Origin of the sequence: Subsaxibacter sp. CAU 1640 (assembly GCF_023156585.1) — a bacterium.
Taxonomy (GTDB): domain Bacteria; phylum Bacteroidota; class Bacteroidia; order Flavobacteriales; family Flavobacteriaceae; genus JBPOFM01.
The window spans coordinates 516,836-632,178 of record NZ_JALNMI010000002.1 but is presented as its reverse complement, the minus strand read 5'-3'; the positions used below and the strand labels follow the sequence as shown (position 1 = coordinate 632,178).

Here is a 115,343-nt window from a genome sequence, read left to right as displayed (position 1 = left end):
GGTTTGCAGTTGCCAACTTGTCGAGTGCCACTTGGTCGCCTTGTCGGATGCGTTGTGCCAGTTCTACCTCTTCATCTGCTGTGATGAGTGGTAGCTTGCTGATATCTTGAAGGTATTTGTCAAGTGATTTAGATTCGCGGTTGGTAACTTGTTTTGTGATTTTGAGTTGTCTCATATATATGTATTAGATTATGGAATGTCTTAACTACATTATAACCTAATATTTGAGAAATGCAAATGTTATCACATTTCTTTAACAAATAGATATGAGTATCAAGTATTGAGTACAAAGAATTGAGGCAACATAGCAATAAAAAAAAACCCTTCCTTTTGGGAAGGGTTTGGGATGTGCCTTTAGTTCACTGAATCCTTCTTCTTATTCTTACCTCCCAAAATATTGCCAAGAACGTTTTTAACGCCTTCTTTTACTTGGTCTTTTGGTTTGGTCTTGGTGGTGTCGGTTGCCACTTTGGTAGTGTCTTTAGATGTTGTGTTGCCTGTGGTATTATTTCCACCTGCAATACCACTCAATAAATCCTTGATTTTATCTTTTCCTTGTCCGATGAGTTTTTGTTTTTCAATCTCAATCAATTGTTGAGTCAAATTACTGATACCGCTTGTTAGGTCAGTTTTCACCTGCGGATTAGTAAACGTTCCACTGATATTTGCTGTGACAGGGATACTGATTTTGTTCACTTCATTATCGTTGATTTTACCAATCAATCGATTTACTTCGCCACCAAGATATTTGGCAGGCACATTGAAGGTAGCATCATACGCCAATGATTTGTCAAAGCCGTGTGCACCAGCAATGGTAATGCCGATATCTTTATAAGCTAAATTGATGGGCTTCACATTTACTCTGCCATTAGCGAACTCCAAGTTGGCAGCCAAATTTGTCAAATCCAATTTGCTGAAATCAATAAAATTTAAAGCACCATCCAATTTGCTCAACAAAGGAGTGTTTTCCTCGTTGATTTCCCTTGCATCTATTTTTGCAAAAGCATTCCCCGAGACGGTATTTAATTGAGGTGTGAACTCTTTATCCAATAATCCGGAGATATTGATATTGGTGTTCAGTTTTCCTTGCAACACTTTAGCGATAGGAGCTAGGCTTTGCAACAATTCAAGATTATTGAATGATTTTGCAATGTCAAAACTACTTGCATCCAATTTTAGATTGAAAGAAGGTGTGTCGGTCTTTGTGCTGACATTTCCTGAAACGGTCAACAAGCCATCAAATAATTTGGAAGTCAAACCGCTTAAGGTGGCTTGCTGATCTTTGATGGACAGGGTTCCTTTCACTTCTTTCAGGTTCAAATTGTCATAGATAACGGTGTTTGCATTCGCTGTAATCGTGCAATCCAAAAACTCCGGGATCTTTAAACCTTCGGTAGTTGCAGATGAGTTCGAAGCCGTATTGGTGCTTTCTGTCGTTGTGGTTTCTTCCGACATAAAATCACTCAAGGCAAATGTGTTTGAGTTGACATTAAAATTACCTTTCAAATCCACCTTCTTGCTCAACATAAACCCGATAAGGTTATTGATGGTTCCCGTGGCAGAAATATCACTTTGACCTGTCTTCGCATTAAACGTGTTCAACGTTACGGTTGATGGGTTAAAGGTCATATCAGCCTTTGAAATTTGCATAGGATTATTCATCGCATCAGATGAAAATACCATATCCGTAATACTTGCATTGCCAGAAGCCCTAATGCGGTCGTAAGCATTGGTTTCTATCGCGTTCATGTCAAAGGCCATGTTAAGCTTTGCTCTTAAAATTCCGCTCAATGCACTTTCAAGTTCTATAGGATAAGCTTTGGTTAAATTTGCCAAGTTCAGAACCCCATTTATATCGGCATCAACAAGCGTATTGCCCGTAAGATTTCTTATCAAGGCTGATGATTTGAATACATCATTATCAATTCTAAAGTTCAATGTTGATATAGCTACATAAGTGTCATCAGCATTGCCAGTATCATTTTTAATTTCGGTATCAATGACGATATTTTCAACTTTTTTAGGAAGATCTGGATATTTAAACGATGCATTGTCCGATTTAATGCTGATGTCCAAGGTTGGGATGGTGGTCTCGGTAACTTTCCCTTTGATGACGCCACTCACTTTAAAATCGCCAGTGGTCTCCACATTTTCTATGTTTTTTGAATAGGTTTCAGGAATGACTGCTAGAAAATCCTTGAATGACGACCCAGGATTTTCAAACGTAATGTCAATGTCCTGTCCTTCGTCAATAACTTGAATAAAACCTTTAAACTCCAATGGCAATTGGTTGATGTAGCCTTTGTTTTCTTTGAACGTATATTTTTGATTGTTCAAATCCATATCAAGCAAGGCATCGAGTTTGATGTGGTTATTGTTGAGGTATTTGGTGCTATCCATCGTCAGGCTGATATTAGCCTCCGATTTTGTATCCAATTCAGAAATCTGGTCTGTAAACTTTGCGCTACCAGAGTGGTTCAATTCGGTGATATACATTGTCAGTTTTGAACCTTCATCAATGTAAGTCAACGCACTATTGTTGATACTGTAATCTTTGATGTCGAAGGCGAAACTTGAGGAATCAGCACTATTTGGTCGTTCTTTGACAATGTCATAATTGGTTTCTCCAAACGAATTGGTTTTAAGCGTCAAAAGGGCTTCATCGAGCGTAATGGTATTCACAACAATCGCACCCTCATCGGCACTTTTAAACAATTCTTTTACCGACATTGAAAAAGACAGATTCTTTGCAGTCGCCAACGTTTCATCCTTAAAAGGTTCAAAATTGGTAATGACCAAATCGCTCACTTCTACGTGCGCCTTTGGAAAACTTCGGAAAAGACTCAAACTGACATCACTGAACTCTACCTGCGCATTCACATTCTGATTGATGAAATTCTTCACCATATCTTTGATCTGTGATTGAAAAATGAAAGGTGCGGCAATCAAAAGCACAATCAGAATCAACAGAGTGATTCCGGTGATTTTTAATATTTTTTTAAGTGGAGATGTTCGTTTTTTTGTAGTGTCCATATAAGATTGTAATAGTTTTAGTTCAGTACTTATATATACGCAAAGTTGGTGGTTAAAGTTGATGAAATGTTAAAGTTTAATAAAACTTTAGCAGTTCTAAAGCAGGTCAATTTCTTCATTGGTTTTTAATCTGAAACGTTTTTTGAAAAGATACACTCCAAGATACAAAAATGGCGTGTCGCAAACGGCAATCAGAACTTTAAACAAAAACCCACTCAATAACAGACCGTAAAATCGTTCCCAAGCAATAATTTCAAACGAACACAACAATATCAAAATCGTAAATGTATCTACAAACTGTGATGAAAAGGTTGAAAAATTATTCCGAAGCCATAAATGTTTTCCTTTGGTGAGTCGTTTCCAAAAATGAAAGATTTGAATGTCTATAAACTGTGCAAACAGATACGCCATCATACTTGCCGTGACCGCAATGGCTGTGCTTCCAAAAACTTTAGTGAACAAACCATCATCTACAGGCGACCAAGAGGTGGCGGGAACGTGGTTTGAAATCAACACAATTAAAAGTGAAAATAACGACGCAAAAATACCGACAACCACTACGTCATTCGCACGCTTTTTACCATAAATTTCACTGATTAAATCTGTTATCAAAAAGGTGACAGGGTACGGCAAAATGCCAACAGATATTTCAAAGAATTTAGTTCCGAATACACTCAATTCAAACGGATACCAATAGAAAAATTTTTGAAAAATAAGGTTTGAAACCACCAAGGATGTTACAAACAATGCCGCCAAAAGAAAGTAAATACGCTGTGCAACAAGTTTGTCCTTTAAGGTCATATTGTGGATAAATAGTTAGCGTAAAGATAGGGCAAAGTGATTTTCTTTTCATTAATTTGAAAAATAATTATGCATCCATTCCACAAAGTTTACATAGCTCTTGGCAGCAATAAAGGCGACCGTATGAAGCATCTTCAGGATGCCATTGACCTTGTTTTTAAGACTGTTGGAAATATTCAAATCATTTCACGCATCTATAACACAAAAGCTACGGGTTTTGAAGGCGATGATTTTTTGAATTGTTGCAGCATTGTCGAAACCACTTTGTCTGCGGAGGATACGATGAAAGCCTTGTTGGCAATCGAAACCGAATTAGGTCGCGTTAGAACCAATGCTTCAGGCTACGAATCGCGAACAATTGATTTGGACATCTTGTTGTATGACGATTTAGTGATGGATAGCAAATTGCTTCGCGTGCCGCATTTGAAAATGCGAGAACGACGATTCGTCCTGCAGCCTTTGAGTGACATTGCTGGAGCTGTGAAACATCCAACCTTAAAGAAAACGGTTTCTGAATTGCTGGAAGTTTGTCCTGATATGAATGATGTAGAGCCGTTTCATATTTGGTTGAAAAACCCAAGCAAACAGTTCAATTTTTCTGACCATAATTACATTGCTATTGAAGGGAATATTGGCGCTGGAAAGACCAGTTTGGCAACGATGATTGCCAATGATTTTAATGCAAAGTTGATTTTAGAACGTTTTGCGGACAATCCGTTTTTGCCAAAGTTTTATGATGAGCCGCAGCGTTATGCCTTTACCTTGGAAATGTCTTTTTTAGCAGATAGATACCAGCAAATCAGTGATGATTTATCACAACTCGATTTGTTCAAGGACTTTATTGTGAGCGATTACGATATTTATAAATCGCTTATTTTTTCAAAAATCACTTTGCCAGAGGATGAATTCAAGCTTTACAGAAAGTTGTTTTATTTGATGTATAAAGATATTGCCAAGCCTGATTTGTACATTTATCTCTATCAAAATACGGCACGTTTGCAAGAGAACATCAAAAAGCGAGGACGTGATTACGAACAGAATATCGAAAATGACTATCTCGACAAAATCAATTCAGGGTACTTGGAATTTTTGAAAAACCAAACCGAATTAAAAGTCAAAATAATTGATGTTTCAGAAAAGGATTTTGTGGGTAATCGAGAAGATTATTTATGGGTGCTTGGTGAAATTGCCAATATTTAAATCCCTAATCCCTAATCCCTAATCCCTAATCCCTAATTCCATCTTCGCAAAAACATCCCAAAGCACCACACCACAACTTACCGAAATGTTCAAGGAATGCTTGGTCCCAAATTGAGGAATTTCCAAAATCATATCGCTTGCCGACACCACTGGTTGTGAAACACCTTTGACTTCGTTTCCAAACACCAACGCATATTTTTGATTGGCTTTTGGCTGAAAGTCGTTGAGCATTGTCGCGTTTTCAGCTTGTTCGATTGAAGCAACAATGACATTCTCTGATTTCAGTTGTTGAATTAATTCCAAAGTGTTTTCAACATAGTCCCATTCAACCGTTTCTGTACTTCCCAAAGCAGTTTTGTGAATGTCCTTGTGAGGCGGTGTTGCAGTGATACCACACAAATATATTTTTTCAATCAAAAACGCATCGCTTGTACGAAAAACCGAACCGATATTGTTTAAGCTTCTGATGTTGTCCAGCACCACAATCAATGGCGTTTTCTTGACATCTTTAAATTCTTCAACACTCAATCGGTCGAGTTCGCTGTTTTTTAGTTTTCTCATTGAAAATGCAATTTTCATTCCCACGAAAGTGGGAATCTCATTTTATAGCCACTAATTCACGAATGTTGTTCTTTAGATTCATTAAAATCATTATATCAAGAATGACAAAGAAATTCAATAATCATTCGTGTATTCGCGGCCTTTAACAGTTGATTAATTGTCAACAATTGTAAATAACTTCTATGGTTTCGGCTTTACAAAACCTCAAAATATAAGTACTTTAGCACTCTTATATTTTTGACAAAAATACTATTTAAAACCTATAACACCATTGGCAAAGATTTCCGTCTTCACGGAAATGACAATTAAGCTATGAAGAAAAAAGAAACACCGTTAATGAAGCAATACAATGCCATCAAGGCGAAGTATCCTGATGCATTGTTGTTGTTTCGCGTGGGTGATTTTTACGAAACCTTCGGTGAAGATGCCGTGAAGACTGCGAAGATTTTGGATATTATTTTGACCAAACGAGGTGCAGGAAGTGAAACCGAAACCGAATTGGCAGGATTTCCGCACCATTCTTTAAACACCTATTTGCCAAAGTTGGTAAAGGCTGGTTGTCGTGTGGCGATTTGCGACCAACTCGAAGACCCAAAGCAAACAAAAACCATCGTAAAACGTGGTGTCACAGAACTGGTAACACCTGGTGTGGCGCTGAATGATGATATATTGAGCTCAAAGAGCAACAACTTTTTGGCTGCTGTGTATTTCGGCAGAAATTATCTTGGTGTGTCATTTTTGGACGTTTCTACGGGAGAATTTTTGGTGTCGCAAGGTAATGAAGAGTACATCGATAAATTACTTCAGAATTTCAATCCAAGCGAGGTGTTGGTGTCCAAGCCAAAACGCAACGAGTTCATCAAAACATTCGGCAATCAATTTCATAGTTTTTATATGGAAGATTGGGTGTTTCAAGATGATTATGCCAATGAAACTTTGCTCAAACATTTCAATACAAAATCCTTAAAAGGCTTTGGGATTGATGACTTGTATGAAGGTATTGTGGCTTCTGGCGCTGTGTTGCACTATTTGGGCGAGACGCAACATCATCAGTTGCAACACATCACATCCATTCAACGTATCACAAAAAATGAACACGTTTGGATGGACCGTTTTACCATCAAGAATTTGGAGTTGTATCATTCCACGAATCAGAATGCGGTAACCTTGATTGATGTGATTGACAAAACCAATTCGCCAATGGGAGGACGTTTGTTGAAACGTTGGTTGGCCTTGCCTTTAGTCGATATTGAAAAGATAAAGAAACGTCACGATGTGGTTGATTTTCTGTTGAAGGAAAAAATTCTTCTGAATAAAATCCAGAATCATATCAAGCATATTGGTGATATCGAACGTCTCATTTCAAAAGTGGCGACGGCTAAAATTTGTCCGCGAGAGGTCGTGCAACTTAAAAATGCTTTGGAAGCGATTGTGCCCATTCAATCTTTGATTTCTAAATGTGAAAATGATGCTTTGAATTCCATTGGAAATTCTATGGAATTGTGTGAAGACTTACGACTTCGAATTAAATCGTCTTTGAATGAAGAGGCTCCAGTGAATATTTTGAAAGGGAATACCATTTCATCTGATTATTCTTCGGAATTGAAAGAACTTCGTGAATTGGCATTTTCAGGAAAAGATTATTTGGACAAAATGCTGGAGCGTGAAAGTGAACGCACAGGCATCACGTCTCTTAAAATTGCTTCGAACAATGTGTTTGGTTATTATATTGAAGTTCGACATACGCACAAGGATAAAGTGCCATCTGACTGGATTCGGAAGCAAACCTTGGTCAATGCCGAGCGTTACATTACCGAAGAATTAAAGGAATACGAAACCAAGATTTTGGGTGCTGAAGAACGCATTTTGGAAATTGAGCAACGCTTGTTCGCCGAATTGGTCGACTGGATGACACAATTTATAGCTCCAGTTCAAAAAAATGCTTCGCTGATTGCCCAATTGGATTGTTTGTGTGGCTTTGCGCAATTGGCATCCGAAAATCATTATACAAGACCAGAGGTTGGCGATTCTTTTGAGTTGAATATCAAAAACGGACGCCATCCAGTAATTGAAAAGCAATTGCCGCTTGGCGAACCGTATATTGCCAATGATGTTTATTTGGATAGAGATACCCAACAAATCATTATGATTACTGGTCCAAATATGTCTGGTAAATCAGCTATTTTACGTCAGACGGCTTTGATTGTGCTTTTGGCTCAAATGGGAAGTTTTGTGCCTGCCGAAGCTGCTACTATTGGTTTGACAGATAAGATTTTTACAAGGGTAGGAGCGAGCGATAATATTTCGATGGGTGAATCGACATTTATGGTTGAGATGAACGAAACGGCTTCTATCTTGAACAATATTTCCGAGCGTAGTTTGGTGCTGTTGGATGAGATTGGTCGTGGTACAAGTACCTATGATGGTATTTCAATTGCTTGGGCGATTAGTGAATATTTACACGAACATCCAAGCAAAGCCAAAACTCTGTTTGCAACTCACTATCACGAATTGAATGAAATGACAGAGACCTTCAGGCGCATTAAAAACTTCAATGTGTCTGTCAAAGAGTTAAAAGACAATGTGTTATTCTTGAGAAAACTGATAGAAGGCGGAAGCGAGCATAGTTTTGGAATTCACGTTGCTAAAATGGCTGGAATGCCTCAACAGGTCATTCATCGTGCCAACAAGATTTTAAAACAGTTAGAAAAATCACATTCTTCAGAAGAATTGACAGATAAGGTGAAAACCTTAAATAACGAAATGCAATTGAGTTTTTTCAACCTCGATGACCCACTTTTGGAGCAGATAAAAGAAGAAATCGTCAATATAGATATTGATACTTTGACACCTGTTGAAGCCTTGATGAAGCTGAATGAAATTAAACGTATGTTGCTGAAAAAGAAGCGTGCTTGAAAAAATAGATTTTTTTGAAAAAAACGCTTTGCAATTAATGGAATTGTATTAAATTTGCCCTCGCTAATAAGCAAAACGTTCTTTAGTAGATAACGCGAAAATAGCTCAGTTGGTAGAGCGCCACCTTGCCAAGGTGGAGGTCGCGGGTTCGAATCCCGTTTTTCGCTCCAGGAAAGATGCCGGCGCAAATCGGCATTTTTAGTTTAAAGTCCAAGTGATGTAATCACGCGCTCAAGTGGTGGAATTGGTAGACACGCCGGACTTAAAATCCTGTGCCCGTTTTGGGCGTGCGGGTTCAAGTCCCGCCTTGAGTACAAAAGCTTCAGCAGAAATGTTGGGGCTTTTTTGTTTTTTTCTTATTTTTAGACAAACTAAAAAACTAGAATAATATGGGAAAATTCGAAATTACTAAAGACAAAGCTGGTAAACACAGATTCAACTTAAAAGCAGGAAATGGCCAGGTGATTTTGAGCAGTGAAGCTTATGAGTCTAAAGCGAGCTGTAACAATGGTATTGAGTCCGTAAGAAAAAATTCACAGGACGATGCCAGATACGAGAGAAAGACAGCCAAAAATGGTAGTCCGTATTTTAATCTGAAATCCACAAATGGCCAAGTTATAGGCAATAGTGAAATATACTCCTCCGCATCAGCGATGGAAAATGGCATAGCATCTGTAAAGAAAAATGCTCCTGATGCGAGTGTTGACGACCAATCTTAACTCAAACAGAACTTAAAAGAAAAGCCTGAATTCGATGTTCAGGCTTTTTGTTTTTATAATGAGTAAATCAGTCTGAAGGTTACAAATCTGGGCTGAATAAAATAATCAGTGGTACTGACAGAAATATTGCTGTTGCTACTTTGCGACTGTGTATTGATATCAAGTAAGTTGGTGGCCTTAATTTGATATTCTAATTTTGCATCTTTATCTTTTCTATACGATAAGGATGCATTCCAAAATTCAAAACTGTTGATCGTTCCATCCTCGTCACTCAAATTATTATAGGAATAATCGGTTCTAAAAGTGAAGGTTTTGAGAATCAAAGCATCAAGCTCGATGGACGGTGCATTGGTGAAAAATTTATTTCTTCTTGAACCCTGATCGTTATCGGATATTGTGTATTCATAACTTAACTCAACATTTGGTGCTGTTTTAAAATTGGTTCGTAAACTTGGTCTGTAGGTTTGACTGTAATTTTCGTTTATAGACCTTACTCCTTGGATGAATTGATTGAACTTTGAATAGTTGAAATTACCTCTTATTGTTGCTTGTAATTTTCCAAATCTTTTTTGAAAACTCCCCGCTGCGGTAAGTGTTTCATCCGCAAATCCTGAATTGAATGGAGAGTTGGTTCTGATGACACTTTCAAAATTGGTTAGGTTTCTTATTTGATCAATACGCTTGCTATAGTTTATGGTGCCAAAAACATTAGTATAATTGAACATATTGAAGCTAAAATAAGTAAGATTCACATTATGGGACACAGCATTTTCCAAGGCTTCATTTCCTGCGAATAGGGAGTTATAACCATTCAGCACCAAGCCTCTTGCAAAATTATTGACATCAGTAAATTGCGTCTGCATTCGGTAATTAAAGTTGATGTTCTCACTTTTCTTCAATTGGATGCGCATATCGAAATCTGGTAAAACCCTTAAAAACTTATCTGTATAGGTGTCTCCAAATTGGGTGTTGTTTATGTTATAGGCATGAAAGGAAACGCCTGGCGTGATTGTGAAAATCCCAGTTTTCAGTTGGTAATGCAAACCAGCGTACAAATCGGTGAAATTATAGTCGGTATCGTTTGTGTCTAGACCATCATTAAATGTAGGCGTTGGATTAAATATGGAACCATTGTCTAAATTCTGAAAAATGTCGCTATTGAATTGTTGATTGCTCAAAATGGTTCCAAGCGTCAAATTGATATTGCTTTTTGCATTTAGAATATTCCAATAATCCAATTTGGCGTCCAACTGATGTGTCTTAACGCGCTTATCCTGTGCAATGTTATAATTCAACTGGGAATCATCCAAACCTAAACCATCTGCGGTATTGGCATAGGTGGTTTTGTCTTCAATGATGGCGTTGTAAAAAGGATCCTCATCCTGAATGAGATGTTGTGCCTCAAAAGCAAAAATATTATTCTCATTGAGTGTGTAATAATAATTTAAACTTTGGTTCAAGCGGAAAGGATTCACATCTTCAAATTGATCAATATTACCAATCACAGATGAAAAGAAATTTTGATCTTGTGATTCTTTGGTCAATCGTCCAAGAATATCATAGTCCAATTGATTATTGGCGTTCGGTTTATATTTAGCACTCAACTTAACCGTTCCTAAATCACTTTTTTGAAATGTATTACTTTGAGTGTCTTCATCAGGAATTCCCAAATCGGTATTTGTATATTGAATAGAGCTATTCTGTTGCAACTCTATTCGACTACTAGAAAATATGGCAAATCCGCTAATATCTAGACTTTTGTTTGGCGAATAACTGAAATTGGCAGCACCTAATTTCGAATTAATATCTTTTGCTCTATTATTCTGAAGGTTTAAAAATCCAAGTCCGTTATCACCTAGATTAATATTGGTACCGCTTTGACGACTCGGTGCCCTGAATCCACCGCCAAAATTGAAGAAATCGCGGCGTGAAAATGCAATCTCACCAATATTGTTTAAGTCACCAATAAAATTGATACTCAATTTCGGACTGTAATAAAATAATTTGGGCTGCACTAGATATAAGCCGTCTGTATCTGCAATTCCAGAGCCAGCGGTAACATCGCCAAACCAAAAGGCCTCCTTGCCTTTTTTCAGTTTGAGGTTGATAGCGATATTGTCTTGATTGTTGGTCACACCGCTCAACTGTCCTACTTCGGCATAATTCTTCAAAACTTGAACCTTATCAACCGCATTTGACGGGATGTTTTTCGTTGCCAATTTAGAATCGCCATCGAAGAAATCCTTGCCATCGATCATTACTTTCGAGACCACTTTGCCTTCAACCTCTATTTCACCATCGGCAGTGACTTCTACGCCTGGAAGATTCTTCAACACATCGCCAAGTTTCCGTTCGGTTCCTTTATTAAAAGAATCAGCATTATATGTTATGGTATCGCCTTTTATCGTAACTGGCATTTCATAGGTCAATTCCACCTCATCCAAAGCATTATCATATTGTAGCGTGAAATTAGTGTCAATATCAATCTCTTTTGTTTCAATAATAGCTTCGGAAGTTTTCATTCCGATATAACTGACCTGAACCTTAAAAGTGGCATTTTTTGCGAGATTGAGTTTATAACGCCCTTCTTCATTAGTTATGGCATAGGACTCTAAAGTATTTGATGCTTGATTGATTGCGATGACATTGGCGAGTTCCAAGGGATTACCAATACTATCTTTTACGACGCCTTCGAGTTTAATTTGGGAAAAAGTTTTGCCTGTTATGCATATAAGCATAACTACGAGTAGCTGTTTCATTAATTGATTGATAGATTAAATGTTATTGAGAATTAAAACCGTCGACTTCCTCTTCCTCCACCGTACATTTCTCTCATTTCTTCGATTTTCTTTTTCATAATGTCATTATATTCATCTTTGGTAACCTCTTTTCCTTTTGAAGGTACTTTTATTTCTTCTTTTTCACCTGGATTCAATACTATTTTTGAACATAAAATGGTTGTTCTGTTAGCATTGACTTCCAAAATCAATCCAGGAAGTCCCCAAAAATCACCAGGGCCTTGATTTACGGGTATTTGAGGTGTGTACCAAGCAGTCACTAGAATTTCTTTTGGTACCTCAATGTCGTCCATAGGGTTGTTTGACGCCTCTTTGTTAGCAGTATCCTTTGATTTTTCGCCATCTTTCTTCTCATCAGTATCTCTGTTTCTTCTACGCATGTTGCTAAAATCCATTTCATCTACTTTTTTCATAGCTGTGGCTTTAAAACACGTGTATTGCCCTATCTGCTTGGTTTCATTTTCCATTTTCCATTCCAAGGGTGGCAAAGAATCTTTTATCAAAAACTGTTTCCCAAAAAACTCTTGCTCTTGCAGTAATTGCTCGTTCTTCACATTTTTATATTGAGTTCCTGCGGTGAAACTTCCCATCATGGCACCCCAACGATTACCTCCAGCACCAGGAGCTTCCAGTTTTTCTTCTTCCTTGTAGATGGATTCTGTTCTGTTAAAAGTCAAGATGTATGTCTTTTCTAGCATACTTTTCATGCGTTCGGCAATTTGTTTTCTTTGTTCTTCTGTCATTTGGCCACCTCTGCCTCCCCAGCCATCCATATCTACTGTGGTTTTGGATTGGTAATAGGCTTTACCTTGAAAATCTTTCTGTGCGAAGATGGAAGTACTTATTAAAATTAATACGATACTTAATTTGATGGAAATTGATTTCATAATGTTGAGTCTAAATTGTACTAAAGATAGTTATCCTTTCTTTAGACTCAACTTGCAACGCATAGTTAATTGTTTGAAAGTTAAAATTATCTTAAAAAATCATCCGCCAATTTTCATAATAACCGCTCCACCATCATCTCGTCTTCCTGAATTGAAATTTTCCATCATTTCCTTGTTCTTTTTTTCTAGGGTGTCTTCAAATTCTTTTTGTGTTACTTCCTTGCCTTTCTTTGGTTCTATGATTTCAATTTTTTCATCCGGATTCAATATGATTTTAGTACAGACCAAGGTCAATTCACCATCATTGATTTCCAGTATGAGACCAGGTAAACCATGAAAATCATCTGGGCCATTGTTGATGGGTATCTGTGGTGTGTACCACGCCGTGGTGATTTTTTCTTTTGTCACTTTCTCAATACCACCATCACTGGTTAGTGTCTGTGAGGTTACGTCTTCTTTTTTGACCGCTTTAAAACAGGTATAGACACCAATGTTTTTGGTTTCATTGACCAACTCCCAGTTTTCCGGAGAGAGAGAATCTTTTATAAGAAACAGCTTACCAAATATTTCAGTTTGATTGGTGTACCGTTTCTCTTTAATGTTTTTATACATCACGTCCGATCCACCTCCTACTGTAATGGTAATGCCACTGTTATTAGCCGGTGCAGGTGCTGCCAACTGCTCATTTTGTTTGTAAGTTGAAGCATTCTGGTCGAAAGTCAAGGTATATTCCCGTTGAAATTGCTTTTTCAATTGCTCTTGAAGTTGTTCTTTTAATTTTGAATTCTCGTCGTTTTCTTCCATTTTCAAATCGACTTTTCGATGGGATTTGTAAGTCGCCACACCTTGGAAGTTTTGGGCATGGACTGTGGTAATAGATGTTGCCAGCACCATAATTGCTATTCCTAAAATTGTTTTCATTTGTTGGTAGTTTTGATTAACACTACAAAGATGGCCATAGCATTTCAGTTTGATAGTTAACCAGTGTTAACGTGTGTTAACCGATTAGTTTTAGTGGCTCCTAAAAGTTACTTTTGAATCATGGACGACAAAAAGTATAATGGTATTTTATATGTGATCGTGGTGACGATGCTGCTTACCGTTGCCGTTCAATTATATTGGAATTACAATAACTATAAGGTTAATAAGCAACGATTTATTAATGATGTGCAGATTGCTTTTGACAATGCTATTGAGGTGTATTATGCGAATTTGGCCGAACAGAACCAAATGACGATACTCGATGTGAAATCAGACTCCATCAAGTTTACAGATAAGCTGAAAGCTATCGATACCGATTCAATTTTTATGCAACTTCGCAAGGATTATGAGGGAAAGCTGGATTCAAATATGATGAGAGTTACCCAGCTGATGGATTCTTCCAGTGGTTTTAGTTTTAATACTAAAACCAAAAACCTTTCTCAAGTTAAGGTGTTGAGAGGTAAGCGTGCTTCTGACAGCATTAAACTTTTGAAAGGAATTACATCTATATTCATTTCCATCCACGACGATTCGTTAAAACTAAAACCTTTAGATTCGTTGGTGACCAATGAATTAAAGCGAAAAGAGCTGACACTAAATCATGCTTTAAATCACTATAGAAATGACAGTTTAATCAATTCTTACAATGAAGATGTTACCGAATCTGATTACTTAAAGACATTGGCAAAAACCAAGTTCTTGAAACAAAATGAAGCATTGGAACTGAAATTTCCCAATGCAACCAACATCATTCTCAAAAATGGAATGTTTGAGATACTGTTATCGCTTGTGCTATTATTGGCCATAATTTCAAGCCTTGTTTATTTGCTAAAGATCATTCGAAATCAAAAGCAATTGGCTGAAATCAAGAATGACCTGATAAGTAATATTACTCACGAATTTAAGACACCCATTTCAACTATAGTTGTAGCTCTGGAAAGCATCGATAAATTTAACGCTTTGGAAGACCAACAGAAAACTAAAACGTATGTGGATTTATCCAACGAGCAACTCACCAAGCTCAATACCATGGTGGAAAAGCTACTGGAAACTGCCACTTTGGACAGCGACAACCTGAACTTGCAAATGGAATCTGTAAATGTGTCTGAACTGTTGGAAACCATTGTGAACAAGCACAGCTTTCAGGCGAAGGAAAAAACACTGAATTTTTATCCCTCAAAAAATGATGTTTTTGCAACTGTCGATGTGTTTCATTTTGAAAATGCCATCAATAATGTCGTTGATAATGCTGTGAAATATGGTGGCCATGTGATTGATGTAAGTATCACCCAAAAGTCTTCAGTAATCGTTATTTCAATTTCCGACAATGGTAAAGGATTGACAAAGGAACATAAAGATAAGGTCTTCGAAAAATTTTATCGTGTACCACAAGGTAATCGACATGATGTCAAAGGTTTCGGCATTGGATTGTATTACACCACAAAAATCATCGAAAAACATGGAGGTTCCATAGAAATAGAGCTTTCGGACAATTTGACAACTTTTAACATTTCAATTCCCAATGGATAGGACCATAACCATTTTATTGGCTGAAGACGAACCAGCGCTTGGTATGATTGTCAAGGAGAGTCTCGAAACCAGAAACTTCAAGGTGCTGCTATGTGAAAATGGTGAAAGAGCATTTGAAGTTTACACTTCGGAGCAACCAGAATTGTTGGTTTTAGATGTGATGATGCCTAAAAAGGACGGATTTATTTTAGCCAAAGAAATAAGAGCTATCGATAAACTTATTCCCATCATATTTCTTACTGCAAAATCGCAAACCAAAGATGTGGTCGAGGGTTTTACCCTTGGAGGTAATGACTATCTGAAAAAGCCGTTTAGTATGGAAGAGTTGATTGTACGAATCAATAATCTTCTCAATCGTAAACAACTTCAAAAAGCATCAGAAATATTCACAATTGGTGGTTATACATTTGATTTCCCAAAACAGTTACTTCAATTTGAAAGTGAAGAGACCATACTTTTAACACATCGAGAAGCTCACTTACTTTTTCATTTGATTAAACACAAAAACCAAGTTTTGGACCGTTCACTCATTTTGAATAAACTGTGGGGCAATGACGATTTTTTTAGCGCTAGAAGTATGGATGTCTTTATTTCTAAACTCCGGAAAAAACTTAAAGCAGATGATTCCATCCAAATTTTGAATGTCCGTGGATTTGGGTATAAATTGATTTGTTAGCTGATTTTCATATTTTTGGATTAATTTATTTTGGTTAATGATAAGTTAACGGTCTAAAATAAAAGTGAAAGCGCATTCCTTTTTATGTTAATTTGACTCTATGCAAATAAAATCCAAACTTCTTATTGCTGGAGCCATCATCGCGTTAATTGCCTTGACGACTATGCAAGGCTATTTGACCTTTAATACCTATGATTTACGAAAAAAAAGCTTCGCGGTAGAATCAAGGACTAAAATAGGTAGCATCGTAAGTACACCTTATGTTGATTCGCTGTCTTGGGCATACAGAATGGAATTCATTGAAAAAGTTCCCGATTTCAAAAATGGTGCAATTTCAAAGGAAGAACTGTTGAAGGACTTGGAAAATGCTGCAAAAGCAAAAAACGAGCAATTTCGAGATTATTTCAAACGTGGAGCAAAACACTTCAAGTTGGACGACCATATTCTCTTTAAAAAGGTAGCTTCTGGAATTTTGTTTACAGATGAAAACGGTGCGACCCAAGAAATTCTGGTTGATGGAAAAGATGACCCGGTGTTTCTGCTTGGTGAAGATTTTCCTCTTGAAGAAGGTTTGATTATCAACGCCTGGAACTGGACGTTTGACAAAGGATATATCAATGAAAATGGCCTGAATTCCACTGTTAATATCAAATATAGAGCAAGTATTTATATGAAGATTGTGGATTGGGATAAAATTATCTTCAAGCAACTGCTGATATTATTTTTGATAGCATTTCTACTATTTGTTTTCGTAATTACTTTGGTTACATATTCCATTCGGAATCTATTGAAATTGAAACGGATTTCTGATATCAAAACAGATTTCATCAATAACATAACTCACGAACTCAAGACGCCTCTTGCTACTTTGTCCATTGCCACAAAAACATTGACCAACAAGTTTGCAAAGGACAATACAGACATTTCACAAGAGTCCATCGACACCATCAATAGGCAGAATAAACGCTTACAAAACCTTATAGATCAAGTGGTTGATAACAGTTTGGGTTATAATGATATTGATTTAAAATTGGAGCCTGTAAACCTCACAACATTTATAAATGAAGTTTGTGATGATTATGCACTGACATTGCCACGCCATATACAGTTTTTGAGAGCTATTGACAAAACTTCTGTTGAAGCGTATGTGGACAAATTTTATTTGAGTACTGCTATTGTGAATATTCTCAACAATGCTATAAAATTTGATGGTACTGTTATAAAAGTCAGTTACCAGATAAAAAACCAAATGCACATTATCTCAATAACTGATAATGGAATAGGCATCTCAAAAAAGAATAAATCGCTTATCTTTGGTAAGTTCTTTAGAGTGAGCGAGAGAAATGAACATAACTACAAAGGTCTAGGATTAGGACTTTACTATTGCAATCAAATTATCAAAGCTCACAGAGGAACCATTGACGTCGAAAGCAAAGAGAAAGAAGGCTCGACGTTTTATTTGAAAATTCCTCTAGATAATGGAAAGGCGGATTTTACTGGCAGATGATGATATTGATTTTGGCACGACCCTAAAAAAGTATTTAGAGCTCAACAAATTTGAAGTTGTTTGGGCAAAGGATGGTGCTGAAGCATTAGACGTTTTCAAAATGCACTCTTTTGACATTGTTATTATTGACGTTATGATGCCGCGTTTGGATGGGTTTAAGCTATCCAAGAAAATCTCCAAGAAAAATCCAGAAACCCCATTTCTTTTTTTAACAGCGAGAAAAGCCAAAGAGGACCGAATCAAAGGCTTGAGCTTGGGAGCCGATGATTACATTTCAAAACCATTTGAGGTGGAAGAACTCATCTTGCGAATCAACAATATCATAAAGCGTACACAGCAACATCAAACTATTAGTCTGGATTCTGATAAAGAAGAAGGCCCTATATCCATTGGCAAGTATCTTTTTGATGTTGACAATCTTTCTTTGACAATCAATGGCGAAACCTCTAAAATAACTGAAAAGGAAGCACAATTGCTATTGTATCTATTTCAGAACAAAAATAAACTCATTTCTAGGGATGATATCCTTTCCAATGTTTGGGGACACAGTAATTTCTTTTCAGGTAGGAGTATGGATGTGTTCATCACCAGGATCAGAAAGCGTCTCAATGCAGATGACAAAATTAGTATCAATTCCGTTAGAGGAGTAGGTCTAGAATTTTTGATTGAAGAAGAATAAAAAAGGCTACCATTTCGGTAGCCTTTTGATTAACAATTACATTTTAACCCCTAAAAGTAATTATTGTTTGATAAATTTCTTGACTGATGTCGCACCATTTGTAGTTCGAATATTGATGAAATACATTCCGGTTTCAAGATTTGACACATCAACAAAATCAACGTTGTTTGATTGACTCAAGATACGTTGTCCATTGATGCCGAATACTTCTATACTATCAACATTCCTTGCATTGATATGCAAGATATCTTTGACAGGATTTGGGTAAATTGACACTGAATTTTCAATATCAACGGAACCTATACTTAAGGTTTCATTATCTTCATAAGTGACATTATCTATGTAGAAATAATCGAAAGTGGTTGCAGGATTATATTTGAAAGCGATATAGGTATCAGAGCCAGCATAATTTTCAAAAGTAACTATCTTTTCTTCCCAGGTGTCATCGGTCATGTCAGCATCAAGAAATGTTTGATAGGAAGTAAATGTCGATGCATCCGTAGGGTCAGACATTGTTCCTACTTCCAGACCTCCATTATCATTATCATACACGTAAAAACTAATTTGTTTGGTAAAGTCAAAATCAGATAGCAATGGAGAAACTAAAAATATGCCTGCCGTAACATCATTTCCACTATAAAATCGAACACTTGATGTTCCATCTTGGGCTTGTACCGTGCTGTATCTCACATACGGACTTGTTGATGCTGGGTCTATCAAACTAGACCAACAAGGTTCAATCTCGGCATTGTTATCGAAGCCTTCAAAGCTTTCAGAGAATGTATCACTCGCAGGGACGCATACAGTAGTGAAGTTTATTGGGCCAGCCCAAGCGCTGAAGCCATCAGTATCACAATTTGCTCTTACATATATTTCGTAAGTAGTATTGTCCATTAAGCTATTGAAATCAGCATTGGAACTATTTGTGCTTGTTACGGTGCCTGATGTTGGCTCGCCAGTGCTAGCTTCTTGAACCACATATTCCCAATCTGTTTGACTTCCTACAAAATCCCAACTAACTTCAACGGAAGAGGCTGTAACGTTTTCTGCAATAATATTAAGAACTTCTGGACATGCTGGCTGGTCCACAATTGCAATGTCGTCAAAATAGATGGCAGCGCTCGAAGCAGAACCGGCACCATGTTTTAACACAACATATTCATTGATATTTGCTGGTAAATTGACATAATATTGAACATTTGCTCCAGAAGTAGTACCCGTTGTTATTTGGATGGATGTAACTTCTTCAAATGTATTTGCATCCATTGGGTCACTCATAGTTCCAACGATAACGGCTGGTAGCGTAGTAGCACTAGAGGATTTTGCATAAAATTCCAATCTATGGGCACCATCGTTTGCTACTGTACTCTGTGGCAATATTAAAAGAACGTTTGCATTTGCATCATTGCCTGTATTCATAATTATGGTATTAGAACCTGAATTGGCATAGCCTGCAAAACTGCTTACCTGTAATAATGGTGAACCGACTGAATTTGTGATTTTATTCCAGCAAAAAGGGAAATCACCATTTGAATAGGTATCAAAATTTTCAATAAAACCAGTGTTTAAAGGAGCACAAGCTGTTCTAATATCATAGGGTCCATACCATGTACTAAATCCTGAACCCTCACTTCCTGCTGCATCACAATTGGCTCTGACAAAAATCCTGTATGGACTATTAGGTATAATTGCTGCACCGTCAGAATCTGTGGTGATGTTGGTAGAAAGTGATGAGGTAATGATTGGTGTTTCAAGAGCAGGATTGAAATTTAATGATGTTTGAACAACCACTAATTCCCACTCTGTCTGAACCTGCGTATCAGGAGTAAGATTTAGGTCAAAAGATATATCTGTAATATTATCAGCTGTGACATCCAATACTTCAAAGCAAGCAGGTTGGGTAGTTACAACAATTTCATCCAAATAAATAATTCTATTTGAAGTTGCTGTGGTTTCGGGTTTAAACGCTAGGTAGGCATTTGTAGATAATGGAATATTTACATAATACAGGCTGTAATTATTTGTATAGCTCGAAGAGGTTGTCAATTCAAAATTGGATAATTCAACAAAGGTTGAAGAGTCATTCGGGTCAGACATTAAACCTACCTTCATATACGTTACACCAGCTGTTAATGAATTCACTTTGGCTGCAAATTCAACTCTGTGATTACCATCAGCAATAATATAGCTTTCGGGCGACACCAATAATAGGTTGTCATCATCATTCATTGATATTTCATAGTAATTGTCAGGAGAATAAGCCTGTGACGCTGATGTATTCACCTTAAAAGTTGGCGCTGTTCCTGTTGAGGAAGCTATGGTATTCCAGCAATAAGGTGTCATCAATTCGTCTGGCAAAGTTTCAAAATTTTCAGAAAAATCATCTATGATTCCACAACCTGTCCTGAAACTTATAGGCCCAACCCAATCACTTGTGCCATCAGTATCACAATCGGAACGCAGATATAATTCATATGCAGTGTTGCTTGTGAGACCTGGAATGTTAACAGGATTTGTAGCAGGTACAATAGTACCAGCATCCGGATTTCCTGTACCTTCAGGTTGAACTACGTAATCCCAATCAGCTGCTGTAGAAGTCCATTGAACATCAATCGAGTTTTCGTTAATACTTGTCAACGTAATGCCACTTGGAGGATAACAGGTAATTACACTGAAATCAATTTCAATATTTGGTCTGTAATAATCTAAAATTCCAGTTGGTGGTGTGGCTGGGTCAGGATTGGTAGTATTATCACCGTAATGTATCACTCTGCCATTTCCTGTAGAAAAACCAAGATTGTGTGTGATGAAATCATTAGTGTCGCTTCCATCTTGGTTTTCATCAACTGCAATGACCAAATTAGCGCTATTAGAATAGGCAAAAGGTGTATCCAAAATGATCACTGCTTGATTACCATAAGTTTCATAAGTTCCTGAAAAAACCTCGGTCAAATTTCCTAAAGCCACCCATCCTGACGTTGAAGGAAATACATCATCAGTCATTTCAGCCATATAAACAACAATGTCATTGGAGTTTTCAAGTGGGCCATTTGTATAAAATGTAATTTTTGAAATAGTTCCCGCTTGATTGATTTCAGATTGAAGATAAATGGATTGTGAATAGGAATAATTGTCATCGGCATCGATGGGTGTTTCTTGAAACGTGCTTGTTGACAATCCACCTAACGTTACATCATCAATTACAATAGTTTGTGCATTAAGTTGCAGACAAACCAGCGTGATAAGAAATAAGTAAATTTTTTTCATGATTAGTTAATATTAATTGTTGTGTTATTCGTAACTTATAGAGTTGTTTAGCATAATAATCTGGTGTAAATGTATTGACTATGTTAAACTTAAAAAAGCAACACTAGGTTAACGATAAGTTAACGGTTCTGAAACGACTCTGATTTTTCATATTATTTTTGACTTTTGTAACTCACATAAAAATATACATCATGTCTAGAAAATTACTAACGCTTGTTGCGCTCTTATTGACTCAATTTTTAATTGCGCAATCTGATGAAGCTATCGATGCAACGCCTACACAATTATCGGCAACTTATGATTGTGAGAATGCTGAAATAGACGATTTTCAAGGTTTTACCAAATCTTCTGAATTTAATTGTCCTGGTTCGGATTATGACAATTGGATAGATTCTTGGTACACTTTTACTCCTACAGAAACGAGAGTTTATTCAATAGAGATTGAAGCCTTGACCGGGAGTGTTCAAGACGTAAGAATTGGAATTTTTACAGGAACACCCGGGAGTCTGAACAGTCAAACAGGTTGTGCTACAAGATACTATAGTGCTACCTTAAATACTGGACAAACTTATTATATTAATACTCGCGGTGCTTCGGTAAATACACAATATCGTATGTGTGTATATGCATTTCCAGAACAGCCTAGCAATGATGAACCTGCCAATGCAGATACTTTGGTGATATCAACTTTTGATGTATGCGAAAACGTATCTGTCGGTTATACATCAAGTGCTACTCATACTAACGAATCGACTTGCAGTCCTTCAAATCCTGATGTTTGGTATACATTTACTCCAGCGGCTACTGCAGAATACACTTTTAAGGCGACTCATCTTAACGGTTCCGCTCCTCTTTATATTGGTGTCTATAGTGGTACACCGGGTTTTTTAAATGCGTTATCTGAAACATATCCTTCTCCAACTGAGCAGTGTCAAAATATTGTATTGGCCGACTTAACCGGTGGAGAAACTTATTACATTGGTGTTACTTCATCAATGTCTTCACAAGCGGTATATTTTGAGTTATGTGCTTACAAATCTCCCGAACCACCAAGTAACGATGACTGTACCAATCCATTGGCATTAACAGTTGGGCAAACCTTTGAAGAGAGCTACATAGTTGCAACCAATACGTCAGCAACTGTAAATGCATCCAATTCCAATTTCCCAGATTGCGAAACATTGGATTTTTCAACCAGAGGAAGAGATGTATGGTTTACGGTAGTAGTTCCGGCATCGGGTAGTTTCACAATTGAAACTCGAGGTGAACCAACAGAAGACAATATTTCAGACACTGGAATGGAAACCTATACGGGTTCTTGTGGTACAAGTACGTTGATACCATTTTATTACAATTTACCACCGCCAAATCAAGGAACCGCTTATTGCAATGGTCAATTCGTAATCGGTGGTAACCAATTTGCGGGCATTTATTTTACTGATAAAACTCCTGGTGAATTGGTTTATGTAAGAGTTTGGGGATGGTCACAACAATTCGGAAAATTTAGAATTGGCGCTTACGATTCAACATTAAGTATAAATGAATTCGATTTGAATAGTTTTAAATTTTATCCAAATCCTATTAACGACCAGTTGAATATAAAATACAACATGAACATTACTGGTGTGGTAGTTTATGATATGATGGGTAAAGCAATCATACAAGAGGAAACAGATAGTCAATTGGTTTCTGTAAGTACTCAAAATCTTGATGCCGGCTTATATATTGTGACGGTTAAATCTGGTAATGAATCAACGAACTTCAAGGTGGTGAAAAAGTAACCTTAATATTAATAGTAGTTTTGATTGAATCGCTTTTGCATCTGCAAAGGCGATTTTTTTATTTATGTAAAATGGCTCAATTTTTGTACTTTTCATCCACAATGAAAGCAATTTTGTTATTCTTTTTAGGTGCTTGTTTTTCTGCGGTTTCACAAGAATCGATTGAAGCTAAATTGTTTAAATCTGAAACAATTGAACTACAATCCATCATTGGTATTGACAATTTCGGCGTCATTTATATGGTAAACGATAACGTCTTCCATAAGATTGACAAGAATAAGGATTTGACCTATAGCAATATTCAACTTGGCAATATAACAACGGCCAATGCTTTCAACCCATTGAAGATTAATCTGTTCTACAAAAACTTTAATACAGCAATAATTCTCGATAACCGTTTGGCCGAAATTTATAAAATTGATTTCAACACACTTCAACCTTATAAAAATGTGTCTCATATTTCAACTGGTTACGATACAAATCTTTGGATTTTTAATATGGATTTACAGCAACTGGAACTATATGATTATAAAACAAATAAGATTAAGGCAACAGCGATTCCGGTTGAATCCAACGTTTTGGATATAGTCAGTAATTACAATTTCTGCTGGCTTTTGACCGAAAAGCATTTGTATAAATATAATTACTTCGGAAGTTTGGTTGAGAAACTCGAAAATAAAGGTTTCACAAAGCTGTCAGAAGATAACGGAAACCTCATTTTCAAACAGAAAGAACATCTTTTGTTTTTGCCAAAAAATTCCGAGAAACTCTTGCCTATTCCACTCAACGAATTGTTAATAAAACAGTTTTTGGTAACCAATGAAACCTTGTATATTTACGATTCCAAAAAACTACATCAATACCAACTAAAAATCAAGTAAATATGCACGTTGCAATAGCGGGAAACATTGGGGCAGGAAAGACGACTTTAACCAAATTATTGGCAAAGCACTACAAATGGGAACCTCAATTAGAAGACGTTGTGGACAATCCATATCTCGATGATTTTTATAACCAAATGGAGCGATGGAGTTTCAACCTTCAGGTTTACTTTTTGAATAGTAGATTCCGTCAGGTCCTTCAAATTCGTCAAAGTGGAAAGGAAATCATTCAAGATAGAACCATCTACGAAGATGCACATATTTTTGCGCCAAACCTTCACGCTATGGGTTTGATGACCAATCGTGATTATGAGAATTATCGTTCGCTGTTTGATTTGATGGAGTCATTGGTTAAAGGGCCAGATTTATTGATTTATTTGAGAAGTTCCATCCCGAATTTGGTAAAGCAAATCCACAAACGTGGTCGCGACTATGAGAACTCCATTAGCATTGATTATTTGAGCCGTTTGAATGAACGTTATGAAGCTTGGATTCACGGTTATGACAAAGGCAATTTGTTGATTATTGATGTCGATGACATCGATTTTGTCACGAAACCTGAAGATTTGGGTTATGTCATCAATAAAATTGATGCCGAAATCAACGGATTGTTTTGATTCTGTTAATTCATTTGGGTTTTCAAAGAATATCAAATGCGCTAATATCCTTATCAATTCCTTCACATTTTTTCAAAAAATAAACTGTATTTTGCCATAAATTAGGATATGGCCTCACTCTATAATAATAAATATTACCATCGCGATTTATCGTGGTTACGATTCAACCATCGCGTTCTTCAGGAAATGGTAGATAAGCGCAATCCGCTTTATGAACGGATTAAGTTTATGGCGATTTTTTCTTCTAATCTCGATGAATTTTTTCGGGTTCGGGTTTCAGATATCAGACAAATTAAAGTTCTCGATAAGCCTTTGAGAAAAAAGTTGATTACAAAGCCGAACGCGGTACTCAAAGAACTCAAAGTTCAAGTAGATAAACTTCAGGAAGAATTTGGCGATATTTTTGAAAACCAAATCATTCCAGATTTGAAGCAAGAAGGAATTTCACTCATAAAATATAAGGACTTCACCAAAAAACAAAAGAAAGTTGCCGAAGCTCATTTTGACAAGGAATTGAAGCATAAAATCGATTTAAAGAACTCCTATTTCACGTCGAAAGATGCGGTTTTTGTTGAAAATGAAAGTTCTTACATCACAGCGTCCATTTCCAAAACCAAATTTCAAGTCGTTCAGATTCCTAAAGATGAACCGCGGTTTTTCGTTTTTCCTTCGGATGATAATACGTATGCCATCACTTTTATTGATGACATTATCAAGTACAATTTATATCGCATTCAATCCGATTTGGATTTGTCCTATTATGCCATCAAAATTTCAAGGGATGCCGAACTTTATATTGAAGATGAATTTTCGGGTAATTTGATGGAAAAAATCAAGGAATCGCTTCCGAAGAGAGAAACAGGTCAAGCCACGCGTATCCTTATAGACAAACGGATGCCGCAAGCGTTTCAAAATGTATTGAAGAAAGCGTTGGATGTATCGCACGCAGACATTGTTTTGGGTGGAACGTATCATAATTTCCGCGATTTCTTCAAATTTCCAAATCCAACAAAAAAGAATTTGTATTTTGAAGAGCTTCCACCTTTATCGCATCCAGTGACTTCAAATTATGACTCAATGTTTGAAGCGATTGATGAAAAAGACCAATTGATGCACTTTCCGTATCAGTCGTTTGATCCAGTCATCAAGCTTATTGAAGAAGCTGCCGATGACCCTTCCGTGAAAGTCATTAAAATGACAATGTATCGTCTTGCGGATGAATCGAGATTGAATTCCGCCGTCGCAAGGGCTGCAAAAAAAGGTAAAAAAGTTGTGGTTTTTATTGAAGTGAAAGCTCGTTTTGATGAGCACAACAACCTGAAATGGGGTGAAATTTTTAAGGAGAATGGTGCTGAAGTCCTTTACAGTTATCCAGGCATCAAAGTGCATTCAAAGGTGTTCTATATCGAAAGGGAAATTGAAGGTAAAACAAAAACCTACTGCTATATAGGAACAGGAAATTTCAATGAGAAAACTGCCGAACTCTACACAGATTTTGGTTTGATGACCGCACACAAGAAAATCACGCAGGAAATCAATAAAATATTCTTGGTGCTCGAGGGAATTTTTATAGTTCCAAAGGCCAAAAAACTATTGGTATCTCCATTTACAATGCGTTATAAGTTTGTCAGCCTTGTCGAAAATGAAATTCTGGCGGCACAAGCTGGAAAGGAGGCATATATCATTATGAAAATGAATAGCCTTCAGGATAAAAATATGATTAAACTTCTGTATGAAGCGAGTCAAAAAGGCGTTCAGATTCGACTTTTAGTGAGAGGTATTTGCAGCTTGGTGCCAGGTATCAAAGGGCAAAGCGAAAATATTTACATCACAAGTATTCTCGACCGATTTTTGGAACACGGTCGTATTTATATTTTTGGGAATGGTGGTGAGGAAAAAATGTACATTGGTTCTGCCGATTGGATGACGCGCAATTTGAGCCATCGTATTGAGGTGGTTACACCAATCCTTGACCCTGACCATTTCAAGACCATTCGAGATGTGATTGATATTCAATTAAAAGACAATGTGAAAGCACGAATCATTGATGCAGAACAGACGAATGCCTATGTGAAAAATGATGAACCTGAAATTCGGTCACAGTACGCCACTTACGATTACTTTAAAAACATCAAACAATAAAACCGTTTTGGCGAGCGTGCTCAATAGCTTGTTCGCTACTTTCGACCAAAAGCGCAGGAACGGTTTTGTAACCTTCATATAAACCTGTGACGCGAAGCATTTTCTTTTTGTGCTTTACACTTCGGAGATAAATCGCCAAAATTCGTTCAGGAAATGATTCTGCAATTTCGAGGTAGATGTCGGCATCGTGTTCACCACTGTCGCCAATCAAAATCAACTTTAACTCTGGATAAGTTTTAAGTATGTTGATGATTTCTTTTTGCTTTTGCGGTTTTTCGCCAGAATTTCTACGAATTCGGAAATTTGCAAAACTGCGCAACAATATTGGACCTTTTGGGAAATTATTTTTCTTCAGAAAGAATTCCAAATACCGATACATATTCCAAGGACTGTGGCTTACGTAAAAAATTGGGTTGGTTTCTTTTCCAGAAGCTCCTCGATGCAATAGATGATAGAATTCTGCGGCACCTTCCAACGGAATTCTATTTTTGGCCGTCTTCAAAAAGGTATTGTAAATTACGCGCCACTTAAAAATAGATACCAATCCCGTGTGCAGAATGGTATCATCAATATCACTTGCCACACCAAAAGAATAATTGTCAGGAATGAGCATTTCCCCAGGGAATCTATTTTTAAGCTGAATGACGCGAGTTTGTGTAAAATCTTTATAAGAAAGCTCAACATTCATCCAGCCTTCGTCGTTGGTCATCTCTTTTAAATTTTCTACTGAATCATCAACCAAGAAAAAGCCTTTGTCGTCCGTTTGAGTTTCAATAATATGATTATTGGGTAATTTTAGAAGCAGCGTCGTATTTCTGATTTCATCCGTTTCAAAACGTTTATACGCATTAATCAACAATTTTATAGGATGCTTTCCTTCTAGGTCGATGGATTCGTCTTCCAAAGCTCGTCCACGAATGTACAAGTGCGAATCGGTTCCATAACTTTGGAACACGATGATTTGCAAAGGGTCTTTTTTGAACCAGCCCATATTAAAAATGCCAAGATTGTGGCCAGAGCCAAATGATGAGAAGACCAGTGATTACTGAAATTCCAAAAGAAAGAGCAACCCATTTGGCAATATCTTTTGCACCAATGACTATTGCCATCACACCTTTGAATACCAAATTTGAAATGGCTGCCAAAAGTATCAGTTTCCAGCCTAAATCGGTTTGAAGGCGCTCGGCTTTAACCATTTGTGATAGCGACAGCGTAATAGCATCGACGTCGGTGAGCCCACTGATGATGGAAACAATGTATAATGCTTCCTCACCAAATTGTCTTTTAGTGAAAGCTACCAATAGCAAAATGAAACCATACAAAAGTCCGAATATAATGGCGCTTTTCAGTTGTGCAGGATTTTCAGGTTCTGGCATTTCATCGCCTTTTGCATCTTTATTGATAAAATAGAATAGCGTCACAGACATAATTGCCAAGACTACAATTTCTGCAATAAGTGGTAACATTAGCTGCGGTAATTTCTCCGGAACCACCACTGCGACTTCCACTAAAACCCGTACCATTGATACTGCAGATGCTGCAGTAATGACAAAAACTGCTATCTTGGCCAGATTCTTTTGGTCTTTTGTTTTTCGAGCGTAGCTCACAGTAGTTGCAGTGCTGCTGATGAGGCCTCCCAAAATTCCATTGGAAATGATGCCAACTTTTTTGCCAACCAATTTGTAGATGAAGTAGCCAAAAACACTGATTCCCACAATCAAGGTTACCATCAACCAAATGTTCTTTGGATTGATAACATCGAGAGGTCCAATGGTTCTATCGGGAAGAATAGGGAGCACAATCAAACTAATTCCTGCCAAGGTCATAATAGCAGAAAGGTCTTTGTTACTCATCTTTTCAATGAAATCGTGCAGATGCTCTTTGACGTAAAGCAGAATCGCCATCGAAGCACCAACAAGAACACCTATCAACTGACTTCCGACCACCAGATAAGCGCCTATTGCAAACATCAGCAAGGCAGCAACTTCTGTAGTTTGCCCGACATCAGCCTCATCGAGTTTTTTGATTTTGATATAATTTGCCATAATGAGCATCGCAGCAATGCAAAGGCCAAGAATGGGCAATATGTATGGATTGTTATAATCCCGTGTCAAAAATCCAGCGATGACACCCAAAACAGCAATCAGCGTGAACGTTCGTACGCCTGCCATTTCATTATCGGTACGTTGTCGCTGAAGTCCAACCAAGAGACCCAAACCAAAAGCAATACCGAGGGTTGTCAAATCATTATAATCCATCTTACCAAATTACGAAATTTCGCATAAAAAAACCCTATCGATAAGATAGGGTTCATTTTACTGAATAAGCGTGGCTTACTCTTTATCTTTGATTTTGATTTTCACACCTTCAACGTCTTTCAATTGTTCACGAACTTCTTCTTCAGTTCCTGTGAAGGTTTTTGTTTCAGTCATCGTTTCGCCATTAACCGTTTTTCTGATTTCAACATTTGCTGTTACTTGGTCATTACTATCATTCTTCAGCATTTCCACAAATGTTTCTGTTTTGTTGGCCATATCTTCACCACCTTCAATAATACGTTCTTCAATGACCTCGATATCATTTTCAACTTCCATAATATCAGAAGAATGGCCACCTAAAATAGGAGCAATCACTAGACCTACCAAGCACGTCAATTTAATCAAGATGTTCATTGAAGGACCAGAAGTATCTTTGAAAGGATCACCCACAGTATCACCAGTAACGGCAGCTTTGTGAGCATCACTTCCTTTGTATTCTACTTTTCCATTGATTTCAACACCAGCTTCGAACGATTTTTTAGCATTATCCCAAGCACCACCAGCGTTGTTTTGGAAAATAGCCCACATTACACCACTCACACAAACACCAGCCATATAACCACCAAGAGGTTCAGCACCAAAAATCAATCCGATGACGATAGGAGTAATAATGGTAATCAAACCAGGAACAATCATTTCCTTTAGAGCGGCTTGTGTAGAAATTTCAACACATTTACCGTATTCCGGTTTGCCAGTTCCTTCCATAATACCAGGGATTTCTCTAAACTGACGACGCACTTCCTGTACCATTTGCATTGCTGCTTTTCCGACAGATTGCATTGCTAAAGCAGAGAATACCACAGGAATCATTCCACCTACGAAAAGTGCAGCCAATACATCAGCCTTAAAGATGTTGATACCGTCAATTCCTGTAAAGGTTACATATGCAGCGAATAGTGCCAATGCTGTCAACGCAGCAGAAGCAATTGCAAAACCTTTACCAACAGCAGCAGTCGTATTTCCCACAGAATCCAAAATATCGGTACGCTCACGTACTTCTTTAGGCAATTCGCTCATCTCGGCCACTCCACCAGCATTATCAGCGATAGGTCCGAATGCATCGATAGCCAACTGCATCGCAGTGGTTGCCATCATTGCAGATGCAGCCAAAGCCACACCATAGAAGCCAGCCAACTCATAAGAGCCGTAAATAGCAGCTGCAAACAAGATAACTGAAAGTAAGGTCGATTTCATACCAACTGCCAAACCAGCAATGATATTGGTTGCCGCTCCTGTTGAACTATTTCTAACAATATCCAACACTGGTTTTTTACCAAGACTTGTATAATAAGCTGTTACTGTCGAAATCAATGCGCCAACCGCCAAACCGATACACGCAGACCAGAATACATTCATAGAAGGGATTTCTTTGTAACCTTCGCCGAAAAATTTCATCGTCATTATTTCAGGCAACATCCAATCAATTAGGAAGTAGCTCGCCACTAATGTCAAGATAATGGATACCCAGTTTCCTGTATCCAAGGCTCTTTGTACTTGTGCTTCTTTAGCAGAATTATCTTTGATGCGAACCAAGAACGTTCCTAAAATGGACGCTAAAACACCAACACCAGCAATGACCAATGGCAATAGAATAGCTCCCATTCCATTAAACGTTTCATTCACCATACCATTGTCGGCCATATCCTTAATGATGTAGTTACCCAACACCATGGATGCCAATACCGTCGCTACATAAGAACCGAACAAGTCAGCACCCATACCAGCCACGTCACCTACGTTGTCACCTACGTTATCCGCAATGGTGGCAGGGTTGCGAGGGTCATCTTCTGGAATACCAGCTTCAACTTTACCCACAAGATCAGCTCCAACGTCAGCAGCTTTGGTATAGATACCACCACCTACACGTGCAAATAATGCAATAGATTCAGCACCCAACGAGAAACCAGCAAGAGTTTCTAAAACAACCGTCATATTATCGTAGAAAGAGCCTTCAGCTCCCATAAATTGTCCCAAGAAGAACATAAAAAATAAGCTCAATCCCAATACAGCTAAACCAGCCACACCAAGACCCATTACAGTACCACCACCGAAAGACACTTTCAAGGCTTGTGGTAAACTTGTTTTGGCAGCTTCGGTAGTACGAGCATTCGCTTCAGTAGCGATACGCATACCGATATTTCCTGCCAATGCAGAGAAAAATGCACCAAAAATAAATGCTGGAACAATCATCCAGCTTGTAGTGTCTACTATTTGAGAAATGCCGAACAAAGCGGCAGATGCTATCACTACAAAAATCGCTAACAACTTATATTCAGCATTTAAAAATGCCAATGCACCTTCTTTGATGCTTTTTGAAATTCCTTGCATTTTAGCGTCACCAGCAGCTTGCTTTTTAACCCAAGCCATCTTGACGAACATAAAGAGGAGCCCTAAAATTGCCAATGCGATTGGCACATAAATCATATTTTGTTCCATATTAATTTGATTTGTTGATTGCTGGCAAAAGTAGTAAAATCTGTAAGAATTAAAAAAACCCTTATACTTTATTATATAAGGGCTTAAGTTATGATTTTGATTTATTGATCAAATGGTAAAATTTCCATTCGCTTTATGTTCGCTATTTTCATAGCGTTCGATGCACTTATTAAGAATTTCATAAGCTTCACTAGCATTACCCCAACCGCCTACATCAACTTTTTTCTCTTCAAGATCTTTGTAAACTTGGAAGAAATGCTCAATTTCTTTAATCCTGTGAGGATTTAAGTCTTCAATGTCTTGATATTTGTTCCATATTGGATCTGAAACAGGGACGCAAATCAATTTTTCGTCTGGTCCTTTTTCGTCGGTCATATGAAATACACCTATTGGCTTTACTTCCATAACACACATTGGAAAAGTTGGCTCTGTTCCCAACACCAAAACATCTAAAGGATCTTTGTCCAATGCAAGTGTTTCTGGTATAAAACCATAATCACCCGGATACATCATTGATGAGAATAGCATTCTGTCAAATCTGATTTTTTTCAGTTTAAAATCATATTCGTATTTGTTTCGGCTTCCTTTTGGGATTTCTATAAGAACATCAATGGTTTTTTTTCCTGTGACTGTCATTTTCTATTTTTTAGGGGTGCAAAGATACGGAAGTCCTTAAGTTTTGCAATTAAATTTTGAAGATTTAAGTTTAAAAATAAAACCCAAAACTACCAGTGACACCAAAATTTCTAGCATCTGGAACATTTCTGTAATTTCCTCGGAAATTGAAATCTAATCTAAAGACTTTAAATATGTTGCCAACTCCAAAACTGTACTCGTAGTAGATTTTATCTGTTGGAGCGTTGTAAATAAGCCCAGAGGCATTTAAATCTTTATTCTCTTGCGAAATATCTCCCCAAACACCTCTAACCCCAACAATTTCTCGAAGATTATATTTTCTTAAGAAAGGAATTCTAGAGAAAAAACGTCCATTGAAGTTATGTTCCAAATGGAATGAGGTGTAGGTATCGGTAACGAATTCGTAAAAATCCAATTGCGAAAAGGTATTGTAAATTGAAAAATACGATTGATTACCAGGTACTACACTTAAAAGACCCAAAGGAACTTCTCCGAAGGTTTTTCCTGCTTCAACTGTTGTGGTCAAACGACCAAAACCACCTACAGCCCAAGGTTGAATGTATGAAAATTGAACTTTCGTATAGTCAAAATCACCATTGAAAACACTTTTATCGCCACGCGTCACCTGCGCAAAAAGGCTGGCAAAATTGTCATTTGCAGTGCGACGCTCTACGCCGAATCCTGTCATTTTGCGTTTTGGAAAGTATGAAATCGAGAAAGCGTTTTCATATTGCCTAACGGTCGAAGCAATGCCTGTTGGCGATTCGGGATCAAAATAATCGAGACTGAATGTTTCCGATGCAGACTCCAAAGTTCGATAGCTCAAACTTGTCCTAAAGACCAGATTCCTTACGGGCTCCATTTCAATGGAAAAAGTCGTAAGATTGATATTGGTCAGTTTATCATTTGGTGCTGTAGTCAACACAGCTGAAGAAGCCAAGCTTCTACCCAAAACATCGGTCGAATTTGTTAAGCTGGCACCTATTTGTTCAACATCACGTCGATTTCCACCAGAAATAATCAATCGATTCTTTTTGTCGAGAAGCCATTTACCCGAAATTCCATATTTGAATTTATCATCTTTAAATCCATATGCGAGAAATCCTTCAACTCTCCATAAATCGTTTGGTCCAAAATAGGTTCTTCCACCTGTACGTAAACGAACACCTTCCACCTGATTGAAGCCGAAGGTTGAAAAAATTGGACCATAATCCATATTGATACTAGGAAATTCAATATAACCTGAAGCCAAAATGCTTCCCAAGTTGTAAAGCCGTTTGAATTTCTTGACCGTTTTGAGGGTGTCCAGCATTTTATAGACACCTCGTTCATCTTGATTCAATGCTTCCAGACGGTTTTCTTCCCAAAAAGAATCATCCCGATTGTAAACATCTTGATCGTAGTCGTAAACTTCCTTTGTATAAAAACTTTCGTCTTTCTTAATATTGAATTGATAATTGTTGAACAAGGTCGTTCGCTTACCATAAACACCTCTTGATTGCTCTTTTTTGTTGAAAGCAAAATCCGAAAGCATATAATCACGCTTGATAAGAAATACCGAATCATTCAACACTTCAAATTCCTGTTCGATATAAATCTCTTTTACCCAATTGATGTTGGCGCTTTTGGAAGCTTGCATATTGATTTCCTTAATGGCAAATGTGGAATCATTCACCCAGAAGTCACCTTTAAAAGTCAACTCGTTTTTACGTCGAGGATAATAAATGATGTTGTAGCACCATTTATTGTCGATATAGGCACTGTCTGACAAAACATAGTTGTAAGTGTTGATACCAGTGGTTGATATAGGGCTGACAAAACTTTTGTCAAAGAATTTCAGATAGTTATCGTAGATGTCATATTCCGAATATAAATCATCCACAAAATCAATAATAATTTGATTGTTGCTAAAGCCTGAATTTTTATTACCCTTGAGGTCTTCTTTTTCTTTATTTAAAACATTATCACCATACACAATGCTTGAAGCTTCATTCAAAAAAATTGGTAAATACGTTTTTCCAGTAACTTTTGAAGTGTCAACTTGGTCAAACACAAACTCCATTCCTTTGAAAAGTCTGCTTTTAATTAGGGAACTATCAATGGTGTTGAGGTCAAATTCAACCTTTTCGTATTTGTTGTATTGATATTGATCAAATTTCTTGAGTCCGTTTTTACGCTTTCGCTCCCAAATCTTTTTTAAGATGGCTATTGCAGGATTTTCAGATTCCTTTTTGGATTGTTTTCCTGTAACAATAACCACTTCATTGAGTTGTGAAGCAGCTTCTTTCAGGATGAGTTTTAAATCGTAGTTGATTTTTTTTGTCAACGTCACTTCCAATGTTTCATAACCTAAAAAGGAAACATTGACCACATCCCAAGTATTGCTCGATTCTAGATAAAATTTACCGTTTTCATCAGTGATGGTACCTTCAGTAGAACCTTTGAAAAATACATTGGCATAAGCAACAGGCACATTTTGTTCATCTAAAACATATCCACTGATTTTGGTCTGTGCCAAGGCGGAAATAAAACCGAAGAAAAAAATTGGGACAAGTAGTTTTAGATTCATAAGCAAAAAACTTCATCAACAATTGTGCTGATGAAGTCTATATAACGCAAAAAAATGCGAATTATTTATACATAACTTTTTTCACCGCTTTAATGACATCTTCGCTGTTTGGTAACCATTCTTCCAATAATACAGGAGAATATGGTGCAGGAGTATCGGCAGTGTTTAATTTTACAATTGGAGCATCTAGGTAATCGAATGCTTCAGACTGAACAATATATGTGATTTCGGTTGCGACGTTTCCAAATGGCCACGCCTCTTCCAAAATAACCAATCGATTCGTTTTCTTTACAGATTCCAAGATGGCTTTTTTGTCCATTGGACGCACGGTACGAAGGTCAATAATTTCACAGGAAATACCTTCTTTTTCCAATTCATCAGCAGCTTTGTAAGCTTCTTTGATGATTTTTCCGAAAGAAACAATCGTGACGTCTTTACCTTCTCTTTTGATTTCAGCAACTCCTAAAGGGATTGTGTATTCACCTTCAGGAACTTCACCTTTGTCACCATACATTTGCTCACTTTCCATAAAGATTACAGGATCATTGTCACGAATGGCAGATTTCAATAAACCTTTGGCATCGTAAGGATTAGAAGGTACAACAACCTTTAAACCAGGAGTATTTGCGAACCAATTTTCGAAGGCTTGAGAATGCGTAGCACCCAACTGACCAGCAGAAGCAGTCGGTCCTCTAAAGACAATCGGACAACTGAATTGCCCACCAGACATCTGTCTGATTTTGGCTGCATTATTGATAATTTGGTCAATACCAACCAATGAGAAGTTGAAAGTCATATATTCTACAATCGGTCTGTTGCCAGTCATAGTAGAACCTATGGCAACTCCAGCAAAACCAAGTTCGGCAATAGGAGTGTCAATAACACGTTTCGGGCCAAATTCATCTAACATTCCTTTAGATGCTTTATAGGCACCATTGTATTCGGCTACTTCTTCACCCATCAGGTAAACACTCTCATCGCGACGCATTTCCTCGCTCATCGCTTCAGCAATAGCTTCTCTAAATTGAATTGTCTTCATTGTAAAATTTTAATTCGAATAGCAAAAATAGGAATTATTGACAATATAAATATTGAAAAATCACTAATGACATAAGAAATAAAATTTTTATGAACCACAAAACCACACAGTGTATGAAGTAGTCAATAAATTTTTAAATCAATCATATTTAAATAAATTTTCTATATTCGGACCATAACAGGATAAAACAATTCAATATGGTTAAAAGAAGTTTATTTTTTGCAATGGGACTACTAATTTTTGCTTGTAGCAGCAATGATAGTCCATCTGATTCATCTAATTTTGATAGCGCAGACTACATCTATTTTATGTCTGGAAAAATTAATGGTGAACCATTTTTATTTGGACAAAGAGTTGATGCCACAACACTTGATTATTCCCCAGGTTTAAGTAATACACTTCCAGCAGTTTGTGCCTATTATCCTGATACAGGAGGATATAACTATCATCCTTTTTTATATCCAAATTTAGATGACGAGAATCGACCTTCAATAGGAATGGAATTTGTGAGATTTCACTTGTGCTCGGATGAGGCTTACCAATCAGAAACTTTTAATGATAAATTTCCTATAGGAGAATATGATTTTGCTTCCAGTAACGAACCTTCTAATGGACCGACCGGAAAAGTTGGTGTCAATTATAATCCAATTGCAACACAAGGGCCTTTTTATGACACCTACGGCGGAGACCAAACCGGAAGCTATTTTAGTATAATTTCCTCTATACCAGCTAATTCATATATTTTGGAAGTCCAAGTCGGTACTGCACAAATAATTGAAGGCAATTTTGCGGTAAAACTATATAATACAGAGGATTCTTCGGATGTGATTACAATAACTGATGGCAGGTTTAAAATGATACCTAGTCTTCAATAGAAATTTTATTAAAAAGTAAGGGTCAAAATTCTAGTTTATGATTTGATCCTTTCTTTTTTAAATTTATTATGCACGCATAGTAAATATGTCGACTAAAATATTTAACTTCGTATCCGATTAAAAATACATTGCGGTTTTAGGAAAATCAGTCAGTTTTCAACACAGAAAATTCGAGAATCATCAATAAAACCACTAACTTTTAAAAAATACCATAAAAATGAAAATACTCGTATGTATTAGTCACGTACCAGATACGACTTCAAAAATCAATTTTACAGATGGCGATACCAAGTTTGATACTAATGGTGTTCAATTTGTGATTAATCCAAATGATGAGTTCGGTTTAACTCGCGCTATGTGGTTCAAGGAAAAACAAGGAGCTACAGTAGATGTTGTCAACGTTGGAGGTCCAGAAACAGAACCTACACTTCGTAAGGCTTTGGCTATTGGAGCTGATGGTGCCATCAGAGTAAATACACCTGCGACCGATGGATATGCGGTAGCAAAGCAATTGGCCAATGTAGTGAAAGATGGTGGATATGATTTGGTGATTGCAGGACGTGAGTCTATTGATTATAATGGTGCAATGGTTCCTGGTATGTTAGCTGAACTAATCGGAGCTAACTTTGTAACCAATTGTATCAATCTTGAAGTTGATGGAACAAATGCCAAGGCTGTTAGAGAAATTGATGGTGGAAAAGAAACTGTTTCTACAACGTTGCCTTTGGTCATTGGAGGGCAAAAAGGTCTGGTTGAAGAAAGCGATTTGAGAATCCCAAATATGAGAGGTATTATGATGGCGCGTCAAAAACCATTAAAGGTGATGGAACCAGTTGATGTTTCAACGGAAACGTCAACAGTGAAGTTTGAAAAACCTGCACCTAAAGGAGCGGTAAAATTGGTTTCTCCAGATAATTTGGATGAGTTGGTCAGTTTACTTCACAACGAAGCGAAAGTCATTTAATTAATTTCAAAAAAGAAAAAAATGTCAGTTTTAGTATATACAGAATCAGAAAAAGGGAAATTCAAAAAAGCAGCTTTTGAGGTTGCTTCTTACGCTAAAGCCGTTGCAGATCAAATGGGAACTACCGTTACTGCAATTGCTGTCAATGCCGATGATGTTTCTGAATTAGGGACTTATGGTGTTGATAAGGTTTTGAAAGTGAATGATGGTAAAATGGATGCGTTCAATGCCAAAACTTATGCTAACGTTATTAAGCAAGCCGCAGAAAAAGAGGGAACTAAAGTTGTTATCTTAAGCCAAAGTGCCGATAGTAAATATTTGGCGCCAATTTTAGCCGTAAATCTTGACGCTGGTTACGCTTCAAATGTGGTTGCTGCACCTACCAGTGCGTCACCTTTTACAGTGAAGCGTACTGCTTTTACAAATAAAGCATTCAATTTCACAACAATCGATACAGATGTAAAGGTGGTTGGCGTTTCAAATAATTCGTTCGGATTGGTTGAAAATTCTGGAAGTGCGTCTGCTGAAGCATTTTCTCCAAATATACCAGATAATGGAGTCCATGTGGATTCAGTTGATAAAGCTTCCAATAAGGTAAGCATTGCAGATGCCGAAATTGTGGTGTCTGGAGGTAGAGGTTTAAAAGGACCAGAAAATTGGGGAATGATTGAAGAGTTGGCAAATGTCCTCGGAGCTGCAACGGCTTGCTCAAAACCAGTTTCGGATTTAGGTTGGAGACCGCATAGTGAACACGTAGGTCAAACAGGTAAACCAGTAGCTTCTAACTTATATATTGCAGTCGGAATTTCAGGTGCGATCCAGCATTTGGCAGGTATCAATGCTTCGAAGGTAAAGGTGGTTATCAATTCAGATCCAGAGGCACCATTTTTTAAGGCAGCCGATTATGGAGTAGTGGGCGATGCATTTGATGTAGTGCCTAGACTTACGGAAAAACTCAAGGAATTTAAGGCTCAAAACGCATAATTTTAGTAACTTGTAACAGCAAATGGACTGTTTGAATTAAGACTAATTGACAAAATTTTCTTTCGTCAGTTGCTAAAGTCCTAATTTAAACAGTTATTTGTGCTTTAAAGAATATGAGTTTAGTTCGGTTAAACATAAAAGGAATTTCTTACAGCCAAACGCAAAATGGTGCGTATGCTTTGATATTGAATGAAGTAGATGGCGATAGAAAACTGCCTATTGTTATAGGAGCGTTTGAAGCTCAATCCATAGCGATTGCATTGGAGAAAGAAATTCGTCCTCCTAGACCGTTGACTCACGATTTATTCAAGAACTTTGCTGACCGATTTGACGTCGTTGTGAAGCAAGTCATCATCCATAAACTTGTAGATGGTGTTTTCTATTCAAGTCTGATTTGCGAACGGGATAAAATCGAAGAAATCATCGATGCTCGCACCAGTGATGCCATTGCGTTGGCATTGCGTTTTCAAGCGCCTATTTTCACTTATAAAAATATCTTGGATAAAGCTGGAATTTACCTAAAAGTGAATCCGAAGAAAGAGGATGAACAAGAAGATAGTATCTTGGTTGATGATTTAGTAGCCGAAGAGTTGGAATCTTCATTTCAGGAAACCTATAAAGGCAAATCCATTGAAGAACTGCATACGATGCTTGATGAAGCAGTAGCCAACGAAGACTACGAAGCTGCTGCGAAAATCCGTGACGAAATTTCCAAAAGATAATCATTGAAAGTGTATGAATGGTATTTATCAAAATTTCATTTATATTGCAATGATACTTTTGATATTACTTAACTTACCAAACTAATTTTTCAAAGATGAAACAGTTGTTGTTAGCTTTAACGGCTATTTTTTTTGCAATCACTTTTAACACTTTTGGGCAAACCGTTGAAAAAACTTGGCAACTAGATGCTGTTAAAAATCAAGAGGGCATCAATTTATATAACATTAATGCCTCTGCTGATTCACTTCAACTAAAGAATGGTGAGTTTCATTTTTCGATAAAAGATAAAGACAGTCTTGATGCTTCAGGTAATTATTTGTATCAAAATAGTCTGTTGATTTTTTATTACGACAATCCTTCAGATAAAGTCGAAAGATTTAAAATCAGCCAGCTTACAGATTCCACTTTGGTGTTTTCAGGTGCCGAAGCGTCTTATATTTTCAAATCTCCAAATGCAAAAACTGCGGTAGTAACCGAGGCAACAACAGAAGGAATCGTTCCAAGTGAAGGTTTTTCTACAAATAGCTTGATGAGAGGTGTTTTGGGAATGGCTGTATTGTTGTTGCTATCATTTTTATTGAGTACCAACCGAAAAGCCATCAACTGGAAAACGGTTGGGTTCGGTTTGGTAGCACAATTGTTATTGGCGATAGGTGTCTTGAAAGTACCATTTGTCCAAAAAGTCTTTGAAACCATTGGAAAAATGTTTGTAAAAGTTCTTGAGTTCACACAAGCAGGAAGCACTTTCTTATTGGGCGGAATGATGGATGTCAACAGTTTCGGATTTATTTTTCTATTTCAGGTTTTGCCAACCATTATTTTCTTTTCGGCATTGACATCTTTGTTGTTTTACTTGGGAATTATACAAAAGGTGGTGTCGGCTATGGCTTGGGTTCTGACAAAATTATTGGGCATTTCTGGAGCAGAAAGTTTGAGCGTCGCAGGAAACATTTTCCTTGGTCAAACGGAAGCACCTTTGATGATCAAGGCATATCTAGAAAAGATGACACGCTCCGAAATTTTATTGGTAATGATAGGAGGTATGGCAACTGTTGCTGGCGGTGTATTGGCAGCATATATCGGATTTTTGGGAGGCGAAGACGAAGCATTGAAGATTTTTTATGCAAAGCACCTTTTGACTGCTTCTGTAATGGCAGCTCCTGGAGCTATCGTTATTTCCAAAATTTTATATCCACAGCAACAAGAAATCAATTCAAATATCGAAGTTACACAGGAAAATATTGGATCGAATGTGTTGGATGCCATAGCAAATGGAACTACGGAAGGATTGAAATTGGCTGCCAATGTTGGCGCAATGTTGTTGGTATTTATTGCCTTCATAGCAATGATCAATTACGGGTTTGGAAAAATAGGAAGCGTCACAGGTTTGAACGCTTGGATTTCGGCAAACACGCCTTATGCAGCTTTGTCATTGGAGTTCATTTTGGGTTACGTTTTCTCGCCATTGATGTGGTTAATTGGTGTTGCAAAGGAAGATATGGCATTGATGGGGCAACTACTTGGAATTAAATTGGCCGCAAGTGAATTTGTTGGATACATACAATTGGCAGAGCTCAAAAATGTCGCAAGTGCCACACATTTAAAGTTTGAAAAATCCATTATTATGGCAACATATATGCTTTGTGGATTTGCAAATTTTGCCTCTATAGGAATTCAAATTGGAGGTATTGGGTCATTGGCGCCAGGTCAGCGTAAAACACTGTCAGAGTTTGGCATTAAGGCTTTGATAGGTGGTACAGTAGCTTCACTTCTATCAGCAACAATCGCTGGGATGATTATTGGGTAATTCAAATACCTACGAAGGTTAGAATCTATTCTTTAAAAGTTAATAACTTTTGATATAATTTGAGGGTCACGTCGGATAGATTTGACCCTTTTTTTTATTTTTAAAATCTGAAATAATTCAGAGGATTTAAAAAGATTTCCACTTTCGTGGAAAATAAATATGAAACAATATCACGACCTCGTAAGGCACGTTATGGAAAACGGAAACCAAAAAGGTGACCGAACAGGAACAGGAACTAAAAGTGTTTTTGGATATCAAATGCGTTTTGATTTGAGTGAAGGTTTTCCAATGGTAACCACCAAAAAGCTACATTTAAAATCGATTATTTATGAACTGCTATGGTTTTTGAAAGGTGATACAAACATAAACTACTTAACCGAAAATGGCGTACGTATTTGGAACGAATGGGCTGATGAAAATGGTGATTTAGGCCCTGTTTATGGTCATCAATGGCGAAATTGGAACAGTGACGAAATAGACCAAATCGAAGAGATAGTTCAAACACTGAAAAATAATCCTAACAGTCGAAGAATGCTAGTGTCTGCTTGGAATCCTTCGGTTTTGCCTGATACTTCAAAATCTTTTTCTGAAAACGTAGCAAACGGTAAAGCTGCGTTGCCTCCGTGTCACGCCTTTTTTCAGTTTTATGTGGCTAATGGGAAATTGTCCTGCCAGCTCTATCAACGCAGTGCAGACATCTTTCTTGGAGTGCCATTCAACATTGCTTCTTATGCATTATTCACGATGATGATGGCTCAAGTTTGTGGTTACGAAGCAGGTGATTTTATTCACACATTCGGTGACGCACATATTTACAATAATCATTTTGAACAATTGGAATTGCAACTGTCGCGCGAACCAAGACCACTTCCGAAGATGATTTTAAACCCAGAAATCAAGAACATTTTCGATTTTAAATTTGAAGATTTCACCTTGATAGATTACAATCCGCATCCGCATATCAAAGGCGTAGTGGCTGTTTAAAGTTTAGGAAATGAAATATTTAATTTTTTTGTTTAGCTTTCTTATTAATATTTCAGGATATTCTCAAAAAAATATACCTGAAGAGATTGAGATAATAGAGGTAGGAGAAGTTTCCGGAGAAGATTATGAAGTTCCGTTTGTCGTTATCGAGAGAGCTCCTGTGTATAAAGGATGTGCTGAAAATTTGGACAATTCTGAATTAAAGAAATGTATGTCTGAAAATATTACGAAACACGTTCTTAAAAAATTTAATATCAATGTTGCCAAAGGATTAGGATTGCCAGATGGAAATGTAAGAATATTGGCGATGTTCAAGGTAAATAAAGAAGGAGAGGTTACTGAAATAAATGTTCGCGGTCCACATCCCGATTTGGAGAAAGAAGCTTTTAAGGCTATTAATTCACTTCCAAAATTTGAAAAACCTGGTTTTCAAAAAGGAAAAGCTGTCATTGTGCCTTATGCGCTACCAATTGTCTTTAAGGTTGACAATTCTCTGTATCTTTCTGAAAAGGAAAAGAAAAAACTTCAAAACAAAAAAGAGCTCCCTTAAAAGAGAGCTCTTTAACTATTTATATACAAATAATTATACGTTCAAAACACCGTTTTCAGAACCAAATTCATTCCATTTGTATGAATCTGCTTGGTCATCGTTTACATAAGTGCCATCAACCAAATATCTAAATTCGTAAGAATTGTCCTTTTCCAAATCAACAGTACCTCTAAAGTTACCATTCTTGAATTTTTTAAGCTCTAACGCTTTTTTCTCATTCCAGTCATTAAAAGTACCTACTACTTTTACTTTTTTTGCGTCTTCAGCAGGTAAAGAAAAAGTTACTTTACAAACTGGTTTGCTTTTCAAATATTGTTTTGTAATTGCCATAATCCTAGTTAATTAATTTTTTGCAAATGTATGAAACAAACTTAATTATGCACTCAATAAATATCTTAAGTTCAAAGAATTATCAATTTGGTAATATTAGACATCTAATTAATTAAAGTTTTGAAAAAACTAATAGTTTCATTAGCAGATTTTTATCAAAGCAAATAAATGTTTGAAGCTGGTTTTCAGCATATTTAGCGCTAAAACGTTTTCGTGTTCTGGCTACTTCCAATTGCAATGAAAGATTCCGATATCATCAAAAATTATTTAACTTTACATAACAAACATTAAAACTATGTTCGGAAAAAAGAAACCAGTTCCTCAAATAGACAAAGACCAAATGGAACTTATTGAAAATGCACAACGTCGCATCAAACAAAAGAAGCGATTGTTTGCGCACTTCGTAATTTTCTTGATTGGCGCTGTTTTTTTAATCATTCTCAATATCGTCTTGGGCATTGGTGAAAACACAAAGTTCTTCGAGATGGATTGGTTTGTGTTTGCCATATTGGCCTGGTTATTTTTGTTTCTATACCATCTATTCAGTGTTTTTGTGACCGATAGGTTTATGGGTAAAAAATGGGAGCAACAACAGCTCGATAAGTTAGTTGCAAAGCAGAATGAGCGTATAGCTCAACTTGAAAAATCAGTGGAGACGACTCAACCTAAACCGGTACAACCTACTTCTGCCGAGGAAAAAAAAACTTCAATAGTTAATGGTCTGACACTGATAGTTGCAGCTGGTGAAAACGATGCAATTGGTAAAAACAATCAACTTATTTGGCATTTAAGTGATGATCTTAAACGCTTCAAAAGTCTGACTTCTGGACACTGCATCATTATGGGGCGAAAAACTTTTGAAAGTTTTCCAAAACCTTTACCAAATAGAACTCACATTGTCATTACAAGACAATCCAATTATCAAGTGCCAAATGGTGTGATCGTTGTTAATAATTTGAATGATGCTTTAGACGCGGCAAAAGGTGATCAACAACCATTTGTTATTGGTGGTGGTGAAATTTACAAACAGGCGATGCCATTTGCTTCTAAAATTGAAATGACCAGAGTGCACGAAAGCTTTGATGCCGATACGTTTTTTCCAAAAATTGATAGTGACATTTGGACAGAAATTGATAAAACATTTCATTCGAAGGATGCTGTACACAAATACTCGTTTTCATTTATTACTTATATACGTACATAGCCGATTATGAAACATATTGTTTTTCTGTTTTTCGCACTCACTACAATGACCTTGATTGCTCAACAAGAGCAATCGATTCAATCCGGAAAAACTAAAATTCATTTAGAAATTTTCGGAAAAGGAAAGCCTTTGTTGATTATCAATGGAGGACCTGGAATGAGTAGTGAAGGTTTTGGATCTCTTGCAAAAGAATTAGGTAAAAATAATCTCGCCATTATTTACGACCAGCGAGGTACTGGTAAATCAAAAATCGACACTATTTCCTCAAAAACCATGACTATGGATTTAATGGTTGAAGATATTGAAGCTATTAGAAAACACTTGGGCATTGAGGAATGGGCAATATTGGGACACTCATTTGGTGGAATGTTGGGGTCATATTATACATCAATACACCCTGAAAAAGTGAACGGTTTAATATTGTCGTCTTCAGGTGGCGTCGATTTGACATTGCTTTCTACGCTAGATATCACTTCCCGATTAACTCAAACACAACGAGATTCTTTAAATTATTGGACACAACGGATACGACGCGGAGATTCATCACACTTTGCTGCACTTAAAAGAGGCAACTATTTAGCGCCAGCTTACGTATATGACAAAACACTTGTTTCCATGGTTGCAGAACGACTGACTCAAGGTAATATGCGGATCAATGGCTTACTTTGGGAAAATATGAGAGAAATTCATTTTGATTGTAAAGATTTTTTAAAAAATTTCAAAAAGCCAGTTTTAATAATCCAAGGAGAGCAAGACATAATTGGAAAAGAAATAGCAGAAGCCACTCATAAGCTTTTCAGAAATTCTGAAGTTATATACATTGATAAGGCTGTCCATTATGGTTGGTTGGAGCAACCAGAGTTGTATTTTGGACATATCAGACGTTTTTTAACAAGTTTGAATTAATTTTGCCATATGGTAAAAGACCTGCAACTTCGAATTACACTCCAAGAAGAAAAACTTCCTAATATCCTAATACAGAAAGCTGCCGAATGTTTGGATGTTTCAGAAGATACCATTTCAGGACTAAAGATATTGCGCAAATCGATTGATGCGCGAAAGAAACAGATTATTTTTAACTACAAAGTATCTGTTTACATCAACGAGCCAGTGCGTGAAGAGTCTGATTATAGTTTTGACTACAAAGATGTTTCCAATACCAAGCCAATACATATTGTAGGTTTTGGACCAGCTGGAATGTATGCGGCATTGCGATGCATCGAATTGGGTTTTAAACCGATTGTGTTGGAACGAGGCAAAAACGTTCAGGACAGACGTCGCGATTTGAAAGCCATCAATCAAGACCATTTTGTAAATGAAGATTCCAATTATTGCTTTGGTGAAGGTGGCGCAGGAACTTATTCTGATGGTAAATTATACACTAGAAGCCTTAAAAGAGGAGACGTTAGACGCATTTTCGAAAATCTGGTTTTTCACGGAGCAACCGACCAAATTTTAGTAGATGCACATCCGCACATTGGTACCAACAAATTGCCAAAAGTGGTTCAGAACATTCGGGAAACTATCTTAAAGTATGGAGGCGAAATCCATTTTGAAACCAGAGTGACCGATTTCATCATCAAGGCTAACAAAATCAAAGGCATTCAATTGCAAAATGGAGCTGAACTCGAAGCCAATCGCGTGATTCTGGCAACTGGTCATTCGGCACGCGATATTTTCTATTTGCTTCACAAAAAGGAGATTGCATTAGAAGCAAAATCTTTTGCAATGGGGGTGCGTGTGGAGCATCCGCAACACATTATCGACTCCATTCAATACAGTTGCGTGGGTGAGCGCGATGAGCTGTTGCCTGCTGCCGCTTATAGTTTGGTAGAACAGGTGAATGAGCGTGGTGTGTACTCATTCTGTATGTGTCCTGGCGGTTTTATTGTCCCAGCTGCTACAGCCAATGGTGAAGTTGTGGTCAACGGTATGTCACCTTCAAAACGAAACAATCTATTTGCCAATTCTGGAATCGTTGTTGAAATCAATGCGGAAAAGGATTTGTATAAATATGAGCAATTTGGTGTGCTGAAAGCTTTGGAATATCAAAAAGATTTGGAGCGTTTGGCATTTACAGCTGGCGGAAGAAGTCAAGTAGCACCAGCGCAACGCCTGACTGATTTTGTAGAAGGCAAACAATCCATTGATTTAAATGCAACATCTTACCAGCCAGGATTGAAATCAGCACCTTTGCACTCTTTGTTACCAAAATTGATTGGCAGCCGATTGCGAACAGGATTCAAAGCATTCGGACAAAAAATGAAAGGTTATTATACTGAAGAAGCCAACATTGTTGGCGTGGAGTCTAGAACCTCATCACCAGTCAGTATTCCCAGAAATGAACATTTGGAACATCCACAAGTCCAAGGCTTGTTTCCTTGTGGTGAAGGTGGTGGCTATGCTGGTGGCATCATTTCCGCTGCGATGGATGGCGAACGTTGTGCCGAAGCTGCTGTAATGGGTTTGTAAAATCATCCTGATTCTTGATTCTAGAAGCGACTTGTATTGAGCTTGTCGAAATAAGCGGTCTTATGTCTGTTAAAATTCCTATTTTTGCTGCATTAAAATAAATTCAAATGAAAGCATATATATTTCCAGGTCAAGGCGCGCAATTTACAGGAATGGGTCTTGATTTATATGAAAAATCTCCTTTAGCTCAAGAACTTTTTGAAAATGCAAACGATATCCTTGGATTTTCAATCACAGATGTGATGTTTGAAGGTTCCGCCGAAGACTTAAAAGAAACCAAAGTTACACAGCCAGCAGTATTTTTACATTCAGTAATCTTGGCAAAGACCTTGGGAGATAATTTCAAACCAGATGTGGTTGCTGGTCATTCTTTGGGTGAGCTTTCTGCGTTGGTTGCAAATGGAACACTTTCTTTTGAAGATGGATTGAAATTGGTGTCAAAGCGTGCTTTGGCTATGCAAAAAGCCTGCGAATTGCAACCTAGTACGATGGCTGCAATTTTGGGGTTGGAGGATGCATTAGTTGAAGATATTTGTGCCAAAACGGAAGGCGTTGTGGTTGCTGCCAATTATAACTGTCCAGGTCAATTGGTGATTTCCGGCGACATTGAAGCCATCAATAAAGCCTGCGAATCTATGAAAGAAGCGGGAGCAAAGCGTGCGTTGGTGCTTCCTGTTGGTGGTGCTTTTCACTCGCCTTTAATGGAGCCTGCACGAGAAGAATTGGCTACCGCTATTGAAAATACATTGTTCAATAAACCAAACTGTCCTATTTATCAGAATGTAACGGCTAATGCAGTTATTGATGAAAATAATATTAAAAAGAATTTGATTTCCCAGTTGACTGCGCCAGTACGTTGGACGCAATCAGTTCAGCAAATGATTGCCGATGGAGCGACATTGTTTACTGAAGTTGGCCCAGGAAACGTCTTGCAAGGTTTGGTCAAAAAAATAGATAGAGAAGCACAAACTGCTGCTGCAACTTTTGAATCTAACGTTTAGTCTATGAAATTATCCAGAACTCTTGGCATCATTTTATTGATTGTTGCCAATATCGCCATTGACCAGATTTCAAAAGTAATTGTTAGGGCAAAGGTCAGTCCTTTTAGTGAAACTCCAATCATTGGAGATTATTTTACCCTTCACAATGTTGAAAATAAAGGTGCTTTTTTGGGAATGGGAAGTGAATTGAGTGATACATCAAGGCTAATTTTCTTGTTGATTTTGCCAATTTTGGTTTTAGGCTACGTCATTTACTATATCTTGAGAAACAGAACACTGGACAGAATGAGTCTGATTGCTTTTTGCTGTATTGTTGGAGGAGGTATTGCCAATGTTTTTGATAGAATAGTTTATGGTTCTGTTACTGATTTCTTCCATATAGATTTGGGTGGCGTTTTCAGGACAGGAATTTTTAATGTTGCAGATATGTCTGTAAGTGCTGGAATGATAATGCTCTTGATAGCCAGTTTTCGAAGTAAAAAGAACTAAATAAAAAAAGGCCTCCAATTTGAAGGCCTTCTTAATTTTATCTTGTCAATATACAATCATCACAATCTTTTACTTCCCCGTAATAAGTCTGTCTGTATTTATGGAGAGTCTTGTAAGGAAGATTCAAAAATTGCTTTTTTACATAAGTCACTTTCGTCTGCAAAACACCCATTTTTGGTGTAAAACGCTCTTCGTTTTTGGTCTCCCTTTTAATGCTTATCAGTTTCATTGTATCAAGTTTCATTGAGTACAAAGTAACAAATCACATTTTTAATGAACAAATATTACAACTTAAATCATTGTTAATCAGAAAATTATTTAGAATATTTTAAAGAACTAAAGAATTAATTAGCATATTCACAATGATAACACTATTGATTGCGAAATTCCAAACCAAGCATTATTGTTTATAAACTTTTCCTTCTTTCATCACAAAAACAACATTTTCCATTGTTTTAATGTTTTGCGTTGGGTCATCATCAGTGGCAATGATATCTGCAAAAAAACCAGATTTAATTTGACCTATTTCATCTGTCATATTTAGAATGACAGCTGGCGTAATCGTAGCGCTTTGAATGGTTTTCATCGCGGGCATTCCCGCTTCAACCATATAGGCAAACTCTCGACCATTTTCACCGTGAAAAAACACGCCTGCATCGGTTCCAAATACAATTCCGACGCCTTTTTTGTAAGCTCTTCCAAAAGTATCCTGAATTTTTGGCCCAATTTCAAGTGCTTTCGGAACAATCACTGCAGGATAGTAATCTTTAATTTTTGCATTGTCGGCAACAGTTCTTCCAGCAGTAATCGTAGGAACTAAATACACATCATATTTTTTCATAAGCTCCATAGTTTCATCGCTCATCAAAGTACCGTGTTCTATGGTTTTTACGCCACCCAAAATCGCACGTTGCATCCCTTCATCTCCGTGGGCGTGGGCAGCCACGTGAAAGCCGTAATCTTTTGCAGTGTCGCAAATGGCTTTTATTTCTTCAACGGTAAATTGAGGATTTTGCCCACTTTTAGCCACACTCAACACACCACCTGTTGCAGTAATTTTGATTAAATCGGCGCCATTTTTATAGCGCTGTCTTACGGCTTTGGCGGCATCATCAATACTATTCACAACACCTTCTTTTGGCCCTGGATCTCCCATCAATTCTTTTTTACTACCATTGGTTGGATCGGCGTGGCCACCTGTAGTAGCCAATGATTTTTCAGCCGTGAAAATTCTTGGCCCAACCACTTTTCCTTGATTGATAGCATCACGTAAAGAAACATTTACGCCACTTCCGCCAAGATCTCGAACTGTTGTAAAACCTGCCATCAAGGTGACTTCGGCATAATGCAAGGAATTAAAAGCCATATCAGCATCATTTAAAGTATATTCTTCTAAATAGGCATTCGGATTTGTCTCACTTTCGATATGCACGTGCATATCCGTTAGCCCAGGCATAACAGTTTTATCTTTAAGGTCAATAATTTTATCTTCAGCAGTTGTTGGTTCGATAAATCCATTCTCGACCGAAACGATTTTCTTCCCAGAAACGATGATGGTTTTGTTAGTCAAAACTTTTCCTTCTTTTGTGTCGATTAACTTTCCGCAATGGATGTAAGTATTTTGTCCAATCAACAAGGTAGAAGTTAAAAGGACAAAAAATAGAAGAAATTTTTTCATTATGATGGTTTTAGATGTTTCTAATATGCTGTTCCCACTTCCAGGCAGAGTCCATCGCATCGTCAAGAGTTGATTCAGCTTTCCACCCAAGGTCATTATTCGCTTTGGCTGTGTCTGCATAAGCTTGAATGACATCGCCCTCTCGTTTGGGGGCAAATTTATATGGCAACTCTTTACCTGAAACTTTTTCAAAAGATTTAATGACTTCCAATACAGAACTTCCTTTGCCTGTTCCCACATTAAAAGTCTCATAATTATATTGATTCTTTCCGTTAATCAAACGTTCTAAAGCTATGACATGTGCTTTTGCCAAATCGACCACATGAATGTAATCTCTAATGCAAGTGCCATCTGGTGTTGGGTAATCATTTCCAAAAACAGACAGCTCCTTACGAAGACCTGCAGCAGTTTGGGTAATAAAAGGTACTAAGTTCTGCGGAACACCTATTGGCAATTCACCAATTTTAGCAGTGGGATGCGCTCCGATGGGATTGAAATAACGTAACGAAATGGCATTCAATTTCGAATGAACTTTGCAGGTATCCTTGATGATTTCCTCACCAATTTGTTTCGTGTTTCCATAAGGAGATTCAGCTGGTTTAGTAGGTGCATTTTCGGTAATTGGCATTTGATCCGCTTGACCATAAACAGTACAGGACGAGCTAAAGATAAAGCTGGCCTCTAGTTGCACAACCGATTTTAGCATATAAATAAGCGTATTCAGATTGTTTTCATAGTAAAGCAAGGGCTTTTCCACACTTTCACCCACCGCTTTACTGGCCGCGAAATGAATGACACCTACAATATCGTTATGAGTTTCAAAGAAGGTTTCAACTTTCTGTTTATCTCTTAAATCGAATTGCTCAAAGAGAGGAGTCTTGCCAGTTATCGATGCGATGCCGCCTAAAACTTCAATGGAAGAATTCGACAAATCATCAATAATGACAACCTCAAAACCTTTTTGTTGCAATTCAACAACAGTATGAGAACCTATAAAGCCTAAACCTCCTGTAACTAAAACCTTCATTTATAAATTTGAGTTTACAAAATTAATAACTGCTGAGGTGATGAATTCAATCTGCTCATCATCTAGTTCCGTATGCATTGGCAATGAAATCACTTCCTTTACCAATTGATTGGTAACAGCAAAATCTTCTTCATTATATCTTGAATCTTTATAAGCTTTTTGAAGATGAAGTGGAATTGGGTAATACACACCACAAGGAATGCCTTTTTCGCCCAAATGTTTCACCAAAGCATCTCTATCAGCGCCTTTAACTTTTAAAGTATATTGATGGAACACGTGATTGTCTTCATCACCTTCGCGATGAGGTGTGATGATGTTTTCGTGTCCCTTAAAAGCTGTATCATAGGCATTGGCAGCTTTGATTCTTGCTTTATTATAATCATCCAAATGGGGCAATTTAGCATCCAAAACGGCTGCTTGTATCGAATCTAATCGAGAATTGACACCAACCACATCATGATGATAACGCTCATACATACCATGATTCACAATGCCTCGAATGTAATGCGCCAAATCATCATCATTGGTAAAAATCGCACCTCCATCACCATAGCAACCTAAATTCTTGCTCGGAAAAAACGACGTTGAAGCCACATGTCCAATAGTGCCTGCTTTGGCTTTAGTACCATCGGCATAAGTATAAGTTGCGCCGATAGCTTGTGCATTGTCTTCAATAACATAAAGATTATGTTCTTTCGCAATAGCCATAATGGCTTCCATATTGGCGCATTGCCCAAATAAATGTACAGGAACAATAGCTTTGGTTTTCGGAGTAATAGCTTTTTTGATGGCGTCGATATCAATATTGAAGGTATCTGGGTCAACATCTACCAAAACAGGTGTCAATTGCAACAAAGCAATAACTTCCACCGTTGCTGCAAAGGTAAAATCTGCCGTGATGACTTCATCGCCTGGCTTTAAATTCAAGCCCATCATCGCTATTTGAAGGGCATCTGTTCCGTTGGCACAAGGAATGACGTGTTTGACGCCTAGATACTGCTCCAGGTTTTTTTGAAATTCGTGGACTTTTGGTCCATTAATATATGCAGTGTTGTCAAGTACTTCTGCAATTGAGGCATCCACAACGTTTTTGATTTTGGAATATTGACCCTTTAGGTCAACCATTTGTATTTTATTCATCGGAAGAAATTATGCATTTAGTATGCTGCGATTGATACGCATCATAAGGTAGCGAATTTACAAAATTGTACGGCTTCAACCAATCGAATGTTATGAAAGTGACGTATTTTAGCAAAAAACAAATTTACTTGCGCATTTTATATACCATTGGAATTTATCTCACCGAGATTCTTTTAAAATTCTTGGCACTTTTCAACCAAAAATTAAAATTGGGCGTGGATGGTCGTGCTGAAACTTTCAAACGTTTACAGAAAATTCAACCTAGCGACAAAACATTTTGGTTCCACTGCGCATCACTGGGCGAATACGAGCAAGGCCTTCCCGTATTTAAGGAAATGCGCAAAAGTTACCCAAACCATAAGGTCATCCTAACCTTTTTCTCGCCTTCTGGATATGAAATACGTAAGAATACCGACATTGCAGACGTGGTCGCATACCTTCCTATGGACAGCCCATCCAATGCAAATCGTTTTCTCGACCTTGTGCATCCTGATGTAACAGTTTTTGTGAAGTATGATATTTGGCCCAATTATCTTTTGGAACTTAAAAAACGCAACGGTAAAGCAATATTGATTTCCGCACTGTTCAGAGAAAAGCAATCTTACTTTAAATGGTATGGTGGTATGATGCGCAACGCACTTTCGGCTTTTGAACACATCTATGTGCAGAATGAATCATCTCAAAAACTGCTCGAATCCATCAATTTCAAAAACGTTTCTATCGCTGGTGATACAAGATTTGACAGAGTAACAGACCAATTGACTCAAAACAACTCGTTACCCTTCATTGAAGAGTTCAAACAGAACCACCTATGCATAGTCATAGGCAGTTCGTGGCCCGAAGATGAAGAACTTTTGGTAAAATTCATCAATAAAAACCCAAATAACGACATCAAATACATCATAGCGCCGCATAGCATCAAACAACCGCAAATCAAAAATCTGCAAGCCAGTCTTTCACCAAAAACAGTACTCCATTCTGAAAAGGACCAACACAATCTAGCCGATTACTCTGTGATGATTATTGATAATATCGGTATGCTATCAAAAATATATAGTTATGCAAACATCGCTTACGTTGGTGGTGCTATGGGAACAACTGGTCTGCACAATATTCTAGAGCCTGCGGTATTTGGAGTGCCTGTCATTATTGGTAAAAACCATAAAAAATTCCCAGAGGCACAACGTATGATAGACCAAGCCGGCGTTGTCAGTATCAAAAATCAAGAAGAATTAAATCAAACGCTCAATAACTTCATCACAGACAAAGACCATCGCAAAGAATTCGGCAATCGCAATGCACAATTCATCGCCGAGCACAAGGGTGCAGTCGTCCAAATCACGAACAATCTCCGTATATAAGTTAAATCTTATTGTGATTGCGTTTGTTTTATCGCTTCGCATTGAGTATTTTAGAATCCACAATTAACACTAAAAATCAATACAATGAAAAAAGTACTTTTAAGTATCGTATTGGTAATGGCAATGAGTATGTCATTTACCTCTTGCAGAGACACCGAAAGAAAAGCAGATGATGTAGAAGATACAATGGATGATGTAGGTGATGCTGTTGAAGATGCTGCAGATGATGTAGCTGATGAAACCGAAGGCGCACTAGAAAAAGCTGGTAAAGCTATGGATAATGCCGCCGAAGAAACTAAAGAAGCTGGCAAGGCCATCGAAGATGCTGCTAAAGAAATTACAGATGATGAACAATAATCAAAGTATTTGATGTATAACACAAAACCTTCCTTTACGGAAGGTTTTTTTATGCCTACTGTTCAAAATTTCCTACAATTCCCACGCAACCTTTCCACATTTTTCGCATCTTTATAAAAACACAATCAACACAATATGAAAAAACTTTTCACCATCATCCTTTGCCTTGCCATAACGCTTGTCTCCTGCGATAAAGACGACAGTAGCTCGGGCAACCCAGAACCTCAACAACATGATCCAAACACATTTTCAGAAAACTTCGGCAGTGAAATCCAAAGAAATTTCCTCGGAAAAGTCATAGACACCGACCGAAATCCCATAGAAGGTGTCACTATCACCATAGGAACTAAAACTGCCATGACAGACGCCAATGGCATCTTCATCATAAACGATGCAACGGTAAATGAACACTTCGGCTATGTCAAAGCCTCAAAACCGGGCTATCTGCACGGCTCTCGTTCAGTTGTGCCTTCCTCTGGCACTAACAATGTCACCATTATGTTGCTTCCAGAAACGGTTGCAGGCACCACAAATTCGGGTACAGCCGAAACCATCACGCTTCCCAACGGCGCATCGGTCGCTCTAGAAGGGGACTATCAAAAAGCAGATGGCAGCGCCTACAGTGGCAGCGTCAATGTCATGATGCACCATCTCGACCCTGCCAGTGAGGACATGCAAGACCAGATGCCAGGCATGCTATATGCTGCCAATGCGCAAAACCAACCTCGTATGTTGCAAACATTTGGTATGTTGGCGGTCGAATTGCGCGGCAGTGGAGGCGAGGAGCTCAATCTCGCAGAAGGCTCTTCTGCTGAAATCAAAGTACCGCTCGATGCCTCACTGATAGCCGATGCTCCAAGCACCATACCGCTTTGGCATTTTGATGAACAGTACGGTTATTGGATAGAAGATGGCGTCGCAACCCTTGTAGGCAACGCTTACGTGGGCACAGTTACGCATTTTTCTTTTTGGTTTTTGTGCACACCTACAAGTCCTATTTCTTTATGTATAGAGGTGACAGATGAAAATAATAATCCACTTAATTTTATTGGTGTAGAGCTGGCAATATTCGGTGAAAGTCATAGGCGTCTAACGAATGAGTTAGGATTAGTTTGTGGAATGGCTCCTTCAAACCGTATGTTTCAATTAAGAGTTTTTAATCAGGCTTGTCTAAACATTCCTATTTATACTGTAGACATTGGGCCTTTTACTACGTCTACAACATATACGATTGTAATTCCCAGTACCGTCGATGCAACTACTGAAACCATTTTGGGGAGTTTTAAAGATTGTAATGGTAATAATGTAACGGAAGGTTATGTCCAATTGAATTACAATAATAATGTACTATTTGAGTATGTCGATAATGGTTCTTTTGAGTTTAATGTTTTGCATTGTTCTACAGGTTCAAACACCTTCACTATCGAGGGACAAGATTTTCAAAATATTCAATCTACGGGAACTATAAATTATACATTCACTTCTCCATCAACCAATATCGGAAATCTATTGGCTTGTAATTCCATCGAAGAATTTATAACATATCAAGTAGATGATCATCCCCCGATTACTTATAATTTTTTTATAAATAGTGGATTTGATGCTGATATTTTTATTGTCCAGAAAGATGATCCAAGTGGAAACAACCATACTTTTAACATGGGAATTTCTCAATTTAATGGTGTTGGGGTTTATAATGTTCAAAATTACTATACATGGATTGCTTTTACTGACGAAAATGCTGATTTTGGAGATATTACTACAGATGATATCAGTATCTATGTAACTGAATACGGTCAACTTGACGAATATGTAGATATGAATTTTTCAGGAACTTATGTTGATGGCAATTCTATATCACACACAATAACAGGAGTTTTACACATTATTCGAGATAATTGATAAATTTGATTTTTACATAGCTGTTTAATACGCAACCTTTCCACAATTTTCGCATCTTTATAAAAACACAATCAACACAATATGAAAAAACTCTTCACCATCATCCTTTGCCTTGCCATAACGCTTGTCTCCTGTGATAAAGACGACAGTAGCTCGGGCAACCCAGAACCTCAACAACATGATCCAAACACATTTTCAGAAAACTTCGGCAGTGAAATACAAAGAAATTTCCTCGGAAAAGTCATAGACACCGACCGAAATCCCATAGAAGGTGTCATTATCACCATAGGAACTAAAACTGCCATGACAGACGCCAATGGCATCTTCATCATAAACGATGCAACGGTAAATGAACACTTCGGCTACGTCAAAGCCTCAAAACCGGGCTATCTGCACGGCTCTCGTTCCGTCGTGCCTTCTGCTGGCACTAACAATGTCACCATCATGATGCTTCCAGAAACGGTCGCGGGCACCACAACCTCGGGTACAGCGGAAACAATAGCGCTTCCCAACGGCGCATCGGTCGCTCTAGAAGGGGACTATCAAAAAGCAGACGGCAGCGCCTACAGTGGCAGCGTCAATGTCATCATGCACCATCTCGACCCAGCCAATGAGGATATGCAAGATCAGATGCCAGGCATGCTATATGCTGCCAATGCTCAAAACGAACCTCGTATGTTGCAAACATTCGGTATGTTGGCGGTCGAATTGCGCGGCAGTGGAGGCGAAGAGCTCAATCTCGCAGAAGGCTCTTCAGCCGAGATCAAAGTACCTCTCGATGCCTCGTTGATGGCCGATGCTCCAAGCACCATACCGCTTTGGCATTTTGATGAACAATACGGTTATTGGATAGAAGACGGCGTCGCAACCCTTGTTGGCAATGCTTACGTGGGCACAGTCACACATTTTTCGTTCTGGAATTGCGATGTACCTGCTGAAGCTATCAATTTATGTGTCAATGTCCTCGATGCCGATGGTAATGCGCTCGCTGATGCATGGGTATGGATTCAAAGTAATGTCTATGGATTAAGAGGTGGTGATACCAATGAAACTGGACAAGTGTGTGGGTTCGTTCCGAGTAACGAAACACTCCTTGTATACGTCAGATCATATACTATATGTGGAGTCGAAGACCTTTATGAAGCAAACATTGGACCTTTTACTGAAGACTCATCAATTACTATCAACATTGCGGACAATGGGTCTTATGTCACTCAAACTGTCTTTGGTAACTTTACAACTTGTAACGGCGACCCTGTCAATGAAGGTTATGTGATGTTGACTCATAATTTTCACCGTTTTTTCAGCAGCCTAGATGATGGCACTTTTGAATTTAATTTTCTTTCTTGTGCTGATAATGATGAATTTCATTTATACGGAGTGGACTTTGAAAATCTTCAAGAAACAGATTCTATTTACTACACTTTCACGCCACCAATTACTAATGTAGGTACCATCGCGGCATGTAATACTGTAGAAGAATTCATAACTTATCAAGTAGATGACCATCCTACCATTACTTATAATTTTAATGTTCAGGCAGGCACTGATGGTGATTATTTGGTTGCTTATTATTATTCAAACAACCAACAATACTTCTTTGAGTTTAATATTGCTAATTTTAACTCTGTGGGAGCTTATACTAACGCATACATTGGTTTTCAAGATGAAAACGGAGATTCTACCACTCTCGAATATGTCTTTCAAGGTACTGTCAACGTCACATCTTTTGGAAATGTAGGTGAATATATAGACATCAACTTTGTCGGCGAACTTGTACCGTTCACTAACCCTACCGAAGGCACACCTATCTCTGGAACTATGCATGTCAGAAGAGATAATTAAAGCATCTCAAATCACAAACTTTGAGATCAATAATCTAAAAATAGAATAATCTAACACTCTAATAAAAGCCTCCACCCAGGAGGCTTTTTTCATTACCCCAATAAAGCCCCTCAAATCCCTCAACACCCTCACCAATGTTCACAGGCCGTTAAGAAAATGTTGTATTTCTGTACCGCCTTGTTTCATATTCAAAAATCGCACACCTTTGTTAAGGATGCACTGGCTCATCACCACCATTCAAAACTGTATAAAAACCATCATTGCCAAAATCGACTCACTATGATTCCTGATGATATTTTAGAAGACATGATTAACGACCTCATGGTTCACAGGCACGTCATCCCAAACAGAGACCAGCACACTTTTAATTCCTATCACCATCTTCGCATGCTCATTCACGGGCATTTTAATAAAGATCAGCACCTCAATCACCACAATTCCGTAAGCTAAAATCTTATCACTTTTATTAGTTTTATATAGAGTTCTGGAGCGCTTTTTAAAGTTTTTAGACAGACTAAAAAAATATTTTTCACACTTTGTTAAAGTGATTATTTTTTTAGCTACTTTAACGTCGCTAATCAATTAAATCCCAGTTATATGGCATCTAAATCCGAAGTGGGTTTTGCAAAGTTCAATGCAAACCTTTCAAACATGATTATTATTTTTACAGACATGGGTCCTGCCTATGCACCGTCTAATGCAGACAGTGAGATTCCCAATTTAAAATTGTGGCTCACCAATACCACAGATGCACAAAATGACGTCAACTCTAAAGTAGGTCCCTACAAGGTGATGGTAGATGCACGCGAGGCTACTTTTGACCCCGTATCAAAAGAATTGACAGGCTTAAGAAAAGCCTTTAGAGCCACAAAAGGTGTAGGTCCAGCTCAAATGGAAGATTTTGATGCACTTGCACGCAAGTACAGAGGTATCAAAAAAGTAAAAACCAGTAGCACTGACCCAGACGTAAATACGCATTCTAATGCCAAAACTAGTTATGATCAACGCACCAATACCATTGGTGAGATAGTGGTGTTGTTGAATAACACAGCAAACTATAACCCTAACGAAGACAAATACAAGATTGCGTATTGGCAAACCTTGCAAGACACAATGCTTGCAGATACCAGAAATCTCAACGATGCCTCTGCACCGCTTGCTTCATCGCGCACCTATCGCAAAGGGTTGTTTTATTTTAATGAAGTCAATGCATCAGATACGGCAAACGCAGCAAGAACCTACGGTTTGTCTATTACACCCGTAGGTAGCCCTACGTATAAGGCACTTATAAAGCTTAATTTTAGAAAACCGCCAAAATAATATAATGTTGCCATTATATTTAAATCCCATGTATAGTCTAATCTTTCATGGGATTTTACTTTTTTTAAGAATAGGATAGTTAAACTGAAAGTTTAAATGTTGAAGATATAGCTGCAAATGTTGAAAAGACACCTGCACTTCTTGAAAAGCTAGTTGCAAAAGTTGAAGGCGCACGTGTAAATGTTGAATATATACCTGCAAAGGTTGAAAAGCAATATGCACAAGTTGAAAACGTACCTGCAAAAGTTGAAAAGCTAGTTGCAAAAGTTGAAAACGTACCTGCAAATATTAAAATTGCACCTGCAACTGTTGAATGATCAAAAAACAATCTGAAAATGAAAAAATTTATATTGAATTAATAATGTGAAAGTTAGAATATCACATACTAAAAACTATATACGAAACACCAAAAACTATAGAACCATTCGTTATCTTTAAGACCGCTGTTTTATCGGCAAAACAATTTCAATGACTAAATTAAAAAATAAAACAATTTAAAGAACGAATGAACAACACATTTAAATCTACCTTATGCGCCCTTGCACTTACCATCGCATCGGCAAATGCCCAAACCGAAGACCCAGTAGTCGAAAACATCATTAAGGAAGCCACCACCAATTCGCAATTACCGCAGCTCGCACACGAATTATTGGACGTTGTAGGCCCAAGATTGGTCGGTACGCCGCAAATGAAACAGGCTCACGATTATGTCGTGGACAAATACAAGTCGTGGGGCATCACTGCAGAAAATGAAAAGTGGGGCGAATGGAAATCTTGGGAACGTGGCATCACGCACATCGACCTTGTATATCCTAGAGTACAGTCGTTAGATGGTATGCAGCTGGCTTGGAGTCCTGGCACGGGCGCTAAAGGTGTTACTGCCGAAGTCGTAAAGCTTCCTATGGTGAAAGATTCTACAGAATTCCAAAATTGGTTGAAGAATGTCAAAGGTAAATTGGTAATGATTTCAGAATACCAACCTACAGGACGCCCCGATAGCAATTGGGAAGAATATGCGACAGAAGAATCTTTTGCCAAAATGAAAAAGGAGCGCGATTCAATGTCTGATATCTACAAAGAAAACCTCAAACGTACAGGTTATGCAAACAGACGTGCCAATGGTTTGAATGATGAAGGCATCGCAGCCCTCGAAAAAGCAGGTGCAGCGGGCATCATTGCGTCTTATTGGTCTAGAGAAATCGGTAGCAACAAAATCTTTGGCGCTTCCACTAAAAAAATTCCTACTGTAGATATCGAACTCGAAGATTACGGCATGTTATATCGTATGGTAGAGTATGGAGTGAAGCCTCAAGTAAAAATTGTAGCTGAATCAAAAGATTTAGGAACCGCTCCTACATTTAACACCATCGCTACCATCAAAGGATCCGAAAAACCAAATGAATACATCATCCTTTCAGCGCATTTAGATTCGTGGGACGGCGCCACAGGAGCGACTGACAATGGCACAGGAACCATCGTCATGATGGAAGCAATGCGTCTATTGAAGAAATTTTATCCTAACCCAAAAAGAACCATCATCGCAGGGCATTGGGGAAGCGAAGAGCAGGGCTTAAACGGCTCTCGCGCTTATGTAGAAGACCATCCAGAAGTTGTAAAGGGTCTTCAGGCGCTATTCAATCAAGATAATGGTACCGGACGCACCGTTAATTTATCTGGAGCTGGCTATCTACATTCATATGAATACCTCACACGCTGGTTAGAAGCAGTTCCAAATGATATCTCAAAGCACATCGAAACAAATTTCCCAGGCTCACCTAGTGGTGGAGGCTCTGACAATGCATCATTCGTTGCTGCAGGTGCGCCAGCTTTTAATTTAAGCGCGTTAAGCTGGGATTACGGCAATTACACATGGCACACAAACCGTGATACCTATGATAAAATTGTATTTGATGATGTCAGAAGCAACGCAATCCTTGCTGCAATTCTCACATACATGGCGAGTGAAGACGAAACAAAGACCTCAAACGAAAAAAGCGTCCTCCCAACAAGCAGACGCACAGGCAAACAACAAGAATGGCCTACACAACGTTCCCCAACCCGCAAAGGAGGCATGGATTAAGCCATATCGAAATCAAAAAATCAAAACCTTTTTCAATAACACGAAGAAGGTTTTTTTTATACTGATAATTGAATGATGAATAAAATAGAAGATTATATAAATATTGAAGATCGAAGCATCAAAGATGAAGATTGAAACAACAAATAATTCGTCAAGAATCTTAAATTCCGAATCAAATATCATGAATAAAAAAACCTCCCACGCAAACACGCAGAAGGCTTTTCATATATTTCGAGTCAGATAAAAGAATCAAGTCTTAATACTAACTACTCAATTCTTAATACTAAATATCAAAGGCCTCTTTAACCTTATCCACATAGTCAAGTTTCTCCCAAGTGAATAACTCAACCTCAACTTCAACGTCGTCACCATTAGGCTGCGAGAAAGTTTTGGTAACAGTCTCATTGGTTCTTCCCATGTGGCCATAAGCAGCCGTTTCACTGTACATCGGCTGACGAAGCTTCAATCGCTCTTCAATAGAAGCAGGTCGCATATCAAAAATTTGCTCTACCTTCTCTGCAATTTCGCCATCAGTCAAATTAAAAGGGCATGTACCGTATGTATTGATGTAGATACCCATCGGTTCTACCACCCCGATAGCGTAACTCACCTGCACCAATACTTCATCACACAGTCCAGCCGCCACAAGATTCTTGGCGATATGACGAGTAGCGTATGCAGCACTTCTATCTACCTTACTAGGGTCTTTACCAGAGAAAGCACCGCCACCATGAGCGCCCTTGCCACCATAAGTATCCACAATGATTTTACGACCAGTCAGTCCAGTATCACCATGAGGCCCTCCGATAACAAATTTCCCCGTAGGATTAATGTGATATTTGATCTCGTCATTAAAAAGTTCTTGTATATGTTCCGGAAGTCCAGCCTTCACTCTAGGAATCAAGATGTCAACAATATCCTTCCGGATTTTGGCAAGCATAGTATCGTCATCGCCAAACTCATCGTGCTGTGTAGATACCACAATAGCATCGATCCGTTGTGGAACGTTGTCATCGCTATATTCAATAGTCACCTGACTTTTAGAATCCGGACGTAGATATGTAATATCCTTGTTCTCACGTCGCAACGCTGCCAGTTCAATCAAAATACGATGAGATAAGTCCAGCGCAAGAGGCATTAAGTTTTCCGTTTCTCTTGTCGCGTATCCAAACATCATTCCTTGGTCGCCCGCACCTTGCTCTTCTTTGCTCGCACGGTCCACCCCACGATTAATATCTTCAGATTGCTCGTGTATAGCCGAAAATACACCACACGAATTGCCGTCAAACATATACGCACTCTTCGTATAACCTATCTTATTGATGGTCTCTCTCGCAATCTTTTGAACATCTAAATACGTGTTCGATTTTACCTCGCCCGCAAGAACTACCTGTCCTGTCGTCACAAGGGTTTCACAAGCCACTTTTGAATCTTTATCAAATGCTAAAAAGTGATCAATCAACGCATCACTGATCTGATCCGCCACTTTGTCTGGGTGTCCTTCAGACACGCTCTCTGATGTAAATAAATACGCCATATTAAGTCTTTAAATAAGTAATTGAAAGCGATTTGACGTTTTGCGTCGAAGGAAGTTTGCACTGCCTTTAGCATTTTTTAATGAGGTTGCAATCAGTCAAATCTTTCCTCTAAAATTTATCTTCGGCAAAAGTAAAAAAATTAAATGGATGGCAAATTATTTTTAAATTTTTTCGTCTGAAATTTGGAATTCTAAATTTTGTGTTGCAATATTTGTACTCAATAAAGTTCAAAAACTTACTGAAGTGTTATCAAGAAAGGCGGAGGGATTAGACCCGATGAAGCCTTAGCAACCCTCGGACTGCGAGAAGGTGCTAAATTCTACTTAATGACTCGATTCATTTATCGATGATTTGGATAGATAACAACACGTTAATTTCTTTCTGAAATAACGTTTTTCTTTTTAACATTTTTCTATTAGGTACGTCTGCAAAGACTTATTTGGCTTTTTGTTTTAATCTATTTATTAACTCAAAAAAATTAGAAAAATGAGTGCAACACAAATTATCCATTCCATTCCTAGCGACCCGCTAACTGGAGCAATTTCGGTACCTGTGTACCAAACGTCAACCTTTATCCAAGAGGCACCTGGTGTCAATAAAGGGTATGATTATGCAAGGACAAACAATCCTACAAGAAAAGTACTTGAAGATGTCGTCGCTAACCTAGAAGGTGGCCATTCCGGATTTGCCTTCGCTACAGGTTTGGCAGCCATCGACGCAGTGCTAAAGCTATTATCAGCTGGCGATGAAATCATTGCGGTTGATGACATTTACGGTGGCGCCTACCGACTTTTTACACACGTTTACGAGAAGTTGGGTGTGAAAGTACATTATGTCGATACGACAGATGCAAGCAATGTCGCCGACAAAATCAGCAGTAAAACAAAACTCGTTTGGATTGAATCACCAACCAATCCAACATTGAAAGTGTCCGATATTCAAACCATCGCAATCATTGCGAAAAGTGTTGGTGCATTATTGGTCGTAGACAATACCTTTGCAAGCCCAATTGCTCAAAAACCAATCGCTTTGGGTGCAGATATTGTTATCCACAGTGGTACAAAATACATCGGCGGACATTCTGATTTGGTCGCAGGTTTAGTAGTGACCAAAACACAAGAACTATCAGAAAAAATTAAATTCGTTCAGAATGCTTCTGGAGGTGTGCTTGGTCCTTGGGATTGCTTTTTGACCATCCGAGGCATTGAAACCTTGGAGCTTCGTTATAAAAAGCAGTGTGAAAATGCCTTTGCGGTTGCTGCATTTCTGTCAAATCATCACGCAGTGGATGAGGTGTTTTATCCAGGTTTGGTAACGCATAAAAATCACGCCATTGCAAAACGTCAACAAAACGGTTTGTTCGGCGGAATTGTGTCTTTCACGCTTAAAGAAGACACGCAAGATGCCACAAATCAATTCGTCACAAGCACCAGCTATTTTAAGTTGGCTGAAAGCCTTGGAGGTGTGAAGAGTTTACTCTGTCACCCACCGCAAATGACGCATTGTTCGATTCCTCGTGAGATTCGTTTGCAATCTGGCATCAAGGATTCTTTGATTCGTTTGTCTTGCGGCATTGAAGATGCCCACGATTTGATTAATGATTTGAGCCAAGCGTTTGCTGGTGTCAACAAACAAAAATCGAAGCACTATGTCGAGTCTTAAAAGCCTAAACATCGTCATCTTCGGAATCGGGAACGTGGGCAGCACTTTGATTGAACAAATCAATTGCGCAAAGCCAAAACTGGCCGCGCAGAACTTGCAGCTGAACATTCCCGTTGTGACCAATTCCAAATTGGCCTTCTTCAAATCGAGTGAAAACACAAGTATTTGGGAATGTGATTTTGAAACCTGCTCCGTGCCTTTTAAAATTCAAGACATTATCGATTTTGTTCAAAGTAAAAATTTGGACAATCTGATTGCAGTTGATGCTACGGCAAGTCGCGAGTTGGTGAATAGTTATGAATTATTGGTGAAGAATGGTTTTCATATCGTTTCTGCCAATAAAATCGCGAATACCTTAAGCTATGATTTTTACGAATCATTTCGTGAGACGTTGAAATCAAATAAAAAGTCATTTTTGTATGAAACGAATGTGGGCGCAGGGTTACCAGTGATTGAAACCATCAAACGCTTATATGATTCTGGAGAAGATATTAAGAAAATACGTGGTGTTTTTTCGGGTTCATTGAGCTATATTTTCAATTCATTTTCTGATGATAACATTCCATTTTCAGATATTTTGAGTCAGGCTACAACACTAGGTTTGACCGAGCCTGATGCTCGAGAAGATTTGTCAGGAAATGATGTCGCCAGAAAATTGTTAATTTTGGCACGAGAGCTGAATCTAAAACCTGAAATCAAGGATGTTTCGGTCGAATCATTGGTTCCGAAGCAACTCAACGGAAAAACCACCTTGCATCAGTTTAAATCAAGGGTTAAGGAATTGGACAACGTATTTTCGGATATCAAATCAAAGCAATCACAAGACCACGTGTTACGCTATGTTGGAGAATTGGATGTTGAAAAAAATACCTTGGAAGTCAAACTGATTTCCGAAGCTAAAAATTCCGCAATTGGTCAATTGAAAGGAGCCGATTCGGTATTTGAGATTTATTCAGATTCTTATAATGAATTTCCATTGGTCATTCAAGGAGCAGGAGCAGGAAAGGCTGTCACGGCACGAGGTCTGCTATCAGATATTATTAAATTGTCAAATCAAGTAAATTAACATATGCCTTCAATAACTGAAGAAATAAAAAAACGAATTTTAGTGCTAGATGGCGCTATGGGTACCATGTTACAGCGTTACGAGTTCACCGAAGAAGATTATCGTGGCGAGCGTTTCAAGGATTATCCGCATTCGTTGAAGGGAAACAATGATTTATTGTCCATCACGCAGCCGCACGCGATTGCCGAAGTGCATCGCAAATATTTTGAAGCTGGTGCTGACATCGTTGAAACTAATACCTTTTCAGGTACGACCATCGGTATGGCAGATTATCATATGGAAGATTTGGTGTACGAATTGAATTTTGAGTCTGCTAAAATCGCAAAACAAGTCGCCGATGAATTCACGAAAGCAAATCCCGAGCAACCTCGTTTTGTTGCAGGAAGTATCGGCCCTACAAACAAAACAGCAAGTTTGTCTCCAGATGTCAACAGACCTGAATATCGTGCTGTGACCTTTGATGAATTACGAATCGCCTACAAACAGCAAGTGGAAGCTTTGATTGATGGTGGTGTGGATGTACTTTTAGTGGAAACCATTTTTGATACATTAAATGCAAAAGCCTGTCTCTTCGCTATCGAAGAAGTCAAGGAAGAACGCAATATCGATATTCCAGTGATGGTTTCTGGGACGATAACAGACGCGTCAGGGAGAACACTTTCAGGGCAAACGGTCGAAGCCTTTTTAGCGTCCATTTCTCATGTGCCTCTATTAAGTGTTGGTTTTAATTGCGCTCTAGGTGCAGAACAGCTAAAACCGTATTTGCAGAGGCTTTCCAATGAAACGGAATTCTACACATCTGCCTATCCAAATGCTGGACTTCCAAATGCCTTTGGAGAATACGACCAATCAGCAAAACAGATGCAGATTCTAGTGGAAGATTATTTAAAGGATGGCTTGATTAATGTTATTGGTGGTTGTTGCGGCACAACGCCAGACCATATCAAGGCAATTGCTGATGTGGCAAAAAATTATAAACCAAGAGAACTAAAAGTATTTGCATAATGGCGGAAGGTGACTGTAAGAAATATTTAATCCTTTCGGGACTAGAACCACTCGTAGTAACACCTGAAAGTAATTTTATTAATGTCGGAGAGCGAACTAATGTTACTGGTTCTAGAAAATTTTTAAGATTAATCAAAGAAGAAAAATATTCGGAAGCGCTTGAGGTGGCGCGACACCAAGTGGATGGTGGTGCACAAATTCTCGACGTGAATATGGACGAAGGAATGTTGGATGGCGTTCACGCGATGACCACATTCCTCAATTTGATTGCCTCGGAACCTGATATTTCTCGAATCCCAATTATGATTGACAGCTCCAAATGGGAAATCATAGAGGCTGGATTGAAGGTAGTTCAAGGAAAATCGGTCGTTAATTCCATCAGTCTAAAGGAAGGTGAAGAAGCCTTTATCCATCACGCAAAATTGGTCAAACGTTACGGAGCTGCAGTGATTGTGATGGCTTTTGACGAAGATGGTCAGGCAGATACGTATGAACGAAGAATTGAAATTTGCGAACGTTCTTATAACATATTAGTGAACATTGTCCACTTTCCACCTCAGGACATCATTTTTGACCCGAATATTTTTCCTGTCGCCACAGGTATGGAAGAGCATCGCAAAAATGCGCTTGATTTCTTCAACGCTACCAAATGGATTCGTGAGAATCTGCCTTATGCGAATGTTTCTGGAGGTGTCAGCAACGTATCTTTCTCTTTTAGGGGAAATGACACCGTTCGTGAGGCAATGCACGCATCATTCTTATATCACGCCATCCAACACGGAATGAATCTTGGTATCGTCAATCCTGCGATGTTGGAGGTTTACGACGAAATTAATAAAGAACTGTTGGAATTAGTTGAGGATGTGTTTTTTGATAGAAGAAATGATGCCACGGAACGTTTGTTGGATTTTGCTGAAACTGTCAAGAACAACAAAAAAGATGAATCAGTATCTGTTCAGGAATGGAGGAATGAGCCACTTCAAGATAGAATTACGCACGCTTTGGTGAAAGGCATTGACACTTATATTATTGAGGATGTCGAAGAGGCTAGAACCACTGTAGAGCGACCGATTGAAGTCATCGAAGGGCATTTGATGATTGGGATGAATGTGGTCGGCGATTTATTTGGCAGCGGAAAAATGTTCCTTCCACAAGTTGTAAAATCTGCTCGTGTGATGAAAAAAGCGGTGGCTTATTTGCAACCGTTTATTGAAGCACAAAAGGATGGAAAATCTCAATCTGCCGGAAAAATCTTAATGGCAACTGTAAAAGGGGATGTTCACGATATCGGAAAAAATATTGTGAGTGTCGTTTTGGGTTGCAACAATTATGAAATTGTGGATTTGGGTGTGATGGTTCCACCTGAAAAAATTATCGAGACAGCCATTGCCGAAAATGTGGATATCATCGGTTTAAGCGGATTGATAACGCCGTCTTTGGATGAGATGGTGTACGTTTCGAAGGAAATGGAAAAGAAAAATTTCAACATTCCACTGATTATTGGTGGTGCCACCACGTCTCGAGCACATACTGCCGTGAAAATTGCGCCAACGTACAATCACAGTGTTGTTCATATCAATGATGCCTCAAGAGCGGTGACTGTTGTTGGAAATTTGCTTCAAAAGAATAATAAAATCTATAAAGAACAGATTCGTGAGGAATATGATAAATTCCGAGAGCAATTTTTAAATCGAAGCAAGGAAAAAGAATATGTTTCTATCGAAGAAGCTCGTCAAAATAAATTTCAGATTGATTGGAATGCTTCAGAAATAGTAAAGCCAAATCATTTGGGAATTAAGGTTTTAGAGGATTTTGATTTGAAAAAATTGGAAGATTACATCGATTGGAGCCCGTTTTTCAGAAGTTGGGATTTGCACGGACGTTATCCAGATATTTTGGAGGACAGCGTCGTCGGTGAGCAAGCTAAAGATTTGTTTAAGGATGCCAAAAATCTTTTGCAGCGAATTTTGGATGAAAAACTATTGAAGGCCAAAGCTATTTTCGGATTATTTCCAGCAAATACAGTTAATGATGATGATATCGAAGTTGATGGAGGTCATACGTTTTTAACCCTTCGCCAGCAATCCAAAAAACGTGAAGGTGTTCCAAACATCGCCTTGGCAGATTTCATTGCGCCAAAATCTTCTGGAAAACAAGATTATATTGGTGCATTTTGTGTGTCCACAGGTTTTGGAACGGATGAATTGGCAAAGCAGTTTGAGAAAAATAATGACGATTATAATTCCATTATGATAAAGGCTTTGGCAGACCGTTTGGCGGAAGCCTTTGCCGAATATTTACACAAGGAAGTTAGAACCAATTATTGGGGCTATGCCAAAAACGAGAATTTGACCAATGAAGAATTGATTAAGGAAGATTACAAAGGCATTCGCCCAGCACCAGGATATCCAGCGTGTCCAGACCATTTGGAAAAACCAACCATTTGGGAATTGCTTAAGGTCAAGGAAAACATTGGCGTAGAATTGACCGAAAGTCTCGCGATGTGGCCAGCGGCAAGTGTGAGCGGTTATTATTTTGCAAACCCGGAAGCTAAATATTTTGGGCTCGGAAAAATTGCCGACGACCAGTTGAAGGATTATGCAAAGCGACGTCAAATATCACTTGAAGAAGCAGAAAAATGGTTAAGTCCAAATTTGGCCGAAAATTAACAGACAGTTGAACATAAATTAAAATCAAAACATATTAAAAGTCGTAATGTTGCAGTGAAAATAAATTGCGAAAAAGATGAGGAAAATAAGTATAGAACTTCGGTTTTTTATCCAACTTATAGTAATCACGATAATTTCATTATTTGCTGCATACTTAATGGCTTGAAAGCCCATCCTAACCTTCCCAAAGGGAAGGAATTTTATGGGTCAATTTTATAAATACTAAATAAAAGTCCTCCTTTGGAGGATTTAGGAGGCCTATGAAAGTAACTGAACACATCAAAAAAGCAAACGGAGCCACTCAATTTTCGTTTGAAATTTTACCACCTTTAAAAGGGCAGCACATCAATTCAATTTTTGAGAATATTGAGCCATTGATGGAGTTTAAGCCACCGTTTATTGATGTGACCTATCATCGTGAAGAGTATGTTTTTAAGGAACAAGAAAATGGTTTGCTGAAAAAACAGGTCGTGAAAAAGCGTCCTGGAACTGTTGGGATTTGCGCTGCCATTCAAAATAAATTTAAGGTCGATGCCATTCCGCATATCTTGTGTGGCGGATTTACAAAAGAGGATACCGAAAATTTTCTGATTGACTTGGATTTCCTCGGAATTCAGAATGTGATGGCACTTCGAGGTGATGCGGTGAAGAATGAAACGTATTTCCGTCCAGAAAAGGAAGGTCACGAATATGCTAATGGCTTGGTAAAGCAAATTCGCGATTTGAATGATGGTATTTATTTGGATGAAGAACTTCAAAATTCATCAAAAACCGATTTCTGCGTGGGTGTGGCAGCCTATCCGGAAAAACATATGGAAGCGCCAAGTCTTGACAGCGACATTCATTTTTTGAAAAAGAAAATCAAAAATGGTGCAGAATATATTGTAACCCAAATGTTTTTTGATAACCAAAAGTTCTTCGATTTTGTCAAAAAGTGCCGAAACGAAGGCATTACGGTTCCAATTATTCCTGGTTTGAAACCAATTGCCACCAAAAAACAACTCAATTTGATTCCGCATCGATTTCACGTCGATTTACCTGAAGAACTCATTCTGGAAGTCATTAAATGTAAAAATAATGATGAGGTTCGCGAAGTTGGTATCGAGTGGTGCATCAATCAATCAAAAGAACTTCAACAGGCTGGAATTCCTGTGCTACATTATTATTCAATGGGTAAAAGTGAGAATATCCGAACCATCGCATCAAAAGTTTTTTAGTCTAAAAAACTCCAAATTCTGATTCATTTTATAGTGAATAAAAGCGTACTTTTGCAAAAAATTACTGCGCACTATCAATGAAAACATCAAAATTAGCTGAAGGTTTAAAAGGTTCTGAAATCATCAAGATTGCCGGAGAGGTCAATGTAATGAAAGCGCAAGGTGAAGTGGTCTATAATCAGACCATTGGCGATTTTGACCCAAGCATTTTTCCGATTCCTTCAGAATTAAAATCAGCGATTGTTGATGCATATGAAAACCACGAGACCAATTATCCTGCTGCAAATGGGATGGAATCTCTCCGCAAAAGTGTGTCGGATTATTTGTCGAGCCACCTCGAACTTCAATATCAGCCTAATGAAATCTTGATTTCTGGTGGTGCACGACCGTTGATTTATGCAATTTACCAAACGATTTTAGATATTGATGATACGGTGTTGTATCCTGTGCCTTCTTGGAACAATGATGCCTACACCTATTTGGCAAGAAATAAAGGTATTGTTATTGAAACAAAACCTGAAAACAAGTTTATGCCTACGGCCGAAGATATCAAGCCTTATCTTAAGCAAGTAAATTTGATTTCATTGTGTTCGCCACTGAATCCTACTGGTACAACGTTTGACAAGAAAACATTGTTGGAGATTTCAAATTTGATAGTGGGTGAAAACCACAGACGTGCCGATGCTGGTGAAAAGCCTTTGTATTTGTTGTATGACCAAATTTATTGGCAATTAACGTACGGCGGAATTGAGCATTACAATCCGGTGAGTTTGGTGCCCGAAATTCGTGATTACACTATTTTTGTTGACGGAATTTCGAAGGCTTTTGCAGCGACTGGAGTTCGTGTTGGTTGGGCATTTGGACCTCTAAACGTTATTGAAAAAATGAAGGCAATGTTGAGCCATATTGGTGCTTGGGCTCCAAAGGCTGAACAAATCGCCACGGCTGATTTTCTAAACCAAGGGGAAGCTGTTTCAAAATATATAAATCACATCAAAACTGAATTGAATTACCGCTTGATAGCGTTTTATGATGGTTTTGAACGTTTGAAGAATGCAGGATTTCCCGTGAGAGCCATTCAACCAGAAGCTGCGTTGTATTTGACGGTTCAATTTGATTTGGTTGGTAAAGTCACCGATTTAGGAAAACGCTTGATTTCTATTCAAGATGTGACCAGTTATTTATTGCAGGAGGCGAAATTGGCAGTCGTGCCATTTTATGCGTTTGGAGCTTCAAATGATTCCAATTGGTTTCGTTTATCGGTAGGAACTGCGAAAAAAGAGGACATCGAGACGATTTTCAAACTCCTCGAAGGTGCTTTGCAAAGACTTCAATAATCCGTTATCCAATTATTCTACTATTTTTGTACGAAAGCCCTTTGAATGAAAAAAATACTGGTCGTTTTCTTTTCTTTTTTGTACATATCTGTGATGTCGCAGGATGGGAAGAAATCTTTTGAAATCGACGCGAGTTTTTTTCACGGCACTATTTTGGAGCACAATCCAGACATTGCCCATTTGATTACCGACCATCCGACAGGGCTTATCTTAAGCTTCAACAAAAAGACCTACGGATTTAAGGATTGGGAAAGTCGCTACAACTATCCAGATTGGGGATTTTCGTACTCGTATCAGGATATGAAAAACTATTATTTGGGTGAAAATCACGGCGTGTACGCACACTTCAATTTCTATTTTTTGAAACGCAGCCTGATGTTTCGTATTGGTCAGGGTATTGCGTATGCCACAAAACCTTATGACAAATACGATAATTACATCAACAATGCCTATGGCTCCGATTTATTGAGTTCAACGTATCTGCAATTCAATTATAAAAAGGAAAATTTATTTGAAGGATTTGGGCTTCAGGCAGGAATTTCAATCATTCATTATTCAAATGCGAATGTGAAAGCGCCTAATAATTCCACAAATACCTTCGCTTTTAATGTTGGAGCAAATTATTTATTTGCCCACGAGAACAAACCAGAATACATTCCTTCTTCTGAAGAAAAAAAGTTCACTGAACCCATCAAATACAATTTCGCATTTCGCACAGGTGTCAATGAAAGTGATGTCAATGGAATGGGACAATTTCCATTTTATGTTTTTTCTGGTTATGCTGATAAACGTTTGAACCGAAAAAGTGCAGTTCAATTTGGAACAGATGTGTTTTTGGCAAAATTTCTAGAGGAATTGATTTACTATTATTCGGTAGCATTTCCAGAATATAATATTTCCGGCGATGAAGATTGGAAACGTGTTGGCATTTTTGTGGGTCACGAACTGTTCATCAACAAAACATCCTTCATCACGCAACTGGGTTATTATGTGTATTATCCCTATGATTTTGAAGGAAGGGTTTACAATCGAATTGGATTGCAGAGGTATTTTGGTGATAAAGTTTTTGGTGCGGTAACCGTAAAAGCGCACGGAGCAAAAGCTGAAGCCGTTGAATTTGGAATAGGAGTGAGGTTATGAGAAAATTGGTTTTGTTATTTTTAAGTCTACTCTTGATAGCCTGCAATGGAGACAATGTACCCAATTGCTTTCAGAATGCTGGCGATATTGTGCAGCAGGAATTTGAAGTTGAAACGTTTAATAGCATAACTGTTTTTGAACGCATCGAGTTGATTGTGACTGAAGCCGAAACTCACAGCGTAGTGGTAGAAACTGGTGAATATTTGATGAATGATATCAAAGTGAATGTGGAAGATGGACGATTGATTTTGAAGAATGAAAATGGCTGCAACCTTGTTAGAGCTTATGGTCTCACAAAAATATACGTCAGCGCTCCCAATCTTACAGAAATCAGAAACAGCAGCGGACTCACGATGCGTAGTAATGGTGTGCTAAATTATCCAAATTTAATGCTGATTTCAGAAGATTTTGAAGAGGAAGATGTCTATCACACCGATGGTGATTTAAATGTTCAGGTGAATTGCAATCGACTGGATATCGTTACCAATAATCTCTCAAATGTGTTTATCACTGGTACTGTCAACGATTTATTTATTGGATTTTATTCAGGTGATGGACGTTTTGAAGGTCAAAATCTGGTAGCACAATACATTGAGATTTTCCATCGAGGCAGCAATGATATGATTTTGAATCCGCAGCAATCCATCACTGGAGAAATACGAAGTACAGGTGATGTGATTTTAGTGAACGAACCTCCAATTATGAATGTTCAGCAGTTTTACACGGGAGAGCTGATTATTCAGAATTAATAAAGGGAATCTAGTTACAACTTCTAGTTCGAGGTCAATTCCCTAAACAAACTCTCCAAATTCATATTCTTCTGATTCAAACGAAGAATTTTCAAACCATTGTCGTGCGCAAAATCAAAAACTACCGAACGCATATCTTCTTTTGTTGAAAAAGTCAATTCATACACAAAATCGTGAACGTTGTTGACAGAAGACACGTGTTTCAATTTATTCAAAAGCACATCTTCCACTCGGTAATCAAATTCGACTTCAATAATCTGCGCTTGGTCGGCTTTCAAATCTTTTAATTTTCTATCGGCAACAATGGTTCCTTTGTTGATGATGATGACACGGTCACACATCGCTTCCACTTCTTGCATAATGTGTGTAGATAAAAACACGGTTTTTTCTTTACCCAAACTTTTGATGAGGTTTCTGATATCCACCAATTGATTTGGGTCCAGGCCTGTCGTAGGTTCATCGAGAATCAACACATCCGGATTGTGCAAGAGCGCATTGGCCAAACCAACACGCTGACGATAGCCTTTTGAAAGCTGTTCGATTTTTTTATGTGCTTCTGGAGACAAGCCAGTCAATTCAATGACCTCGTCAATTCTTTTTTTGTCAACTTGATAAACGCCAGCATTGAAACTCAAATACTCTTTTACATACATTTCGAGATACAACGGATTGTGCTCTGGAAGATAACCCACCAATTTCTGTACTTCTTTCGAAGCATTTTGTACATCAAATTCATTGACTTTTGCAATCCCTTCAGAAGCATCAACATAGGTGGTCAAAATCTTCATCATTGTCGATTTCCCTGCACCATTCGGTCCCAAAAAACCAACAATTTCGCCTTTGTTCACTTTAAAAGACACATTGTCAAGCGCTTTTTGCTCGCCATAAACTTTCGAAAGATTTTCAACTTCAATAGACATACATCAATATAAAAAGAGGTTATTGGTTCAAATGTAAACAATATTCATCAGCTTCTTGCAAGCGTCAAATATTGTAACGACAAAAGATTCAAAAATTGTTTTGTTTTTTCGATTTATTGGTTACTTTAGCTACTCACAAATATGAAAGCAACGAATTCTACATATTATAACTGGTTTTATTTCTTTTTTAGCGAAAGAAGCGAGGCCTTATATGTATAATTTATAGGAAATAAATTTTATAAGAGTCTCGATGAAAATCGGGACTTTTTAGTTTAAATGAATCAGATTTTTGATTGAATCGGTTTCCATACAAGGTATCAAAGGCTCCTTTCACCACATTGTGTCACAGGAATGGTTTGACGATGCTGTGGAAGTGGTAGAATGTATGACTTTTGATAAAGTGGTCGATAATCTCTTGAAGCAAAAAACGGATGCTGCCATTATGGCTATTGAGAATTCCATCGTAGGTTCCATTATCCCAAATTACGCTTTGATAGATACGAATCATTTGCACATTATTGGCGAACATTATCTGGACATTCAACATCATTTGATGGCATTGCCTAATCAAGCAATTGGTGATATTGAAGAAGTGTATTCGCATCCGATGGCATTATTGCAATGCAAGGAATTTTTTAAAAAACATCCTCACATAAAACTCATTGAGGACAAGGATACAGCCGAAGTGGCAAGACGAATCAATGAAAGACAATTGAAGAATGTAGGAGCCATCGCGAGCGGTTTGGCCGCAGAATTGTTTCAGTTGGAAATTATTTCAGAAAGTATACAGACTATTAAACATAACGAAACCCGTTTTGTCATCGTGAAAACCACAAATTCTGAAATTGCTGAAAAAGACATTGACAAGGCGTCACTGAAATTTGAATTGGAACACAAAAGAGGAAGTCTTGCCAGTGTACTGAATGTATTGAGCGATTGCCAGTTGAACTTAACGAAAATTCAATCGTTGCCAAAGATTGATACACCTTGGAAATATGCTTTTTTTGTGGATGTCACTTTTGAAGATTATAAAAATTACAAGAAAGCCAAATCGATTATAGAGATTATGGCTGAAGATTTTAAAATATTAGGCGAATATAAAAACGCAAAATTATGATTCAACCATCCAACCGGTTAGACCACGTTGAGGAATACTACTTTTCAAAGAAATTGAAGGAAGTCAACCTGCTGAAAGCCCACGGCAAGCCCATCATCAATTTGGGTATTGGTAGCCCAGATATGTCGCCATCGCAACGTGTTATGGATGTTCTTAAATCGAGTATCGACGATGAAGGAGCGCACAAATATCAGAACTACATCGGCTTACCTGAATTTCGCGAAGCCATCACCGAATTTTATAAAAGCAATTATGGTGTGTCCTTAAGTCCGTTAAGAGAAGTTCTACCGCTGATGGGAAGTAAGGAGGGTATTATGCACATTTCTATGGCTTTTTTGAATGAAGGCGATGAAGTGCTGATTCCAAATCCTGGTTATCCAACCTATACGTCGGTTACCAAATTGTTAAATGCGAAACCAAGATATTATGATTTGGTCGAAAGAAACAATTACGAGCCGAATCTGCTTCATTTGGAGAAGAAAAATCTCGAAAAAGTGAAGTTGATGTGGGTCAATTATCCGCATATGCCTACTGGAGCACAAGCTTCTAATAAGACGTTTGAGGATATCATTGCTTTTGCAAAGCGCAATAACATTTTGGTTGTCAATGATAATCCGTACAGTTTTGTTTTGAACGAGTTTCCTAGAAGCATTCTTAAATACTCTGGTGCCAGAGATGTATGTCTCGAATTGAATTCCTTGAGTAAAACGTTTAATATGGCTGGCTGGAGAGTCGGAATGGTTTTGGGTAAAACGGAATATATTGATGCTATTCTAAAAGTGAAAAGCAATATGGATTCTGGTATGTTTTATGGCATTCAGAAAGGTGCGATTGAGGCCTTGAAAAGTTCAAAATTGTGGTACACTAGTTTGAACAGTGTGTATGAAGAGCGTCGGAAATTGGCTTGGAAATTGGCAGATGAATTGAATTGTACATACGATAAAAATTCTGCAGGAATGTTTGTTTGGGGAAAACTTCCATCAGGAGTGTCATCCGAAGAATTTATTGATGTCCTTTTAAAAGCCAATTCGATTTTTGTGGCACCAGGAACGATTTTCGGAACAAAAGGAGAAGGTTACATCAGAATATCATTGTGCGCCACCACGGAAGATTTTGAGGAAGCAATTGCAAGGGTAAAATGAGTATGAACAGTGTTTATATCATAGGAATTGGGTTAATTGGCGGAAGTTTTGCCTTGGATATTCGTAAACAGTATCCTAACGCAACTATCTACGGCGTGGACCATAACGAATCACATTTGGATGAGGCACTAGCCTTGAATTTAATTGATGAAAAAGCTGAATTAAGTGATTTACAAAATGCAGATTTGGTGATACTTTCCATACCTGTAGATGCAGCTTCGGAAAAACTGTCAACAATTTTGGATGTAGTATCTGATAATACGCTCGTAATGGATGTTGGCTCGACAAAATTGCCCGTTTGTAAGTCAGTGGATAATCACCCGAAAAGGCGAAATTTTTTAGCGACCCATCCTATTGCAGGAACAGAATTTTCAGGACCAAAAGCAGCAATTGCAAACCTATATCAACATAAAACCCTCATCATTTGTGAGGTTGAAAAGACGGCATTTAAACTACAAGAAAGGGCATTAAAGCTATTTTCTGATTTAGGAATGCGCATCAGATATATGAATCCGGAAGCACACGACAAGCATATTGCCTATGTGTCGCATCTGTCGCATATCAGCTCGTTTATGCTTGGTAAAACAGTGATTGAAAAGGAAAAGAATGAACGTGACATTTTTGATATGGCAGGAAGTGGTTTTGCAAGTACGGTAAGATTGGCAAAGAGTTCACCAGCGATGTGGACGCCAATATTTAAACAGAATAAAGAAAACGTCATCGAAACTTTGGAAGAATACATCCATAATTTAACACATTTCAAGGCAATGATGGAGCAGGATGATTTTGAAGCAATTTTTGATGAAATGCAGAATACAAATCACATTAAAGATATATTAAACGGAATAAAATAAGTAATCTCTGATTTCAAAAGCTATAATAGATATTTTGAATTATAAAAAACTATGGAAAATAATAAGGAATTGAGAAAATGGTTGGATGATTTTGAATTAAACCATCCCTTGGTCATTGCTGGGCCTTGCAGTGCAGAGACAGAAGAGCAAGTTTTGAAAATTGCGCATCAATTGAAACAAACTGATACTACGGTTTTACGAGCTGGAATTTGGAAACCTCGCACACGACCTGGAAATTTTGAAGGTGTAGGAGCGCTTGGATTGAAATGGTTGCAAAAAGCGAAGCAAGAAACAGGTCTTTTAACCACCACTGAAGTTGCAAATCCGCATCACGTGGAATTGGCGCTGCAGCACGATGTAGATATTCTATGGATTGGCGCTCGTACCACTGTGAGTCCATTTATCGTACAAGATATTGCAGATGCCTTGAGAGGAACTGATAAAACGGTGTTGGTCAAAAATCCAGTGAATCCAGATTTGTCACTTTGGTTAGGTGCTGTAGAACGGTTTTACACGGCCGACATAAAAAAATTAGGTGTCATCCATAGAGGATTTTCTACTTACGAAAAAACACGCTACAGAAACAATCCGGAATGGCAGATAGCGATTGACTTGCAAAATAAATTTCCAGATTTGCCAATTATTTTAGACCCAAGCCATATTGCTGGACGACGCGATATCATTTTTGATTTGTGCCAAACAGCTCTAGATTTGAACTATGATGGATTGATGGTAGAAACGCATTACGACCCAGACAATGCTTGGAGCGATGCTGCACAGCAAATCACACCAGAGACCTTGGATCAGATTACCAAAGATTTAAGAATTAGAAAGGTTACTGATGACGCTGCGGAATTCAAAAATAAGTTGTCCACGATGCGTACACAAATTGATGTTATCGACCACCAGTTGATAGATATTTTGGGCAAGCGTATGAAAATTGCTGATGAGATTGGCGCCTTGAAGAAGTCCAAAAATGTTGCTGTGCTACAAACTAAACGATGGAACGAAATTCTCGGAAAAATGATTCTTCAAGGAGAAGAGAAAAACTTGAGTGAGGAATTTATCTTAAGAGTTTTTAAAGCAATCCATCAGGAATCAATAAATCATCAGGAGAAAGTGATAAATGGATAAAAAATAGCCTCGAAGATAATTCGAGGCTATTTTTTTAATTTGTTGGTTTAGTGCGCTTAAAAATATAACGTGTGATAAAGATGCCTTGTCCATCGTCCTTGCCACCATCACTTTCTACGGCACTTGTCACAAATGCTAGTTCCCAGCCTTCTTCAACCATGGTGTTGATTTTCGAAGTTACTACGGCATCGTTTGCAGCAATATTTTGAAAGCGGATACCGCCAATGTTATAAAAATTTAGAAGTTTAGTTTCTTCAAAATTTTTCACACGGATATCGCCTCTATCCGATTTGTTTCGTTCATCGTCTTCTTCAGTTCTGTTTGAAGTGAAGTCTTTGTAATTTCTATCTTCTGACGCTGATACAATTCGAGAACGTCCCAATCCGCTTGGAACGATTGATTCTACACTGGTAATCACCTTGTATTCCACTTGGGCATTGGTGTCCATAAATGACAAAATAGCCATGGCTAAAACAATTCCTAATTTTTTCATGTCGTTGGTTTTTAAAAAATTTACATTAAAGTTATACTTTTTCTAGACTTAAAAATTGTTATTTTGTTACATCAATTTAGCAAATGACAGGAACGGTTTATAAATCTACAGGAAGTTGGTACACAGTGAAGACCAATTTTGGGACTACGTATGAATGCCGAATCAAAGGGAAATTCAGGTTGAAAGGCATAAAAAGTACCAATCCGATTGCAGTAGGGGATATTGTTGATTTTGAATTGGAAACAGATAATGACCAAACTACAGGAATCATTCATAATATTCACGACCGAAAGAATTACATCATTAGAAAATCAGTCAATCTTTCAAAACAAACGCACATCATTGCCTCAAATATCGACCAGGTTTTCTTGCTTGTCACCATCAATAATCCTCCAACTTTGACGTCGTTCATTGATCGATTTTTGGTCACTGCGGAAGCTTATTCTGTAAAGACGATTTTATTGTTTAATAAGATTGATACGTATGATGAAGACACTTTGATGGAAGTTAAATTTTTAGAGCATATTTATCGAAAGATTGGATATGAATGCCTAGAGATTTCTGCCGCAACTGTTAAGAATGTTGATAAGGTAAAGGCTATGATGAAGGATAAAGTGAGTATGTTTTCTGGACATTCTGGCGTTGGAAAATCGACCTTGGTAAATGCCATCGAACCGGATTTAGATTTAAAAACAAAAGAAATTTCAACACAGCATAGTCAAGGTCAGCATACTACAACATTTGCAGAAATGTTTGATTTAAGTTTTGGAGCCAAGATAATCGATACGCCTGGTATTAAAGGTTTTGGTGTGGTGGATATGGATAAAGAGGAAGTCGGTGACTATTTTCCGGAAATTTTTGAGCTCAAACAAGATTGCAAGTTCAATAACTGTTTGCATATTGAAGAACCAAAATGTGCGGTTAAAGAGGCGTTGGAAAGTGGTGATGTGGCTTTTTCTCGTTATAGAAGTTATATGCAGATTCTAGAAGGTGAGGATGAAAATTATCGAACTGAAGATTGGATGAAAGAATGAAAGCAGTCCTGCAAAGAGTTTCAAGTGCAAGCGTCACGATTGATGGTGAAAAAGTAGCATTAATAAAAACGGGATTGTTGGTGCTGCTAGGTGTTGTGAATGAAGATTCTCAAGAAGACATTGATTGGCTTTGCAATAAAATTCTAAACCTACGTATTTTTCCTGATGAAAATGACGTGATGAATTGCTCAATTCAGGATATAAACGGAGATATCATTGTGGTGAGCCAATTTACATTGCACGCAAGTACCAAAAAAGGTAATCGTCCCAGTTATATCAAAGCAGCAAAACCCGATGTTGCAATACCTTTATACGACAGTTTCATCGAAAAACTACAAAAAGATTTTGGAAAAACAGTTCAAACAGGAAGCTTTGGCGCAGATATGAAGGTAGAACTTTTAAATGATGGACCAGTTACCATTATCATTGATACGAAACATAAAGATTGACAGAAAGTTATTTTTCATTTTGATGTTTGACAAATATTGTTAAATTAGCATTTAACAACCTAATTATGTTATCAAGATTATTCCTGTTTTTTGTGTTTCTGCTGCCTATTTCTTTGGCTGCCCAAGAAGAAAAATTACTTAAATCATTGTTCATTCCGAGTGAGTTGTCCACAGAGTCAAATGCCGTTGTAAGATGGGATGAGACCACAATTGATGTCAAAGCATACAACAAAATGCTTTACACTAATAAAAGAATTGTTACAATTCTTAATTCTTCTGGTAAGAACAGGCATGGAGCCGTAATGTACTATGACCAAAATACCAACATAAAAAAAATGGAGGTTAAAATATATGACGCATTTGGTAAGGAAATAAAAAAAATAAGAAAAAATGATTTTGAAGATGTAAGCGCCGTAAGTGGAGTAACCCTTTATTCTGATAATAGAGTAAAATACTTAAATTATACACCAACCGCTTATCCCTATACGGTATTGTTCGAAACCGAAGTTGAGAAGAGCTCTACAGCTTTTCTAAATGGCTGGCAGCCTATTGAAGGATATTATATAAGTACAGAAAATGCTGATTACAAGCTTATCAATTCATCAGGTATTCCTATTAGAATAAAAACATCAAATTTTGAAGACTATGGCATAGAAAAATTAGGTGATTTCCAATATTCCGCAAGAAATCTAAAATCAATCAAACCCGAAGTTTATAGTCCTGATTTTTCGAAATTTACACCAATATTAAAAGCATCTCTCACGGAATTTGACATGGAAGGTGTTAAAGGAAGCAATAATGATTGGAGTGATTTTGGGAAATGGATGAACGATAAACTTATTAAAGGTACAGAAGTATTGCCTGAAAAAGTTAAAAGTGAAATAAAAGCGCTCACGTCTAATGCAACTACAGATTTAGAAAAGGCTAAAATTGTTTACCAATATATGCAGAGTAAAACGCGCTATATCAGTGTTCAGATTGGAATAGGAGGATGGAAACCAATGTTGGCTGGTGATGTAGATCGTTTGGGTTATGGTGATTGCAAAGGACTCTCTAATTATACGAAGGCTCTATTGGATGAAGTTGGGGTTAATTCCTACTATGCTATTATTTATGGAGACAGAGATATTCGTGATATTGACTCTTCATTCTCTTCTGTACAAGGAAATCATGCAGTGCTTTGTATCCCCACCGAATCAGATTATGTATGGTTGGAATGCACTAGTCAAACAACACCTTTTGGTTACACAGCTAATTTTACGGACGATAGAGATGCCTTAATTATTACGCCAGAGGGAGGTAAGATAGTGCATACCACGTCTTACAAAACTGAAAATAATGTCTTGCATACAAAAGCACAGGTAAAACTTTCAGAGGCAGGAGGGATGCAGGCACAAGTGCTTATAAAATCTTATGGCTCGCGTTTTGGCTATCGATATCAAATTCCAAATATGAGTCAAAAGGATCAGAAACTTAACTATAAAGACCAATGGGGTTACATTAATTCATTAGATGTTGGCGATTTAGAGTTTGAATCCAATAAAAATGATATCATCTTTACAGAAAAGGTTAACGTAAGTTCAGATTTGTATGCGTCAAGAGCAGGAAACAGATTGTTGATCCAACCTAATTTTTTTAACCGTCGCGAATCGGCACCGCAACGTTACCCAAATAGAAATATTCCTTTTGAAATAGAAAGGGGGGTTACGGATATTGATAGTTATGAAATTACGATTCCACATTCTTTGGAAATAGAAACCTTGATAGAAGATGTTGAAATTAAGAATAATTTTGGCGAATATTCAGTTTCTATATTTAAAAGTGAAGACAATAAACTTATTTACAACAGAAAGTTTGTCATAAATAAAGGAGCGTACAAAAAAGAGGAATATGAAAGCTTTAGAAGGTTTTTATTGGAAGTTTTGAAGCATGATAAATCCAAGATTGTATTAAAATCTAAAACTTAACTTATATGAAAAAAATGTTAGTATTGGTTATTCTCATGATTAGCCACTTCAGTATTGCACAGGACTACAGATTTGGGAAAGTAAGCAAAGAAGAATTGATGGAAACAGTGCACCCTGATTTTCCAGAAGCCAATGCCGCAATACTGTATAAGAAACAAAATATTAGGTTTGTATTCCGTCAGGGAATTGGTTTTATGCAAGAAAATGAAGTTTATGAACGAATCAAAATATATAACAAAGAGGGATTTGATTATGCAACACATTTAGTGAAACTTTATTCGAATTCTGAAGGCTCTAGTTCTAATAACGAAGAACTTTTTGGCCTTAAAGGTATCACCTATACTTTAGTGGAGGGTAAAATAGAGGAAGACAAACTGAAAAAGGATGGTATTTTTGAAGAGAAAACAAACAAATATTGGAAGACTACAAAATTCACAATGCCAAATATCCAAGAAGGTTGCATCATAGAATTTGAATATACCATTCAGTCTCAAAATATTGGAATTGATGATATATCTCTCCAAAAAATGATTCCCATCAATAAAATGGATTTTAAGGTGGCAACGCCTGAATATTTTCAGTATAAATCGCTATTAAATCCTAAAGCCACTTATATTCCAAACTTATCTAAATCGGTCAATAACGAGAGTTTCACCTATTCCACAAAGTCGGATGCAGGCACATTCTATGTGAGAAAAACCGAATTTTCGACATCGAAAGTTGACTATAGGGTAGATATAATTGAGGCAAACTTAACCAAAGTTCCGCCTTTAAAGGATGAGGAATATGTCGACAACGTTTTTAACTATCAGGCTAAATTGATTATGGAACTGAATATGATAAAATACCCTAATGAGCCTACAAGACCTTTGTCAACTACTTGGGAGAAAGTAACAAAAATTATTTATGATGATCCTGATTTTGGTATACAACTTAATAAGAAGGGGTATTATGACAATGATTTAAGTCTTCTTTTAAAGGATGTTTCAGACCCAATATTAAAAGCATCGTTGATTTTTAACCACGTAAAGTCAAAAGTTAAATGGAACGGTTACAACGGTTATACTGCTGATGTTGGCGTAGCTAGAGCATACAAAGATGGTACTGGTAATTCAGCAGATATAAATTTAATGTTGATTTCGATGCTTCGCTATGCTGGTTTAGATGCAAATCCTATTTTGGTAAGCACCAAAAATAATGGAATCCCTTTGTTGCCAACACGAACAGGTTTTAATTATGTAATTTGTGGATTGGTGGTTGATGATAGCGCCATGCTGTTAGATGCAACCCAAAAATTTACAGCGCCTAACATTCTTCCTTTAAAATCACTAAATTGGTTAGGTCGTTTAATACGAAAAGATGAATCATCAGACTGGATAGATTTAACACCTACCGTATCCTCAAAAGAACTCGTGTCTCTTAATTTTAAGCTGAATTCTAATCTATCAGCAATAGGAAAGGTAAGAAGGCAATTTACCGATTATCAAGCTTTTGTAAATAGAGAAAGAAATGATAATTTTAGCAATGATCAAATGATTGAGAGTATTGAAAAGGGCAAAGCAGAATTAGAGGTTACTAAATTGGAAATAGAAAATTTTCAGGATGTATCACAACCTCTTACTCAAATCTACGAGTTTAGTTTTCCTAACGCACTAGAAGATATAGGAGGGAAATTATATTTATCACCTTTACTTTTCCTGTCTCCTACAGAAAATCCATTTAAAGAGGATAAAAGAGAATACCCTATAGATTTTGTTTATCCAATATCAGATAAGTATATTGTAAATATCATGTTGCCAGAAGGATATAGTGTGGATAGCTTACCACAAAGCACTAAAATGGAATTTAACGGAAAAGAAGGAAGTTTTACATATTTGGTGAAAGAAAATGGATCAATGCTTCAGTTATCAATCACTATAGATATCAATAAAGCATTGATACTATCAGATGACTATGAGCAATTCAAAAAGTTCTACCAATTTATGATTGAGAAGCAAAAAGAAAAAATAGTTTTAAAAAAGGTATAAATGAAAATTCAGGACGCTCAAAAAATCGTAGACGATTGGATAAAGGAGCACGGCGTTCGTTATTTCAATGAGCTTACCAATATGGCACAACTCACTGAAGAAGTGGGAGAGGTGGCAAGAATAATTGCGAGGCGCTATGGCGAACAAAGCGAAAAGGTAAGTGATAAAGACAAAGATTTGGGTGAAGAATTGGCAGATGTTGTGTTTGTGGTTTTGTGCTTGGCAAATCAAACAGGTATTGACTTACAGGCAGCTTTTGACAAAAAAATGGATAAAAAAACCAAACGAGACCACGATAGGCACCATTCAAACGAAAAGCTGAAATAAAGTATGGTGTTGAAGCTCCACAAATCGGCAATTACAAGTTCAGGTGCAGAAATTACTATTACAGGTTCCAAAAGCGAGTCCAATAGATTGCTATTACTTCAGGCGTTGTACCCGTCTATAGAAATTCTTAATCTGTCAAATTCAGATGATTCAATGGTGATGCAAAAAGCATTGACCACCAGTGAATCTGAAATTGATATTCACCACGCTGGAACAGCGATGCGATTTCTAACTGCATTTTTTGCCATTCAAGAAGGACGAGAGGTGATATTAACAGGCTCATCTCGTATGAAAGAGCGACCTATTAAAATATTAGTGGATGCTCTTAATGAATTGGGAGCTAATATTTCTTATGTTGAAAATGAAGGATTCCCACCATTAAAAATAAAGGGGAGCACACTTGAAAAATCCAAAGTGTCGCTTCCTGCCAATGTAAGCAGTCAGTATATCTCTGCCTTGCTTTTAATTGCGCCAAAGCTGAAAAACGGCTTGCAATTAACTCTGATAGGAAAGATAACATCGGTTCCTTATATTAATATGACGTTGGAGTTGCTGAACAAAAAAGGAGTAAAAACGGCTTTTGAGGGGAACCTACTTACCGTTCATCCTCAAGTAGAAATTACCAACCCAAAATCACTGGTAGAGAGCGATTGGTCTTCTGCATCATATTATTATAGCATGGTAGCATTGAGTCCGATCGGCACTGAAATCAAGCTTTCCTCTTACGAACCAGATAGTTTACAAGGAGATTCTGTGCTGGCGGAAATTTATCAAGATTATGGTGTCACAAGTGATTTCATCAATAATTCAATCGTGCTTCGAAAATCGTCAATCGAAAATCGTCAATCGAAAATCGAATATGATTTATCAAACTCACCAGACATTACCCAAACTATTGCAGTCACGTGTTTTGGTCTTGGTCTCGGATGTCACCTAAAAGGGCTTCATACATTAAAAATTAAGGAGACCGACCGATTATTGGCTCTCAAAACGGAACTCGAAAAGTTAGGAGCAAGTGTAAATGTCACTAATGACTCTTTGGAACTTGAAACTGCAACTAACATCAAAAGCGATATTAGCATTACTACTTACAATGATCATCGAATGGCGATGGCTTTTGCGCCTTTGGCCTTGAAGACCTCTCTTCAAATTCATGATGCTATGGTAGTTTCAAAATCATATCCAACTTTTTGGGATGACCTAAAATCCATTGGATTCAAAATAACACAATAATAATCCGTCATTTACTTGACAACCCCTAGTTTGAGATTGTATATTTGCAGCCTTAAAAATAGTAGCAAATGAAATTATCAAACTTCAATTTTAAACTTCCAGAAGAATTATTGGCAGAACATCCAGCGGAAAACCGTGACGAGTCACGCTTGATGGTGCTTAATCGAAAAGAAAAAACCATAGAGCATAAAATGTTCAAGGATCTTATCGATTATTTTGATGAGGGCGATGTTATGATTCTTAACAATACAAAAGTGTTTCCTGCACGTCTTTATGGAAATAAAGAAAAAACTGGTGCAAGAATCGAAGTATTTTTGTTGAGGGAGTTAAATGAAGAACAACGTCTTTGGGATGTATTGGTAGATCCTGCTCGAAAAATCCGTATTGGAAACAAGCTATATTTTGGCGATGACGATACGTTGGTGGCAGAGGTTATCGACAATACCACTTCCAGAGGTCGTACTTTGAGGTTTTTATATGATGGTTCTTATAAAGAATTCCGTCACAAGTTGACCGAATTAGGCGAAACACCTTTACCAAAATACATTAAACGTGAGGTAGAGCCAGAAGATGAAGAACGTTATCAAACCATTTTTGCCAAAAAAGAAGGTGCTGTGGCAGCGCCTACGGCTGGTTTGCATTTCTCAAAACATCTGCTGAAACGTTTGGAAATCAAAGGCGTGAATTTTGCAGAAGTAACGCTTCACGTCGGATTGGGAACATTTAACCCTGTTGAGGTTGAAGATTTGTCAAAACACAAAATGGACAGCGAAGAGGCTTTTATTGATGAGTTGGCTGTAAATACGGTAAACGACGCCAAGAAAAATAAAAAACGAGTTTGCGCAGTCGGAACAACCTCTATGAGAGCTATTGAAAGCTCGGTGTCATCAAGCGGAATGTTGAATGAATTTTCAGGGTGGACCAACAAATTCATCTTTCCTCCGTACGATTTTAGCATTGCCAATTGTATGATTACCAATTTCCACACGCCAAAATCGACATTGTTGATGATGGTGTCGGCATTTGCTGGTCACGACTTTATGAAAAAAGCGTATGAGGAAGCTGTGAAGGAAAAATACCGTTTCTACACCTATGGAGACGCAATGTTGATTCTTTAAGTAGCCAACTTTTTATAAAACTATAAGAGCCTTGTTCAGCAAGGCTTTTTTTATGGCATTCCCCTTCGGGTCGCGCTTTCGCTACTCGCTTTTAGGTGTTTGAGAAAACACCTAAAGAGCTCAAACAATAGCTCAATCGCTAATGCAGTTATTATCCAAATACCGAAATCACAGTTAAAAACAGGAATTCGTAAAACCTTTCATTATTTTTGCATCTAGATGGAAACAGCAAAAAAAGATATCAGAGCATTAACCAAAGAACAACTTCGAGAGTTTTTTGTAAACAATGGAGACCAAGCATTTAGAGGTAACCAGGTCTACGAATGGCTTTGGAACAAGGCAGCGTATACTTTTGAAGATATGACCAATATTTCAAAGGAGACTCGTCAAATGCTAGAAGAAAATTTTGTCATTAACCATATCAAAGTGGACCAAATGCAACGTAGTAATGATGGCACCATCAAAAATGCTGTCCGTTTGCACGATGGCCTGATTGTCGAGTCTGTTCTAATTCCAACGGCAAAACGCACCACTGCTTGTGTGTCATCACAAGTGGGTTGTAGTTTGGATTGCAAATTTTGTGCAACAGCAAGATTAAAACGTATGCGCAATCTCAATCCGGATGAAATTTTCGACCAAGTGGTTGCTATTGATAGAGAAAGCAGGCTGTATTTTGATAGACCCTTGAGCAACATCGTTTTTATGGGTATGGGCGAACCATTGATGAATTACAATAACGTGCTTAAGGCCATTGATAAAATCACCTCGCCTGAAGGTCTTGGAATGTCACCGAAACGGATTGTGGTATCAACTTCAGGTGTGCCAAAGATGATCAAAAAAATGGCAGATGATGAAGTGAAGTTTGGGTTGGCTGTGTCGTTGCATTCCGCAATAGATGAGGTAAGGACTTCCATTATGCCGTTCAATGCTACCTTTCCATTGAAAGATTTGAGAGAAGCACTGGAATATTGGTACTCCAAAACCAAAAATACCATCACCTATGAATATGTGGTTTGGGATGGAATCAATGATACTAAAAATGATGCTGACGCCTTGATACAGTTCTGCAAATTTGCACCAAGCAAGGTCAATTTAATTGAATACAACCCCATTGATGATGGTGAATTTCAACAGGCAAATTCCCAAGCATTGGATATGTATATTTCGATGTTAGAAAAAAACAACATCACTGTAACGGTAAGACGTTCCAGAGGTAAAGACATTGATGCTGCCTGTGGGCAATTGGCCAACAAATCATAAAAAAAACTGCTTTCAAAACATTGAAAGCAGTTTTTGTATAATATTCAGAAAATAAATTATAAAACTACTTTCTTTCTGATAACAGCGTTGGTAGCTGTATCATTCAATTCTAATACATAAACACCAGTTGCGACAGAAGCAGCTTCGATTACGTAAGTATCGTTATTCGTAACTCCTTTAAGAACTGATTGTCCAGAGGTGGAAAATAGATTATAGCTAGTGCTTTGCGGTAAATTAAACAATGAAATGTTTTTATTTAGCGCAACTACTCTGATGTCGTTTACGTTGAATTCATCAACACTTAATGTTGTTTGTCCAGCATTAATTGATTGGCCTGGAGTAGTATTATAAGCAAAATCCTTGATTATAACATTCGATGCATTTGCTGCCACTTGGACTCTCACCCATCCATAATGAGTGTTGGCACCGATTTTAAAATGCAGACCTACATATCCATCCATCCCATCACAAAATTGACTACCTGGGTAAGCACATGCATTATAATTGAAATCGCCTCTTGCAGATGAGAAAATACCATTTGTGTTATTAATGGGGTCACCTGCAGCTAAATTTGAAGGATAATAAAATCCACTAGAAGCGAACCCGACCATTGCATTAGAATTATAACTGGCAGCGGTACTTGCTGAAGCGGGAAACATAAAAACAAAATTTGGAGCGGTTGTTCTAGAGCCAAAAAGATAATCCCCAGTGCCATCAACGTCAATGTCAATAGCTGCACGAGGATTTGTAGCATCGACGGTAATGTCCGCAATATCAGTGTAAACGATTTGACCACTTGCATTGGCTGCCCCAAGTATGGCAGCTGAAAATGCGCCATATTTTACAAGTCTTTCGGAAAGGTTTTCAGAAGTAATTTTTTTCATATATTTTTGGGTTTAGAGTTAAAACAGCTGTATTTTACAGCAAAATCAACATAAAAGTAGAAATTAAATATCTATAATACAAATTATTAAATGGAAAAAAAAAATAATATGTACGGTGATAAGCTGACAATAAGCTTTAAGGACATTCCTTTGGAAAGCAATCTAGGTCTTTTAGCTTTTGGAGATTTGGCTTTTGAAGCTTGGAGAGAATTAAAAACAGCATCAAATATTGAATTTGGTAATGAAGAAGAATAAACTGCTCCTTATAGGTTGGGATGCTGCTGATTGGAAATTGATAGGTCCACTATTAGCTAAAGGACATATGCCGGCTCTTCAAAAAATGATCGAAAACGGTGTGTACGGTAATATGAGTACTATGAATCCGCCATACTCACCAATGCTGTGGTCATCAGTGGCAACAGGTAAGACTCCTGACAAACATGGTATATTAGGTTTTATTGAGGTAATGGATAATAATCAAGGAGTAAGACCTGTTACAGCAAACTCTAGAAAGTCAAGGGCACTTTGGAATATTTTTCACAATCAGGGGATGAAAAGCAATTTGGTAGGATGGTGGCCAAGCTTCCCGGCAGAACCTATCAATGGTGTCATTGTGACTGACAAATTCCAAAAAGTGTCTTTAGATCCGAAAAAGCAAAAACCAATGGAGCCTGGAACAGTTCACCCAAAATCTTTGGAAGACGATTTTAAAGACCTTCGGATGTTTGCATTTGAGGTCACGAGTGAACACATTCTTCCCTTCATACCGAATGCTGCTAAAATTGATCAGGAAAAGGAAAAAGGATTGACTCCTTTGGCAAAAATCTTATCTGAAAATGTTTCTGTGCACAATGCAGCTACTAGACTTTTAAGAACCACAGAATGGGACTTCATGGCCGTTTACTATGACTTGATTGATCATTTTTGTCATTCTTACATGAAATTCCATCCTCCTAAACTACCTAGAATAAACGTCGACCAATATGACATTTTTAAAGATGCTATTAATGGAGCTTACAGGTTTCAGGATATGATGCTGGAGAGGGTATTGGAATTGATTGATGATGAAACTACAGTGATTGTAATGTCCGACCATGGTTATGAATCTGGTAACAAACGATTGTTGGAATTACCAAAAATGCAGGCAGCGGCAGCCATGGATCATCGTCAATTCGGTATTTTTGTTGCCATGGGCCCAAACATCAAAAAAAATGAAAAAGTTTATGGTTTAGGACTGATTGATATTGCACCAACAATATTACACCATTATAGATTGCCAATTGGGGAAGATATGGATGGCAAAGTGGCTTTAGAAATTTTTAAGAATTCTAAACCAATCAATTATATAAAGAGTTGGGAAGAAGTGAAAGGTGATTTTGGAGAACTCGATTTGGAAAATAGCTCTGATGTGTTTACTGATAAAGAAACAATGGAGCAACTTATTGAATTAGGTTATGTTGAAAGAGGTGATGAAAAAGTTGAAACTGCAGTTAAGAAAACCCAATGTGACCTAAAGCATAATTTGGCAAGAGTTCATATTGGCAAAAAAAATTATGTCGAGGCAAAAAAAATTCTTTTGGAGTTGATAAAGGAAAAAGAACCGATTGATACTTCGCTTTTTTATGTTGATTTAATAAGTATATGCATTGAAAATAAAGAGTTTGATGAAGCGGCAGGCTATTTAGACACACTAAAAAATCATAGTACCTCAATAAAGTATACACTTTTCTTTTTAGAATCATCTGTAATGCTGGGCAAAGGAAAGACTGAAAAAGCCCTTAAGATATTAGAGGAAGCCCAAGCTCAAAACAGATGGTCAAATTCTGAACTATGGTATAAAATAGGAGTGATTAAACATAAACTTTTAAGATATGAAGAAGCTCAAAATGCTTATGAAAAAGCCATAGAATTAGAACCAGATTCAGCTAAATATCATGCGGCAATAGCTGAAAATTATGTTGAGTTAAATGAGTTTGAAGAAGCAGCTGAATCCGCTCTTACGAGTATTGAGCTTGTTAGATATTATTCTAGGGCACATTATGTTTTGGGGAGGGCTTTAGAAAAGTTAGGGGATTTACAAAGCGCAAAAACGGCATTCGAGACAGCTTCGAGATTAACCAGAAAAACTTTTCACAGAGCTGAAATGGCCATTGAAAATATTGAAGATAGAATAATTGAACCAACAGAGTTTATCGATAAAATGTCGTCCAAATATAGAAAAGGTCAAATAACAATAGTTTCAGGATTACCGCGTTCAGGGACCTCCTTGATGATGCAAATGCTAAATAGTGGAGGTATGGATATTTTGACCGACGAAAATAGAAAAGCTGATCATTCCAACCCTAAAGGTTATTTTGAATACGATCCAGTTATGACTTTACATAAAGATAATAGTTGGCTTCATTTAGCTCAAGATAAAACTATTAAAGTAGTAGCACCATTATTGAGGTTTCTCGATTCTAAATATCGCTATAAGGTGATATTCATGAATCGTGATTTAACAGAAGTGGTGAAATCTCAACAAAAAATGATTGGTAAAGACCCTGAAAATTTACCCCTAAAGCTTTTTGATTCATACACAAAACAGCTAAACAAAGTATCGATATGGAAAGAAAATGAGCCAGGTGTAGAACTTATTTATTTGAACTATAAGGATGTTCTTTATAAAACTGATGAGATAATTTCAAAAATAAATTCATTCATCGGCATCGATTTAGATAGTAAAGCTATGAAAAGTTGTGTTGATAAAACTCTTTATAGAAACAAAGTTTAGAAAAAAGGCTGTTTTAGAAATGAAACAGCCTTTTGGATACATAAAAATAAATTATTTCATTGTTTCAAAAATTTGATGGTTTGGAATTGTCCATCAATTAAGATGTTGGCTACATAAATACCATCTTGAAGGCTTGATAGGTTAACATCTTCGATAGTTTGAGATAATTCTCTAATCATTACCGACTGGCCTAGCAGGTTGTAAACTTCGATATTATTAAACGACAAATTTGAAGACTTTAAAGTTAAAACATCAGTGTCTGTGTTATAGGAATGATTGAAAACATTTGGGAGAAACTCATTAACACCAGCTGTGGGCTCATCATTAGTTCTAAAATTATCTAAATATGCGAATCCTGTATCTGTATAATTATCATGCAAGAATCTTACTTGTTCAATGTTATTAGCTTGATTTGGCCCTAAAGCCCCAGTAGCTACGACTGCATCGTCTATATAATATGTGATGTTTGTGGTGCCAATTTCAATTCTTATATTATACCAAGTTTGTACCGCCCAAGTAAATCCGGTAACATCAACGAATGTGTCACCGACTAATGCGGCTACTTCACCTGTATAAACAAATTGGATAATAGAGGTATAATAACCCGCCGTAGTTGATACGGTTCCAAATCGATAGTCTGAAGAATCACCGGTTACATCATCAATGTAAATATCTCCCGAGATTACAGCGTTTTGATATGGAATGGGTGAACTGTAGTTGTAAAACCCTCCAATGATTGGTCCATTTGACTGCCAGCCAAAACGATTATCATTGGCAATTTTTAGAGAGTTGGTTCCATCTGTTGCGCCATCGCTTGTCACTACTTGATTAACGACGAAACCTCCTGAACCATCACCAGTAACAACCCAACCATTTTGCCCATTAATGTCACCATTGTAATAGCCTTCAGAGCCTTCAAATGAGATGGTTTGTTGTGCAAATCCAGTTTCGAATACAATGATAATAAGAAATAATAAAGTAATTTTTTTCATAAAGTTCTAGTTTTAAATTTAACCGTTGCTAATGTCGGAAATTTAAGAATCCATTGATAGTGAATTGAAAAAATAATCTATAATCATAACCATGGGTTATAATCTACATTTTTATTACGTTTGTATTAGATTTTATCTGGCCATTTTTGAAAATAGTTGAACAAATAAAACTTCCTGTTGCTTACGAAATGGAACTTTTCGAGCAAAAGTTTCTGCTATCTATGTCAAGCAAAGTGGCACTTCTCAATCGCATTACAACATACATCGTCAATCGTAAAGGCAAACAGATGCGGCCTATGTTTGTGTTTTTGGTAGCAAAAATGATTGATAATGGCCAGGTGAGCGAACGAACCTATCGTGGTGCTTCAGTCATTGAATTGATTCATACGGCAACTTTGGTGCATGACGATGTGGTTGACGACAGTAATAGAAGACGAGGTTTTTTCTCCATAAATGCACTTTGGAAAAACAAAATTGCCGTTCTAATAGGCGATTATTTGTTGTCAAAAGGTTTATTGCTTTCCATTGATAATAACGATTTCGATTTATTGAAAATCATTTCCGTTGCAGTAAGAGAGATGAGCGAAGGTGAGTTGCTTCAGATTGAAAAAGCGCGACGACTTGATATCACTGAAGACATCTATTACGAAATCATTCGCCAAAAAACAGCAACCTTAATTGCTGCCTGCTGTAGTCTTGGTGCAGCTTCTGTAAAACCAAATTCGGATGATGTCGAAAAAATGCGAAAATTTGGAGAGCTTATTGGTATGGCATTTCAAATCAAAGATGATTTGTTTGATTATGGCGAAGAAGCTATCGGAAAACCAACAGGTATCGATATTAAAGAGCAAAAGATGACTTTGCCGTTGATTTATGTACTCAATAATTGTTCTAAAAAGGATAAAAAGTGGCTTATCAACTCCATCAAAAATCATAATAAAGACAAAGAGCGCGTTAAGCAGGTGATTGATTTCGTAAAGAAAAATGGCGGATTGGAATACGCAATTTCAAAAATGGAAAGCTTTAAAAACGAAGCATTGAAACTCCTTGAGATGTATCCAGATTCAGAATATAAGGCATCTTTGAACCTTATGGTAAATTACGTCATAGAGCGAAAAAAATAATTTTTTCAATCTTCAGGCAACCTTTTGTACAACTTTTGCGTCTTTGTAAATAGAAGACCTAACAAAACCGCTTTTGAAAGTTATACAGCTTCATAATAATAGCACTGAACTTATCAGTAAAGCAGCGAAAAATAATCGCGAGGCACAACACGTGCTTTACGAATTACATTCGCCAAAAATGTTGAGCGTTTGTCGCTATTATGTGAAAGATGTACAAAAAGCTGAAGAGGTGATGTTGAACGGATTTTTCAAGGCTTTTACGAATTTAAACTCTTTCAGAAACGAAGGCAATTTTGAAGGATGGTTAAGACGGATTATGGTAAGGGAAGCTATTTCGCATTTAAGACAACAAAAAAATGTGGAATTAGTGGTCGATGAATTTGAGGTGAATCACGACCATACCAATAATATCCAGACAGAAATTGAAGTTGCAGAAATTCAACAATTGATTGATGATTTGCCAGAAGGATATAAAGTGGTGTTTGTTATGTACGCGATAGAGGGTTACAAACATCAAGAAATTGCCGAGATTTTAAAAATCACAGAAGGTACTTCAAAATCTCAATTGTTTAAAGCAAGACAACTCTTGCAGCAAAAAATTAATGAACTAAATAAATCTAGCTATGGCACCAATTAAATATGAAGAGCAAATGAAGGATAAGCTCGAAAAGCGAAGCTTGCAGCCTTCGGCAGAAAGTTGGGCAACCTTGGCGAAGCGTCTTGATGAGGAGCAGCATAAAAAGAACAACTCACGTTATTGGTGGATTGGTGTTGCGGCAAGTGTGGTGGGAATTTTATTCATATCGATATTGTATTTCAATAATTCTTATGATAAAAGTCATACGCCTGCGGTGGTTGATGTAAAAAATGATGCATCTCAATCAGAAAATGTCAATGAAAAGAATCAAATTGCTGTCGATGTCACTAAAGAAGATGAAGTGGTTGCAGATGTAAAGAAGTCCAAAAATGAAAGTGTAAATAAATCTGATTCTGAAGTGATTAAAATAGATAAAAAGCATTCAGAGAAATCAATTTCCGAAGAAATTATGGTTGCTGAAATAGAAAAACCTAAACCGGAAGAATCCATCAAAGAGGTTAATGAAATAAAGAATACTACACTCACTTTTGAAAATCAAATGGTTCAAGATGTTGTGGCTCAAATCAAAAATTTGAAATCAAGCGGTAAAACAGTCACAGATACCGAAATAGATAGCTTGTTGAAACAAGCACAAAAAGAAATTTTATCTAATAGATTATATAATGAAAATACTAGAACGGTTGATGCCAATGCACTCCTTCAAGACGTTGAAGAAGATTTGCAACAATCGTTCAGGAGTAAGGTTTTTGAAGCCTTGCAATCAGGTTATGAGTCGGTAAGAACTGCAGTCGCCGAGCGTAACAATTAATGGAAAAATAATCATCAATTAAAAAACGAACAGTTATGAACACAATTACCAAATTGGTTGTGCTGGTTAGCCTATGCGTTATCTGCAGCAAGGCAAATGCACAAGACACACTCAAAGTTGCGACAAATCAATTTCAAATTGATAAGCTGCAATTGCTTAAAGAAGAGATAACAAAAGAAGAAAAAGAATATCTCAAACAGGAAGTCGAAAACATCAATGAACGATTGGAAAAGGGTGAAATTACCAAAGAGCAGGCCGATGAATTAAAGCAAGAAGCTGCAAAAAAGAGAGCTTTAAACATTGAAAATCGAATAGCTATTGTCGATAATAAAATTGCACTTCTCCAAAGAAATGAAGAGTATTATGATGAAGATGAAAGTTCTACGGAAGTTGGCATTAGCATTGGGTCTTTTTCTGGATTGAAAATAAACCGAAAAAATAAGCCTAAACAATATGATAAACGTACCACAAGTGCTCTTGTTTTTGCAATAGGATTGAATAACGCTATTATCGATGACGTAGATTTTGGCAAAACGCCATACAGCTTTAATTCTGGTTTTGTTGAATTGGGTTGGGCTTGGAAAACGCGTTTATTGAAAGAATCCAATGCCGTGAGATTGAAGTATGGATTTTCTTTTCAATGGAATAAATTTTCACCTAAAGACGACAAGTATTTTATCGAAAATGGGAATATGACTACCCTCGAAACATTTTCAGACCAATTGAAAGAATCAGAATTTAGAGTCACCAATCTGGTGGTTCCTGTGCATTTTGAATTTGGACCTTCCAAAAAGATTGAGAAAGATACCTATTTCAGATATAAAACCACAACCTCATTTAAGTTTGGTATTGGTGGTTATGCAGGTTTCAATACTGGCACGCAACAAAAACTTCGTTATAAGGAAGATGGTGACAATGTGAAGCAAAAAATCCGAAAAGATTACAACACCACAGATTTTGTGTATGGTTTAAGTGCTTATATAGGCGCAGGTGGTTTGAGCTTGTATGCCAAATATGACCTGAACACTTTGTTTAAAGATCAATTGGCCGATCAACACAATGTCTCCCTCGGAATTCGTTTCGATTTGGATTAGTGTTAATTCTGTGTTGAGTTAGTGAAAAGGGCTTGAATATTTTCAAGCTCTTTTTTTGTTCCAAATTGAATGGGGAAATCAATAATTTTTTATCCAATCACTTTATAGTATTTTTACCATCTTAAATTGATGATTTTTTGATTTCAAAATCCACCATAGAACAAGTATTTGAAACTGCCCGCGTAGAGGAGGTTATTGGTGATTTTGTCACTTTAAAAAAATCTGGAAGCAACTTCAAAGGGTTGAGTCCTTTTACAGATGAGCGTTCACCAAGTTTTATGGTGTCGCCAGTAAAACAAATTTGGAAAGATTTCAGTAGTGGAAAAGGCGGAAATGCCGTTACGTTTTTAATGGAACACGAGCATTTTACGTATCCGGAAGCAATTAAATATCTCGCAAAAAAATACAATATTGAAATTGAAGAAACCGAGCAGACCAATGAACAAAAGGAGGAAGCGAATGAACGGGAAAGTCTTTACTTGGTCAATGAATTTGCAAATGATTATTTCCAAAGAATTCTTTTAAAAACCGATCAAGGAATGGCTATCGGTTTAAGCTACTTTAAGGAAAGGGGCTTTACCAACGACACCATCAAAACGTTTAATCTTGGATATTCATTAGATGAATGGCAAGCCTTTACAGACGATGCTTTGAAGAAGGGATATCAATTGGAATTTCTTGAAAAAACAGGTCTTACCATCGTTAAAGATGATAGGCAATTCGACCGTTTTAAAGGCCGTGTGATGTTTCCAATTCATAGTATGAGCGGTCGCGTGCTTGGTTTTGGTGGTCGTATTTTGGTTACAGATAAGAAAACCGCCAAATATGTAAATTCACCCGAAAGTGATATCTATCATAAAAGCAAAATACTCTACGGATTGTTTCAAGCCAAACAAACCATTGCAAAAGAGGACAATTGCTATTTGGTTGAAGGTTATACAGATGTGATTCAATTTTATCAAAAAGGAATCAAAAATGTCGTGGCTTCTTCTGGTACTGCTTTGACACCTGAACAGATAAGGTTAGTCAATAGACTCACCAAAAATATTACCGTATTATTTGATGGTGATGCTGCTGGAATTCGAGCTTCCATTCGAGGAATCGATTTGATTTTGGAACAAGGAATGAACGTCAAGGTTGTGATGTTTCCGAATGGCGAAGATCCAGATAGTTTTGCAAGGCACAATTCACTTCAAGAATTATCAACATTTCTTGAAGAAAATTCAAAGGACTTCATTCAGTTTAAAGCTGGCTTGCTGGTTGAAGAAGCTAATAACGATCCAATCAAAAAGGCTGATACCATTCGCGACATAGTGAACAGTATTTCAAAAATTCCCGATCCTATCAAAAGGGAAATCTATATAAGAGAATGCTCTTATATTATGGATATCAGCGAAGAAGTGCTGTTCAGTACCTTGGCTCAAATCAGTAAAAAAGAACATCAAGAAGCTAACAAAAACTACAAGACGGAACAACGTGCTTTTAACGTCATCAAGCACGAAAAACCTACGAAAAAAATCAACTATCAGTATGAATTGGAACGTAAGATCATCGAAATTTTGCTACTCTATGGAAATGAAATTGAAAATTTCGAGGATTTGGTTCTTAAGGAAGATGAGACCACTGGTGAGTTAAATTTAGAACCTGTGGTTCATAAGGCAAAAGTTTTTGAAAAAATCTATTTGGACCTTCAAGAAGATGAAATGCAGTTTTCTGATGCCAATTTCAAAACTTTATATTATTCAATAATTGATACTTTGCATCATTCTGAAGATTTTCAATTGAGAGACTTCATCGGAAAACTCAATCAAGATATGGCAAATGAGGTTACCACCATTTTGATGGATGATGAGCGTTATCGTTTGCACGATTGGCAGCGCAATCATATCATTCCAAAGGAAAAAAAGGAATCTATTTCTCAATTGGTAACCCAAACAATATTGAGTTTGCGCTGTTTCTTGATTGACCAGAAAGTGGTGGAATATCAAAATGAGACTTCAAACCCTGAAACAAATATGCTTCCAATCTTGGAAGATATAAGAGATTATCTAAAGTTGAAAACTTTGCTTTCGAAAAAATTAGGAAAAGTAGTTGGTAGCTAGAACTAAGTCAACTCATTGTGCTTCGCTTGATGAATTAAGTCAACAAGGTTTGTCACATTCAACTTTTTAAATAAGCGTGCTTTATAAGTACTCACTGTTTTTTCGTTAATATCCAATTCTTCGGCAATTTCTTTGTTTTTCTTACCAATGGAAAGAAGCCTTAAAACTTCAACCTCTCGAGTTGAAAGTTTTTTGAACATTTTGCTTTTTACGTTCTTTGTGTCATGAAATTTCATGTGTTTTTCCATATCATGACTCAAATATATACCGCCTCCATAGGCTGTTTTGATAGCTTCTTTGATAACCTCCACTGATGATGATTTATGTACATACCCAGAAGCACCAGCTTTGATTGTGCTAATTGCATAGATTTCTTCAGGTTGATGGCTGAACATTATAACTTTGACGGCACTATGCTCTTTTTTTATGGCTCGCAATGCAGTGATTCCGTTAAGTTCAGGAAGATCAATTTCAGAAATAATGACATCAACCTGATGGCGTCTTACAAATTCAAAAATTTCAATACCACTAGCAATACCTCCTACGACTTCTATGTCAACATTCGTTTTAAAAAGAAGGTCTATGCCAGTTCTTACGATAGGATGAGAATCCACAATTAATATCTTAATCATGATTAAAATGTTTGTTGGTTAGTTATAACAAAAGAGTGAGAACTTAAATGTTCAATTTTAAATTTGTGGAGATTTGCTGTGTAAAAGTAAGAAAAAAAACAATAGATTGTTTATTTTGTAGCCAAAATCACAATGGTTATTTTAATTCTTTGGGGATTTCACAAATAGGTATTGGAATCATTTTATGTTGATTGTTCCTGTTAAAGCGCATAAAAATTTCAAAAGCTTTTCGTTGTCTTCCCTCAAAATCTTCTGCAGTTTTTCCTTCATCTTTCATTTCCATTGCCCATTCTAACTCTGGATATGACGCACCTATTTGGTCTTCATCGCTTCTGGCATCACCAAATAAGCCATCACTTGGAGCGGCTTTCATAATAGATTCTGGAACTTCCAAATATTCGCCAATAGTGTAAACTTCAGATTTCAAAAGGTCTGCAATTGGGCTTAAATCGACACCTCCATCACCATACTTTGTGTAAAAACCTACTCCAAAATCCTCTACTTTGTTTCCCGTTCCAGCAACCAAAAGTCCATATAAACCAGCGTGATAATATAGAGTGGTCATACGTAAGCGCGCTCTTGTATTCGCAAGTGCCATATCTATCGTAGCTTGATTGCCTTCCAGAACAACTTCGGTTTTAAATTCTTCAAACACAGGTGTCAAATCTACCAACTTATCCTCAACATTTTCAAACCGTTTTTTGAGCTGTGCTATATGTTCTTGACCTCGACTTACGTGGCTTGGTGGCTGATGGATTGGCATTTCTACACACAAAACTCTCAAACCTGTTTTGGCACAAAGGGTTGAGGTAACGGCAGAATCAATGCCGCCAGAAATTCCAATGACAAATCCATTAACCTTGGCGTTTGTGGCATAATCCTTTAGCCAATTTACGATATGGTCAACTACTTTTTCGGTCTTCATAATTAGGTATGTTTGTCGCAAAGAATAGTATCTTTGCCTAACAAAAGTAAACGAATATGATAATTTATAAAAATTAATGTCGTTTAAGTTTTTTTAGTTTCGTATATGAAGAAAATTAATCTTTTGGTAATCGTCTTGACGCTTTTGTTTTCTTGCAAAAGTGAAGACAAATTGGAGAATGAAATAACGCAAATTGATGCAGATGTGAAGGTGGAGCGTGTAGATTTAGCCTTTGCGAATGCCAAACCGTCAGAGCTTCCAAAGCTTAAAACAGCCTTTCCTTTTATCTTTTCGTCAAGAGTTCCAGATTCTCTTTGGGTCGAGCAAATGCAAGATACACTTCAGCAGGAATTATGGTCAGAAGTGAAAAAGGAATTTTCAGATTTTAAGGATGAAACAAATGATATCAGAAGTTTATTTCAACATTTAAAGTATTATGACAAAACCTTTACAGAGCCACGCGTCGTTACAGTCACGTCTTATGTAGATTACAGAAATAAAGTGTTTGTATCTGATACTATTGATGTGATTGCTCTTGATACATATTTGGGTTCAGAGCACGAATTTTATACAGATATTCCTAGGTACATCGTCCAGAATATGAACAAAAATCAGATTGTGGTTGATTTGGCCGGAGCCTATTCCCAAAGGTATATCTTCCAGTCACAGCGAAAATCTTTGTTGGATGAGATGGTATACTTTGGAAAGCAGCTTTACTTTAAGGATAAAATGATTCCGTTTAAAACCGATGTCGAAAAGATAGGTTACACTGATGAGCAATTAAGTTGGGCAGATGCCAATGAAAGTCAGATTTGGAGCTATTTTATTGAAAGGGAATTGCTATATAGTACGGATAGTTCTTTGCCCAGCCGATTTACTGCCGATGCGCCTTTTTCCAAATTCTATTTAGAGCTTGATAATGAATCTCCTGGAAGGTTGGGACAATATATTGGTTGGCAAATAGTGAGGTCCTATATGGAAAATAATGAAGTGACGTTAATGGATATGCTTCAGAAAGACGCAGAAGAAATTTTTAATAATTCAAGATATAAACCACGTAAATAATGTCAAAAAACATAAAATCAAAAATTGAATTGAATATCGAACTTGATGAAAATCGGGTTCCTGAAAAGTTGAGTTGGACAGCTCAAGATGGAGGCATCAAAAATGAAGAGGCGAAGGCAATGATGTTATCCGTTTGGGATAGCAAAGCTCAAGAAACATTGCGAATTGACCTATGGACAAAAGATATGCCTGTAGATGAGATGAAGAAGTTTTTTCATCAAACATTGGTCGAAATGAGCAATACATTTCAACGTGCCACACAAGATGAAAAAATGACAGCAACTATGCAGGATTTCTGCGATTATTTTGCCGAAAAATTAGAGTTGAAACAATGAGTTTGATGCGTAAACTTTTAATCGTTGTCATCGCAATCTTGGTGGTGCTTTTTGCTTTTAACTATGTGTTCAAAGACCGAGATAAAACCGAGATAAGGGAAAATTCTGCGCTCATTCAGGAACAAATACGGAATGTCAGCAAGTTGGTGGTGACGGAAGGTCATTTTAGTCAGGTATTTACCTATAAAAATTCGAAGGCTGTATTTGCTAACCTTGTGAATGTTGAAAAGAAAGCATTGGTGGTTGTCAATGCCGATGTCACGGTTGGTTATGATTTGAGCCAAATTCAATATGAATTGGATGAGGACACCAAAACTTTAAGAATTTTAAGTATTCCGAAAGAGGAAATTACCATCAACCCTGATTTTGAATACTATGATGTTTCGGCAGATTTTTTAAATCCGTTTGAGGCTGAAGATTACAATAAAATCAAGGACAAAGTCAAAGGGCAATTGATGAAAAAAATAGAAGCTTCAAACCTAAAATCCAATGCTCAAAACCGATTGATAAGCGAATTGGCAAAATTCTACATCCTTACAAATTCCCTAGGTTGGACACTTGAATATAAAGGAGATGTGGTTAAATCTTCAGAGGAATTCCAAAAATTGGAGAATTTTAAAGACTAATCTATAGTTGGCTTTTCAAACGCAACCATCCACCGCCATTTGTGGCAATAATATTGTTGAGGTTTAGAAATTCTGCGGCTTTAGCCGAACGCACACCGCTGGCACAACAGGTAACTACAGGCTTATTGAGTTTTTTCAATTCGTCCACGCGTGTTTCGAGCTCATCAAGTGGAATATGTTTCGCATTTTCAATATGGCCATTTTCCCATTCCTTTTGTGTTCGCACATCTAGGATGATAGCATCTTTCGCAAGTAGTTCTTTGATTTGTCTTTTTTTTACACCGAAAATAAAATCTAAAAATCCCATAGTCTGATTTTTGTATAAATTTACAACATATCTTATCATCCAAAGTCTTGAAACAAGAAAATCGTAGAGAAGAAATTATTTTAACCGCGGCAAAACTTTTTAAGGAGAAAGGCTACAGTGCTGTGACTATGCGCGATTTGGCAACTGAATTGGGCATCAAAGCTGCAAGTCTATACAATCATATCAGTTCTAAACAAGACATTTTGAAAAGCATCATTATCTCGCTTGCCGAAGACTTCACGCAAGGGATGAGTGATATCAAAAGTTCTAATGAGAGCGCTATCAATAAACTGAAGAAGATTGTGGTTTTGCACGTGCAGATAACAGCCCAAAATACCTACGGAATGGCTTCGTTGAACAATGATTGGATGCATCTGGAAAATCAGTTGGATTATTATCTTCAACTTCGGAAAAGTTACGAACGCGATTTTCTGGAAATTATCAAAACTGGGATAAAAAACAACGAAATCATCGATTCTAATCCAGAAATCGTGATGTTCTCTATCCTCTCGACCTTGCGTTCACTTTATCTTTGGATACCAAAAAAGGATGAACTAAATCGCGAGCAATTGTCGATTGAGTTGAGCGAGGTCCTAATCAACGGAATTAACAAATAGTTTTCATTTAATTTTGTAAATTTGCCATACAAACTAACAATTGTTAGTTAAAATAGTATGGCAGAATTTCACGACATAAAGGTTTCGGACATTTATAAGGAAGCAAAGGATTGCGTGGTCATTTCCTTTGATGTTCCTGAAAAATTGAAAGAAAAATTCAAATTTGTGCAAGGTCAACACTTGACTTTGAGAAAAATCATCAATGGCGAAGACGTTAGACGCAACTACTCGTTGTGTTCAAGTCCGTTGGACAACGAATGGAAAGTGGCTGTAAAAACCATTCGCGAAGGTGTTTTTTCAAATTTTGCCTATAACGAACTCAAAAAAGGGGATACGCTCCAAGTGATGGCACCTCACGGCGAATTTTTCGTAGATGTAGACGTTGCCGCGAGCAATAATTATATCGCATTTGCAGCGGGAAGCGGCATCACGCCTTTGATGTCGATTATGAAAACGCATTTGCGACAGGAGCCAAACAGCACGTTCAAGCTTTTCTACTTGAATAGAACCGTAAAATCCATTATCTTTAAAGAGGAAATCGAACAACTTAAAAATGAGTTCTTTGGCAGGTTCCAGGTATTTCATTTTTTGACAAAAGAGCATCGCGATATTCCATTTTTGAATGGTCGTTTTGACAAAGAAAAAATGCAAGTCCTGACCAAAACGTTCATCGACATCGAAGACACGGCGCACGCGTTCATTTGCGGTCCACAAGATATGATTTTCTTAATTCGAGACGAATTGCAAGCCGCAGGACTGCCAAAGGCAAAAATTCATTACGAACTATTTTTTACAGGCAGTTCAGAAGAGGAAAATAAAAGAATCGCTGAAGTCCTCGAGCAAAGAATCGACGGTACAAAAGTCACCATTATTGATGGCGGCAAAGAGTTCCATTTCATTATGGATGATGATTTCGACAATATCCTCGATGGCGCTCTGGCCGCTGGTGCCGATTTGCCGTTCGCCTGCAAGGGTGGTGTTTGCAGCACCTGCAAGTGTCAGATCAAGGAAGGTTCGGTCAAGATGAAAAAAAATTACGCATTGGAAGACAAGGAAGTTGCACAAAATTTTGTGTTGAGCTGCCAAGCGGTGCCCACGAGCGAAAATGTGGTTGTTGATTTCGACGTGTAAAATTAAAATATTGATTTGGTCGTTACCCTAAAGGGTCAGGCTGTCGGCAGTCGCTCTCTTCGAGGAGCTCCAACAATGCCTCAATCCTTAACGCGCCAACAGCTAAAAAAAGGAAGTTCAACACGCTAAAGGCCAAAAGCCAATAGCCAAAAGCTAAAAAAATGAGTGAAGAACAAATAAAAAATTTAGAGAAACAGTTCGAAGAACGTATCGCACGCGATGAAAAAATCGAACCGAAAGACTGGATGCCAGAAAAGTATCGTCAAACGCATATTAGGCAAATGTCGCAGCACGCACATTCCGAAATCGTTGGGATGCTCCCTGAAGGCAACTGGATAACCCGAGCACCTTCGTTACGAAGAAAAGTCGCTTTATTGGCGAAAGTTCAAGATGAAGCAGGCCACGGATTGTATCTCTATTCCGCAACCGAAACCTTGGGCATTTCCCGAGATGAATTGTATGAACAATTGCATACAGGTAAGGCAAAATATTCCTCCATTTTCAATTATCCAACATTGACTTGGGCAGATATGGGAGCCATTGGTTGGTTGGTCGATGGTGCTGCCATCATCAATCAAGTGCCATTGTGCAGCACGTCTTATGGACCGTATGCACGAGCGATGATTCGTGTGTGCAAAGAAGAAAGTTTTCACCAACGCCAAGGATATGAAATAATGATAAAATTGGCAAACGGCACACCAGAACAGAAAGAAATGGCGCAAGATGCGCTGAATCGTTGGTGGTGGCCAAGTTTGATGATGTTGGGTCCAACCGATGCCGAATCTATTCATACAGAACAGTCAATGAAATGGAAATTGAAACGCAAATCAAATGACGAATTGCGTCAGCAGTTCATTGACCAAACGGTTCCGCAAGCGGATTTGATTGGATTGACCATTCCAGACCCAAATTTAAAATGGAACGAAGAGCGTCAAAGCTATGATTTCGGTGAGATTGATTGGGACGAATTTTGGCAAGTGGTCAAAGGCCACGGACCGATGAACAAAGAACGAATGAAGGCCAGAGTAGGGGCTTGGGAACGTGGTGAATGGGTTCGCGATGCGGCGATGGCTTATGCCGAAAAACAACAAGATAGAAAAGAGAAGCAAGTAGTGTAATCCTCTGTCCGTTCGAGCGGAGTCGAGAACTATTGAATAGAAAAAACGAAATTATGGCAACAAAAAATTGGCCTTTATGGGAAGTCTTCGTAAGAAGCAAAAACGGATTGGAACATCGTCACTTCGGAAGTTTGCACGCAGCTGATGCGGAAATGGCCTTGGAAAATGCACGTGACGTTTACACCAGGCGAAATGAAGGTGTTAGCATTTGGGTGGTCGAATCAAAATACATTACAGCATCAAATCCAGAGCATAACGGGGAACTGTTCGAACCAGCTCAAGATAAAGTCTATCGTCATCCCACTTTTTATGATTTGCCGGATGAAGTAAAACATATGTGATGAAAGAAAATCTATATAATTACATCCTCCAAATAGCCGACAATTCCCTGATTCTCGGTCAGCGAATGGGTGAGCTTTGTGGTCACGGTCCAAGTTTGGAAACAGACATTGCCTGTACCAATATTTCTTTGGATTTGTTCGGCCAAGTGCGAAGCTATTATCAATACGCAGCCAAAATTGCTGCTGATGGACGCACCGAAGATGATATTGCGATGTTGCGCAAGGAACGAGATTATCTGAATATTCTTCTTGTGGAGCAGCCCAATACCGATTTTGGTTATACGATGGCTAGACAATTTCTATTTGACGTGTATCATCTGCTGTTTTTAAAAGAACTTGAAAAAAGTAAGGATTTGATTCTTTCTGCAATCGCTACAAAGTCAATAAAAGAAGTGACGTATCATCAACGTTTTTCTTCAGATTGGATAAAACGTTTGGGTGATGGTACAGAAGAAAGTCACGAAAGAATTCAAAATGCCATTAATGATTTATGGACCTATACAGACGAGCTTTTTCGTTTATCAGAAGTTGATGAAGAAATGCTTGAAGAAGGTGTTGCTGTGGATATTTCGAAATTAAAAAATGGCTATTACCAAAAAGTATCTGATGTTTTAGAGGAAGCAACCTTGACCGTTCCGGAATCCAAATATTTCCAAAAAGGCGGGAAGCAAGGCATTCATACAGAACATATGGGTTATCTGCTTGCCGATTTACAATATATGCAACGAGCTTATCCAAATATGGAGTGGTAATCTATGACGATAACAGAACAACATATAGACAAACTCTTAATCCCAATTTTGGAGCAAGTTTCTGACCCAGAAATTCCAGTGCTTTCCATTATGGATATGGGTGTTGTGCGTTCTGCAATCATTGAAAATGGCGTTGCAAAGATTGAGATAACTCCGACGTACAGTGGTTGTCCTGCGATGGATGTCATTGGTGATGATATCAAAAAAGCTCTAAAAGAAGCTGGTTACGAATCAGAAATTGATTTGATTTTGTCTCCTGCTTGGACGACTGATTGGATAACACCAAAAGGAAGAAAAGCTTTGGAAAATTACGGCATTGCAGCACCTTTGGAGGCAGAAGCAGATAAAGATGCACTTTTAGGAAATAAAAAAATAGTAAAATGTACTAATTGTGGTTCAACGAATACGCGCTTGGTCAGTCAATTTGGTTCAACGGCTTGCAAAGCACAATTTCAGTGCAACGATTGCCAAGAACCTTTTGATTATTTTAAATGTTTGAAATAAAAATTTATGGATAAATCTTCAATGTTAGGATTGCGAACCGTTGTGTATATGGTTGATGATTTGGAAAAAGCCAAAGAATGGTATATGAAAGCCTTTAATGCCGAACCTTATTATGACACACCGTATTATGTGGGTTTTAACATTGCAGGCTATGAGTTGGGATTGCATCCAAAGGAAAAAGCGAAAGGTATTGATAATGGTACCGTTTTATCTTACTGGGGCGTTGAAGATGTTCATAAAACCTATAAAAACTTAATCGATTTAGGTGCCACCAAACACGAAGAGCCCAATAATGTAGGTGGTGAAATTGAACTTGCAACCGTATATGACCCTTGGAAAAATATCATCGGTATTATCTATAATCCTGAATTTAAACTCCCAAATTAATTTATGAGCTCTATTCTTTTAAAAATCGAAAATAATATTGCGACCATTACCCTCAACCGACCAGAAGTCTTCAACAGTTTTAATCGTGAGATGGCGTTTAGGCTTCAGGATACATTCGATTCTTGTGAGAAAGATGAGCAAGTTCGCGCCATTGTCCTAACAGGAAATGGAAAGGCTTTTTGTGCTGGACAAGATTTGAAGGAAGTGACTTCGCCAGAACTCAACCCTGGATTTAAAAAAATCTTGGATGAACATTACAACCCAATTATTTCCAGAATTAGACATATCAAGAAACCAATTATTGCGGCAGTCAATGGTGTTGCGGCAGGAGCAGGAGCAAATATTGCATTGGCTTGTGATGTTGTGTTGGCTCACGAGAATGTCAGTTTAATTCAGGCTTTTAGTTTGATTGGTTTGATTCCTGATAGCGCTGGCACATTCTTTTTACCGAGATTGATTGGTTTTCAAAAAGCATCGGCATTGGCTATGTTGGGGGACAAAATTTCCGCAGAAGAAGCCGAACGTATGGGAATGATTTACAAAGTGATTCCTCAAGAACATTTTGAAACCGAAGTTGAAAAATTGGCCTTCAAATTAGCTAATTTACCCACTCTTGCATTGGGAAAAATGAAAGATGCCTTGAATCAGTCACTAACCAATAATTTGGAACAACAACTGAAATTGGAATCAAAATTACAGATTGAAGCCGCACAAACCGAAGACTATGCAGAAGGTGTAGCAGCATTCGTAGAAAAAAGAAAGCCTAATTTTAAAGGAAAATAATGAAGGTAGGAATCATAGGAAGCGGAACAATGGGAAGTGGCATTGCACAGGTTGCTGCTACTGATGGTTGTGGGGTGAAATTATTTGATACGAATAATACAGCTTTAGACAAGGCTAAAACATCGCTCGAAAAGATTTTAGCTCGATTGGTTGAAAAGGGAAAGATCAATTCAGAAGAAAAATCTAGAATTCAAAACAACATTTCGTACGTCAACAATCTAAAAGATTTATCGGATTCCGATTTGACTATTGAGGCCATTGTAGAAAATCTAGAAATCAAAAAGAAAGTTTTCTCGGAATTGGAAACGTATGTGTCTGATGATTGCATCATCGCTTCAAATACGTCAAGCTTATCCATCGCATCTATCGCATCAGCTTTACAAAAACCAGAACGTTGCATCGGAATCCATTTTTTCAATCCAGCGCCTTTGATGGCATTGGTAGAGGTCATTCCAGCCATTCAAACATCAAAAGAAGTTTTAGAAAAATCGGTTCAAACCATTTCTGATTGGAAAAAAACAGTTGCTGTTGCAAAGGACACGCCAGGATTCATCGTCAATCGCGTGGCACGCCCTTTTTATGGCGAGTCATTAAGAATCTATGAAGAAGGCATTGCCGATTTTGCCACCATTGACCATAGTTTAAAAACTTTAGGAGGTTTCCGTATGGGACCATTCGAGCTAATGGATTTTATTGGTAATGATGTTAACTACACAGTTACCGAAACCGTTTTTGCAGCATTTTATTTTGACCCAAGATATAAGCCAAGTTTCACTCAAAAGCGTTTTTCTGAAGCAGGTTATCTAGGCAGAAAATCAGGAAAAGGCTATTATGATTATTCGGAAGGTGCTATTCAACCAACCCCAAAAGAAGATAAAGAATTAGCACAACAAATATTTGATAGAGTCTTGATTATGCTTATTAATGAAGCAGCGGATGCTTTATTCTTAAACATAGCTTCAGCTAAAGATATTGACAATGCTATGACAAAAGGTGTCAATTATCCAAAGGGATTATTGGCTTGGGCAGATGAAAAAGGCATCGATTGGTGCGTTTCAAAAATGGATGAATTATATAATGAATATCACGAAGATAGATACCGTTGCAGTCCTCTATTGAGGAAAATGAAAGCAGAAAACAAAATATTTTTTTGATGCAAGGAGAAAAAATTCCATATCAAATGTTGTCGCTCGATGTTTACAGCCAATGGCTCGGTATTGAAATCCTAGAATGTGAAATCGGTCGCTGCAAAGTTGCTATGACAGTCAGGAAAGAAATGCTCAACAGTATGGGAAAAGCGCACGGTGGCATCAGTTATTCGCTTGCAGATACGGCTTTTGGTTTTGCGGCCAACACACACGGTAAATTTGCGGTGTCCATCGAAACGAGCATCAATCACATAGAGGCGCTGAATGAAGGTGATTATTTGGTGGCAGAATCAGTGATTGAAAAAGTGAATAACAAGTTGGGTTTTAATATTATTGAAGTGAAAAGAGACGAGGAATTGGTAGCGCTTTTTAAAGGTGTGGTTTATAGAACCCAAAAAGATTGGAAGGAAGTTTAACATCAACATAACTCTAAAACAAAACTATTATGAAAAGACAAGACAACAGAAAAAGCGGGAATTTGGAAGACCGTCGTGGTATGAGTTCCAAGGGTAAATTGGCCGCTGGTGGAGGTGTCATTGCTGTGGTTGTAATTCTGTTACAGCTTTTTGGTGGTGAAACAGGTCAGCAATTAGCACCAGTATTAAATCAAATCAATCAAGGGCAACAATCAGGACAAGTTGAGCAAAGGGAATTAACGCCTCAAGAACTGGAAACGCAAGATTTTATGGACGATATTTTAGTATATACCGAAGACACATGGAATCAAATTTTCAGAGAAAATAATCTCGGAACTTACAAAGAACCAACTATGGTATTGTTCACTGATGCTGTGTCAACAGGTTGCGGAAATGCAAGCTCGGCATCAGGACCTTTTTATTGTCCAGCTGACCAAAAATTGTACATGGATTTAGCATTTTTCGAGGAGTTAAAGTCTCGTTTTGGAGCAAAAGGTGGTGATTTCGCCATCGCTTATGTGACAGCCCATGAAATTGGTCATCATATCCAAACACTTTTGGGTACTTCTCAAAAAGTGAGACAATTACAACAACAAACAAACCAAACACGCGCTAATGAATTGTCAGTAGCACAGGAGTTACAAGCTGATTTTTATGCAGGTGTTTGGGCATCCAGAAACAAAAGCATTTTGGAAGAAGGAGATATTGATGAAGCTTTGAGTGCAGCAAACGCAGTTGGTGATGATGCCATCCAACGAAAAACACAAGGCTCTGTAAATCCGGACAGCTTTACGCACGGCACATCAGAACAACGTAAATACTGGTTTATGAGAGGTTATAAAACAGGGGATATCCGACAAGGAGATACCTTTTCGGAATTGTTAAATTAAACTATAAAAATATTAATTTGAGATTGAAGTCTCAATTTCAACTTCAATTTCAACTTCAATTTCAACTTCATAAATGGAAGCATATATCATAGACGGCATTCGAACACCAATAGGAAGCTATCAAGGCACATTGTCAGCTGTAAGAACGGATGATTTGGCAGCTTTGGTGATTGAAGAAATCGTCAAACGAAATCCAAACATACCTAAAGACGCTTATGACGATGTCATTTTGGGTTGTGCCAATCAGGCAGGAGAAGACAATCGTAATGTGGCAAGAATGGCGTCTTTATTGGCAGGTTTGCCATTTTCAGTGCCCGGTGAAACCGTCAATCGTTTGTGTAGTTCTGGGTTGTCCGCTATCATTCACGCCAATCGTGCCATAAAAGCTGGTGATGGCGATGTGTTTATCGCTGGTGGTGTCGAAAATATGACACGCGGACCTTACGTCGTGGCAAAACCATCAAGCGCTTTTGGTACCGATGCCAAAATGTACGATTCCAGTTTTGGATGGCGATTTGTCAATCCGAAAATGCACGAAATGTACGGTACAGATGGAATGGGGCAAACAGCCGAAAATCTCGTTGTGAAATACAACATTTCACGTGAAGACCAGGATAAATTTGCTTATTGGAGCCAGATGAAAGCTTCAAAAGCCCAAGAAAACGGACGTTTGGCAAAAGAAATCACAACGGTCGAAATTCCGCAACGCAAAAAAGAACCCATCAAATTTTCAAAAGACGAATTTGTAAAACCTAATACCACTTTGGAGGTCCTTGCAAAACTGCGAGGCGCTTTCAAAAAAGAAGGTGGCAGCGTCACGGCAGGCAATTCTTCAGGATTGAATGATGGCGCGGCGGCGACCATTATTGCATCTGAAGAAGCAGTAAAAAAATACAATCTCAAACCATTGGCTCGCATCGTCACTTCGGCTGTGGTTGGTGTTGAGCCTCGCATTATGGGCATTGGTCCAGTTGAGGCTTCTAACAAGGCTCTCGCAAAAGCTGGCTTGACAATGGAAGATATGGACATAATCGAATTGAATGAAGCTTTTGCCGCTCAAGCCTTGGCGTGCACAAGAGCTTGGGGACTCAAGGATGACGACCCAAGATTGAATCCGAACGGCGGCTCCATCGCCATAGGCCATCCGCTCGGCGTTACAGGAACGCGCATTGCGTACTCCGCTGCGCTCGAGTTGCAAGAAACTGGAAAACGCTATGCATTGGTCACGATGTGCATTGGCGTTGGGCAAGGATATGCGTGCGTAATCGAGAATGCAAATTATCATAAATAGTTGGGCGTTACCACAAGGGTCGGGCTTTCGTCAGTCGCTCTCTTCGAGGAGCTCCAACAATGCCTCAATCCCTAACGCAGAGGGAAAGTTAAATAAAGTATGGTAGATTGAAAATTTCAATTCTTCAATCTAAAACAATAGATAATGAACAAGATACAACATATTGTTTCCGTGAAAACGGAAATCTCTTTAAATAAAGCAAAAGGCTTATGAGAAAGATTGAACATTATGTAAAAGGTAATTGGACCACAGGAACAGAAGAAGGTGCACCTGTGTTGGATGCCATCACTGGTGAAGCTTTTGCGAGTGTCGCCATAGAAGGTTTGGACATTCCCGAAATTCTTCAATATGGAAGAACAAAAGGAGATACGCTGCGAAAAATGACCTTTCAAGAGCGCGGCAATATGCTCAAAAGTCTGGCATTGTATCTTACCAAACGAAAAGAGCAATTCTACGAATTAAGTTACAGAACAGGTGCCACACGCATCGATAGCTGGATTGATATCGAAGGTGGATTTGGCAATTTGTTCGCCAATGCCTCGTTGAGAAAATTATTTCCCAATCAACCCTATCACGTAGAAGGCGACCCGATTGATTTGTCTCGTGGCGGACGTTTTATGGCACATCACATTATGGTGCCAAAAAAGGGTGTAGCTGTGCATATCAACGCGTTTAATTTCCCGGTTTGGGGAATGTTGGAAAAGTGTGCAGTGAATTGGATGGCTGGTGTTCCTGCGGTGGTTTTGCCTGCACCTTCGTCGTCGTATTTGGCAGAAGCTGTTGCAAGGGAAATCATCAATTCAGGAATTTTACCAGAAGGCGCACTGCAAATCATCAACGGAACCGTCAAAACCATTTTGGATTCTGTGGAATCACAAGATGTGGTGACCTTTACAGGTTCGGCTGCAACAGGTAGATTGCTCAAAGTGCATCCAAGGTTGATTCAGGAATCAGTTCCGTTTACGATGGAAGCCGATTCATTGAATGCTTCTGTTTTGGGTGAAGATGCCATTCCTGGAACTCCAGAATTTGATTTGTTCATCAAAGAAGTTCGCAACGAAATGACCGTAAAATGTGGACAAAAATGTACCGCCATCCGCAGAATCATCGTTCCTGAAAACCGAGTAGAGGATGTTCAGATTGCCCTAGGCAAGGCACTTGATAAAGTCACCATTGGTGACCCACGATTGAAAGAAGTTAGAATGGGTTCGTTGATTAGCCGTCAGCAAGTGGAAGCTGTTCATAAATCGGTTCAGGATATTGCCAAGGAAGCCCAAATCGTCTACGGAAATCTAGATAAAATTGATTCCATAGGTGCTGATGCCAAAAAAGGAGCTTTCGTCAGTCCGATTCTACTGCGTGCAGACCATCCATTTGAAAGCAAAGCAGTACACGAGCGTGAGGCTTTTGGACCTGTAAGCACCATTATGCCTTATAAAACCTTGGACGAAGCAATTCAATTGGCGCAAATGGGTAAAGGCTCTTTGGTATCATCCATCGCCACCAATGATGACAAAATTGCCAAAGACTATGTGGTAAATGCCGCGTCTCATCATGGACGTATTCTGGTTTTGAACAGAGAAAGTGCCAAACAAAGTACAGGTCACGGTTCGCCATTACCGCTTTTGGTTCACGGTGGACCAGGACGTGCTGGAGGTGGAGAGGAAATGGGTGGTTTGAGAGGCATCAAACATTATTTGCAGCGTACCGCCATTCAAGGTTCGCCTACAACATTGACTGAAATTACAGGAATTTATCAGCCAAATGCTGTATACAAAGAAGCAGAGCAGCATCCTTTTAAATATCACTGGGAAGATATTCAACCTGGAATGTCACTCAAAACGCATAAACGCACTTTAACAGATACGGATATTATCAATTTTGCAAATGTCACTTGGGACCATTTTTATGCCCACACCGATATAACATCGTTAGACGGGAGTATTTTCAAAAAACGCACAGCTCATGGCTATTTCATCATTTCAGCAGCCGCAGGATTGTTTGTTTATCCAAATAAAGGGCCAGTTGCCGCCAATTATGGATTGGAAGAGTGTCGATTCCTTCGACCGTTGTATCATAACGATACGATTTATGTGCGTCTAACTTGCAAGCAAAAAATGGATAGAGATGTCGCTTCCGCAGAACATCCAAGTGGAATTGTAAAATGGTTTGTTGAGGTTTTTGATGCAGAAAATGAATTGGTCGCAGTTGCAACCATTCTGACGATGGTTCAGAAAAAGCAGGAGGTTTTTGTAGAAATGACTGATGGAAAAATAGAAGAATGTTTGTCGAAATTGAACGAAAACAGCAAACCAAGTTGGGGCATTATGACGCCACAGCATATGCTCGAACATTTGGAATACACTTATAAAATTGCTTCTGGCGAAATTCAGGATTTTGACATTGCCACACCAGAAAAGATTTTGGAAAAAGTTCACGCAAGTCTCTATAACTATGAGAAGTTTCCAAAGAACACTAATTTCCCTTTGTTGGAAAAAAATAAATTGGACGATTTAAAACATCCCGATTTAGAAACCGCAAAACAAAAATTCAAGGAACAACGAGCAAAATATTTGGAGTTTTTCAAGGAGCATCCAGATGCAAAACTCAAAAACTTGGTGTTTGGTGAGCTCAATCGTTATGAGTCCTATCTCTTGGAACGAAAACACTTGAATCATCATTTCGAGCAATTCGGATTAATTGACAATTAAAAAATGGAATTTAAAGCAATGTCTTTGTTCTTGATACTAACATCTTAATTCTAATATGGAATCATACGTAAAAACAAAAAACAAAAGTGGAGTAGGCTATATCGAATTTTTCCACCCTGCACATAACTCTCTACCGAGTCAAGTCTTGTCTGAACTCGCTAGAGCTATTGCAAATGCAGGCGAAGACGACAGCATCAAAGTTATTGTGCTTCAAAGTGGAGGTGACCGCACATTCTGTGCCGGCGCAAGTTTTGAAGAACTTGTTTCAATTACCAACGAAGATGAAGGAAAGCTGTTTTTCTCTGGATTTGCCAATGTCATTAACGCAATGCGAAAATGTCCAAAGTTCATAATCGGTAGAGTTCAAGGAAAAACCGTTGGCGGTGGTGTTGGCCTTGCAGCAGCCACCGACTTTTGTATGGCTACCAAGTTCGCTGATATTAAATTGAGTGAATTGAACGTTG

The 115,343-nt window shown here is 37.8% G+C and carries 100 protein-coding genes, 2 tRNA genes and 1 riboswitch (2 of these 103 running past the window's edge); of the genes, 75 read left to right on the top strand and 27 right to left on the bottom strand.

The window, feature by feature from the left end:
* From M0G43_RS07365 to M0G43_RS07355, 3 genes are all read right to left on the bottom strand, one after another.
* Positions 1-175: the 5' portion of an RNA polymerase sigma factor RpoD/SigA gene (locus M0G43_RS07365; RefSeq protein ID WP_248024745.1), read on the bottom strand. The gene continues 689 nt to the left of window position 1, outside the view; only the first 175 of its 864 coding nucleotides appear in the window; its start codon is at positions 173-175; its stop codon lies beyond the left edge, outside the window.
* A 179-nt stretch (positions 176-354) separates the two neighbouring features.
* Positions 355-3,033: an AsmA-like C-terminal region-containing protein gene (locus M0G43_RS07360; RefSeq protein WP_248024744.1), complete on the bottom strand. Its 2,679-nt coding sequence runs from the start codon at positions 3,031-3,033 to the stop codon at positions 355-357.
* Positions 3,034-3,129: 96 nt separating this feature from the next.
* A complete protein-coding gene (locus tag M0G43_RS07355; protein WP_248024742.1) occupies positions 3,130-3,834 on the bottom strand; it encodes a queuosine precursor transporter in 705 nt (234 codons plus the stop codon).
* 69 nt (positions 3,835-3,903) lie between these two features.
* On the opposite strand from M0G43_RS07355, the gene folK reads away from it, so the two are divergent.
* Positions 3,904-5,034, top strand: coding sequence for a 2-amino-4-hydroxy-6-hydroxymethyldihydropteridine diphosphokinase (folK, locus tag M0G43_RS07350; protein ID WP_248024741.1), 1,131 nt, complete (start codon positions 3,904-3,906; stop codon positions 5,032-5,034).
* 18 nt (positions 5,035-5,052) lie between these two features.
* Here folK and M0G43_RS07345 read toward each other — a convergent pair whose 3' ends face one another.
* On the bottom strand, positions 5,053-5,595 hold the full coding sequence (locus M0G43_RS07345; RefSeq protein WP_248024739.1) for an RNA methyltransferase: 543 nt from the start codon (positions 5,593-5,595) through the stop codon (positions 5,053-5,055).
* A gap of 312 nt (positions 5,596-5,907) precedes the next feature.
* Between M0G43_RS07345 and mutS the strand changes: the two genes are divergently transcribed.
* The 4 genes from mutS (at position 5,908) to M0G43_RS07325 (ending at position 9,230) form a co-directional block, all read left to right on the top strand.
* A complete protein-coding gene (mutS, locus tag M0G43_RS07340; RefSeq protein ID WP_248024737.1) occupies positions 5,908-8,511 on the top strand; it encodes a DNA mismatch repair protein MutS in 2,604 nt (867 codons plus the stop codon).
* A gap of 94 nt (positions 8,512-8,605) precedes the next feature.
* Positions 8,606-8,681: transfer RNA gene (locus M0G43_RS07335), tRNA-Gly, on the top strand.
* Positions 8,682-8,740: 59 nt separating this feature from the next.
* A tRNA-Leu gene (locus tag M0G43_RS07330) sits at positions 8,741-8,825 on the top strand.
* Positions 8,826-8,900: 75 nt separating this feature from the next.
* Positions 8,901-9,230, top strand: coding sequence for a YegP family protein (locus tag M0G43_RS07325; RefSeq protein WP_248024736.1), 330 nt, complete (start codon positions 8,901-8,903; stop codon positions 9,228-9,230).
* A 53-nt stretch (positions 9,231-9,283) separates the two neighbouring features.
* Here M0G43_RS07325 and M0G43_RS07320 read toward each other — a convergent pair whose 3' ends face one another.
* The 3 genes from M0G43_RS07320 to M0G43_RS07310 form a co-directional block, all read right to left on the bottom strand.
* Entirely contained in the window at positions 9,284-11,989 is a 2,706-nt protein-coding gene (locus M0G43_RS07320; protein WP_248024735.1) for a TonB-dependent receptor, read from the bottom strand.
* A 32-nt stretch (positions 11,990-12,021) separates the two neighbouring features.
* On the bottom strand, positions 12,022-12,915 hold the full coding sequence (locus M0G43_RS07315; protein ID WP_248024734.1) for a GLPGLI family protein: 894 nt from the start codon (positions 12,913-12,915) through the stop codon (positions 12,022-12,024).
* A 99-nt stretch (positions 12,916-13,014) separates the two neighbouring features.
* The gene (locus M0G43_RS07310) at positions 13,015-13,836 is read right to left on the bottom strand and encodes a GLPGLI family protein (protein WP_248024733.1); all 822 of its coding nucleotides are present in this window, start codon (positions 13,834-13,836) and stop codon (positions 13,015-13,017) included.
* A gap of 120 nt (positions 13,837-13,956) precedes the next feature.
* On the opposite strand from M0G43_RS07310, the gene M0G43_RS07305 reads away from it, so the two are divergent.
* From M0G43_RS07305 to M0G43_RS07290, 4 genes are all read left to right on the top strand, one after another.
* Positions 13,957-15,426, top strand: a complete 1,470-nt coding sequence (locus tag M0G43_RS07305) for a sensor histidine kinase (protein WP_248024732.1) — start codon at positions 13,957-13,959, stop codon at positions 15,424-15,426.
* A complete protein-coding gene (locus M0G43_RS07300) occupies positions 15,419-16,102 on the top strand; it encodes a response regulator transcription factor (protein ID WP_248024731.1) in 684 nt (227 codons plus the stop codon). The genes M0G43_RS07305 and M0G43_RS07300 overlap by 8 nt, the downstream gene beginning before the upstream one ends.
* Positions 16,103-16,202: 100 nt before the next feature.
* Positions 16,203-17,609: a sensor histidine kinase gene (locus M0G43_RS07295; protein WP_248024730.1), complete on the top strand. Its 1,407-nt coding sequence runs from the start codon at positions 16,203-16,205 to the stop codon at positions 17,607-17,609.
* On the top strand, positions 17,581-18,288 hold the full coding sequence (locus tag M0G43_RS07290; RefSeq protein ID WP_248024729.1) for a response regulator transcription factor: 708 nt from the start codon (positions 17,581-17,583) through the stop codon (positions 18,286-18,288). The genes M0G43_RS07295 and M0G43_RS07290 overlap by 29 nt, the downstream gene beginning before the upstream one ends.
* 60 nt (positions 18,289-18,348) lie before the next feature.
* Here M0G43_RS07290 and M0G43_RS07285 read toward each other — a convergent pair whose 3' ends face one another.
* Positions 18,349-21,555, bottom strand: a complete 3,207-nt coding sequence (locus M0G43_RS07285) for a T9SS-dependent choice-of-anchor J family protein (RefSeq protein ID WP_248024728.1) — start codon at positions 21,553-21,555, stop codon at positions 18,349-18,351.
* A gap of 191 nt (positions 21,556-21,746) precedes the next feature.
* On the opposite strand from M0G43_RS07285, the gene M0G43_RS07280 reads away from it, so the two are divergent.
* The 4 genes from M0G43_RS07280 to ppk1 all read left to right on the top strand — a co-directional run bounded on the left by M0G43_RS07280 (position 21,747) and on the right by ppk1 (position 26,976).
* Positions 21,747-23,336 carry a T9SS type A sorting domain-containing protein gene (locus tag M0G43_RS07280; RefSeq protein ID WP_248024726.1) on the top strand — a complete coding sequence of 530 codons (1,590 nt, stop codon included), beginning with the start codon at positions 21,747-21,749 and terminating at the stop codon, positions 23,334-23,336.
* 101 nt (positions 23,337-23,437) lie between these two features.
* A complete protein-coding gene (locus M0G43_RS07275) occupies positions 23,438-24,217 on the top strand; it encodes a hypothetical protein (RefSeq protein WP_248024725.1) in 780 nt (259 codons plus the stop codon).
* 2 nt (positions 24,218-24,219) lie between these two features.
* The gene (locus tag M0G43_RS07270) at positions 24,220-24,834 is read left to right on the top strand and encodes a deoxynucleoside kinase (RefSeq protein WP_248024724.1); all 615 of its coding nucleotides are present in this window, start codon (positions 24,220-24,222) and stop codon (positions 24,832-24,834) included.
* 108 nt (positions 24,835-24,942) lie between these two features.
* Positions 24,943-26,976 carry a polyphosphate kinase 1 gene (gene ppk1 / locus M0G43_RS07265; RefSeq protein WP_248024723.1) on the top strand — a complete coding sequence of 678 codons (2,034 nt, stop codon included), beginning with the start codon at positions 24,943-24,945 and terminating at the stop codon, positions 26,974-26,976.
* On the opposite strand, the gene M0G43_RS07260 is transcribed toward ppk1, so the two are convergent.
* The 6 genes from M0G43_RS07260 to M0G43_RS07235 all read right to left on the bottom strand — a co-directional run bounded on the left by M0G43_RS07260 (position 26,966) and on the right by M0G43_RS07235 (position 35,974).
* Positions 26,966-27,967 (bottom strand): App1 family protein, encoded by a 1,002-nt coding sequence (locus M0G43_RS07260; protein ID WP_248024722.1) that lies wholly within the window; start codon positions 27,965-27,967, stop codon positions 26,966-26,968. The genes ppk1 and M0G43_RS07260 overlap by 11 nt on opposite strands.
* Before the next feature lies 1 nt (position 27,968).
* On the bottom strand, positions 27,969-29,234 hold the full coding sequence (locus M0G43_RS07255) for an MgtC/SapB family protein (RefSeq protein ID WP_248024721.1): 1,266 nt from the start codon (positions 29,232-29,234) through the stop codon (positions 27,969-27,971).
* Positions 29,235-29,309: 75 nt separating this feature from the next.
* Complete coding sequence (locus M0G43_RS07250) at positions 29,310-31,730, bottom strand: sodium-translocating pyrophosphatase (protein ID WP_248024720.1); 2,421 nt, start codon at positions 31,728-31,730, stop codon at positions 29,310-29,312.
* A 108-nt stretch (positions 31,731-31,838) separates the two neighbouring features.
* Positions 31,839-32,366, bottom strand: a complete 528-nt coding sequence (locus tag M0G43_RS07245) for an inorganic diphosphatase (protein ID WP_248024719.1) — start codon at positions 32,364-32,366, stop codon at positions 31,839-31,841.
* Positions 32,367-32,436: 70 nt separating this feature from the next.
* Positions 32,437-34,935 (bottom strand): DUF5686 and carboxypeptidase-like regulatory domain-containing protein, encoded by a 2,499-nt coding sequence (locus tag M0G43_RS07240; RefSeq protein WP_248024717.1) that lies wholly within the window; start codon positions 34,933-34,935, stop codon positions 32,437-32,439.
* Positions 34,936-34,996: 61 nt separating this feature from the next.
* Positions 34,997-35,974 carry a pyruvate dehydrogenase complex E1 component subunit beta gene (locus M0G43_RS07235; protein WP_248024715.1) on the bottom strand — a complete coding sequence of 326 codons (978 nt, stop codon included), beginning with the start codon at positions 35,972-35,974 and terminating at the stop codon, positions 34,997-34,999.
* A 224-nt stretch (positions 35,975-36,198) separates the two neighbouring features.
* Here M0G43_RS07235 and M0G43_RS07230 point away from each other — a divergent pair, with 224 nt between their 5' ends.
* The 7 genes from M0G43_RS07230 (at position 36,199) to M0G43_RS07200 (ending at position 42,861) form a co-directional block, all read left to right on the top strand.
* Entirely contained in the window at positions 36,199-36,849 is a 651-nt protein-coding gene (locus tag M0G43_RS07230; protein ID WP_248024714.1) for a hypothetical protein, read from the top strand.
* A gap of 217 nt (positions 36,850-37,066) precedes the next feature.
* Positions 37,067-37,813: an electron transfer flavoprotein subunit beta/FixA family protein gene (locus M0G43_RS07225; RefSeq protein ID WP_248024713.1), complete on the top strand. Its 747-nt coding sequence runs from the start codon at positions 37,067-37,069 to the stop codon at positions 37,811-37,813.
* A 21-nt stretch (positions 37,814-37,834) separates the two neighbouring features.
* Positions 37,835-38,797: an electron transfer flavoprotein subunit alpha/FixB family protein gene (locus tag M0G43_RS07220; RefSeq protein WP_248024712.1), complete on the top strand. Its 963-nt coding sequence runs from the start codon at positions 37,835-37,837 to the stop codon at positions 38,795-38,797.
* Positions 38,798-38,910: 113 nt separating this feature from the next.
* Complete coding sequence (locus tag M0G43_RS07215) at positions 38,911-39,519, top strand: bifunctional nuclease family protein (RefSeq protein WP_248024711.1); 609 nt, start codon at positions 38,911-38,913, stop codon at positions 39,517-39,519.
* 95 nt (positions 39,520-39,614) lie between these two features.
* A complete protein-coding gene (locus M0G43_RS07210) occupies positions 39,615-41,327 on the top strand; it encodes a nucleoside transporter C-terminal domain-containing protein (RefSeq protein WP_248024710.1) in 1,713 nt (570 codons plus the stop codon).
* A gap of 159 nt (positions 41,328-41,486) precedes the next feature.
* Complete coding sequence (locus tag M0G43_RS07205; RefSeq protein WP_248024709.1) at positions 41,487-42,311, top strand: thymidylate synthase; 825 nt, start codon at positions 41,487-41,489, stop codon at positions 42,309-42,311.
* Between the two features lie 10 nt (positions 42,312-42,321).
* A complete protein-coding gene (locus M0G43_RS07200; protein ID WP_248024708.1) occupies positions 42,322-42,861 on the top strand; it encodes an energy transducer TonB in 540 nt (179 codons plus the stop codon).
* A 33-nt stretch (positions 42,862-42,894) separates the two neighbouring features.
* On the opposite strand, the gene M0G43_RS07195 is transcribed toward M0G43_RS07200, so the two are convergent.
* Positions 42,895-43,191, bottom strand: coding sequence for an isoamylase early set domain-containing protein (locus M0G43_RS07195; RefSeq protein ID WP_248024706.1), 297 nt, complete (start codon positions 43,189-43,191; stop codon positions 42,895-42,897).
* Positions 43,192-43,486: 295 nt separating this feature from the next.
* Between M0G43_RS07195 and M0G43_RS07190 the strand changes: the two genes are divergently transcribed.
* From M0G43_RS07190 to lspA, 5 genes are all read left to right on the top strand, one after another.
* Positions 43,487-44,395: a dihydrofolate reductase gene (locus M0G43_RS07190; protein ID WP_248024705.1), complete on the top strand. Its 909-nt coding sequence runs from the start codon at positions 43,487-43,489 to the stop codon at positions 44,393-44,395.
* A gap of 6 nt (positions 44,396-44,401) precedes the next feature.
* Positions 44,402-45,301 carry an alpha/beta fold hydrolase gene (locus M0G43_RS07185; RefSeq protein WP_248024704.1) on the top strand — a complete coding sequence of 300 codons (900 nt, stop codon included), beginning with the start codon at positions 44,402-44,404 and terminating at the stop codon, positions 45,299-45,301.
* 9 nt (positions 45,302-45,310) lie between these two features.
* Positions 45,311-46,867 (top strand): NAD(P)/FAD-dependent oxidoreductase, encoded by a 1,557-nt coding sequence (locus M0G43_RS07180; RefSeq protein WP_248024703.1) that lies wholly within the window; start codon positions 45,311-45,313, stop codon positions 46,865-46,867.
* Positions 46,868-46,974: 107 nt separating this feature from the next.
* Positions 46,975-47,868 (top strand): ACP S-malonyltransferase, encoded by an 894-nt coding sequence (fabD, locus tag M0G43_RS07175; protein WP_248024702.1) that lies wholly within the window; start codon positions 46,975-46,977, stop codon positions 47,866-47,868.
* A gap of 3 nt (positions 47,869-47,871) precedes the next feature.
* Positions 47,872-48,357 (top strand): signal peptidase II, encoded by a 486-nt coding sequence (gene lspA / locus M0G43_RS07170; RefSeq protein ID WP_248024701.1) that lies wholly within the window; start codon positions 47,872-47,874, stop codon positions 48,355-48,357.
* Between the two features lie 37 nt (positions 48,358-48,394).
* On the opposite strand, the gene M0G43_RS07165 is transcribed toward lspA, so the two are convergent.
* The 4 genes from M0G43_RS07165 to M0G43_RS07150 all read right to left on the bottom strand — a co-directional run bounded on the left by M0G43_RS07165 (position 48,395) and on the right by M0G43_RS07150 (position 52,202).
* Positions 48,395-48,586 (bottom strand): hypothetical protein, encoded by a 192-nt coding sequence (locus tag M0G43_RS07165; RefSeq protein ID WP_248024700.1) that lies wholly within the window; start codon positions 48,584-48,586, stop codon positions 48,395-48,397.
* Between the two features lie 171 nt (positions 48,587-48,757).
* A complete protein-coding gene (locus M0G43_RS07160; protein WP_248024698.1) occupies positions 48,758-50,035 on the bottom strand; it encodes a metal-dependent hydrolase family protein in 1,278 nt (425 codons plus the stop codon).
* A 10-nt stretch (positions 50,036-50,045) separates the two neighbouring features.
* Positions 50,046-51,062, bottom strand: coding sequence for a UDP-glucose 4-epimerase GalE (galE, locus tag M0G43_RS07155; protein ID WP_248024697.1), 1,017 nt, complete (start codon positions 51,060-51,062; stop codon positions 50,046-50,048).
* A complete protein-coding gene (locus M0G43_RS07150) occupies positions 51,063-52,202 on the bottom strand; it encodes a DegT/DnrJ/EryC1/StrS family aminotransferase (RefSeq protein ID WP_248024696.1) in 1,140 nt (379 codons plus the stop codon). It lies immediately after the preceding gene.
* Between the two features lie 92 nt (positions 52,203-52,294).
* Here M0G43_RS07150 and M0G43_RS07145 point away from each other — a divergent pair, with 92 nt between their 5' ends.
* The 6 genes from M0G43_RS07145 to M0G43_RS07120 all read left to right on the top strand — a co-directional run bounded on the left by M0G43_RS07145 (position 52,295) and on the right by M0G43_RS07120 (position 61,067).
* Entirely contained in the window at positions 52,295-53,563 is a 1,269-nt protein-coding gene (locus tag M0G43_RS07145; protein ID WP_248024695.1) for a 3-deoxy-D-manno-octulosonic acid transferase, read from the top strand.
* Positions 53,564-53,647: 84 nt separating this feature from the next.
* A complete protein-coding gene (locus M0G43_RS07140; protein ID WP_248024694.1) occupies positions 53,648-53,920 on the top strand; it encodes a hypothetical protein in 273 nt (90 codons plus the stop codon).
* A gap of 135 nt (positions 53,921-54,055) precedes the next feature.
* Positions 54,056-55,822 (top strand): carboxypeptidase-like regulatory domain-containing protein, encoded by a 1,767-nt coding sequence (locus tag M0G43_RS07135; protein WP_248024693.1) that lies wholly within the window; start codon positions 54,056-54,058, stop codon positions 55,820-55,822.
* An 81-nt stretch (positions 55,823-55,903) separates the two neighbouring features.
* Positions 55,904-57,667, top strand: a complete 1,764-nt coding sequence (locus tag M0G43_RS07130; protein WP_248024692.1) for a carboxypeptidase-like regulatory domain-containing protein — start codon at positions 55,904-55,906, stop codon at positions 57,665-57,667.
* Positions 57,668-58,264: 597 nt separating this feature from the next.
* Positions 58,265-58,987, top strand: coding sequence for a hypothetical protein (locus M0G43_RS07125; protein WP_248024691.1), 723 nt, complete (start codon positions 58,265-58,267; stop codon positions 58,985-58,987).
* 505 nt (positions 58,988-59,492) lie between these two features.
* Positions 59,493-61,067, top strand: a complete 1,575-nt coding sequence (locus M0G43_RS07120; RefSeq protein WP_248024689.1) for a M20/M25/M40 family metallo-hydrolase — start codon at positions 59,493-59,495, stop codon at positions 61,065-61,067.
* Positions 61,068-61,350: 283 nt separating this feature from the next.
* On the opposite strand, the gene metK is transcribed toward M0G43_RS07120, so the two are convergent.
* Positions 61,351-62,604 (bottom strand): methionine adenosyltransferase, encoded by a 1,254-nt coding sequence (metK, locus tag M0G43_RS07115; protein ID WP_248024688.1) that lies wholly within the window; start codon positions 62,602-62,604, stop codon positions 61,351-61,353.
* A 244-nt stretch (positions 62,605-62,848) separates the two neighbouring features.
* Positions 62,849-62,971, top strand: a riboswitch (SAM riboswitch).
* 120 nt (positions 62,972-63,091) lie between these two features.
* On the opposite strand from metK, the gene M0G43_RS07110 reads away from it, so the two are divergent.
* The 8 genes from M0G43_RS07110 to M0G43_RS07075 all read left to right on the top strand — a co-directional run bounded on the left by M0G43_RS07110 (position 63,092) and on the right by M0G43_RS07075 (position 73,450).
* Positions 63,092-64,267 carry a trans-sulfuration enzyme family protein gene (locus M0G43_RS07110; protein WP_248024687.1) on the top strand — a complete coding sequence of 392 codons (1,176 nt, stop codon included), beginning with the start codon at positions 63,092-63,094 and terminating at the stop codon, positions 64,265-64,267.
* Positions 64,254-65,333 (top strand): aspartate kinase, encoded by a 1,080-nt coding sequence (locus M0G43_RS07105; RefSeq protein ID WP_248024686.1) that lies wholly within the window; start codon positions 64,254-64,256, stop codon positions 65,331-65,333. The genes M0G43_RS07110 and M0G43_RS07105 overlap by 14 nt, the downstream gene beginning before the upstream one ends.
* A 3-nt stretch (positions 65,334-65,336) precedes the next feature.
* Positions 65,337-66,338: a homocysteine S-methyltransferase family protein gene (locus M0G43_RS07100; RefSeq protein WP_248024685.1), complete on the top strand. Its 1,002-nt coding sequence runs from the start codon at positions 65,337-65,339 to the stop codon at positions 66,336-66,338.
* Positions 66,338-69,007: a methionine synthase gene (metH, locus tag M0G43_RS07095; protein ID WP_248024684.1), complete on the top strand. Its 2,670-nt coding sequence runs from the start codon at positions 66,338-66,340 to the stop codon at positions 69,005-69,007. The genes M0G43_RS07100 and metH overlap by 1 nt, the downstream gene beginning before the upstream one ends.
* Before the next feature lie 260 nt (positions 69,008-69,267).
* Positions 69,268-70,224, top strand: coding sequence for a methylenetetrahydrofolate reductase [NAD(P)H] (metF, locus tag M0G43_RS07090; protein WP_248024683.1), 957 nt, complete (start codon positions 69,268-69,270; stop codon positions 70,222-70,224).
* Positions 70,225-70,301: 77 nt separating this feature from the next.
* The gene (locus M0G43_RS07085) at positions 70,302-71,561 is read left to right on the top strand and encodes a pyridoxal phosphate-dependent aminotransferase (RefSeq protein WP_248024681.1); all 1,260 of its coding nucleotides are present in this window, start codon (positions 70,302-70,304) and stop codon (positions 71,559-71,561) included.
* Positions 71,562-71,606: 45 nt separating this feature from the next.
* Positions 71,607-72,701, top strand: a complete 1,095-nt coding sequence (locus M0G43_RS07080; protein WP_248024680.1) for an acyloxyacyl hydrolase — start codon at positions 71,607-71,609, stop codon at positions 72,699-72,701.
* Complete coding sequence (locus M0G43_RS07075; RefSeq protein ID WP_248024679.1) at positions 72,698-73,450, top strand: head GIN domain-containing protein; 753 nt, start codon at positions 72,698-72,700, stop codon at positions 73,448-73,450. Before M0G43_RS07080 ends, M0G43_RS07075 begins: the two co-directional genes overlap by 4 nt.
* Positions 73,451-73,473: 23 nt before the next feature.
* Here the strand turns inward: M0G43_RS07075 and gldA are convergent, their stop codons facing one another.
* Positions 73,474-74,370 carry a gliding motility-associated ABC transporter ATP-binding subunit GldA gene (gldA, locus tag M0G43_RS07070; protein ID WP_248024678.1) on the bottom strand — a complete coding sequence of 299 codons (897 nt, stop codon included), beginning with the start codon at positions 74,368-74,370 and terminating at the stop codon, positions 73,474-73,476.
* 289 nt (positions 74,371-74,659) lie between these two features.
* Between gldA and M0G43_RS07065 the strand changes: the two genes are divergently transcribed.
* Genes M0G43_RS07065 through M0G43_RS07050 form a run of 4 tightly spaced genes read left to right on the top strand, consistent with a single transcriptional unit; the run spans position 74,660 to position 78,617 of the window.
* Positions 74,660-75,487: a prephenate dehydratase gene (locus M0G43_RS07065; RefSeq protein ID WP_248024677.1), complete on the top strand. Its 828-nt coding sequence runs from the start codon at positions 74,660-74,662 to the stop codon at positions 75,485-75,487.
* Positions 75,484-76,629, top strand: a complete 1,146-nt coding sequence (locus M0G43_RS07060; RefSeq protein ID WP_248024676.1) for a pyridoxal phosphate-dependent aminotransferase — start codon at positions 75,484-75,486, stop codon at positions 76,627-76,629. Before M0G43_RS07065 ends, M0G43_RS07060 begins: the two co-directional genes overlap by 4 nt.
* A gap of 2 nt (positions 76,630-76,631) precedes the next feature.
* Entirely contained in the window at positions 76,632-77,483 is an 852-nt protein-coding gene (locus tag M0G43_RS07055) for a prephenate dehydrogenase (RefSeq protein ID WP_248024674.1), read from the top strand.
* Between the two features lie 51 nt (positions 77,484-77,534).
* Positions 77,535-78,617 carry a bifunctional 3-deoxy-7-phosphoheptulonate synthase/chorismate mutase type II gene (locus M0G43_RS07050; protein WP_248024672.1) on the top strand — a complete coding sequence of 361 codons (1,083 nt, stop codon included), beginning with the start codon at positions 77,535-77,537 and terminating at the stop codon, positions 78,615-78,617.
* A 34-nt stretch (positions 78,618-78,651) separates the two neighbouring features.
* On the opposite strand, the gene M0G43_RS07045 is transcribed toward M0G43_RS07050, so the two are convergent.
* Positions 78,652-79,110 carry a hypothetical protein gene (locus M0G43_RS07045; protein ID WP_248024670.1) on the bottom strand — a complete coding sequence of 153 codons (459 nt, stop codon included), beginning with the start codon at positions 79,108-79,110 and terminating at the stop codon, positions 78,652-78,654.
* 83 nt (positions 79,111-79,193) lie between these two features.
* On the opposite strand from M0G43_RS07045, the gene rsgA reads away from it, so the two are divergent.
* The 8 genes from rsgA (at position 79,194) to rlmN (ending at position 88,525) form a co-directional block, all read left to right on the top strand.
* On the top strand, positions 79,194-80,144 hold the full coding sequence (rsgA, locus tag M0G43_RS07040; protein ID WP_248024669.1) for a ribosome small subunit-dependent GTPase A: 951 nt from the start codon (positions 79,194-79,196) through the stop codon (positions 80,142-80,144).
* Positions 80,141-80,593 (top strand): D-aminoacyl-tRNA deacylase, encoded by a 453-nt coding sequence (dtd, locus tag M0G43_RS07035; protein WP_248024668.1) that lies wholly within the window; start codon positions 80,141-80,143, stop codon positions 80,591-80,593. The genes rsgA and dtd overlap by 4 nt, the downstream gene beginning before the upstream one ends.
* Positions 80,594-80,658: 65 nt before the next feature.
* Positions 80,659-82,560 (top strand): DUF3857 domain-containing protein, encoded by a 1,902-nt coding sequence (locus M0G43_RS07030; protein ID WP_248024667.1) that lies wholly within the window; start codon positions 80,659-80,661, stop codon positions 82,558-82,560.
* Between the two features lie 5 nt (positions 82,561-82,565).
* Positions 82,566-84,587 (top strand): transglutaminase, encoded by a 2,022-nt coding sequence (locus tag M0G43_RS07025; RefSeq protein WP_248024666.1) that lies wholly within the window; start codon positions 82,566-82,568, stop codon positions 84,585-84,587.
* Positions 84,588-84,914, top strand: coding sequence for a nucleotide pyrophosphohydrolase (locus tag M0G43_RS07020; protein WP_248024665.1), 327 nt, complete (start codon positions 84,588-84,590; stop codon positions 84,912-84,914). It begins immediately after the preceding gene.
* Positions 84,915-84,917: 3 nt separating this feature from the next.
* Complete coding sequence (locus M0G43_RS07015; protein WP_248024664.1) at positions 84,918-86,147, top strand: 3-phosphoshikimate 1-carboxyvinyltransferase; 1,230 nt, start codon at positions 84,918-84,920, stop codon at positions 86,145-86,147.
* Between the two features lie 68 nt (positions 86,148-86,215).
* A complete protein-coding gene (queA, locus tag M0G43_RS07010; protein ID WP_248024663.1) occupies positions 86,216-87,265 on the top strand; it encodes a tRNA preQ1(34) S-adenosylmethionine ribosyltransferase-isomerase QueA in 1,050 nt (349 codons plus the stop codon).
* Positions 87,266-87,484: 219 nt separating this feature from the next.
* Positions 87,485-88,525 carry a 23S rRNA (adenine(2503)-C(2))-methyltransferase RlmN gene (gene rlmN / locus M0G43_RS07005; protein ID WP_248024661.1) on the top strand — a complete coding sequence of 347 codons (1,041 nt, stop codon included), beginning with the start codon at positions 87,485-87,487 and terminating at the stop codon, positions 88,523-88,525.
* Between the two features lie 56 nt (positions 88,526-88,581).
* Here the strand turns inward: rlmN and M0G43_RS07000 are convergent, their stop codons facing one another.
* Complete coding sequence (locus tag M0G43_RS07000) at positions 88,582-89,409, bottom strand: T9SS type A sorting domain-containing protein (RefSeq protein WP_248024659.1); 828 nt, start codon at positions 89,407-89,409, stop codon at positions 88,582-88,584.
* A gap of 90 nt (positions 89,410-89,499) precedes the next feature.
* Between M0G43_RS07000 and M0G43_RS06995 the strand changes: the two genes are divergently transcribed.
* Both M0G43_RS06995 and M0G43_RS06990 read left to right on the top strand, forming a co-directional pair.
* Positions 89,500-89,664 (top strand): hypothetical protein, encoded by a 165-nt coding sequence (locus tag M0G43_RS06995; RefSeq protein ID WP_248024657.1) that lies wholly within the window; start codon positions 89,500-89,502, stop codon positions 89,662-89,664.
* The gene (locus M0G43_RS06990) at positions 89,651-92,182 is read left to right on the top strand and encodes an alkaline phosphatase family protein (RefSeq protein WP_248024656.1); all 2,532 of its coding nucleotides are present in this window, start codon (positions 89,651-89,653) and stop codon (positions 92,180-92,182) included. Before M0G43_RS06995 ends, M0G43_RS06990 begins: the two co-directional genes overlap by 14 nt.
* Before the next feature lie 56 nt (positions 92,183-92,238).
* Here M0G43_RS06990 and M0G43_RS06985 read toward each other — a convergent pair whose 3' ends face one another.
* Entirely contained in the window at positions 92,239-93,174 is a 936-nt protein-coding gene (locus M0G43_RS06985) for a T9SS type A sorting domain-containing protein (RefSeq protein ID WP_248024655.1), read from the bottom strand.
* A 146-nt stretch (positions 93,175-93,320) separates the two neighbouring features.
* Between M0G43_RS06985 and M0G43_RS06980 the strand changes: the two genes are divergently transcribed.
* The 5 genes from M0G43_RS06980 to dnaG all read left to right on the top strand — a co-directional run bounded on the left by M0G43_RS06980 (position 93,321) and on the right by dnaG (position 98,900).
* A complete protein-coding gene (locus M0G43_RS06980) occupies positions 93,321-94,298 on the top strand; it encodes a polyprenyl synthetase family protein (RefSeq protein ID WP_248024654.1) in 978 nt (325 codons plus the stop codon).
* A 73-nt stretch (positions 94,299-94,371) separates the two neighbouring features.
* A complete protein-coding gene (locus M0G43_RS06975; RefSeq protein WP_248024653.1) occupies positions 94,372-94,935 on the top strand; it encodes an RNA polymerase sigma factor in 564 nt (187 codons plus the stop codon).
* Entirely contained in the window at positions 94,922-95,704 is a 783-nt protein-coding gene (locus M0G43_RS06970) for a hypothetical protein (protein ID WP_248024652.1), read from the top strand. Before M0G43_RS06975 ends, M0G43_RS06970 begins: the two co-directional genes overlap by 14 nt.
* 35 nt (positions 95,705-95,739) lie before the next feature.
* Positions 95,740-96,798, top strand: a complete 1,059-nt coding sequence (locus M0G43_RS06965; RefSeq protein WP_248024651.1) for a hypothetical protein — start codon at positions 95,740-95,742, stop codon at positions 96,796-96,798.
* Between the two features lie 137 nt (positions 96,799-96,935).
* A complete protein-coding gene (dnaG, locus tag M0G43_RS06960) occupies positions 96,936-98,900 on the top strand; it encodes a DNA primase (protein WP_248024650.1) in 1,965 nt (654 codons plus the stop codon).
* A gap of 2 nt (positions 98,901-98,902) precedes the next feature.
* Here dnaG and M0G43_RS06955 read toward each other — a convergent pair whose 3' ends face one another.
* Complete coding sequence (locus M0G43_RS06955) at positions 98,903-99,532, bottom strand: response regulator transcription factor (protein ID WP_248024649.1); 630 nt, start codon at positions 99,530-99,532, stop codon at positions 98,903-98,905.
* A 136-nt stretch (positions 99,533-99,668) separates the two neighbouring features.
* Entirely contained in the window at positions 99,669-100,457 is a 789-nt protein-coding gene (gene nadE / locus M0G43_RS06950; RefSeq protein ID WP_248024647.1) for an NAD(+) synthase, read from the bottom strand.
* Positions 100,458-100,562: 105 nt separating this feature from the next.
* Here nadE and gldB point away from each other — a divergent pair, with 105 nt between their 5' ends.
* The 3 genes from gldB to M0G43_RS06935 are packed head-to-tail and all read left to right on the top strand — an operon-like array spanning position 100,563 to position 102,483.
* Positions 100,563-101,522, top strand: a complete 960-nt coding sequence (gene gldB, locus M0G43_RS06945) for a gliding motility lipoprotein GldB (RefSeq protein WP_248024646.1) — start codon at positions 100,563-100,565, stop codon at positions 101,520-101,522.
* Positions 101,522-101,857 (top strand): gliding motility protein GldC, encoded by a 336-nt coding sequence (gldC, locus tag M0G43_RS06940; protein WP_248024645.1) that lies wholly within the window; start codon positions 101,522-101,524, stop codon positions 101,855-101,857. The genes gldB and gldC overlap by 1 nt, the downstream gene beginning before the upstream one ends.
* A gap of 5 nt (positions 101,858-101,862) precedes the next feature.
* Entirely contained in the window at positions 101,863-102,483 is a 621-nt protein-coding gene (locus M0G43_RS06935; RefSeq protein WP_248024644.1) for a DUF4230 domain-containing protein, read from the top strand.
* 1 nt (position 102,484) lies between these two features.
* Here M0G43_RS06935 and M0G43_RS06930 read toward each other — a convergent pair whose 3' ends face one another.
* Complete coding sequence (locus M0G43_RS06930; protein ID WP_248024643.1) at positions 102,485-102,790, bottom strand: rhodanese-like domain-containing protein; 306 nt, start codon at positions 102,788-102,790, stop codon at positions 102,485-102,487.
* A gap of 47 nt (positions 102,791-102,837) precedes the next feature.
* Between M0G43_RS06930 and M0G43_RS06925 the strand changes: the two genes are divergently transcribed.
* The 14 genes from M0G43_RS06925 to M0G43_RS06860 all read left to right on the top strand — a co-directional run.
* Positions 102,838-103,407: a TetR/AcrR family transcriptional regulator gene (locus tag M0G43_RS06925; protein WP_248024642.1), complete on the top strand. Its 570-nt coding sequence runs from the start codon at positions 102,838-102,840 to the stop codon at positions 103,405-103,407.
* Between the two features lie 57 nt (positions 103,408-103,464).
* Positions 103,465-104,538: a 1,2-phenylacetyl-CoA epoxidase subunit PaaE gene (paaE, locus tag M0G43_RS06920; RefSeq protein ID WP_248024641.1), complete on the top strand. Its 1,074-nt coding sequence runs from the start codon at positions 103,465-103,467 to the stop codon at positions 104,536-104,538.
* 161 nt (positions 104,539-104,699) lie between these two features.
* Entirely contained in the window at positions 104,700-105,656 is a 957-nt protein-coding gene (gene paaA, locus M0G43_RS06915; protein WP_248024640.1) for a 1,2-phenylacetyl-CoA epoxidase subunit PaaA, read from the top strand.
* A gap of 53 nt (positions 105,657-105,709) precedes the next feature.
* A complete protein-coding gene (gene paaB, locus M0G43_RS06910) occupies positions 105,710-105,997 on the top strand; it encodes a 1,2-phenylacetyl-CoA epoxidase subunit PaaB (protein WP_248024639.1) in 288 nt (95 codons plus the stop codon).
* A complete protein-coding gene (gene paaC, locus M0G43_RS06905; RefSeq protein WP_248024638.1) occupies positions 105,997-106,749 on the top strand; it encodes a 1,2-phenylacetyl-CoA epoxidase subunit PaaC in 753 nt (250 codons plus the stop codon). The genes paaB and paaC overlap by 1 nt, the downstream gene beginning before the upstream one ends.
* Positions 106,750-106,752: 3 nt before the next feature.
* The gene (gene paaD / locus M0G43_RS06900) at positions 106,753-107,253 is read left to right on the top strand and encodes a 1,2-phenylacetyl-CoA epoxidase subunit PaaD (RefSeq protein WP_248024637.1); all 501 of its coding nucleotides are present in this window, start codon (positions 106,753-106,755) and stop codon (positions 107,251-107,253) included.
* 6 nt (positions 107,254-107,259) lie between these two features.
* Positions 107,260-107,640 carry a VOC family protein gene (locus M0G43_RS06895; RefSeq protein ID WP_248024636.1) on the top strand — a complete coding sequence of 127 codons (381 nt, stop codon included), beginning with the start codon at positions 107,260-107,262 and terminating at the stop codon, positions 107,638-107,640.
* Between the two features lie 3 nt (positions 107,641-107,643).
* Positions 107,644-108,423 carry an enoyl-CoA hydratase-related protein gene (locus M0G43_RS06890; RefSeq protein WP_248024635.1) on the top strand — a complete coding sequence of 260 codons (780 nt, stop codon included), beginning with the start codon at positions 107,644-107,646 and terminating at the stop codon, positions 108,421-108,423.
* Entirely contained in the window at positions 108,423-109,577 is a 1,155-nt protein-coding gene (locus tag M0G43_RS06885; protein WP_248024634.1) for a 3-hydroxyacyl-CoA dehydrogenase NAD-binding domain-containing protein, read from the top strand. Before M0G43_RS06890 ends, M0G43_RS06885 begins: the two co-directional genes overlap by 1 nt.
* A complete protein-coding gene (locus M0G43_RS06880; RefSeq protein WP_248024633.1) occupies positions 109,577-109,987 on the top strand; it encodes a PaaI family thioesterase in 411 nt (136 codons plus the stop codon). Before M0G43_RS06885 ends, M0G43_RS06880 begins: the two co-directional genes overlap by 1 nt.
* A gap of 29 nt (positions 109,988-110,016) precedes the next feature.
* Positions 110,017-110,877: a neutral zinc metallopeptidase gene (locus M0G43_RS06875; RefSeq protein WP_248024632.1), complete on the top strand. Its 861-nt coding sequence runs from the start codon at positions 110,017-110,019 to the stop codon at positions 110,875-110,877.
* A 73-nt stretch (positions 110,878-110,950) separates the two neighbouring features.
* Positions 110,951-112,168 (top strand): 3-oxoadipyl-CoA thiolase, encoded by a 1,218-nt coding sequence (gene pcaF / locus M0G43_RS06870; protein ID WP_248024631.1) that lies wholly within the window; start codon positions 110,951-110,953, stop codon positions 112,166-112,168.
* Between the two features lie 209 nt (positions 112,169-112,377).
* Entirely contained in the window at positions 112,378-114,879 is a 2,502-nt protein-coding gene (gene paaZ / locus M0G43_RS06865) for a phenylacetic acid degradation bifunctional protein PaaZ (RefSeq protein WP_248024630.1), read from the top strand.
* Between the two features lie 55 nt (positions 114,880-114,934).
* Positions 114,935-115,343: the 5' portion of an enoyl-CoA hydratase/isomerase family protein gene (locus M0G43_RS06860; protein WP_248024628.1), read on the top strand. It continues 341 nt past the right edge of the window; 409 of the gene's 750 nt are visible here — the first part of the coding sequence; the start codon lies at positions 114,935-114,937; its stop codon lies off the right edge, out of view.

What these genes read in the sequence shown, in the direction of transcription:
- M0G43_RS07360 (WP_248024744.1), bottom strand. Translation starts at nt 3,033, where the DNA reads ATGGACACTACAAAAAAACGAACATCTCCACTTAAAAAAATATTAAAA.
- M0G43_RS07355 (WP_248024742.1), bottom strand. Translation starts at nt 3,834, where the DNA reads ATGACCTTAAAGGACAAACTTGTTGCACAGCGTATTTACTTTCTTTTG.
- folK (WP_248024741.1), top strand. Translation starts at nt 3,904, where the DNA reads ATGCATCCATTCCACAAAGTTTACATAGCTCTTGGCAGCAATAAAGGC.
- M0G43_RS07345 (WP_248024739.1), bottom strand. Translation starts at nt 5,595, where the DNA reads ATGAGAAAACTAAAAAACAGCGAACTCGACCGATTGAGTGTTGAAGAA.
- mutS (WP_248024737.1), top strand. Translation starts at nt 5,908, where the DNA reads ATGAAGAAAAAAGAAACACCGTTAATGAAGCAATACAATGCCATCAAG.
- M0G43_RS07325 (WP_248024736.1), top strand. Translation starts at nt 8,901, where the DNA reads ATGGGAAAATTCGAAATTACTAAAGACAAAGCTGGTAAACACAGATTC.
- M0G43_RS07320 (WP_248024735.1), bottom strand. Translation starts at nt 11,989, where the DNA reads ATGAAACAGCTACTCGTAGTTATGCTTATATGCATAACAGGCAAAACT.
- M0G43_RS07315 (WP_248024734.1), bottom strand. Translation starts at nt 12,915, where the DNA reads ATGAAATCAATTTCCATCAAATTAAGTATCGTATTAATTTTAATAAGT.
- M0G43_RS07310 (WP_248024733.1), bottom strand. Translation starts at nt 13,836, where the DNA reads ATGAAAACAATTTTAGGAATAGCAATTATGGTGCTGGCAACATCTATT.
- M0G43_RS07305 (WP_248024732.1), top strand. Translation starts at nt 13,957, where the DNA reads ATGGACGACAAAAAGTATAATGGTATTTTATATGTGATCGTGGTGACG.
- M0G43_RS07300 (WP_248024731.1), top strand. Translation starts at nt 15,419, where the DNA reads ATGGATAGGACCATAACCATTTTATTGGCTGAAGACGAACCAGCGCTT.
- M0G43_RS07295 (WP_248024730.1), top strand. Translation starts at nt 16,203, where the DNA reads ATGCAAATAAAATCCAAACTTCTTATTGCTGGAGCCATCATCGCGTTA.
- M0G43_RS07290 (WP_248024729.1), top strand. Translation starts at nt 17,581, where the DNA reads ATGGAAAGGCGGATTTTACTGGCAGATGATGATATTGATTTTGGCACG.
- M0G43_RS07285 (WP_248024728.1), bottom strand. Translation starts at nt 21,555, where the DNA reads ATGAAAAAAATTTACTTATTTCTTATCACGCTGGTTTGTCTGCAACTT.
- M0G43_RS07280 (WP_248024726.1), top strand. Translation starts at nt 21,747, where the DNA reads ATGTCTAGAAAATTACTAACGCTTGTTGCGCTCTTATTGACTCAATTT.
- M0G43_RS07275 (WP_248024725.1), top strand. Translation starts at nt 23,438, where the DNA reads ATGAAAGCAATTTTGTTATTCTTTTTAGGTGCTTGTTTTTCTGCGGTT.
- M0G43_RS07270 (WP_248024724.1), top strand. Translation starts at nt 24,220, where the DNA reads ATGCACGTTGCAATAGCGGGAAACATTGGGGCAGGAAAGACGACTTTA.
- ppk1 (WP_248024723.1), top strand. Translation starts at nt 24,943, where the DNA reads ATGGCCTCACTCTATAATAATAAATATTACCATCGCGATTTATCGTGG.
- M0G43_RS07260 (WP_248024722.1), bottom strand. Translation starts at nt 27,967, where the DNA reads ATGGGCTGGTTCAAAAAAGACCCTTTGCAAATCATCGTGTTCCAAAGT.
- M0G43_RS07255 (WP_248024721.1), bottom strand. Translation starts at nt 29,234, where the DNA reads ATGGATTATAATGATTTGACAACCCTCGGTATTGCTTTTGGTTTGGGT.
- M0G43_RS07250 (WP_248024720.1), bottom strand. Translation starts at nt 31,730, where the DNA reads ATGGAACAAAATATGATTTATGTGCCAATCGCATTGGCAATTTTAGGG.
- M0G43_RS07245 (WP_248024719.1), bottom strand. Translation starts at nt 32,366, where the DNA reads ATGACAGTCACAGGAAAAAAAACCATTGATGTTCTTATAGAAATCCCA.
- M0G43_RS07240 (WP_248024717.1), bottom strand. Translation starts at nt 34,935, where the DNA reads ATGAATCTAAAACTACTTGTCCCAATTTTTTTCTTCGGTTTTATTTCC.
- M0G43_RS07235 (WP_248024715.1), bottom strand. Translation starts at nt 35,974, where the DNA reads ATGAAGACAATTCAATTTAGAGAAGCTATTGCTGAAGCGATGAGCGAG.
- M0G43_RS07230 (WP_248024714.1), top strand. Translation starts at nt 36,199, where the DNA reads ATGGGACTACTAATTTTTGCTTGTAGCAGCAATGATAGTCCATCTGAT.
- M0G43_RS07225 (WP_248024713.1), top strand. Translation starts at nt 37,067, where the DNA reads ATGAAAATACTCGTATGTATTAGTCACGTACCAGATACGACTTCAAAA.
- M0G43_RS07220 (WP_248024712.1), top strand. Translation starts at nt 37,835, where the DNA reads ATGTCAGTTTTAGTATATACAGAATCAGAAAAAGGGAAATTCAAAAAA.
- M0G43_RS07215 (WP_248024711.1), top strand. Translation starts at nt 38,911, where the DNA reads ATGAGTTTAGTTCGGTTAAACATAAAAGGAATTTCTTACAGCCAAACG.
- M0G43_RS07210 (WP_248024710.1), top strand. Translation starts at nt 39,615, where the DNA reads ATGAAACAGTTGTTGTTAGCTTTAACGGCTATTTTTTTTGCAATCACT.
- M0G43_RS07205 (WP_248024709.1), top strand. Translation starts at nt 41,487, where the DNA reads ATGAAACAATATCACGACCTCGTAAGGCACGTTATGGAAAACGGAAAC.
- M0G43_RS07200 (WP_248024708.1), top strand. Translation starts at nt 42,322, where the DNA reads ATGAAATATTTAATTTTTTTGTTTAGCTTTCTTATTAATATTTCAGGA.
- M0G43_RS07195 (WP_248024706.1), bottom strand. Translation starts at nt 43,191, where the DNA reads ATGGCAATTACAAAACAATATTTGAAAAGCAAACCAGTTTGTAAAGTA.
- M0G43_RS07190 (WP_248024705.1), top strand. Translation starts at nt 43,487, where the DNA reads ATGTTCGGAAAAAAGAAACCAGTTCCTCAAATAGACAAAGACCAAATG.
- M0G43_RS07185 (WP_248024704.1), top strand. Translation starts at nt 44,402, where the DNA reads ATGAAACATATTGTTTTTCTGTTTTTCGCACTCACTACAATGACCTTG.
- M0G43_RS07180 (WP_248024703.1), top strand. Translation starts at nt 45,311, where the DNA reads ATGGTAAAAGACCTGCAACTTCGAATTACACTCCAAGAAGAAAAACTT.
- fabD (WP_248024702.1), top strand. Translation starts at nt 46,975, where the DNA reads ATGAAAGCATATATATTTCCAGGTCAAGGCGCGCAATTTACAGGAATG.
- lspA (WP_248024701.1), top strand. Translation starts at nt 47,872, where the DNA reads ATGAAATTATCCAGAACTCTTGGCATCATTTTATTGATTGTTGCCAAT.
- M0G43_RS07165 (WP_248024700.1), bottom strand. Translation starts at nt 48,586, where the DNA reads ATGAAACTGATAAGCATTAAAAGGGAGACCAAAAACGAAGAGCGTTTT.
- M0G43_RS07160 (WP_248024698.1), bottom strand. Translation starts at nt 50,035, where the DNA reads ATGAAAAAATTTCTTCTATTTTTTGTCCTTTTAACTTCTACCTTGTTG.
- galE (WP_248024697.1), bottom strand. Translation starts at nt 51,062, where the DNA reads ATGAAGGTTTTAGTTACAGGAGGTTTAGGCTTTATAGGTTCTCATACT.
- M0G43_RS07150 (WP_248024696.1), bottom strand. Translation starts at nt 52,202, where the DNA reads ATGAATAAAATACAAATGGTTGACCTAAAGGGTCAATATTCCAAAATC.
- M0G43_RS07145 (WP_248024695.1), top strand. Translation starts at nt 52,295, where the DNA reads ATGAAAGTGACGTATTTTAGCAAAAAACAAATTTACTTGCGCATTTTA.
- M0G43_RS07140 (WP_248024694.1), top strand. Translation starts at nt 53,648, where the DNA reads ATGAAAAAAGTACTTTTAAGTATCGTATTGGTAATGGCAATGAGTATG.
- M0G43_RS07135 (WP_248024693.1), top strand. Translation starts at nt 54,056, where the DNA reads ATGAAAAAACTTTTCACCATCATCCTTTGCCTTGCCATAACGCTTGTC.
- M0G43_RS07130 (WP_248024692.1), top strand. Translation starts at nt 55,904, where the DNA reads ATGAAAAAACTCTTCACCATCATCCTTTGCCTTGCCATAACGCTTGTC.
- M0G43_RS07125 (WP_248024691.1), top strand. Translation starts at nt 58,265, where the DNA reads ATGGCATCTAAATCCGAAGTGGGTTTTGCAAAGTTCAATGCAAACCTT.
- M0G43_RS07120 (WP_248024689.1), top strand. Translation starts at nt 59,493, where the DNA reads ATGAACAACACATTTAAATCTACCTTATGCGCCCTTGCACTTACCATC.
- metK (WP_248024688.1), bottom strand. Translation starts at nt 62,604, where the DNA reads ATGGCGTATTTATTTACATCAGAGAGCGTGTCTGAAGGACACCCAGAC.
- M0G43_RS07110 (WP_248024687.1), top strand. Translation starts at nt 63,092, where the DNA reads ATGAGTGCAACACAAATTATCCATTCCATTCCTAGCGACCCGCTAACT.
- M0G43_RS07105 (WP_248024686.1), top strand. Translation starts at nt 64,254, where the DNA reads ATGTCGAGTCTTAAAAGCCTAAACATCGTCATCTTCGGAATCGGGAAC.
- M0G43_RS07100 (WP_248024685.1), top strand. Translation starts at nt 65,337, where the DNA reads ATGCCTTCAATAACTGAAGAAATAAAAAAACGAATTTTAGTGCTAGAT.
- metH (WP_248024684.1), top strand. Translation starts at nt 66,338, where the DNA reads ATGGCGGAAGGTGACTGTAAGAAATATTTAATCCTTTCGGGACTAGAA.
- metF (WP_248024683.1), top strand. Translation starts at nt 69,268, where the DNA reads ATGAAAGTAACTGAACACATCAAAAAAGCAAACGGAGCCACTCAATTT.
- M0G43_RS07085 (WP_248024681.1), top strand. Translation starts at nt 70,302, where the DNA reads ATGAAAACATCAAAATTAGCTGAAGGTTTAAAAGGTTCTGAAATCATC.
- M0G43_RS07080 (WP_248024680.1), top strand. Translation starts at nt 71,607, where the DNA reads ATGAAAAAAATACTGGTCGTTTTCTTTTCTTTTTTGTACATATCTGTG.
- M0G43_RS07075 (WP_248024679.1), top strand. Translation starts at nt 72,698, where the DNA reads ATGAGAAAATTGGTTTTGTTATTTTTAAGTCTACTCTTGATAGCCTGC.
- gldA (WP_248024678.1), bottom strand. Translation starts at nt 74,370, where the DNA reads ATGTCTATTGAAGTTGAAAATCTTTCGAAAGTTTATGGCGAGCAAAAA.
- M0G43_RS07060 (WP_248024676.1), top strand. Translation starts at nt 75,484, where the DNA reads ATGATTCAACCATCCAACCGGTTAGACCACGTTGAGGAATACTACTTT.
- M0G43_RS07055 (WP_248024674.1), top strand. Translation starts at nt 76,632, where the DNA reads ATGAACAGTGTTTATATCATAGGAATTGGGTTAATTGGCGGAAGTTTT.
- M0G43_RS07050 (WP_248024672.1), top strand. Translation starts at nt 77,535, where the DNA reads ATGGAAAATAATAAGGAATTGAGAAAATGGTTGGATGATTTTGAATTA.
- M0G43_RS07045 (WP_248024670.1), bottom strand. Translation starts at nt 79,110, where the DNA reads ATGAAAAAATTAGGAATTGTTTTAGCCATGGCTATTTTGTCATTTATG.
- rsgA (WP_248024669.1), top strand. Translation starts at nt 79,194, where the DNA reads ATGACAGGAACGGTTTATAAATCTACAGGAAGTTGGTACACAGTGAAG.
- dtd (WP_248024668.1), top strand. Translation starts at nt 80,141, where the DNA reads ATGAAAGCAGTCCTGCAAAGAGTTTCAAGTGCAAGCGTCACGATTGAT.
- M0G43_RS07030 (WP_248024667.1), top strand. Translation starts at nt 80,659, where the DNA reads ATGTTATCAAGATTATTCCTGTTTTTTGTGTTTCTGCTGCCTATTTCT.
- M0G43_RS07025 (WP_248024666.1), top strand. Translation starts at nt 82,566, where the DNA reads ATGAAAAAAATGTTAGTATTGGTTATTCTCATGATTAGCCACTTCAGT.
- M0G43_RS07020 (WP_248024665.1), top strand. Translation starts at nt 84,588, where the DNA reads ATGAAAATTCAGGACGCTCAAAAAATCGTAGACGATTGGATAAAGGAG.
- M0G43_RS07015 (WP_248024664.1), top strand. Translation starts at nt 84,918, where the DNA reads ATGGTGTTGAAGCTCCACAAATCGGCAATTACAAGTTCAGGTGCAGAA.
- queA (WP_248024663.1), top strand. Translation starts at nt 86,216, where the DNA reads ATGAAATTATCAAACTTCAATTTTAAACTTCCAGAAGAATTATTGGCA.
- rlmN (WP_248024661.1), top strand. Translation starts at nt 87,485, where the DNA reads ATGGAAACAGCAAAAAAAGATATCAGAGCATTAACCAAAGAACAACTT.
- M0G43_RS07000 (WP_248024659.1), bottom strand. Translation starts at nt 89,409, where the DNA reads ATGAAAAAAATTACTTCTGAAAACCTTTCCGAAAGACTTGTAAAATAT.
- M0G43_RS06995 (WP_248024657.1), top strand. Translation starts at nt 89,500, where the DNA reads ATGGAAAAAAAAAATAATATGTACGGTGATAAGCTGACAATAAGCTTT.
- M0G43_RS06990 (WP_248024656.1), top strand. Translation starts at nt 89,651, where the DNA reads ATGAAGAAGAATAAACTGCTCCTTATAGGTTGGGATGCTGCTGATTGG.
- M0G43_RS06985 (WP_248024655.1), bottom strand. Translation starts at nt 93,174, where the DNA reads ATGAAAAAAATTACTTTATTATTTCTTATTATCATTGTATTCGAAACT.
- M0G43_RS06970 (WP_248024652.1), top strand. Translation starts at nt 94,922, where the DNA reads ATGGCACCAATTAAATATGAAGAGCAAATGAAGGATAAGCTCGAAAAG.
- M0G43_RS06965 (WP_248024651.1), top strand. Translation starts at nt 95,740, where the DNA reads ATGAACACAATTACCAAATTGGTTGTGCTGGTTAGCCTATGCGTTATC.
- M0G43_RS06955 (WP_248024649.1), bottom strand. Translation starts at nt 99,532, where the DNA reads ATGATTAAGATATTAATTGTGGATTCTCATCCTATCGTAAGAACTGGC.
- nadE (WP_248024647.1), bottom strand. Translation starts at nt 100,457, where the DNA reads ATGAAGACCGAAAAAGTAGTTGACCATATCGTAAATTGGCTAAAGGAT.
- gldB (WP_248024646.1), top strand. Translation starts at nt 100,563, where the DNA reads ATGAAGAAAATTAATCTTTTGGTAATCGTCTTGACGCTTTTGTTTTCT.
- gldC (WP_248024645.1), top strand. Translation starts at nt 101,522, where the DNA reads ATGTCAAAAAACATAAAATCAAAAATTGAATTGAATATCGAACTTGAT.
- M0G43_RS06935 (WP_248024644.1), top strand. Translation starts at nt 101,863, where the DNA reads ATGCGTAAACTTTTAATCGTTGTCATCGCAATCTTGGTGGTGCTTTTT.
- M0G43_RS06930 (WP_248024643.1), bottom strand. Translation starts at nt 102,790, where the DNA reads ATGGGATTTTTAGATTTTATTTTCGGTGTAAAAAAAAGACAAATCAAA.
- paaE (WP_248024641.1), top strand. Translation starts at nt 103,465, where the DNA reads ATGGCAGAATTTCACGACATAAAGGTTTCGGACATTTATAAGGAAGCA.
- paaA (WP_248024640.1), top strand. Translation starts at nt 104,700, where the DNA reads ATGAGTGAAGAACAAATAAAAAATTTAGAGAAACAGTTCGAAGAACGT.
- paaB (WP_248024639.1), top strand. Translation starts at nt 105,710, where the DNA reads ATGGCAACAAAAAATTGGCCTTTATGGGAAGTCTTCGTAAGAAGCAAA.
- paaC (WP_248024638.1), top strand. Translation starts at nt 105,997, where the DNA reads ATGAAAGAAAATCTATATAATTACATCCTCCAAATAGCCGACAATTCC.
- paaD (WP_248024637.1), top strand. Translation starts at nt 106,753, where the DNA reads ATGACGATAACAGAACAACATATAGACAAACTCTTAATCCCAATTTTG.
- M0G43_RS06895 (WP_248024636.1), top strand. Translation starts at nt 107,260, where the DNA reads ATGGATAAATCTTCAATGTTAGGATTGCGAACCGTTGTGTATATGGTT.
- M0G43_RS06890 (WP_248024635.1), top strand. Translation starts at nt 107,644, where the DNA reads ATGAGCTCTATTCTTTTAAAAATCGAAAATAATATTGCGACCATTACC.
- M0G43_RS06885 (WP_248024634.1), top strand. Translation starts at nt 108,423, where the DNA reads ATGAAGGTAGGAATCATAGGAAGCGGAACAATGGGAAGTGGCATTGCA.
- M0G43_RS06880 (WP_248024633.1), top strand. Translation starts at nt 109,577, where the DNA reads ATGCAAGGAGAAAAAATTCCATATCAAATGTTGTCGCTCGATGTTTAC.
- M0G43_RS06875 (WP_248024632.1), top strand. Translation starts at nt 110,017, where the DNA reads ATGAAAAGACAAGACAACAGAAAAAGCGGGAATTTGGAAGACCGTCGT.
- pcaF (WP_248024631.1), top strand. Translation starts at nt 110,951, where the DNA reads ATGGAAGCATATATCATAGACGGCATTCGAACACCAATAGGAAGCTAT.
- paaZ (WP_248024630.1), top strand. Translation starts at nt 112,378, where the DNA reads ATGAGAAAGATTGAACATTATGTAAAAGGTAATTGGACCACAGGAACA.